Genomic DNA, 115,343 nt, shown 5'->3' with positions numbered 1-115,343 from the left:
CATTTTAGCTGGAGCTGGTGTCCTTTTTGCAGATGCCAAAGAAGAGTTAACAGCATTCGCTGAAAAATACCAAATTCCAGTTGCAAACACTTTACTAGGACTTGGTTCAATCCATGGAGAGCATGAATTATTCATCGGTATGGCAGGAATGCATGGAACTGTAACAGCGAATACAGCTATTACAAAATCAGACTTATTGTTGAATATCGGAGCTCGCTTCGATGACCGTTTAACTGGTAATTTGGCTACATTTGCTCCAAATGCAACAATCGTACACATCGATATTGATCCAGCGGAAATTGGAAAAAATGTTCCGACAGATATTCCGATCGTTGCAGATGCTAAAGAAGCATTAAAAGCATTATTGAAAAAAGACTTCGATGGTCCAGATACAACAGAATGGCTAACATACTTAAATAATCATGCAAAGGAATATCCATTATGGTACAGCAAGGAGCCGGGGGACAAAGAAGTTTTACCGCAGGAAGCATTAGAGCTTGTGCATAAAATTACAGAAGGTGATGCAATTGTCACGACAGATGTTGGACAGCATCAAATGTGGGCTGCGCAATATTATCGATTAAACAATGATCATGGATGGGTAACGTCTGGTGGACTTGGTACGATGGGCTTCGGCTTCCCGGCTGCAATTGGCGCCCAGTTTGCGAAGCCAGACAAAAAAGTTGTTGCTATTGTGGGTGATGCAGGATTCCAAATGACTGCGCAAGAGCTTTCTATACTGCAAGAATTCAACTTACCGGTAAAAGTGGTGATTTTAAATAACAGTTGTTTAGGAATGGTTCGCCAATGGCAAGAAACATTCTACGAGGAGCGTTATTCATCTTCACTTATGCCGATCCAACCAGACTTTGTTAAATTAGCTGATGCATATGATCTGAAGGGCTATCGAATTAACACAATTGATGAAGCGGAAAGTATTTTCCGCGAGGCACTACTTTCTGATGAGCCAGTGTTAATTGATTGTCGTGTTAAACAGCTTCAATGTGTTTACCCAATGGTAGCACCAGGCAAAGGCTTACATGAAATGATTGGGGTGAAAAAGAATTGAAACGAGTAATTACAGTAACAGTGATTAACCAAAGTGGTGTCTTAAACCGTGTAACAGGTTTACTTATGAAGCGTCAATTCAATATTGAATCAATCACAGTTGGTCATACTGAACAGCCAAACTTCTCGAAAATGACTTTTGTTGTAAACGTTGAGGATGAGCGTAAGATTGAACAGCTAGTGAAGCAATTATCTAAGCAAATTGATGTGTTAAAGGTCAATGACATTACAGACAAATCAATCGTGCTTCGCGAGTTAGCGCTTGTAAAGGTAATTTCACCACCAAATTTACGACTGGAAATGAATTCAATTGTTGAACCATTCCGTCCGCAAATTATTGATACAGCGAAAAACGTTGTCACCTATCAAGTAGTAGGAGATCCAGATAAGATTGATGCTTTTATTGAACTAATTCGACCTTATGGTATTAAAGAATTAACGCGTACAGGGGCTACTGCATCTGTTCGTGAAACACAAAAAATCTCAAATACGCAGCTCTCTATTTTAAAATAGTTTGCATATAAAATGGATAGCTTTGGATACATAGACCTTAGTGGTTTACTAGCATCCGAAGTTTTAAAAAACAAACCAAAAATTAGGAGGAAACAAACAATGGCTACTATGTATTATGATCAAAACATCAACGAGGAAGTATTAAAAGGGAAAAAAATCGCAATCATCGGTTATGGTTCACAAGGTCATGCACATGCACTAAACCTTAAAGAATCAGGATTCGATGTAGTAGTAGGAGTTCGTCCAGGCGGATCTTTCGATGCAGCAAAAGCGGATGGATTAGATGTAAAGACTGTTGCTGAAGCAGCGCAAGAAGCAGATGTTATCCAAATTTTACTTCCAGATGAGCGTCAAAAAGCTGTATATGAGGCTGAAATCGCTCCACATCTTGAAGCGGGTAAAGCACTTATGTTTGCACACGGCTTCAACATTCACTTCGGTCAAATTACACCACCAGCAGATGTGGACGTATTCTTAGTTGCACCAAAAGGTCCAGGACACTTAGTTCGTCGTCAATTCCAAGAAGGTGCTGGTGTACCAGGTTTATTCGCAATTCATCAAGATGCAACTGGTCAAGCAAAAGATTTAGCTCTAGCTTACGGTAAAGGAATCGGTGCAGCTCGTGGCGGTTTACTTGAAACATCATTCAAAGAAGAAACTGAAACTGATTTATTCGGTGAGCAAGCAGTACTTTGCGGTGGTGCTACACAATTAGTAAAAGCTGGTTTCGAAACATTAGTAGAAGCTGGCTACCAACCAGAATTAGCATACTTTGAAACGCTTCACGAACTAAAATTAATTGTTGACCTAATGTTTGAAGGTGGTATGGCAACAATGCGTTACTCAGTATCGGATACTGCAGAGTGGGGTGACTATGTGGCAGGACCACGTCTTATCGACGACTCTGTAAAAGCTCGTATGAAAGATGTATTAACGGATATTCAAGATGGTACATTCGCTCGTCGTTGGATTCAAGAAAACGAAAACGGTCGTCCAGACTATACAAAATTCAAAGAAGCTGGTGCAAATCACCAAATCGAAGAAGTTGGTGCTAAATTACGTGCAATGATGCCATTCATCAACGAAGGTAAAGAAAAAGTTGTGAGAGAAGTGGCTACAAGTGCGAAAAATTGATATTTTCGATACAACCCTTCGCGACGGCGAACAATCTGCTGGGATTAATCTAAACACCGCAGAGAAGATTGAAATCGCGAAGCAACTGGAGCGCCTAGGTGTGACAATTATTGAAGCAGGTTTTCCTGCTTCGTCACCCGGTGACTTTGAGGCGGTAAACCGTATTGCTGGAACAGTGAAAAACTCGATCGTAACAGGTTTAGCTCGCTGTGTACAAAAAGATATCGACACAACTTGGGAAGCCATTAAAGTGGCCGAACAACCACATATTCATATTTTCCTAGCAACTTCTCCAATTCATATGGAATACAAGCTAAAAAAATCACCCGATCAAGTGGTAGAACAAGCGGTTGAAGCCGTAAAATATGCGAAAAAATTCTTTCCGCTTGTGCAATGGTCTGCAGAAGATGCATTTCGCTCAGATCGTGAATTTTTAGTACGTATTATGAATGATGTTGTTGCCGCAGGTGCAACAACCATTAATGTACCTGACACAGTAGGATATGCATCACCACAAGAATATGGTGCATTATTTAAATTTCTACTTGAAAACGTAAAAGGTGCTGAACAGGTAAAATTCTCTGCACATTGCCATGATGATTTAGGGATGGCAACCGCTAACACGATTGCTGCCATTGAAAATGGTGCCTCACAAGTAGAAGGTACGATTAACGGTATCGGGGAGCGCGCTGGAAATGTTGCGCTTGAAGAAATCGCAGTTGCCCTTCATATCCGTAAAGATGTTTACCCTGTAGAAACAGGTATTCATTTACAAGAAATTAAGCGGACATCTCAATTAGTCAGTAAGCTCACGAATGTGGTTATTCAGCCGAATAAAGCGATTGTTGGTAAAAACGCATTTGCACACGAATCAGGTATTCACCAAGATGGTGTGTTAAAAAATCCTGAAACGTATGAAATTATTTCACCTGCTCTTATTGGTGAAGGGGAGGTACCGCTCGTTCTTGGTAAACACTCAGGTCGCGCAGCATTCCGTGACCGAGCAGAAACAATGGGCTTCCATCTTTCGGATGAAAAACTAAATAAAGCATTTACTGAATTTAAAAAATTGGCTGACCGTAAAAAAGAAATTACGGAAGAAGACTTACTAACGCTTCTTACTGAGCAACAAATTCAAATAGAAGATGTTCCACTTTACGAACTAAAGATGGTACAGGTGCAATATGGTACAGAAAATATACCAACAGCAACAGCGATTGTTTTAACACCAGAAGGTCTAGAGAAGACAGTTGTTGCAACTGGTTCAGGCTCGGTGGAAGCCATTTTCAATACGCTTGAGCAACTTGTACAAGGGGATATTCATGTGATTGATTACCGTGTTAAGTCTGTCGGTAAGGGACGAGATGCACTAGGAGAAGCCGTGATTAATATCCGATACGATGATGTATCGACTACTGGACGAAACTCATCACAGGATGTTTTAGAAGCATCGGCAAAAGCTTATTTAAATGCCATTAACCGTCATTTGATACAAGCAAGCCTTCGTGCACAGCCTGTAAGTTAATCGATCTTCAAGCTTCAGTAAATGTCGCAGATTTTGATGGTAGTGAATGGAATCAGCATAATGCATATTCCAAACGCAATTATGCCAATTACGTGTAGTCGTAATATTACTGACCTCACCTATTCATATAGGTGAGAGTCTAACTAAAATAGCGTAGTCAACGCTATACAAAGAAAGGTGTTTTGACGATGGAGAAAAAAATTACAGTACTTCCTGGTGACGGAATTGGGCCAGAGGTTGTTGCTTCTGCTGTACGTGTATTACAGGTGATTGGTAAGCGATTCAACCATACATTCCATTTAGGTTATGCAACAATCGGAGGCGCTGCCATCGACCAACACAATAATCCACTACCAGACGAAACAATTGAGATGTGCGAAAATAGTGACGCAGTTTTACTTGGAGCCGTTGGTGGTCCAAAATGGGATAATAACCCACCTGAATTACGTCCAGAAAAAGGATTATTACGTATTCGCAAACACTTTGACTTATTCGCAAATCTTCGTCCAGTAAAGGCGTTCCCGAGTTTACTAGATGCATCACCATTAAAGCGTGAAGTAGCCGAAAATGTCGATTTAATGATTGTACGTGAATTAACAGGCGGCGTATACTTCGGGGAACCACGTATGCGTACTGAGAATGGCGCGATTGATACAACGGTTTACTCAACTGCAGAAGTTGAGCGTATCGTTGAAAATGCCTTTGAATTAGCACGTTTACGTGGAGGCAAATTATGCTCTGTTGATAAAGCCAATGTACTTGAAACAAGCCGCTTATGGCGCGAAGTAGTAGAAGCAAAGAAAAGGGATTATCCAGATGTGTATGTAGAGCATAATTTAGTTGACTCAGTTGCTATGAAATTAATTACAAATCCTAGCCAATATGATGTGGTAGTTACTGAAAATATGTTTGGAGATATTTTAAGTGATGAAGCATCTGTTATTACAGGCTCTTTAGGCGTATTACCTTCTGCGTCCATTCGTGGAGATAATTTTGGTCTATATGAACCAGTGCATGGCTCAGCACCAGAAATCGCAGGCCAAGGTGTAGCTAATCCGGCAGCAACAATTCTATCAGTTGCCATGATGCTACAATATTCATTTGGCTTAAAAGAAGAAGCAGCAGAAATCGAACGTGCTGTAAGTGCAGTATTTGATGATGGTTACTTCACCGCAGATCTTGCACGTGGTGGCAGTCGTATACTATCGACGAATGAATGGACAGATAAAGTAATTAACGAAATAGATACAAGCTTTGTTTCAGAAAGCATTATGACAACATACATTTAAGAAATGAGTGAAGATAATGGGTAAAAATATAATTGAAAAGATTTGGGATAAACATTTAGTTTATCAGGAAGAGGGCAAACCGGACCTGTTATATATTGATCTCCATTTAATTCATGAAGTAACTTCTCCGCAAGCTTTTGAAGGTCTACGTTTGAACGGACGTCAAGTGCGTCGTCCAGATTTAAGTTTTGCGACAATGGATCATAACGTGCCTACAAAAAATCTACCGACGATTCATGATCCAATTGCACGTAACCAAATTGAGACGTTAGCTAAAAACGCTGAAGAATTTGGCGTTGAGCTTGCAGGAATGGGGCACCCTGACCAAGGAATTGTCCACGTAATTGGCCCTGAGCTAGGTTTAACTCAGCCTGGTAAAACGATTGTCTGTGGGGACTCTCATACGTCTACACATGGTGCGTTCGGAGCGATTGCCTTCGGTATTGGTACATCTGAGGTAGAACATGTATTGTCAACACAAACCCTATGGCAAAATAAGCCGAAAACAATGGAAATTCGTGTTGAAGGTGAGCTATCTGTAGGTGTAGCTGCAAAAGATATTATTCTAGCGATTATTTCTAAATTCGGTATCGGTGTCGGCACAGGATATATTGTGGAATTCACTGGAGAGGCTATCCACAAACTTTCTATGGAAGAACGGATGACAATTTGTAACATGTCGATTGAGGCGGGTGCAAAGGCTGGGCTAATTTCTCCTGACCAAACAACTGTTGATTATATCCGTGGACGCAAACATGCACCTCAAGAAGAAAAGTTTGAGGAAGCGGCAAAGTATTGGTTAAGCTTAGCATCCGATGAAGATGCAACTTACGATACAGTTCGAATTATTCAAGCTGAAGAAATCGAGCCATTCATCACTTGGGGAACGAATCCGTCAATGGGTTCAGGTGTTTCAAGTAATGTTCCAACACAGGCAGATTATGAGGATGAATCAGATAAAGCAGCTCTTCGTAAAGCACTTGCCTACATGGACTTAGAGGAAGGTCAACCATTAACTTCAATTGATATCCAACACGTATTTATCGGTTCTTGCACAAACTCACGCATTAGTGATTTACGTGCAGCTGCAAATGTCATCGAAGGGCGTAAGGTACATGAAAATGTATCAGCGATCGTTGTTCCAGGCTCCTATTCGACGAAACAACTAGCAGAAGCAGAAGGATTAGATAAAATCTTTACAGATGCTGGCTTTGAATGGCGTGAGACAGGTTGCTCGATGTGTCTGGCAATGAATGATGATGTAGTACCAGCTGGTGAACGCTGTGCATCAACATCAAACCGCAACTTTGAAGGACGCCAGGGAGCTGGTTCTCGTACACACTTAGTATCACCGCCAATGGCAGCAGCGGCAGCAATTGCTGGTCATTTTGTGGATGTTCGTGAATTCGTAAAGGAAACTGTGTAATTTCCATTTACACGGAAGGGATGATTGCAAATGGAACCAATTAATATCGTAAAAAGTGTGATAACACCACTTGATCGTAAAAATGTCGATACAGACCAAATTATTTCGAAAGAGTTTTTAAAGCGTATTGAGCGTACAGGGTTTGGGCAGTATTTATTTTACCATTGGCGCTTCGATGCAGAGGGCAATGCAATAAAGGACTTTGTGTTAAACAAACCTGAATTCAAAGACTCTAAGATTTTAGTAGCACAAGATAACTTCGGTTGTGGTTCTTCTCGTGAACATGCACCGTGGGCAATCTTAGATTACGGCTTCAATGTAGTGATTGCACCATCATTCGCAGATATTTTCCATAATAACTGCTTCAAAAATGGGATTCTACCAATCAAACTAACTGAAGCAGAGTGTGATGAAATTTTAGCAAAAGGCTTAGAAAAACCGTACACGATGGAAGTCAATCTTAAAGCACAAACAGTAACGGGTGAAGATGGTACAGTCTATAATTTTAGCATCGATCCTTACTATAAAGAAACACTGCTAAATGGTTGGGATGAAATTGCCCTAACCTTTAAATACGAAGAACAAATCGCTGCTTACGAAGCAAAACGTATTGCATATTAATAGAATAAGGAATTTCCTTTTGACTGAAGACACACTTGATGTTGTCTTCAGTTTTTTTATTGCATAAGGAAGGAGTTGCCGGGTTGAAGTGAACAATGCTCAGGTAGTGAAAAACTCATTGATTGGAAAATGATTAGTCCTTACCACTTTACATAATAAAAATACAGCATTAGTTATTGTGATTTGTTAATTATTTGTAAAAAAACATAACAAATTGAAGCAATATTTTGATAATATATAAATAGAGTTATGGTAAATAAATAGAATGTCTTTTAGTTCAGTTAATAAAATATTTACCGAAAAAACTTTTATGAAAAGTGGAAGTAAGCTCTTACTAAAAATAAGGGGCGGAACTATCATGACAATTCTGCGAAAATACAGCTTGTTAATTGGGGGCTTAGGTTTTTCTAAATTAGGGGACTGGATTTACCTTGTAGCGCTTAATTTATTTATATGGCATTTAACACAATCGCCGGCAGCGATGGCTGGAATTTTTATTGTCGGACCAATAGCAAGAGTTTTAACAAGTTTGGTAGCTGGCTCTTTTATTGATCGTATGAATAAACGCAAGTTGATGATTGCAACTGATATTATACGAGGTTTCATTGTTTTTTGTATGCCTTTTATGGAATCTATTTGGCTCATTTATACGCTGTTATTTTTAGCGAATATAGCGAGTAGTTTCTTTGGACCTAGTAGTACCTATTATATTACAAAGTTTGTTCCCTCAGAAGATAGACAACGTTTTAACGCAATACTTGGCACGTTCAATTCAGGCTCGTTTTTAGTAGGTCCAGCACTAGCAGGACTCCTCATCATGCTTTTTAATACGACAGTTACGATTTGGTTTAATAGCTTTACATTTTTTGTTTGTGCTTTGATCATTTACTTTTTACCAGATGTAGATGAGCTGAAGGAAACTTTACGGCAACGTATAACTTGGCACCTATTAAAAAGTGACTATCTAGCCGTCATAGCTTTCATTCGACAAAATTCATTATTTATAACGATTTATTTACTGTTTCAAAGTGTGTTTATGATTGCATTTGCGCTTGATTCTCAAGAAACAACATTTATAAAACAAGATTTAGCTTTATCCGATAGCTTATACGGAACCTTTATAAGTAGTGCAGGAGCCGGAGCAATTATAGGTGGAATGGTTGCCGCAAGCTTCGCTAAAAAATGGTCCACTCGATCATATATAGCTTTTGGTTTGTTCCTGACAATGTTGTTTTACACCGCCTTTTATGCTTCGACATCAAGTATTTTGGCATGTGTAAGTTTAGTTTTTCTAGGCTTTTTTATGGCATTTAGTAATACTGGTTATGAAACGTTTTATCAGCAAAATGTACCGCCTGAAATGATGGGGAGATTCGGTAGTATTTCTAGTATTTTTCAAAATATTTTACAAATTTCCTTAACCTTATTATTAGGTCTATTTGCAGAATTATTTACGCTTCAAATGACTGCAATTATTTTCGGTATTATTAGTATTTTATTGTCAATCTCATTATATTTTGTACTATATTCCCCAAAAAACTACATCGGGTTAAAGGAGGAAACATTATGATTAGCTATTTACTTCGTTGTATTTTTTGTAAGAAAACATTTGAAGTTGTAGAAGGGACAAAGAAATATAAATTATATAAACAAAATATGAATGGGAAATTTTCCTGTGAAGATTGTGATAGAAAAATTGAATTAGAGGCAAGGAAAGGTCTATTGGGAAAACTTTAAATAGGGTAACGATAAACGGCATAGTAGAACATCTAATAAGAAGATTAGTACTCCACAATTTTCTAATGTAAATGCCCTGTCTTTCTTCGGATTTCTCAGTTAAAATGAAAAAATAAGATGGAAGGCAGGGTATAAAGATGATTACAGTTATAGGCAGCATAAATATGGATTTAGTTGTACAAATGGGGGTTTTTCCAAAGCAGGGAGAAACGATCCTCGGTAAAGATTTTCAAACGATTCCAGGAGGAAAAGGGGCTAATCAGGCAGTAGCTGCGGCACGTCTTGGAAGTGAAGTCACAATGATCGGCTGTGTGGGCTCCGATAGTTTTGGTGAAACATTGTGCACTGTTTTACAGCAAGAGCATGTTCAAACTGATGCTATTACAAGTGTATCGGCACCTACTGGGATTGCTAATATTTTACTCTACAATAATGATAACCGAATCATTGTAGTGCCTGGGGCAAATTATGAATTAATGCCTGCGCATATAGAGGCAGCGAAAGAAATCATTCAAAAAAGTCAGATGGTCATTATGCAGCTAGAAATCCCGATGGAAACGACCGCTTATGCAATAAAACTTTGCAAAGAAGCGAATGTACCTGTTTTATTAAATCCAGCACCGGCCACAAATTTTGATGTGCAATGGATGGAGGATATTACTTATATCACACCAAATGAAACGGAGTGTGCCGAAATTTTTGGAGATGATATTGAGCAAGTGTTAGAAAAATATCCCAATAAAATGATAATGACGCTAGGTAGTGATGGCGCACGCTATTTTGATGGTGAATATCCTATTCATGTTCTGGGTTATTTGACGAGAGCGGTAGATACTACAGGTGCAGGTGATACATTTAACGGTGCACTCGCTTATGCTTTAGTTGAAGGGCAATCATTAGATCAGGCAGTGTATTTTGCAAATATTGCTGCTTCATTATCAGTGGAGAAATTCGGTGCACAAGGTGGTATGCCAACACTTGGAGCGATTTATGCACGTATGGCTGGAGTTGAAGAATAAAGAGGAGAAGACTAACTCATTTACAAATTTATAAAAAAATATTATTTCTTTTAGTCTGAGTGAGGAATAATATCTATGATAGAAGGTTTTGTAGAATAAGAGTTATTGCCTATTTGTGACAACTGAATTTAAGTATATTGTCCTTTTTTGTCGTTATTTCTTAGTACTATGTATTAATAAAGGAATATTTTCATTTATAATAACTTTAGATACATACGAAAAGAGGTTTTGAGTATGACAAATATTGATAATGTGCCGATCGAGTATACAGCCTCAGCGAATAATATTTTGCCACAGCTTGTTGATCATTTGCGACAATTACATGGCATTATTGTACAAAATACATATGTAAAAGATACAGCTAAACACTTAAATCGAATCATTCAAGATGCTAACAACGAAACGATGATTCTTATAGTTGGGAAAGAGCGTGTTGGAAAAACAACACTTGTGAATGGATTACTAGGACGTCAAGTTTTGCCTATTAGTGATCAGCATCCAACAGGGGTAAATACATTTTTGCGATACGGTGAACATGAAGAAATAAAGGCGTATTTTTTAGATGGTGTTGTAGCCATATTCGATATGAGCAAGCTAGAATTATTGACAACTGGTGATACTTTTGCATCTCAAATACTACGAGAACATTTAGATTACTTAGAAGTATATTTAAAAAATGATTTATTAAAATCAGTGACAATTATTGATTCTGTTTCATTGGAAGCTGGGGGAGGAGAAATGGCCTACTTCCCAGAAGCATTGATGAACCGTGTTGACGAAATCTTTTGGGTGCTACGCTCAGGTTCGATGGCTATTTATCCTGAAATATTATTGATGGAAACGTTAAAGGACAAAGGTGTTGAGCCTCTTTGTGTCATCAATGCCATAGATTCAAATGAAAATACAAAGACGTTTATCAATGCTGAGAGAGAACGATTGGGTCATTTAATAAGTGATTTTGTTGCTATCTCTGCAAGAGAAGCAATTGAAGCTACACAGACTAATAGTGATGAGCTGTGGCAAAAAAGTCAGTACGAGCAATTAATTTCAGAAATTCATCGAGTTGCAGAAAATAGTGATAAGAAAACGTATGGCATTTTAATTCGCTTCTTGCAATGGCTTGAACGATTCCGCTTCGAATTAACTGTTATTCCACAAAGAGATCCATTCCAATCTGCTGTTAAGAACATTGAAAAGTATACAGGCGATACCCAATACGAATTTTCACGCTATCAACGTGATTTAGCGATTGTGACTGAATATGAGCAAGAATACGAACAGGTTGCCGATGTATTTAAAAATGTTCAAACATTATACCAACTTTTACAAACCATTTCACAAAATGATTATTTACAGGATGAAATCGTGGAAAGCTTTACAGAAAAGGCTGTTGCTTATCAACAAATGTTACGAGAATATCGAAATATGCATAGCGAATATATACGTGAATATGATCGATTGGACGCACAGCATAAAAAAATTCACGGAAAAGGTCTTATGAAGGCTATCTTTGGTCAGCATACACAAAATGGATTTTTCAAGGAACGTGTTAACAAGTTAAATGAGCAGCAATTGGTTTGTATTGCGCAATATGAAAAAGTGCAAGAAGCGGAGGCATTAATGCTTCAGTCCATTCATTCAATACAAAGTTACCTTATGGAGTTAACGAAAAAACGTTTGGTACGTATTGAGCAAAAAGTTCAAGAGCTAAATCAACAACGTTCAAAAGAAAAGTGCCAATTACAATTATACGCAAATAAATTGAATGAATTTTCTTGTTTGATGGAGGCGCAGGGCTATATTAAAGATAATATTCAGCCATTTTTAATGGACGAACAAATGCCGCTCAAAGCAAAGGATATTGACATGCTAAAAGAAACGATTAACAGTATTATGAGCATTGACCTGTCCAATAATGGCCTACTTGCACGTAGTCAGATGAACAATAAAATGGAGAATGCTGAGATTCCTTTCGATGTTCAGAAGAAATATCCATTACATACGTTAGCTTTAGCAGAAGTAGATGTAAAATCAAACGATATACCAGAAATTCCGAAAAAACTAGATGTTCAATATGAAGAATAGACGTTAAAGAAAATGTTCTAAAAGTAATTTATACTTTTAGAACATTTTTTTAGTATCTCGTGATTTTTTGCTCATCACCACACGTTACGGTGATGCCCCTGATTTTTCGTGAATTGGGATTAAATTGAAACAAAATGAAATGTTTTTTCGTATAAATAGTAGGAGGGATTAAAATGATACGAATTAACGGACGTTTTACGGATGCAAAAATTTATTCAAATACAGCATTACAATCAGCTATCGATCAAATTAAAGAATTGGCAAATCAAGCCTTTATGGAAGGAACAAAAGTACGGATTATGCCAGATTATCATGCAGGGAAGGGCTGTGTTATTGGCACAACGATTCAGCTTCAAAATCGTGTAGTGCCTAACCTTGTGGGCATTGATGTTGGTTGCGGGGTATTTGTAGCTGAGTTAAATGAGGCGGATATAGATTTTTCTAAACTCGATGCTACAATTCGAGCACATATACCAAGCGGAAAGGATATCCATCAGGAAGTATCTCCTGCACGCTATTTTGTTGAATTCGAGGGGAGACAGTTTGTAGCGAGTGGCTTAAAGGATGACTATACGAATTTATCGCTGGGAACACTTGGGGGAGGCAACCATTTTATAGAGCTTGCAAAAGATGAAGCAGGTACACATTACTTACTTATCCATACTGGCTCGCGTTACGTCGGAGCTAAGGTAGCAAATTGGCATCAAAAAAGAGCCTTTGAAACATTGCAACGGGAAGATTTAAAAGTAAAAATAGCCGAATTGAAAGATCAGGGGCGCGAAAAAGAAATTCAAGCGATGATTAAAGCTTATAAAGAGCAAAATCCAATTGTACCAAAAGATTTAGCCTATTTAGAAGGTGAATATTTCCATGATTATATTCACGATATGAAAATCGCTCAGCAATATGCTCGGATGAACCGCTGGACAATTGCTGAAACAATCGCCAAGCATATGAACTGGCATTTTAATGAAACTTTTGATACGATCCATAACTATATTGATACGGAAACAATGACGTTAAGAAAAGGCGCCGTTCGAGCAAATCAAGGGGAGAAGCTCGTTATTCCTATGAATATGCGAGATGGTTCGCTCATTTGTTTGGGAAAAGGGAATGCAGATTGGAATTACTCTGCACCACATGGGGCAGGTCGTATGTATTCTCGACGTGCTGCAAAAGAAGCACTAAACATGGAAGATTTTAAAGAAACGATGCAAGGTATTTGGACAACATCCGTAAACGAAGAAACATTGGATGAAGCCCCAATGGCATATAAGCCGATGTCAGAAATTACATCTGTTCTCGAGGAAACTGCGGATATATTAAAAGTGATTACACCCGTTTATAATTTTAAAGCTAGTGAAGCAGCTAAGCCTTATGAGCGAAAAAATAATTCCTAATAATAGAAATTAGTGATACTTGTACTTACCCTTATCTATTAACATTATTTCTGGAATAGTATAGAATAGGCTTTACAAAGATGAAGTGGGTGGTTTTTTGGTATCTTCAAAAGATGTAGCAAAGTATGCGGGTGTTTCTCAAACAACGGTTTCAAGAGTGTTAAATACTCCTGAACTCGTAAAGCCGAAAACAATTGAAAAAGTGATGAAGGCGATTGAAGAATTAAACTATGTTCCAAATGATATTGCAAGATCGCTTGTTCAGAAAAAAACAGGCATTATTACATTGATTTCAGGTCCATTACATAATCCTTTTTTTGTTGATACAACAACTGCAATCGTTAATTATGTTAACGCTAGGGGCTATAAAGTAAATGTCTATTTTGGGACTGAAGATAATTTAGAGTCTATTTATAATTCTGTTTTGGAGACGAAGGCTGACGCGATTATTTTATCGTCTATGTTATATGAAGATAACTTATTTTTTAAGCTTGAAAAACTAGGCATCCCATTTATCATGTATAACCGTAAGCATCAGGAAAATAGGCATTTTGTAGAGATTGATAATGTGGAAGCTGGCTATCTAGCGACGAATCATATTTTATCTTTAGGTCATCAAGATATATGCTGGATTGGCGGTCCACATGAAATAAGTACTTTTTATGGAAGGTACAAAGGCTTTAAAAATGCATTAAAGGAAAGCGCTATAGATATAAATACAGTGCCATCATTATTTACAAATACTAACAAAGGTGATATTGAACGAGTATTTGAAGAAATACTTAAGCTTCCCACGAGGCCTACCGCTATTTGTGCAGCAACAGATGCAATTGCCATTGAAATATTAAATCTTTGTTTAGAACGAGGCTTTCAAGTTCCTAAAGATTTTAATGTTATTGGCATTGATAATGTGGAACTTAGTAAACACCATTCGATTGCCTTAACAACAGTGGGCTTAGAATCCGAAAAAAGCCTCGGATTTATTGCAATTGAAAAATTATTTGAGGTAATGGAGAAAAAAAGTGCTTGCATCCAACAAACAGAATCTGTTAGACTTTTTCCAAGAAATACAACGTGTGAAAAATGAACTGATGAACATCAGTTTGTTTTTTACACTGTAATGGTTACGTATTCATTATTTTATTTTTAGAAATGAATACGTAACCATTTAATGAGAGGAGTGAGTTAGGTCTTGAAAAGAGGCTTATTTATAAGTGGACAATGGCAAATGACTGATGAATATATGGAGGTTCATGCCCCCTACTCAAATGAGGTCGTAGCACAATTTGCTATGGCAACTGAAGAGGATGTACAGCATGCAATTGAAAGTGCTCATGCAGCAGAATCCGAAATGGCAGCCTTAACAGCATTTCAAAAAGCAGAGATTTTAGAACAATTATCTGATCTATTTACAGAAAATCGAGATGAGGCAGCTAGAATTATTTCACTAGAATCAGCTAAGCCGTTAAAATATGCCTATGCTGAAATTGATCGAACGATTGAAACTTACAAATTTGCAGCAGAAGAAGCGAATCGACTATCTGGTGAAATGATTCCGATGGATGCATCTAAAAGTGGAGAGGGTAGATTTGGTTATACAATTCGCGAACCTTTGGGCGTTATTGCGGCCATTACACCTTTTAATTTTCCGCAAAATTTAGTAGCCCATAAAGTTGGACCGGCATTAGCAGCTGGAAATACGATTGTTTTGAAACCCGCAACACAAACAGCTTTATCTGCTCATTTCTTAGCAAACCTATTGGCACAAACAAATTTACCAGCAGGTGCATTTAACTTAGTAACTGGGCAAGGAAAACTAGTAGGGGATGCATTTTTAGCAAATCCAAAAGTGAAAATGATTACATTTACTGGGAGCCCGGCTGTAGGTATTTCTCTTCGCAATCGCGCTAGCTTAAAGAAAGTCACATTAGAACTTGGTTCGAATGCTGGTGTTATTGTTGATGAAGGGGTTCAACTCGATAAAATCATGGACCGAATTGTTATGGGGGCTTTTTCAAATCAAGGTCAAGTTTGCATCTCCCTGCAGCGTATATATGTAAAAGAAAATATAATGGATGAATTTTTAGAGCAGCTAAAAGCAAAAGTAGAACGGTTAACAATAGGGGACCCACTTGATGCAACAACAGATTTAGCGATGATGATTTCAGAAACTGAGCAACAACGTGCTGTCACATGGATAAAAGAAGCGGTAGCAGAAGGTGCGAAGGTACTGACAGGTGGTCGTATTGAAAACAATATTTTACTTCCAACAGTGTTATTGAACGTATCCTCTAATAGTCGAGTATCTTGTGAGGAAATATTTGCACCTGTAGTTATTGTCAATACTGTTTCATCAGTAGAAGAAGCCATTGACGCTGTTAATGATTCAAATTATGGCTTACAGGCAGGGATATTTACACCCTCAATCGAGACGGCCTTTAAAGCTTCAAAGAAACTACAAGTCGGGGGTGTCATCATAAATGACGTTCCGACATACCGTGTAGATCAAATGCCATATGGTGGCGTTAAAGAAAGTGGTACTGGTCGTGAAGGAATCAAATATGCCGTTGAGGAAATGACAGAAATGAAGCTAGTGATTTGGAATAACAATTAATCATGAATCATTTAGAACATCGACAGAAGGCTATTATGAATAGATAGGAGTAGAACAATTATGCATAAATTAACCTTTACTCCTGCGAGTTATACAGGCTGGGGTTGTTTGAATCAGCTACTACCGGAAGTAGAAAAATTCAAAGCAAATAATATTTTAATCATCACGGATCCATTTTTAAAAGCGTTAGGTTTAACAGATCATCTTGAAAAACCTCTACTAGAAAATGGGTACTCTACAACTATTTACACCGATATTACCCCAGAGCCACCGCTCGCAATTGGTGAAAAACTAGTTGCATTTACAAGAAAACATCATTTTGATGTAGTGATTGGATTAGGGGGAGGAAGTGCATTAGACTTAGCGAAACTTGCCGCGGTTTTAGCAACACATGAAGGGAAAGTGGTAGATTACTTAAATTTAACGGGAACAAAAACTCTTGAAAATAAAGGATTGCCTAAGATTTTAATTCCAACTACATCTGGAACAGGCTCAGAAGTGACAAATATTTCAGTACTGTCACTTGAAACGACGAAGGATGTTGTGACACATGATTACTTATTAGCAGATGTCGCCATTGTAGATCCTGCGTTAACAATTTCCTTACCACCAAAAGTGACTGCTGCTACAGGTGTAGATGCATTAACACATGCAATTGAGGCTTATGTTTCCGTAAATGCAAACGAAGTAACTGATGCACTTGCGCTACAAGCTATAAAATTAATTAGTGGCTCTATCCGAACTGCTGTGTATGACGGTCAAAATAAGCAGGCACGTTCGGATATGAGTTATGGCAGTTATTTGGCAGGCTTAGCCTTTTTCAATGCTGGTGTTGCAGGAGTACATGCATTAGCATATCCTCTTGGTGGCCAATTCCATATTGCTCATGGGGATTCCAATGCAGTGTTATTACCTTATGTAATGGGCTATATTCGTCAAAGTTGCGAAAAACGAATGAAAGATATTTTAGATGTAATGGGTATATCATCAGTGTATTTATCGCAAGAAGAGGCTTCCTATAAATGTGTAGATGCATTAAAGCAACTTGTACAGGATGTTAATATTCCGTCAACATTAAAAGGATTTAATATACCAGAATTAGCACTGGAACAACTAACTGAAGATGCGGTAAAGCAAACAAGAATCTTAGCACGTAGTCCGATGCCGCTTAAGCGAGAAGACATCTATACTATTTATCGTGCTGCATTTGATGGAGAGGTTCGAGAACCTTAGTCATTATAAAAAGAAAAGAGAAAAGTTATTTATTTTTAAATAGTGATAAACGGATCGAAAAAGTACTCGAATTAAAATGTCTAGAGTATCATGCGGAATTAATATTTATGAATAAAAACCATCTGTAGATGATAAAGCACATCTCTTCTACTTAAAAGGCATTGAATGCTACTAAATCCGACCGAAGGATTTGGATTTCTTTTATATGCAGATGATAATTTTCATGAATTAGAAAAAGCTATTAAGTTTCCAGGAACGGAGACTTAGTAGCTTTTTGCATGATCCAAGCTAAATCTTCATTTATAAATTCTAAGCTTCAGCATCAGGTGTAAATGAACGTGTCGCTAATTCAGCGTCAAGCATAAAGATTGCGTTGGAGTCATTTTCTATGCGTTCAATTTTACGAATTAATGTGTCAAATGTTGATTCTTCTTCTACTTGCTCGTCAATGAACCATTTTAAGAAAGCCATTGTCGCGTGCTCGCGTTCATCTAATGCGATGTCTGATAAATGATAAATACGGCGCGTCACTTCTTTCTCGTGTGAAAGGGCAGTTTTGAAGGCGTGTAAAATAGACTCGAAATGATTATCTGGACTATCGAAGCCATGGATTGTTGCACGGTAGCCCATATCACTTAGGAAATTATAAAATTTCATTGCATGAAAGCGCTCTTCTTCAGCCTGTACTAAAAAGAAGTTGGCAAAGCCATCATAATCTTGATCTGTGCAATACGCCGCCATCGCCATATAAGCATGTGCAGAGTAAAATTCAAAATTCATTTGTTCGTTTAGTGCTGTGTGTAGTTTTTCAGATAACATAAAAGATTTCCTCCCTTTGCAGTAAATACCTTCTGCATCTCTTATAGTATACAGCGAAAAAGGGCAGTGTTGCAATTTAATTGATTTTTATTCTCAATTAGAAAATTTAATCAATTAATTTTTTTATACGCCAGATTACTTCTAAAAGATTGACAAATAAATTAATGAAATCTAAGTATAGATTTAACGCCATACCAACAACTTCAGCATCTGAAACGTGATTATGTCGGATTTTGTTAAAGTCATAGACCGTATAGAGACTAAAAAGTAGTACAGTAATTCCCGCAATGATCAATGCGAGCATATTGTTAACAGGGATAAACATAAAGACTAGTGAAAATACAATTACGACGATTAATACAGTGAATAAATAGCTTCCCCAATTAGAAATGTCTTTATTCATCATCATACCAATCAGTGCTAGCACAATGAAAATAGCTACGGTTGCTACGAAAACAAGTAAAACAAGCTGTTGCCCTAGTTCTGCAATGTAAAATTGTGTTGTCCAAAATAGTAAAATTCCCATTAAAAAGGGGATTGTATACATAATAGAATTAGCGAGCTTCAGACTTCGCACAAAGCAGGCAATGATAATAAGTACAAGAGTAATAATAGATAGCGGCATGACAACCGCTGGAGGTAATAATGTTGCTATGTACATTCCGACAACTGTCAATACCCACATAAAAGCAAAGTGTTTTAAAATTTTGTTTAAGTTTTGATTTTTAGCATACGCCATAAAGAAGATTCCTTTCTTTTGTAAAATAGCTTCTATATTAACATACGAACCAATTTCGAAAAAGATTCAACCATAAAAAAATTTGTATCACCATAACGAGGGATGGATTTCCGTTTGGGAATTACCTCGGTCTGGTGATACAAACACTAAACTGGTCTTCTTAAGGACCAAGTAATATTTTTACATATTATTTTGCATTCTTTCTTTGGTTTTTTACGCCAACTAAATAACCACCAAGGGCAATTCCAATTAAGACAATCCAGAAAATAGCCTTCCATATAGTTGAGTGTGGAAATTCATGTGGAATAATACCTAGTTTTTCGTGTGCTAATGTTAAAACAGCCAGCTTAACACCAACCCAACCAACGATTAAGAAGGCAGCTGTTTCAAGTGATGGGAATTTATCGAGAACTTTCACGAACCAACGAGCAGCAAAACGCATCATAATAACCCCGATAATACCACCTAGGAACATCACTGCGAATTGACCGGCATTAATGCCGCCAACATCAAAATTTCCGATATGAGGTAGTGTAACTGCAATGGCGACAGCCGCTAATATTGAATCTATGGCAAAGGCAATGTCAGCAAACTCAACCTTCAATACGGTCATCCAGAAACCAGATTGTTTTTTATTCTCCTGAATTTCCTCGGGATTTTGTGTGGCTTTTCGCGAATCATAAATATGCTTCGTTGACATAATTAATAAATAGGCAGCACCTAGAGCTTGAATTTGCCAGAAGTTAACGAGCGTTGTAATAAGAAATAGTGCCGCAAAGCGAAAAACAAATGCTCCCACTAAACCATATAGCAATGCTTTTTGCTGTTGATCTTTTGGTAAATGCTTAACCATAACGGCCATAACAACGGCGTTATCGGCAGCTAATAAACCTTCCAGTACAATTAATACGACGAGTACCCATGCGTATTCTAATAAAATTGCCTCCAAATTTACTTCCTCCTTTATACTTAGAACAGAAATGAACATACTGCTTTTAACGTATTCTTTGCTTTTTTAGGCAAAATAAAAAGACCCCTGCCTAAAAAATAGGCAAAGGTCTTGCTAAGCTAATTAATTGGTTGTTGCACAGAATATCTGTACGCCAAGATATGCCTTCACACCCGATGGTAAATAACCATGTAATGACGAATGTGAAATCAGATGCTCGTTCACATCTGCTAGCTACTCCCCTTTGACAAAATTGTCAAAAGCTATTCAATTCTTTATACATGGATTATAACATGCTGATAGTTAATTGCAAATAAAAAATGTAAAGCTAATTAACTTCTTTCAGCATATATTTTTAGATTATTCCTTAATGGTCCCAGTAAATATTTTACGACCAGAATTTACTTGGTTAACGGTTATTTTTAATTTACTAATAGAATTAGGTGTTAGTGGGATTTTCCCATCCTTCTCTAGTTTTTTCCACACTTTCACATTTTTTCGATATAGCTGTTCAGAAAGGCGATAAATATCAATATCTTGCGCTAATGCTTCTTCATACGTTGTTTTAATTTCTTTTTTCACTTCTTTGATAATCTTTTTCCTTATTTCTTCTTCTGAAACATCCGTTTTGAAACCATTTAAAGTTGCATTTAATTTTACATTTACCTCAAAGGTTACTTGACTATTTTTAACAAGTGGTTTGATATTTACCTTTATTTTTTCCAATGTTGCCGTTAAATAATCTGTTTCGTTACCTTTAACTTAAAAGTTATTTCACCTCTATGCGTGCTATTATGCATCCATTGTATGCCTCTTGCAGCATCATTTTTAATGAAGCCTTTAAACCCATCTTTAGAAAGCACACCGACCCCTATAAAGGCAGTATCCTGACCTTGTTGCGCTGCCGTTTCCCAGTTTTTATTGATGGTTACATAAGGGATGCCAATTTCGTGATTTGGTTCATTTAAACCAATAACTAAATTTTGAAAATTAACGGGCTCGATAAATGTTTCTTGATCTTCTGTGTTTAAAGGATTACTAAGCTTTGACGTTGTTATAGATTTATTCAAAATGGGCGTTAAGAGAAGGATGTCTTTTATAGGGTCTTTTGTACAATAGGTCCATATTTGATACTTTGTTTCCCTAGAGCGCAATACACTGTCTATAATGGAGAGGGCATTTTTAACTTGCATTGCTTCCTCGGAGAAAATAATGTAAGTCATATGCCCCCAAAACACTTTCTGGGCGATGGAACGAAATAATTTAAAAAGTGCTTCTTCCAACGTTTTTCCCTTAGCTTGTCCAACCTCTGCTGTTGCTGCTTGAGGATTAGAACTTTCGGATTTTGCTACATTGGTGAAGTTAATTAATTGCAGGTATATTTCATATTGACCCTCTTTATAATCAATACCAAGGCCATCAACGTAATACATTCTTTGAGGTTCGGTAACATCCCAACAACCTGAAAGAAGTAGTGAAGTAGCTAAGCTTGATAGTAAAATCATTTTTTTCTTCATTGCTTCTTCCCACTCGTTGGGGTACGAGTGTTATCTTGAGGTGCAAGTGCTTTATTTCGCTCCGTGTAACCTTTTGGCGATAAACGGAAGATCGATTTTTTAATAGTCATCCAGTTTAAATCTGTTGCAAGATTCATGTAAGAGTAACCATAGATCCGGATATTACATAAGTAAAGAAGTGTAAAGTAAAGTGAGATGAAAAATCCAAATAAACCAAAGAAAGCACTGGCAAGAATGAACGTAACACGCAATATACTAATGGTTGTGACAAGAGATTGGTTCACAAGAGTAAAGGATGCAATTGTAGAGATCGCAATAACCACAATCATTTCTGGACTTGTCACACCTGCACGAATGGCTGCATCACCAATAATTAAACCTCCAACAACACTTATCGTACCTCCAATAACAGAAGGCAGACGTAAGCCTGCTTCTCGAAACAATTCAAACATTAGTAGCATTATTAGCATTTCGAGAGAGGAGGGGAGAGGTAGACCTGTTTTTGCTTGGACAACTGTTGCTAAAAGTTGAAATGGTAGCTGATTTTGGTGATAAGTCGTCAGAGAGAGCCAAAATGCAGGCAACAGCAAACCAATTAAAATGCCCATAATCCTCAAAAGTCGTTCTATAGAACTGAAAACGATGGGATATTCATTATCTTCAGCAGATTTTAATAATAAAAATAAATTGACAGGTGTGATAACTGCATAAGCTACACCATCGACGAAAATGAGAAAACGTCCTCTAATTAGAGCCTGAATAGCATAATCAGGTCGTCCAGTATAATCGAATTTCGGGAAAAGCTTGGAGTTTTTATTAATTTTCTCCATTAAAATATCCCCACTAAAGACAATATCGGTATCTACTGTAGCAAGTTGTTTTTTAATTCCATGTAAAATATCCATATCGACAATATCGTCAAAATAAAGAATAGCCACAGTTGTTTTTGAACGTTTTCCTAATTCCACTTTTTCAACACAAAATGAATTTGTAGGTAAACGTTTTCGTAATAGTGCAATGTTGACGCGAATATCTTCAATAAAGTTATCCCTTGGACCCTTAACGAGTACTTCCATCCTCGTTTCTTCAGGATTTCGATTAGGCTTTTTAGCGATATTACTAGCATATAAAAGTTCTTCCTCTTCAAAATAAAGCAATAGGAAACCAGTATAGACAAAGGTAATGGCTTCTTCTTTATCTTTGACTTTTTGAAGAGTGGGGACATGAAGCTGCTGTGTAATATTTTCTTCAAAGGTTGTATTATCTAAATGATCATAAAGATATTGGATTCGCCGAACAATGACTTCATTGAGCATTTGCTGGTCGATCATCGCATCACAGGTAACGAAATGAACCTTTTTTTGATTAAATGTATATTCCTGAAATTGAATATCTGCGGATTTTTGAAATAGTTTTTTTAAAGTGTTTAGGTCTATAGCCTTTTCCTGCTGAGGCATTATGATTCACCACTTTCCATTTCTTGTTTTTCAGGTTTCCCTTTTTTAGAAGACTTCTTTGAAAAGAAAGCTACGAGTACGAAAAAAAATGACAAAAGTAAAAAGAAAATAAAAGTAATTGATAATATATAGTTCCCTTTCACCTTCAAAAATATGTTTTCATTTAAAATAATTAGCGGCAGACAAATTAGAAAGAAGGGAGGAGCTATCATTTTCCATATTTTCTTCGGATCCCCAGTCATTTTTAATAGATCCGCTATAACATATAAGAAGAAGCTAACTCTTATAAATGTTCCAGTAAGCCATTGATAAATAGAGAAAAAGTCAAGATGCTCAATATAGCGACCAATCGATACTAATCCCCATTCCTCGTAGGCAGGATATCTTTGCTTTGCAGCTTCGGTAGGACCAAATTCTGCAATTGCGCCCATGAGCGGCCCTAAAGTAAGCCCCAATAAAATGAAAAGCATAATGCCAAAATGATACCAACGAATGCGGTCTTTAAATTGGTGCTGTAAAAATAAAAGCGTTAATAATTCAATAAATCCTGATGCTGGGTAAATCATCCCTTTTAAAACGGGTTGGAACCCATGCTCAAAAAATGGACGTAATAACTCGTAATCTTTTACCTGTATATTTGTAAATGCTACAAAAAAACCAAAGACTACTACACCGAATAAGACAAAGACATTTAAAATAACAATGGTTTGTAAACTTGTTGTAACAAGTAAAATACAAAGAATTGTATAAATGAGTAATAAGATCATGGCCGGTGTTTGAGGTAAAAACGTTGAGTTTATCCATTGCAATGTTTCAACCATCGTAAAAGCAGCCAGAATGAGTAAATAAATTACTATAATATAAATGACAATTGTAGAGCCGATTTTCCCGATTTTCCCCTCTAACCAGTCTCGAATAGGTTCCTGATTTGTCTTTTTTTGAATATAAACTAAAAGAAATAGCCAGAAGAATATAATAACGGAGGCCAATAATACAGATGCCCAACCATCTCTCCCCGCGACGTCTAGTATAGGAGGAATAATGGTTACGTGATTTTTTAAGCCAATAACAGTCATAGATAAGAAGACAACATGTAAAATACTAATTGATCCTACGCCTTTCATATAAAAACCCTCTAACGTTAATTGATACACTTTAGCTTTGACAAAAAGTGAGAGGATTATAAGCGTGACAAACTACTCTGAAAAGAAGAATTTTAAAAAATAAACCTTTCATCAGCTTCGTAGTTTATTACAGAAAAAAGCGAGGTATTTGACGATTGAAATGCCAAATAACTCGTATTTTGGAATAATATTCTTTCTGTGTGCTGGAAGAAAAACTGCCCGTAAAAGTACGATGGGTGACGACTAATAATCCGTGGGGGAAAGAAACCTCCACGGATTAAAGAAGTTTCACTATATTAGCAAATGCTTAATGAATATAATTAGAGCTTACAAGATCATTTTTTAAGACATCAGTTGGGATTTCGAATTCTACTACACCCATAAAACCAGGCGCTACTTCATATTTATCGAATGAGATAACAAGTTTCCCTTTATTAGAAATATAAAATTGTTGGTCTGCTTTAATAGCTGTAAAATTGTCCATAAGATCTTCATCTGGAAGTCCTGCACCCTTTATCCAATAAACTTTATCTTGGTTCGATGCAGCGATTTGTTCACGCATTTGTTCCTTAATGTTTTCACTGATTGTTTTAATATAATCATTATCTTTAAATAACATTGGCAGTGTAAGTAAAATTTCATTTTGTTTATCAATTGTATCGTAGTGCATTACTGTAGAAGACGATGCAACTGTATTGACAGTATAACGTCCAATCGACAAGATTTGGTCATTATCTGTTTTCACTTCATAGCCACTATCTACGCCTAAATGACCGCCACCATTAGCCTTGATATCACCAACTTCGGCAATAAAGTCATTATAAAGAGCTTTCCCTTCTGAACGGTATTTTTCATTTAAAGTATTGGCAAGATCTTTATTTTCTAAGTTTTCAATAGAAGGTACTTTAATGTCAGCATCATAGGTTTCTTCTTTTACTTCATATTCAGTCCATGTTAAGACTTTTACGACACTACCAACAACTGGAATGTCTGAAAGTGTTCGTGCCATTGCAGGGCTGACATTTAAACCAGCTGTAAAAAGCATTGCAGCTGCCGCAGAGCCTAGTAACCATTGTGGTGCTCGTTTTTTTCTTTTCTTTTTACCTTGTTTTAGTGCGTTTTCAACCACAAAATCAAGCTCCTTTGGAATTGATACCTCATTATATTGTTTTTCTAATTCTTTTAATTTTTCATCCATGTGCTGTTTCTCCCTTCACATCTTGTAATTGAATTTTCAATAGTTTTAACGCTTTATAAAGACGGGATTTAGCGGTACTCAACTTAATGTTAAGGATATTTGCAACATCAGCGAGCTTTAAGTCTTCAAAATAGTGTAAAATGACAACTTCACGATACATAATTGGTAATTCATCTAACGCATGCTCTAAATCAACGTTTTCGTAAACATCCTCTTGCGCAGGAGTTAAATATTGCAATGTATCATCGTCTGTCACCTGTAAGCGTTTATGCTTACGTAAAAAATCTATGGATGTACGTACGACGATTTTATAAAACCAGCTTTTCATATACTCGACATTTTCTAGTCGATCGAGAGAAAGCATTGCTTTTTGAATACTGTCTTGTACAACATCAAGTGCGTCCTGTTCATTTTTCGTATAGCTATACGCGAGCAAATAAAAACGCTCTTTCTGTTCGCGAATTAACTGGACAAATACCTCTTCATGTTGAAATGCATTTCTTGTTTTCATGTCCAAAGAAGCTCCTTTTTAACATTTTTAAATTGTATACAAGTACTAGACGTATGAAAGGGGAAAAAAAGTTGAAAGCATAAAAAAACTTATCTTATTCTTGTTAACTTCAAAGATAAGTCATTGGTACTTGGTAATTTATCCCGCATAACTGTCAGTAAAAAATCGATTTGTAATAATCATCAGTGCGGATGAAGAAATCCTCCACTGGTAAAGTTGCACTATGCAGTACATTTTACTGTGGTGAAAAATCATAGCAAATTATAATCCTTTTACAATTGCTTAGAAAGGGGAAAGAGTAAATTGGTCACAATTACAAATAAAATTGGCTGGGGGAGGAAGAGCATCTAAGTAGCTGGAATTGCAATCGAAGAAAATATCCTAAAAATATGATCGAAATGAGAAAGTGTCTCTGGAATTTTTTCTACATGAACCATCTCGTACATATAGTAGAGTGAAAATACAAGCAATTACTCTTCAGCTGCTTTTTGGCAGGACATCTTTTATGTATGTTGATTGTATATCTTTCTTTAAGTTTTGCTCTTGGCCCTGGAATAGGTGAAATTTTTTCTCAGAAAGGAACATTAGGTATGAAAAAGTCAAAAGACGCTAAAGATTTAAAAGATAGTTTAATACCATTGGGAATCATTTTTGGTAGTGCTTTCGGTGAGATTTTTGGCATGTATTTCAAACCAAACTTTCTAGTATTTACAATTGGCTTAGGGGCTGGAATAGGTTATTTATTTGGAGTTATTGCTTATGGAATTTATAGTAAGAAAGAATAATTATAGACAGAGAAGTATGAATAACTGAACTTTAATAGAAGCATGCTGTATTTTTAGCATGCTTCTATTTGGTCGATAAATTGATAACTACTTCTACAATTTCTTTAATGAAAAATGCCATAGCTAGTTTGATCTTCATTATAACTGCATGGAAAAATTGATAGATATAAGGAATCAATCATGAAAAATAGTCATATGTATTTTTCAAAAGTAATAGAATTGTCACAACGATAAATAAATTACGTACATACCCGCTGCCACGTTTAATGGCAAATTTAGAACCAACAATTGCACCAGCAATTTGTGCAAGTCCCATAGGTAAACCATAGGCATAATTTATTTGCCCTAAGTATATAAACATAAGAAGGGCTGCGATATTACTTCCAAAATTCAGAAATTTGGCATTGCCCGCTGATTTTAAAAAGTCGAAGCCAACTATTAAAAAGGCAAACAGTAGAAATGAGCCTGTCCCTGGCCCTAAAAAGCCGTCATAGAAGCCGATTAAGGTAATAATCACGACAAAAAATGCGTAACGCTTAGGTGTTAATATTTTATAGGTAGAAATGCTACCCCAGTCTTTCTTGAAAATAGTATAAATAGCTACAGCTGCTAGCATGACAAGCATAAGTGGTTTTAGAACACTAGGATCCATAAGATGGACAATCCATGCACCGATCATTGAGCCTATAAAAACAAAAGGGAACAGTTTATAAACGGCTTTAATATCCAATTTACCAGAGCGATAAAATGTTATAGTGCTCGTTAATGACCCCATAGTACCTGCTAACTTATTGGTAGCCACAGCTGCAGATGGTGGAAGGCCAACAAACATAAGAGCGGGTAATGAAATAAGTCCGCCGCCTCCTACAACAGAATCGATAAATGCGGCTAGAAAGCCAAAAAAAATAAGAATGAGTAAAATGTTTACATCTAAATCAAAAGGCACGTAGGTCATCTCTTTTCTATAATAATAATCTGATAGTAGCGAAATGAAAAGTAACTGTAAATAGCTTTAATTATATTTTTCTATTAATTTCGAGAATTTGATCTCTTTTGATATTTTTAAATTCTTTAAAAATCAAAAATATTCTACTTTATGTGTATATTTTAATGTATTATGTAGGTGATGATGTTTTTTGCGTAAAGGGGACGTGATGACATTTGAGTTTAGGAAATCATGTAAGAGTATTTGTTTGTGTTGTATGTATGGGGCTACTTGTCGGATGTGTGTATAATGCCAAAAAAGATATAACTGATAATGAATATATCGATACTGTAAAAGAAGGGTATTTGGGAGATTTTTCAGAAGTATCTGTTCGTAATGCATTTAATTATGCATTTTTTGAACCATATTGGCGATATTATCAGGCAAAAACAGGCGAGCATGTTGTCGAATTATCAGGTGATATTACATTTGAAGATGAAAAAGGACATGCCATTTTACAGTTCGTAGTGGATGAACAAACAAAGCAATTTTCTATTTATGCAATGAAATTTAATGATGTCGTATTGAATCCCAAACAAAACCGGTTGCTTATTGGCATGGTTTATGACACATGGCATGCAAAGCGGCTTGCCTATGAGTAAGGTCTTTTGCTTTGTAAAAAGAACTTCCTATATTACAGTAAGGAGGATGCTTAGACAGAGAGGGTGTTTTCAATGAGATTAAGTATTTTAGATCAAATGCCTATACCAAAAGATCATACTGCTGAGGAGGCTTTTCGGCGTACAGAACAAATAGCGCTTTTAGGTGAAGAGCTTGGCTATCATCGTATGTGGTTAGCGGAGCACCATAATAGCCATTCACTGGCAAGTTCAGCTCCCGAGGTTACAGCTGCTTTCCTAGCAGCGAAAACAAAACGTCTTCGTATCGGTACTGGAGGTGTGATGATGATGCACTATTCTCCATATAAGCTGGCAGAGGTTTTTAAAACATTAAGTGGCTTGGCACCAAATCGTATTGATTTTGGCGTCGGTAGAGCCCCTGGTGGTGACCATGCCTCTATTTATGCGCTAGCAGAGGGAAGAAGACAACGTTTTACAGAGCAATACGATAAGCTCGAAATCATTTTAAAACTGATGAATAATCAAAAAACAGGCGAAGATGTCTATGATCAAGTGATAGCGGCACCGGTGAATATCCAATTACCTGAGGCTTGGTTACTTGGGTCTAGTGGGCAAAGTGCTATGCAGGCAGGACGATTAGGTGTGGGTTACTCATATGCACAGTTTTTCACTGGCAATATGTCAAAGGATATATTTGATACGTATAGAGATTACTTTATACCTTCCTATTATATGGAGAAGCCACAAATTATCGTTACTTATGCGGCGACAGTTGCAGATACGTTAGAGGAAGCGGAATATTTGGCAAAGCCGATCGATATTACACGTCTTCATCTCATGAAGGGACAAATCATTCAAGCGATGTCACCTGAGGAAGCAAAGGATTATCCACTTACGGAGTTGGATAAAATGACAATCGCCAATAATCGAAAAGCCAATCTTGTCGGAACACCGAAGGAAATCGCTGAATTTTTAGTAGCAGAGCAAGAGCAATATGGATTTGACGAAGTGATGCTAAACTGCAACCAATACGCACTAGAAAGTCGCTTGAATACTTTTACGCTAGTTGCAAAGGAATTAATAGGAACGCCACAGCTTTAGCGGCGAGAGTACTTGCACAAAGAAGAATTGCTTTAAGTATTTTATTGAACTTACTAATCAACCAGAGTAGCTTCGAATTTGCTAGTGAAAACTATGAATCATGAAATAGGATGGACAGCAAATAATCAAGACAACACGAATTTAAGGATCGATACTAATGAACTTGCTTGCGTGGCAAATAGGGATTTCCTGTACAAAAATAATTAGGGGAAAACTGAAATGTGTACAGGTGATAGTGGTGAAAATATAAGGAACTTTGTGGAAAATAACAAAAGAGAAGCTATGTTCATCAGTATATGTGAACATAGCTTTTTTGATTTAAACTTATAAAATTAAGAGTTTAGGTCTTTAAAGAAATTAAGATTTTATTAATAATACGTTTTTGATGTTTTAAAGAGGTTTAGTAGTTCGCCCATGCTATAATGATAGTAATAAAAAAGAGGTGATACCTGATGAATCGAAAAGCAATACGAAGAATTCCGTTAGATAAGTTTTTTGATTTGAAGGTTGATTTTGCCTTCAAGCAATTGTTTGGTAGTGAAAAAATAAAAATCAATTTCGCCTTGGCGTAATTGCGTCCGGATTTTGAATTGTGCTCGCACAATTCATTCCTTTCAAAATCCGTGACATCCGCCGGAGGCATTATCTTCATTCAGTAGGGGGGTGGATACACACTGCAAAGGAATCACATTTGTATTCATCTCACCACCTTTCAGAGGTGGGAGCTTCTACTGAATGAAGATAATTACTATTGTCTTTTTGAATGCGGTGTTAAAGCTTACTGGACGAGATACTATTAAAGAAGTAACATTTATTCAGCATGAATTGGGCGGTGAATATCAGGACGATAAACAATCTCGGCTCGATATTCTTGTGAAAACACAAAAGGGCGATTTTATCAATGTAGAAATTCAACTATCCAATCAGCATGATATGACAAAGAGAACGCTATATTATTGGGCAAAAATGTATGAGTCACAACTAGTAAGAGGTATGGGGTATAGTGAATTGCGCCCAACTATTACGATCAATATTTGTAATTTTACAATGTTTAAAAATAACAAAAATTATCATAGTACTTATCATCTGTACGAAGACAGAACGTTATCAAGGCTAATGCCAGAAGAAGATGTTTTGGAAATTCACTTTATAGAGATGAACAAGTTTATTACTCTCTGGCATGAAGAAAAGTTGGATGCCCTTGAAAATATATTAATTCGATGGTTGTTATTACTTGGTATGGTTGATGGTCGTAAAAAGAAAGTATATGCGGATATATATCGTGAATTGGAGGAGTTAGCGATGAAGGATGAAAACTTACGTGCAGCATTTGATACATGGGAAGAAATCAGTCAATCCCCTGAAACTATTCTTGCTTATCAGTCTCGTTTAAAGTATATCCTAGATGAAGAAGCTCGCTACATTGATGGGATCAATAAGGGAAGAGAACAAGGGAAAACAGAGGGAATAAAAGAAGGGCTAGAACAAGGGCGTAAACAAGAGCAAATAGAGTTAGTGAAAAAATTACTACAACGTCATGAACCGATTGAAGAAATAATGGGTTTATTAGGCTTATCGAGAGAAAAAATTGAAAGAATAAAAAGTCTAAATTTACATGAGGAATAAGAAGAAGTAACAGATAATAACTTAACAGAACATTTATTGTAAGGCGAAAATTTCATAAATCCTATAAAAAATGTCCAATGCAAATGTATGCATTGGACATTTTCACTTTACACTCTAGCTGAGTCACTAATAAACTGTGTATCTTTATAGTACATATTTTTAACAAGAACGTTAGGACCTAAGCATTTTACAGCCGGACAGTGGCAGTTTAGTGATTTCGCTAAATCTGTTGCCATCCATTTATCAAAAATTGCTGGTAATTCGTCGTTTGCAATATTGCCGAGCGCTGGTGTATCGCCAAAGTCTGTCACAATGACATCACCTGTAAAGATATTGACATTTAAGCGAGAACGACCATCTGGATCATTGCGCATCGTAACGTTCTTTTCTTCTCGTAGTCGTTTTAGGAGTTTTTGATCTTCCTCATTCATGCTACATGGATAGAAAGATAGCGTACCAAAAAGCATCCAAGTATTTTCATCTCGAACATCAAGTAGATGATGAATCGCATCACGAGTTTCCTCAAGTGATAGAGATGTAAGGGAACTTGCGAAATCTGAAGGGTACATCGGATGCACCTCATGGCGTGCACATTTCATTTCATTGATGATTTGGTTATGAATATGTTCTAAGTACGGTAAAGTTTTTTTGTTTAACATTGTTTCCGCCGATACCATTACACCGTGTTCTGCAAGCATTTTTGAGTTATCAATCATGCGTTGGAATAAAGCTGCACGCTGTTCATAAGTCGGTTTTCGCTCCATCATGGCAAAACCTGTTTCGACGAATTCATCGATCGTACCCCAGTTATGTGAGATATGTAGTACATCTAAATACGGTGCAATCAGTAAATAACGTTCAGGCTCCAATGTTAGGTTGGAATTGATTTGTGTTCGCACGCCACGTTCATGCGCATATTTCAATAAAGGCAATACATAGTTTTGAACGGATTTCTTAGACATCATCGGTTCACCACCAGTAATCGAGATAGTTTTAAGGTGTGGAATATCATCAAGACGCTTTATAATTAGCTCAATAGGCAGTGCATCTGGATCTTTAGTTTGTAATGTATAACCAACCGCGCAGTGTGCACAGCGCATATTACAAAGTGTTGTTGTTGTAAATTCAATATTAGATAGGGTCATATGCCCATGTTGTTCAACATCTAAATACGCTTCCCATGGATCAAAGGCAGGCGTAATTTTTTGTAGAGTCGTCATAATTCGTACATCTTCCTTTCTAGCATTCTATTGTCTCATATTCGCTGTTATTTTCAAATATGAAATTATCGAAAGGGCTATTTTTAGGCAAGATGATCATTTTTATTACGCAATGAAGGAAATATTTTTCAAAGTTTCCCTTGTGTGATTATTCCTAAAATTCCGTAAAGTTGACAGGTGGGTGAATTTACTGTTATTTTTCTAAAAAAACGTTATGATAGAAGGAATGATATGGTAATATAGCACCAAAGAAAGTAGGGAATGACATGACTAACTATGAAACATTATTGTTTGACGTGGATGACACATTATTAGACTTTGACTTAGCTGAAAATGCAGCACTTGACCGTTTATTTAAACAGGAAAATATTGCAGCAACTCCGACGATGATAGCGCGTTATAAAGAGATTAATGAATCTATGTGGCGTGCTTTTGAACGCGATGAGGTGTCTAAAAATACATTACATAACACTCGATTTTCGATTGCGTTAAAGGAATTCGGCTTAGATGTAGATGGGGAATACTTTGAAGCGGTCTTTCAAAAATATTTGAAGGAGGCACATCATTTTGTAGATGGTGCCTACGAAGTAATCGAACAGCTTGCCGATAATTATGATTTATATGTCGTTTCAAATGGTAAAACAATGACTCAAAATAAACGACTAGAGGATGCAAATTTAGCACAATTTTTTAAAGACATTTTTATCTCGGAGCAAACAGGCTATCAAAAACCGATGCCAGCTTTTTTCGATTATGTTTTTGATCGTATCGATCATATAAATAAGGATAAAACCTTGATTATTGGTGATTCTTTAACATCGGATGTTAAAGGCGGACTACAAGCCGGAATTGATACATGCTGGTTTAATATACGTGATATTGAAAATACAAGCGATATTCAACCACATTTTGAAATTAAAAAGCTTCATGATTTACACATATTGTTAGATATTAAAGTAACAATTTGATAAGTACATGTCTAAACTACGCTTCAACTGTTCGTAAGCCCGAACAGTTGAGGTGTAGTTTTTTTGATAGAACCAAGCTCTAAAAGTACCATACTTATAGAGCCAAAATGTTAGCGGTGATTTTGAGCGTAGCTGGAAGAGTATAATAAATCAATTTAGCCGAGCATAATAACGTCACGGCTTTTTTGTTGGGGTAAATGAGTGAGGGTAGTGCACTAAAATGTATAAAAATCTATAGAACGGGCAAAACCTTTTATGAGACTAGTTTCCATGAAAGGGGAAAATACAATGAATACTGTTTTAACTGTAAAAAAACGCGATAAAGGGCGTCAATCATCATTAACTCAACTTAGACAGAACGGTGCTATTCCGGGCGTTGTATATGGCTATCAAATGGAATCGACAGCAGTATCACTGGATGCCAGACAATTTGCAAAAATGTTAGCTCAATTCGGCAATAAAAATGTCTTTCAATTAGATGTAGACGGTCAACGGGTCAACGCGGTATTAACAGAAGTACAACGCTGTGCGTTAAAGGGCAATGTTAAGCATGTAGATTTTAAGTCCATCGATATGTCCGAGGAACTAGAGGTTGATATTCCAGTAACGGTTACCGGTCATGCTATTGGAGTTGCAGATGGTGGATTCCTATTACAGCCTAATCGTGAAGTTCGCATAAAAGTAAATCCAACAGAAATCCCTGAAACAATAGAGGTTGATGTGACTGATGTAGCCATCGGGACATCACTTTATGTAGGAGATATTCGCGAAAAGTTTACCTTTGAAATTTTACAAGAAGATGATTATACATTAGTGACGATTACGCCGCCTGCTGCTGAAAATGTGCAGGAGGACACAGTAGATGGAACCCCTGAAGTAATCGAGGCTACTGGGAAAAATCCAGAGGAATCGTAAAAAGAAAAAAGCTACATCATTCCATCAGATCCGCCTAATGGATGATGTAGTTTTTATTATGTGTTTTAACAGATTTTTTAGATTTTATTTATATAAATAGGTTTACTGCATTCAATACTCTAGTTTTGTATAATGGAGTGAGAAAGGGTGTGATAGTATGATAGAACAATTTTTGACTTCGTATTTTGTCAAAAATGGGGAGCACCTTGAAGTACCTCCAAAATATATTTCAGATACAATTAAGCAGTATACGGTAGCAAAACAAACTGCACGAACGTATCGCAATGTATCGTTTTTAAAGGTAGGGCAACTAACAACAACAAAGCCATCACAAGAGCTTATAAATTATAAATTTACAAAAAATGCAAAGCGAAAGCTAACAGAAGATTTTTCTACAATCCAAAGCTGGATTAAGGAAGGGTGGATTATAGAAGAAATTGTTTTCGCACAAGATGGACGTACCGCAAAAGCAATCCATTACCGAATTGGTCAAAGTTTAAAGTACTATTTTGATGCTCAGAACGAGCTGCAGACGCAAAGGTTAGAAAATTATGCATTGCAGCTGCAAAAAAGTGCTGACATACAACCAATAAAAGAACTCCAACAAGCTGTGCATCAATTAAATGAATTTGTAGCAATGCCAATCGAAAAATTGGCACATACGACAAAATTATTATCCCATTGGTCGATTGAAAAACGATTACGTTTTTTACACTTTTCAATCGGCTTTTTCCAATTGGCAAATGAAGGATTACTGTTTGATTTTAAAGAAATAGGTGCAACGCTTTTTGATAAAATTGGTGGCTCTAAAGTTTTCGACCGTGAGCAAAAAGAATTTATCGAAGAGCTAGAGCGTGTTTTCTCTATACAAACAGGCGATTGCGGATTAATTAGTTTAGGGAAAATTACTCCAGTCTTTTTTGCGGGTGAGTTAACGGGGACATTTAGCCATTATCAACAAGGTGTTATTCATGCATTAACCGATGATGCCATTCTAAAGGATACTTATAAAACTGATGCGAGTTTTATTTGGCTTGTTGAAAATAGAGCAATTCTTACACGAATGGCAAAGGAAACGAGTTTTTTACAGCGTACTAATTCCTTTATTTTATGTTTAGATGGTCAAATAAGATCTGCGCATAAAATGTTGATTCGTCAGCTAGTCGCCACACAAACTGTGATTGTTTGGACAGATTTTGATGTTGCAGGCTTAACTATAGCTATGCATGCAGTACAAATGATGAATACACCGTATAAAATCATTGCTAGGGATAATCGGACTTTTTCTGATATCGAAGTCTATAAAAAGTGGCTACTGGGTGAACTTGAAGTAGCTGAACACGAACAAGAGCAGCAATTAGGAGATGTAGAACAATGGATGAAATGGATACAGTAAAGCGTGCACCAATCTCTATTTTTAATGTTGAATCGAACACAGCTGAGCTTAAAACATCAATGCGTGATATTGCCTCATTGGCTGGAGTATTAAATGAGCTTGGGAGCCAGCAAATTTATGAGTCACCGCTTGAAATTTTGCGCTTTCTGAATACGATTCAGCTTTTATATGAAGAATCTTTAGGCCTAGCAGACGTGATTGAGGATACAGAAATGCTGTATTATCGCTATCGCAATACATATATCGACGATGCACCACCAACCATTAAGCAACTTGATCACTTAATTTACATTTTGGCACGTAATAGCTGGCTCACGAAGCAAACGCGTCAAATAAAATTATTAGACCGTGGTAAACGGATGATGGATGCACTTATTCGACTTGCTAATGATTCATTAGCCTATTATTTACAGGATGATATTGGACGTTCGCTCTTCCAAGCACGACGAGATGCGGAGCTTAGTGCAGCCTATGATGATAATGGAATCTCAGGAGGCAATAAAATTGCTTCTATGATTCACAATGTTGAAGATGCAATTCAAAAACTGGAACTTCGTCAATTAGAATTTTTTGCTGATCGAAATGCCTTACCACAGCTTGAAATTATCCATCAGCTAATGCAGGAACTTGAACTAAAAATGCAAGAGCGACTTAGTCAGTTCCAAACAGTAGAAGAGAGCTTAGTGATGAGTGAATTAGTACAACGTGGAACAGCCATTTTATCAAAGGGAACAGCTCTTAGTCTAGGGATGCTTACGAAATATATTCGCTTTGTAACGATGCAGGATACGCCTCTCTCAGATTCGATTTCTCCAGAAAAGATACGTACATTTATAGTAAATATGTACAACCCACCAATCGATTCGAATATCCCAAACGCGTTCGATTTATTTAGTTTTATGGAGCAGGCACAGTATGAGGATGAGGAACTTGACGGTATTTGGATGCCAATTAAATTTGCAGCTCCAATAGGTGGACATGATATTGATGAAGCTATTCACTATTTAGAAACCTATGAGCCAAAAGTAAATGATCCAATTGAGACTAAGGAGGAAATCGACTTTGAAGAAACAGTTGTTGAAGGTGAATCCGTTCAACAATTGTTTGATGATGCAGCTTGGAAAATGACGAAGGCGATTATTAATACGGATGTCATCGAACACTACTTAGATGTACATGGTGAAAGTGAACTTGAGGAAGTGATGATAGAATCAAGCTCTGCTGAATGGGGAGATGCCATTCGTTCCCTTTTAGCTGTATCTGCTTTAACGAGTAAGCAAAAGATGAATATGAAGGAAGTATTGGACACAAAACAATTCGATAAACGATGGGAGTGGGTAGAAGATGACGACAGACGATTTACATTACAACGACATAAACGCACAACTCGCGACAATGAGTAACTTACGTGCCTACTTATCGGCGGAGGAAGAGCTAGCATTCATGCAGCTATTATTTTCATCCTCTGCAAGTGTACTAGGCAGTAATTACGGTTTAAGACGCAAGGATTTAGAAAAGCTATTAAACATAAAAAATGATGACAAGGCTTTTTATTCTTTTATTGAACGTGTAAATGCAGCAGTGCATCGCTACTTTCGTGTAATATATGATGAAAAAAGAACGCGTGTAATCGTTATGATGCGAGTTTCTGCAAAGGATGCAAAGTCGACATTAAGCAAAGAGGCACTTGCCATTTTACTGTATATGTTCTATCAGCAGGAAGTGCTAAATCATGAATATACATTAGTACAGCAAATATTAACAGATTTTGGACATGAGCTGTTAAATGCGAGTGCTAAATTACTGAAAAATATCGACCAACTGAAAAAAATCGGTGCAGTTGAAGAAAATGATATTTCAAAAAATGAAAAAGCTTACTCGTTAACAGCGATTGGTGTTCATATGTTTTCCGATTCGTTTTTACGAAGAACAGCCGAATTTGCTCAATCCACTCAGTTGAATAAAGAAGAAGTATTGAAATTTTTCAAACGCTATAATCTGTATATTCGGGAGGATGCACTATGATTCCCTATCGTCTGAGTTTAGTGGAATACGTGACTATAAACCAACGCGCATCTTGTTTGGTGAAGCTAATGATCATATTCTAATCACCGGTCCAAATGGAACAGGAAAATCAACTATTTCATTTTGTATGGGAGCGGTGCTATATTCTTCAAAAATTGATTTAGAGGGCTTGCGTTCAAATAATTTACCAAGCCATCAAAAATGGAGAGCGATTGTAGAACTAACCTTTAAAAATGAAGGACCTTCTAGAATTGACGCAGCACCTGTCGTTTCATTTCGATTGGTGATTGAGCAGGATGCAAATAGGGGCGCATTGCAGCGTGAATATCATGTCCTAACAGGAGAAACAGAGGACGCATTGACTGTCAGTGATATTTATCGTTCAGGTGATACAAACCAACGTAATTTTACAACATATAAAGAAGATTTACAGTTTAAATATAAAATTGATTCAGATTTATTTTATTTAATATGGTATCAGCAAGAAGTGAATCAGTTTGCTGTAATGGCGCCAGAAGAGCGTTTTCGTCGATTTAGCGAAATGCATAATATTACTGAAATCCAGCAGTCATGGGAAACGGCAATTGAAGGTGTTAAAGAGCTGGAACAAGAACTGATAGCTGCAAAGACAGTTGTTAAGCAGGCTGAATTTAATTTGAAAATAGCAAAAGAAGAATTTGATCGTTTGAAAAATAACAAGGCCCGTCTATATGAAGCAGGAAAAGCACATATCCTTTATACCATGTCACTTGTGCAATTATACAACAATCAAAAGCTAGAACTTGAAGAAAAACAAATAAAGCAAACGGACATTCGTCAAGATACAGAGGAAAAAATTGTACAAATAAAGAAACAAATCGAAAAAGCAAAACTCTTATTACAAGAGCTGCAAAAAAAACAACTGCAAATGGATGAGGAAAAGCGATCAAAATCAACATTACTTGAACAGTTATCCAAGAAACGAGAGACCTTGATTGTGACAGAGCAGGAATTAAAGGATCAACTTGTTCATACAGAGGAACAGCGTAAACAGCTTCGATTTACAGAGGATGTTACAAAAGCAAAATTCAATGATGCACAGCAAGAACTAGTTATAATTGAACAGCAGTATATACAATTACAGCAGCAATTAACAAATTTGACTATGCATAAGGATGAGCTTAATGGAAATAGATTTACCCTTAAATGGGAGCTAGAGCAAATTGAAAAAGAGGAACAGGAAGCAATCGCACTTCTAGCAGAGCATACGAGTTCCCATCAAGTACAACAAAAAATTACACATCTTGAAGAGCAAATTCAAGATTATTATAAGAAAAAAGTTTCCTTAGAACAGGCACTTGAAGATACAATAATTGAAATTACACAACGTGAAAACAATCAAATATATTCAGCTCGTCAAATAGCGGGCTTACAACAATTCAAGCATCGAGATATCTCGGCTTATACATTCCGAGATTTAGTTACGTTAGCTGAAGGTGCCACAATAGAGCATGAAAATCGTTTGAATTCAATTAAATACACCATTTTTTATGATGCAAAAGAGAAAGTAGCGTTTAATGATTTGTATCATGTGTCGTTACGTTCAATTGTACCAGAGCGTTTAACAACTAGTTTACCAGCGCAAAAATTAGTTATTCGACAAGGATTATCGGAAAAAGAACAAAATTTTGCCGTAAAAGCATTGTGGTGGGCACAGCAATTTTTCGAGATTCAAGCGCCAAAAATCCAAGGTGAATTATTAGTGGACGAGCACGGCTATCGAGGTGCGCAAGAAAAAAATACAGTTATTTTAAATGATAAAATGCTGAAAGAGCAGTTACTCACAATGCGCCAATTAAGAGTTCAGCTTGAAACACAGTTATCAACAGCGACAACACAATTTAAAGAAAACCAAATTAATTTGCAAAAACTAAATAGTATTATAAAGGATGTACAGAAGGCAGAAGCAAGTGTTGTAGATGCTGAATTTAAGCATCATAAGCTACAGTACAAAACAAAACTAGACGAGCAGTTTACAGCGCTTCAGAAACAAGAAATCCAGACGACAACAGCAATACAAAACGAGCAAGGGAAAAAAATAGCCATCCAATTTGAATTAGAAAAGCTAAAAACCGAGCTAGATATTTATGAGCAGCTTGGAGCTTTAAAGAAAGTTCAAGAACAGCTTGCAGAAACGAAATCAAAGTTAAAAGACATGAATGATACTATTGATGAGTCGAATAGCAAACTGAATCAATTAAAGGATGAGAGCTATAAACTTCATGATGTTTGTAGACAGAAGGAAAGTGATATTCGATCGCTTGAGCGTGATTTAACGGATGCGGAAAATGACGTGCAAGGTACGAAGAAGATGCTTGTCAAATACCAGGAAGAATTCGAAGTGGCAGAGGCTTCCATTTTGCAAGAACAGCTTTGTTTGGAAGAGCTAGCAACAATTATTCCAGATATTTTTGCTGCAGTGCAAGAAGTACCTCTATCATTAAATTGCACTATTCCAAAGTTAAAGAGTGATAATACCACAGCCCGTATCAACTTTGAGAATGCACGAGCAGAAAAGGTGAATCCGGAGGCAGAGCGTAATTATGTTGCAGTAAAAGATGACTTTGACATAAAAAAAGAGACAGTAGATCAGACACAGGAATACTTAGAAATTCACAGAAATCGAGCATTAGAAAATGAGAATCGTCTTGAAACAACCATCAATATGAATGTTCTTAAAATTAACAATTTATTTGCGAAATATATGGATGAATTCCAATTTGAAGGAAAAATCGAATATGAACGTTTTGAAGATAAAAAAGGTCGTACGATTTTTAAATTATATATTAAGGCACGGAAAATAGGTCATAGTGGTCGTTTAGAAGATGTTGGCACAAAGGCCAGACATGGTAAGCTAGGAAAAGGTGTGTCAGGCGGTGAAGAATCATTAAGCTCACTATTATTTGCACTTGCCCTGCTACAAAATTTAAATACTTCACCAAGCTTCATCGTCCTAGATGAATTTGATAGTGCATTAGATGAAGAACGGAAAGAAAAAGTGTTTGATTTATATGTAAACGAATTACAACGAAAGCTTATTATTTTATCTCCGAAGGCTCACGATGACCATTATTATAATAAATTTTCAACAGTTGTCGTCGTCGAGCACGATTCAGCAGTGCCGATTAGTCGTACAAAAACGATTCGATTGCTCCCGCATGAGATAAGAACCTGAGAATATAGATATAATAGGAGCTGTTTTGATAGTATCCCCTTTAAGTAGAAAATGTTAAAAGAGCTACAGTAATCTATAGTTAACATCTACTTAAAAGGGATTTTTCGATGACTAGAAAAAATAATTCGTATACAAATGTTTAAAATTAGATGTTGTTCAGTCATATTTAACAGGTATCGAAAGCTATCTTTCTATTGCCAAACGATTTGGCGTTCAAATGAAGGGGCTAACTCCATAAGTGGTTCCTTGCTGTTTATTGTATAAACTGCTGTATAAATTTGCGATAACGGAAATACATCACTACGTACATACTGCAAGTTGCTAAAAATAACCATGGTGGGATAAAACGCATAATGGCAAAGGGGGTTTCAAATAAAAAAGAAAAAAGGAAAGAAAAACCTTCTGCATCCCATAAACCAGGAGTAAAATAAGCATCTTTTATATTGAAAAAGTAAAAGTTATCATTGGAATAAAAAAACATTAACCATATAAAAGAGAATATAGCCAAATTGCTAGCGTGTTTCATTAATCGTTTATATTTAGCAATTTGCGAATCATGATCAGAAAATAATTCATCGTCGCCATCTTTTCTTTTTAACCAATAATAGGTACCGTCATACGATTTTTCTTTTAATGCTTGCCATCCAAAATCCTCATATAACTGTTTATAGTTAGATCGCTCTTCTCTCCGAAAATCCTGCTGAAAATCAATACGGATAACTTGTTCAAGATCAACCGTATTTTTAAATGTATAAAAACCGGCAGAATTTATGTTTGTACAAACCCATCCTTTGGACAACATATGATTCAACCATTGCTCTTCCTTTTCGATATCAAAAAAGATTTTAAATTTTATCATGCCCATCTGCTCCCTCATATAAAGATAAAATTCGCTGCAATCTTTCTTGCTCGGCCGCTAATATGGCTAGTCCCTCAGCTGTTGTTTGATAAATCTTGCGCCTCGTATCTTGGGTCTCTATAGGCGAAATCCAATGATATTTCAACAAATTTTCAATTGCTCCATACATAGTCCCAGCCGCAATCCTTACACTACCAGCGCTCATTTCCTCGATTTTTTGCATCATTGCATAGCCATGTAACGGTTCACGTAAGGCGAGTAGAATATAATGCATGGTTTCGGATAAAGGTAGTAATTTATGTTTTTTCACAAGTTCACCTCATATACAGTTCAACTATATAGTTTGATTATATATAGTTGAACTGTATATTGCAACCGAATAAAAAAAAGACAATGCACTTTTGCATTGTCTTGTAAGCCTATACCACAGCGCTTTTCACGCCAGTCCATCTCAGAAATAATTTTTCATTAAACGTTAAAGCGAATTGTACAATCGGTCCAAGTCCGAAAGCCATTAGAACAGTACCAACGCCGATAGGACCACCTAGTAAAAAGCCAATTAAAGCGACAGTTACTTCCATAGTTGTTCGAGAGCGTGTGACACTCCAGCCAAGCTTATGGACCATTAGAAGCATTAATGAGTCACGAGGGCCAATCCCTAAATTGGCCACCATATACATACCGCAACCCCAGCCAAGTAATAGTAAGCCGCATACATATGAAAGTAGCTGCATCCAAAAACCATCTATATCAGGAAGCAAATAGTTAAAAATATCAATGAAAATTCCTGCTAAAAACATATCTATAAACGTACCAGGTAGTGGAAACTTCTTTGTTATTACTATATCAAATGCTATTATGGCTAGTCCGATGAGAATGGACCAAGTACCAATAGTTAATCCCAATGTTTTAACTAGTCCAATATGTAACACATCCCACGAACCAACACCAAAAATCTGACCTTTAATTGTCAATGTTATACCTAAGGATAAAAGCAAAATACCCGTTAAGAAAAACAGACACCGTGTGAAAAATGCTTGCTTCATCATTATAACCCTCATTCTAAAAATTCATGTTGTTCAACAAGTTATTATAGCAATAGATTTTAAAATGAACAGAAGATAGTCAATTCGCATTTTTCGAAAAAATGATTAGGTAAGCTAAATAAGGACAAAATAGTAGGGATAAGAAAGGATGAGATGATATGACCTCTGTGCGAGATGAAATACTAGAAGTTTTAAATCGTGAAAAAATAGGAACGATGGCAACTGTCGAGAATGGCAAACCGTACTCACGCTATATGACATTCCAACATGAAGATTTTGTATTATACACAGTAACAAATCAACATTCTGAAAAGATGGAGGAGCTTCGCAAAAACCCATATACACATATATTATATGGATACGAAAATGGAGGCTTTGGTGACACGTACGTTGAAATAGAAGGAAAGCTAACAGAAATTCTAGAGGAAGGAATAAAAAATAAGTTAGCCGAATTTTTTACAAGCATTTTCGTTGGTAACCATGATGAAATGATTACACTAAAAATCGAGCCAATCCGTATGCGCTTGATGAATAAAAAAGGGGAGCCACCTAAAGAGCTTGAATTTACAAACGACCATTAAGAAGTGGTCGTTTTTTGATTGTCGCATGATTATGTACACATGAAACGACCTAAAAGCATAGCTGCTTTCAGGTCGTTTATTATATGGGATAAATACGTGCTTTTAATTTCTTATTTAATATGGATACCTGTGAAAACGAAGAATTTCTCTTTGACAGAAGGAGATAATTACGACTTCGTTGACGTGCAAGATTTATTAAATAAATACGCTTCAGATAAAAAAGAATTAGCTACATACCTCCTTCCTATGGAGAAACAGCTGCACAGAACGATTAACGACTTAAATAATGCAAATGCCAAGATCAATGAAATGCAAGATGAAAATAGACGTTTACAAGAAAAGTTGGGGCAAGAACGAGAACGTTCAACTAAAATGCAACACCTTATTTATCAAATGTACAGCTCTTCTGGTGCCACTTTGGACAACATAATGAATACTGGAAACTCTAGGACTGAAAGAGTTTCAAATGCTTTGCAAAACGTATTTAACGATCCCAAAGAATTCCTTAATGGAATGAAGACCTTTATTCAAGAAGACGCCAAGGCTGTTGACAACGTTATTCAAGCTCAGTTCGGTAACAACAATGACTTAAATAATGAATGGGATCTATAAAAAACTAGTTTTTATTTGAATTTCAAAGATTAATATATAACAACAGTGCCTGTAATGGGTGCCATTCACGAAAACAACTTGTGTCTGGCGTCTATTGTTGATTGTTGTTCCCCTTGTGATGGCAACACTAGACCTTTTTCTTTGTTAAAGGCTGTTTTCGAAAAGATTGTTGCTATTCAACTCCCATGAAAGAACTTAATCATCTTTCATCTTCTGTGGTGTAGCGCTGGTTTTTGCGCTACCTGGATGGCTAACGGGGCAGAATAGTTTAACAAGAGTTTGGATTATTTTGGTATAATCTAATTAAATAAGACTGAGGAGATTGAACAAGTAATAAAACTAAGATAATCAGTTATGAAAGATACAGAGAGGTGATTTTGATGGAAAGTGATCTTCAAGTTATTCGCAAAGAATCGAGGCCAATAATCTTTACACTTATATTAGTCACAGCTACTTTTGCAGTTTTCTTTATTAGTCGTTTCGTGAATGAACCATACCTAACTATTTGTTTAGGGCTATTCGCATTAATAGATATTGGATTTATTGTTTCAATGGTGATGGGGATTAGAACTAAAAAAACAAATATTATAATTTTAAGTGTCATTGTCAATAGTCTATGTTTTGTACTTTTGACTATATTTTTATTATTAGTTAGCTTTGGGATAGGATTTTCTGAAGCATAATAAAAAAGCCGAATATCTCGGCTTTTTAGATATAAACCTTTTCGAATCTTTTCTCACTGAAACCAATGACTTCTTCATTTTCTAAACTAGTCTTCACAATTAGTTGGAATGATAATGAAAAAGAGATTATCTTAGAAAGTAAATAAGGGGGAAACTAAATTGGTACAGATTATTTTATCTATTATTCTAATAATTACACTTATTTTTTCTATATCAGTTGTAATTCAAAAAAGAAAAAAAGCTGGTATCATAGGGATTAAGAGTATTTTAACTTCAATTTGTTTATATTTAATTGCCGTAACAAATCTTCTTGCTTATTGGTTTGACTTTATGGGGCTATTGAATTGGTCTATTACTGTTATATTGTTGATTTTAGGTGCTTATTTCACAAAATATATGCCAGTGCCCGTTAGATGATTATTGAACTAACGAGGGCTTTACTTGAAGACAATTGAGCTGCTTGGACAGCTCTTTTTTCTTATTGTACTCCCATGAAAAAACGAAATAATCTTTCATTCTCTGTGGTGTAGCGCTGGTTTTTGCGCTACATGGATGGCTAACGGAGTAGGTTAGTAGAAGTAGGAATTAACTTATTATCAATATCACAGAAGGTCGATAATGCAAAAAAATGATTGATCAAGAATAGGATATTATTTACCGTAAATGTATTTTTTAAGTAACAGTGAAAATACGTTACTATTATTTAAATTATAACTTTTAATGGGAAAGGAGTTTTAAAGGTGAAAAAAGAGAGTGATCATTTATATTTCATCGATAATATAAAAATAGCATTAATTATGCTTGTAGTAGCTCACCATGCTGGACAAGCCTATGGGCCAGGTGGTTGGTGGTATTTTTTAGATGATGAATCTATCAACTGGTTAGGCCGGTTTTTCTCTGTAAATGCAGCATTTTTTATGAGTATGTTTTTCTTTTTATCAGCCTATTTTCTCCCTCAATCAATCGCGAGAAAAGGGCCGAAACGGTTTTTAAAAGATCGGCTTATTAGAATTGGTATTCCATTACTACTGGGATTTCTCGTGATAATTCCTATTCTGATGTATTTATATTACATTAATTTCAGATATTATGAACCCATCTCATTTTTTTCTTACTATGTTAATATATTTTTTGGACTTGGTAGTGAACCCACGAATTGGTCTGGACCATCATGGCCTGATATGCAATTTGGCCATTTATGGTTTTTAGAGCATTTACTTGTGTATGCGGTTCTGTTTTCAATCTGGACCTTCTTTACATCCAAGAAATCCACAAAAAAATTAGATGGAAACATTAAGGTTTATCAGATTCTCTCCCTGTGGTTGATCGTTAGCTTAGTGACTTTCATTACAAGGATATGGTTTCCTATTGATCATTGGACAGCTTTCGTAGGATTTATTCAAACAGAATTTGCACATGTACCACAGTATGTGAGTTTCTTTTGTTTAGGCATTATGGCTTATCATCGGAAATGGTTTTTAACTTTGAGTGCGAGAGTAGGATACATCTGGCTTATTATTGGAGTATTAATAGTAACTATTTTGTATTTTGGAGGGAATACGGTAGATCCTTTTCTTTTAAAGGGTGGACAAAACTTTGGTTCGTTGACTCGATCATTAATTGAGACGTTACTGTGTATTTCGCTTGTAATCGGTCTTCTAATATTATTTAGAGAAAAATTTAACGCCACTAATCGTTGGTCTAAAATGTTATCGAACAATGTATTTGTTGTTTATTTCATCCATGTCCCAGTAGTTGTCTTCCTTCAATATACATTAAATGACCTACCAATATCAGTCTGGATTAAATTCCTTATGACGGCATTTTTAGGAATCATTCTAAGCTTTTTGCTAAGTCATTTTGTATGGCGAAAGATTCCATACCTCAAAAAAATGATGTAAAAGGAAATAATATTTAAATAAATGAAATGTGAAAAATGAAAATGCCAGCATTATTGCTGCCTTTTGTCTTAGTAGGATAATGATGTGTCATAAAAATTATGATACTTGTTCAACTAACGGAGTGCTTTAGTTCAATAAGAATTAAACAACTTTATTATCGCTATACATCAGAAAAATGCGGATTTACAACGTTATGCACTTTATGTTACCAAACGACGCTTTGGGTACTTTTCTTATTCAACTAAAGGGGCAGATTAATGAAGTGAGAATAAGGTAAAATAGTATTTACGGAGATAGATATGACTTCATATGAAAAACACAAGGTATTACCTATAGTAATACACTAAAAAGGATGGCATAGCAGAATGGAATTCAAATTTGGGGATGTTGCTATTGTTCTCCCCCCTTTACACATTACGATTATCGCAATAACTATTATTTTCTTTTTAGTAAGGTGGAGCAAGCAATTAGAAACAAGACGTTTTACGGTTTTCTTTTACTTTCTGATTAGTGCTTATATTATTACTCCGATTTTTACTTTCAATACAAAAGATGGTGTCTTTCAGTTATGGATCCCCTTGGGATTTATAATAGTCTTCTTTTACTTGTTTCGTAGCAAAAGAAATCATCCATCTAAAATGAAAGCGAGTATTTTAGGATTTTCCATAGCATTATATCAGTTAATTCTTCAATATTTCGGGTAGACTTTGGTATTTAACTAAAGAGTGCTTTAGTGCAACAAGGATTTATAACGTATACATAAATAAACCTAATAACGTTCCCAAATGCAAGTTTTGGGACGGAATAAAACACTTAAAACGTTGTCATACCAATGTATTAAGTGTTTTTCTGTATTTCATTCATATACACCTTTTTATGCACTATCGTTTGAACTTAGATACAACAAAGCTTTCAATGCTGTTCAAAAGAAATTGCACTGAATCATATTTTGAATAAAAACTTGCATATACAGCGGATTCCTTAACGTTATAAATCAACCTTTTCTTTTAAGATAGCCTTTTTCTTTTTTCAACTAACTGGGTGCTTTACTTTTAAAGAGTTGCAAATGTAGCTCTTTTTTCTTTATTGAACTAACGGAGCAGGTGAGTTGAATAAGATAAGGTATAAGGTTTGAATATAATAGTGTAAAGAGGGTGGAAAAATGAAAAGACCTTTAGGAGTATCTTTAATTAGTTGTTTTTACATTTTCGGTGCAGTTGTATTGATTATCACAGCCATATTTTTTAATCAAGATGCAAATGAATTTGGCATAGCAGATAGGTTTGGTTTACCAAAATTTCCAGAACAGCTATTTAGGATTATATTGGCAGTTGTTTCCCTTATCATCATATATGGTTATTTACGTTTAAAAAGATGGGGATTTTGGTTGATGATTTTATATTCATTAGGATTTGGGCTAATAAGCTATATTCTATTATTCTCATATAATCAACAGCCGTTTATTGGGAATTTTATTTGGTCAGTAATCGTTTTAATTTATACATTTTATGTTAGAAAATCCTTTTTCCATGTAGAAAAAAGTGTATAACTCACTGATATGCTAAACTGGTGAAAATTCAAACCAATAATTAAGGACTTTGTGAAGTATTATACTTAAAATAACGGGTGCTTTACTTGAAGATCATTGAGCTGTTTTAGACAGCTCTTTTTTCTTATTGTGCTAACGGACAGTTTAGTTCAATAAGTAATTTGGTCAATCATGGTAAAGTAATATTAGGTATGGGAGAGATGATAATGGACCAATTAAAAGGGAAAGTTGCGATTGTTACGGGTGTAAGCCGTCTGAAAGGGATAGGAGCTGCTATTTGTAAGGAGTTAGCTGATTCGGGTTATCATATATTTTTTACTTATTGGACGGAATATGATAAAAAAATGCCTTGGGGCATTGAATTAGATGAACCCGTTAAATTAAAAGAAGAATTAATAAAAAAAGGTATTAAGGTATCATTTATGGAGTTGGATTTAACTCAACATGATGCACCTGAACAACTTATAAATAAAGTTTCTGAACAACTTGGTAGTCCTGATATCTTGATTAATAACGCAGCATACTCAACCAACAACGATTTTTCTAATTTAACTGCCGAAGAATTAGATAAACATTACATGGTAAATGTGCGTGCAACGACACTATTAAGTAGTAGATTTGCTCAAAGGTTTGATAAGAAATCAGGTGGAAGAATAGTCAATATTACTTCAGGTCAGTTTCAAGGACCAATGCCTGGCGAATTAGCATATGCAACAACAAAAGGAGCAGTTGATGCTTTAACTATTACGTTGTCGGCTGAACTAGCCCCTTTAGGAATAACGGTTAATGCATTAAATCCAGGTCCAACTGATACAGGTTGGATGACAGAAGAAATAAAAAATGAATTAAAACCGATGTTTCCTTTCGGTAGAATAGGAAAACCGAGAGATGTTGCAAAAACTATTAAATTTCTAGTGAGCGATGAAGCAGATTGGATTACAGGTCAGATTATTCATTCAGAAGGTGGATTTAAAAGGTAAATTTAACTAAAAAGGCTTTGGTTTTAGAACCTTTTTGTTGTATTAAATTCCAAGGAAGTTATCAATTTGTGAAACATTGTACTTAAACTCCCATGAAAGAACTTAATCATCTTTCATTCTCTGTGGTGTATCACTGGTTTTAGCGCTACATGGATGGCTAACGGGTGCTTTCGTATTATAAGGTCAACCAGTTACCCGTCACTCCTTTCTTTTTTTGATTATTTACAATATACAATATAAACATATGTTCTATAAAGAAAAAAGCACTTCATTCCTCCCACCTCTGAAGAAGTGGGTTTCCTGAAGCTCAATTCTGTGATTTATAATGGTCCTTACAATTGGACCTATGGGAAATTTATTGTCTCTTTAAAGTCCCGGAAAAATTCGTCCCTTCATCATGCTCCTTACGACAATCTACCTCGGTAATTTTAAGCGCATTATTAAGACGTTCAAATTCTAATACACAACGATTGCCGTTTGAGGATTTATTCATTACAGCCTTTGTGTTAGAGGTAATCGTCGCTGTCCCATCGACACTGCCTGCTGATGTCCCATCATTGGCAGTAATGAAAATAGTAAAGCTTTTGCTTGTTGCGTTTGAAATATAGGCATCACGGCGATTAAAATCAGTAGAGCCTTTACCCCATTTATAGTAATACGAATAGGTGCCATTCCAAGCACTATTAGAAGGTGTTGTCAGCTGCATTGTTTTATCTAGCTGATTTTGGCCATTTTTTGCTCGTGTATTTAATGAAGCATTGCTCGTATTTTCGTGGATTTTTTGTGCGTCCTCTGAAATCTCATAAAAATTTCTTTCATCCATACGGTAAAGCATTGTAACGACTTGAGCTCGCGTCATATTGTTTGTCACGCCAAAAAACTTCTGTAAGTTACGGTTTTCATACTGTAAGTTTTGACCAGTGGAAATGTAATAATCGAGTAAAAACTGTATGGATTGATCTAATCCACTTTTACCATTAGCTAAATGTGTAATAGCCTGTGCCACAACCCCGCGCTTTACATTAGCTGCTCGAATAGTGTTATCGAAATATCCGTTTAATGGAACACCATAGCTAGCAAGACGATTGTAAAATTCATCAGACCAGTTTGCTGGAGGGGTTTGTTTTTTTAGCTCATCATAAGGTGATTCGAGCTCATAAAAATTAGCAAGTAGTTTTGCGAATTGTTGCTCCGTAATTGTTGCATTGGGCTTAAATGTACCATCTGCATAGCCATTAACGATATCATATTCCTCTGCCCACAAGATGGCTTCATACGCATAGTGATCTTCTGGTACATCTTTAAAACCAGCAGCTTGCGCAGTGTATCCACTTGCCATAACAAGAATGGGAAGCAATAAAGCGTACACTAATTTTTTCATTTGTCTCTGTCATCCTTTCTTTCTAGTACTATTAATAGTTTGAAGGATATGGATAAAAACTGCAAATATTTCTAGTTTAACTTCTTTCAGCAAATGTCTTTTGTAGCTGCCGCTACGCTTTCGCTACAGAAAATAATTGCTGAAAGGAGTTAAAGTCTCCGGCGGATGTCACGGAATCGGTAAGGAGTTAATAAAGGATGTTAGCCTAATATCATCGCATCCATGCGATAACGGCTAACTGATCTGCATCATGTTGTAGCTGCCGCTACGCTTTCGCACAGACAAAACACGTTGTAGCTGCCGCTACGCTTTCGCACAGACAAAACACGTTGTAGCTGCCGCTACGCTTTCGCACAGACAAAACACGTTGTAGCTGCCGCTACGTTAGCACTGCGCTTTCGCACAAAAAACTCTGCTGTTGCCGCTACAAAAAACATCTGCAGGCCTAAACACAAAGCCGATTCCGGACGCAATTATGCCGAGGCATAATTGATTTTACTATAAAGAGGCTGGAGAAAATTGTTCTTTTAAGAAAGAAGGAAAAAAGAGATGTTGAATAGTTTAAATAAATACCTCCAAAAATGGATGCCTATTTTAACGCCGCTTAGCTTAGTTGTTGGTGTATTGTTTGAGAACGTAGGGCATCAGCTATTATTTTTAGTGCCGTGGCTGTTTGCTTTTATGACATTTGCAGGTAGTTTAAGCATGAATTTTGAAGGAATAAAAAGTCTTAAAAAATACCCAACAGTTATATTAGTTGTTATCGCATTTTTACACCTACTCATGCCAATTTGGGCTTATTTTGTATCAAACTTCATCTTTAACGATCATCTACTAACAATTGGATTTGTTTTAGCAGTCGCTGTGCCAACAGGAGTAACGAGCTTTATTTGGGTCAGTATTTGTAGGGGGCATCTCGCATTATGTCTTGCAATTATTTTAATCGATACACTAATTTCACCCATTGTTATTCCTGCATTACTTCATATTGTTGTAGGGCAAACGATCGAAATTGATACTGTTGGTCTCATTCTAGATTTACTTTGGATGATTGTTGTGCCTTCTCTTATAGGTGTAGCATTAAATGAGTTTACTAAAGGTAAAATTGAGCTGACACTAGGAAAGAAATTAGCCCCTTTTTCAAAACTTAGCTTATTTAGTATTGTAATGATAAATAGTAGTGCAATTGCCTCGTATATTAAAAATATTAACTTGGAGCTTGTTAGTGTTATTTTGGTCGTATTTATACTAGCTGTATCAGGGTATGCTTTTTGTTTAGTATTAGGGCATATACTTTGGAAGGATATAAGTATTATTACAATGTTCGTTTTTACAGGAGGGATGCGCAATATTGCTGTAGGGGTTGTTATAGCGACTACATACTTTCCTGCAAAAACAGTTATGCCTGTAGTGTTTGGCATGCTATTTCAGCAAGTTCTAGCGTCGTTCTTTAACCGAGTAATGGAAAAGTATCAGCTGAAATATGCGGAAGGTTAAATATGTTCGCGATTTTTTGATGGAAGTGAATTTTTTTAAAAAGACTTATTGTGCTGCTGCTATCGATTGTTATTAAAACGCTACATCAATTGTGGTGGTGAAGCTGTTACTAAAAGAAGGAGAGGCACTAAAAATTTTGATGCAATATCATCAAGTGAAAACAGCACAATATGAGGTTTCCATTAGACTACCTTCAGAATATGATGAAGATAAGCAATATACAAGTTATTTATATGTAGGAAGGGAGGAGATTTTGCATATTAAAAATTATACAAAAATATAAATTTGAGAGTAAACACCAGCATTTTTCATACTAGAAATGCTGGTGTTTTGTGCTATAGGAAGTATTTTGAATGCTGATTTTCCTCATAAAATAGATATTTTTCTAAGAGAGATATGCAAAAGAGTTGAAATTTTTTAAGTTTAAGCTTATATTTTCCTTAAGGAAAGAAAATGTCATTTAGGAAAGAAGAGTGTGTGAATGAAAAAGTTAGATGATTTGAAGTTGACAATTCTTCCGTTAATTATTTTGCTGATCCTTATACTTTTGTGGAAACTGACTGAGTCAGTTGGGGCAGGGATGATGGTAATTATTTTCTGGATAGGCTGGCGCCGCCTTGTAAGAAAATTAATATAAATTAAGGCTGTGTTGTTATTAAATAAATTTTGACAAGAGCCATTTGAGCGGGCATAACAAACAGAAGATTCCTAATAAGAGGTTACGAGGAACCGGTCGTTATGGCCCGCGCAAAAAATGCCCTTTTTGTCGAGTACTGATATTAAAATCAACAAAAAACCATGCCTTAAATATAAAGAAAGAAGAGGTATTTAAACATGAAACATTTTATTGGTGTACTTGTTTTATCATTATCACTCTTGTTAATCGGTTGTTCTGCCGAAACAGGGGGAGAAAAGGAAGGAGTAGTTGTCGCAACAACTGGGCAAATTGCGGATGCCATTAAAGAAATTAGTGGCGATCATTTAAAGGTAACAGCCTTAATGGGGCCGGGAGTAGACCCCCATTTATACAAAGCTACACAAAGTGATCTAACGAAATTGGATAAAGCAGAGGTTATTTTTTATAACGGTTTACATTTAGAGGGACAAATGCTTGATATTTTTGAGCAGATGTCCAAAAACAAAGCAGTGCTCGCCGTTGGAGAAAAGTTAGATAAAAAAGATCTACTTGCTAGTGATGATGAAGCTATGCTACATGATCCGCATATTTGGTTTGATATTGAGCTTTGGAAAGGGGTTGTTCAAGCAATCGGAGACAAGCTTCAGGAAGAATACCCGCAATTTAAAGAGGATTTTGCAGCAAACGAAGAAGCTTACTTGAAAAAGCTAGATGAGTTACAAACATATGCGAAGGCCAGAGTAAATGAAATCCCAGAAAAACAGCGTATTTTAGTAACTGCTCATGATGCATTCAATTATTTTGGTAGAAGCCAAGGTTTTGAAGTGCGTGGCTTACAGGGGCTAAGTACAGATTCCGAATATGGTGTGAAAGATGTACAGGAAATGGTGAATTTTTTAGCGGCAAATAATATTAAAGCTATTTTTATAGAATCGAGCGTCTCTGATAAAGCAATGAAAGCTGTGATTGAAGGAGCGAAAGAAAAAGGTCATGACATAGTGATTGGCGGGGAGCTATTCTCAGATGCTATGGGTGCAGAGGGTACAAAAGAAGGTACATATATCGGTATGTATCAACATAACATCGACACAATCGTCGATGCATGGAAGTAGGTGAGAATTATGAATGCATTAACAGTTGAAAATTTATCTGTTGCATATGATAAGAAAATAGTATTAGAAAACGCATGTGTAACGGTTCCTACGGGCCATCTCTCAGCAATTATAGGTCCAAATGGCGCTGGAAAATCTACTTTTTTAAAGGCCATTTTAAATCAATTACCGAATAAAATAGGGGAAGTTGAAATTCTTGGAAAAGCCTTTGAACCAAAAAGCTTAGTAGTTGGGTATGTTCCTCAGCGCAATGCTGTTGATTGGGATTTTCCTACAAATGCCTTTGACATTGTTTTGATGGGGCGCTACGGACATACTGGATTATTTAAAAGACCGTCTAAAAAGGATAAAGTTATAGCACAAAAAGCTCTTGCAAGTGTAGGCATGCAAGACTTTGCAGAACGTTCTATTGGTCAATTATCAGGAGGGCAGCAGCAACGGGTATTCTTAGCAAGAGCCCTAGCCCAAAATGCGGATATTTATTTCTTAGATGAACCTTTTGCAGGGGTGGATGCTGCTACAGAAAAAACAATAATCAATATTTTAAAAGACTTGAAAGCGAAAGGAAAAAGTATTTTTGTCGTCCATCATGACTTACAAACAGTAAAAGAATATTTTGATTATACAATTCTTTTAAATAAAACAATTTTAGCATCAGGCCCAACAGAAGATGTTTTTACACCAGAGCAATTACAAAAAACATACGGTGGTAAACTATTCATGATGCAAAACGCCTAAGGAGGGTGAATATGTTAAGTGGTAACTTACTGTGGGTATTAGTCGGTACGATGTTACTCGGGATCGCGGCTGGCATAACTGGCACCTTCTCCTTCTTACAAAAGCAAAGTTTAGTAGGCGACGCAGCGGCACATGCTGCATTACCAGGGATCGCTCTTGCCTTTCTATTAACGGGACAAAAGGAATTACCTATATTAATGCTTGGGGCAGGTATCACATCGGCTTTGTCCGTTTATTGCATACAATGGATTGTCTCTTTTTCGAAATTGAAAGCAGATGCAGCAATTGGATTGGTCTTGACTGTGTTTTTCGGGATAGGTGTTGTATTTTTAACAGTTGTCAACCGTAGCCCATTCGGCAATCAAAGCGGTCTTAACCATTTTATTTTTGGGAAAGCAGCGACGATGACGAAAGCTGATTTAATGTGGTTGTTTATAAGTGCGACGATTATTATTTTAGTAAGTCTGCTTCTTTATAAAGAATGGAAGCTCCTAATCTTTGACCCTGTTTATGCTAAAGGAATTGGCATACCAATTGAAGCTTTAAAAGCTACACTAACGGTTTTAATTGTTATGACTATTGTAACAGGCATTCAGGCAGTGGGTGTTATTTTAATGTCTGCATTACTAATCATCCCAGCTGCAAGTGCTAAATTATGGACAAGTAAATTGAGCTCAATGCTCGTGCTTAGTGCAGCAATCGGTGGTATTTCTGGTCTTATTGGAACCTTTATTAGTTCAATTCGAACTGGATTATCGACAGGTCCAATTATTGTCTTAGTAGCAGCTGCAATATTCTTTATTTCCTATTTTATTAGTCCGGATGGACAAATTAATAAATATCGTAGGAAAATGCAGTTTCGAAAGCAAGGTGAGCTAGGATGATTGAGTTTTGGGTTGTTTTTACAGGCATTTTAGTAGGGGTTACATGCGGAATTGCTGGGGTTTTTCTAATTTTACGTAGAATGTCGATGATTGCAGATGCGATTAGTCATACAGTATTATTTGGTATCGTCATGGCTTATATTATTACTCAAACATTAAATGGCTTTTGGATGTTAATTGGGGCAGCATGCGCAGGAATTCTAACGGCCTACCTTGTGCAATTACTACATTCCTCTGGCATTCAGGAGGACGCTGCCATTGGTGTTGTCTTCACGTCCTTGTTTGCTGCAGGTGTTCTACTCATCACATTATTTGCTGGTAATGTACATTTAGATGTTGAGCATGTATTGATGGGTGAAATTGCATTTGTACCTTGGGATAGATGGACATTACTGTCAATCACAATGCCAAAGGCCGTATGGATGCTATTATTTGTACTGATAGTTAACATTGGGTTCCTTCTATTATTCTTTAAGGAAATGAAGTTAACAACCTTTGACCCAGTTTATGCTGCTTCCATCGGTTTACCAGTAATTTTTCTACATTATGGCTTTATGACAACGATTTCCTTTACTACCGTTGCTTCATTTGATAGTGTCGGCGCGATTTTAGTTGTCGCTATGTTAATAGGACCAGCTGCCACCTCCTATTTAATAAGCAAAACGATTAAACAAATGTTTATGTATAGTATGCTATTTGGGGCTGCAGCATCGGTAATAGGCTATTATTTAGCGAAGCTTTGGGATACGTCCATTGCAGGGATGATGGCCACAACAGTAGGTTTAATATTTATTATTGTATTAGTAGGTCAAAAAGTCGTAGAGCGCCGAAGAAAATCGCTCGTTAGTCAATTAGAAGTTATGTAAGGATGCAACATCGTTTGATCATGTATCAAATGATGTCAGCTTGTCGACAAAAGAATAAATATAAATTAGTGTGTATCAATAAATAGTTGATTTTCACTCCGAGTGACGCTTTCCATGGGCTTGGCTTCAATCTCCACATCAACAGTAAGAGTCGACAAGCTGAAACCAAAATAATATGATGGCTATGCTTTACACTATATAAAACTAGTCTTACCACATAAACTTCTGGAGGAAAATGTGACAGTATCGACGCTCCTCAGAAAATGCTAAATGGTAGGTTTGCTGATTAAAATTATCATAAAGTTTTATACAAAAAAAGTAACGTTTATCTACAGTCTGACATCGTTTGATAATAGAATCAAACGATGTTTTTTGTCATTTGCCTGTTGATTATTTCAAACTTTTGCCTGATTTTTACTTTCTACAAAAATAGTATACTGTTTAAAGCAATTCGAAAAGGCAAGAAAACATAATGAAAGGTCTAAACGGAATACATATTTATAGAGTAGAAAATATTTTTTAACATTCATAAAGATACAATTATTGTAAAACGTCTCTGTGCGAATATTTGTAATTTTGTGACTATGTAATGATTACTAAATGAAACAACAAGGAGATACGGCATGTGGCATAATCGGAATGTATGGATTATTTTATTGGGGGAATTTGTCGTAGGACTTGGCTTATGGGCTGGGATTATAGGCAATCTAGCTTTTATGCAAGAGGTCGTTCCTTCTGACTTTCACAAATCATTAATTATTTCTTGCGGTATATTGGCGGGTTTAATAGTTGGTCCGTTAGCAGGACGTATTATTGACAACTCGCAGAAAAAAACAGTTATACAGTGGGCTAGTGTAGGGCGAATTATAAGTGTTTTATTTATGTTTATGGCACTTTATACAAATTCGGTTATTTGGATGATTCTTTTTTTAATTACGTTGCAAATAGCAGCCGCTTTTTATATGCCTGCTCTACAATCTATTATTCCAATGATTGTTAAGGATAAGGATTTAATTACATTAAATGCTTGGCAAATGAATGCTCGAACGATTTCTAGGATTATTGGTACTGCTGCAGCGGGATTTATGCTAAGTTTCTTTGAGATAAAATGGTTGTACATCATTTCATTTATTGTCTATATGATGATGTTTGTTATTACGAACTTCCTACAATTAAATGAAATGGCAAATCAATCGTCAGCAACTAATGAAAAGGGCGACTTTAAAGACGTGTTACCGATGGTGAAGGAACATCCTGTTGTTTTAATGACACTTGTCTTAATGCTAATTCCAACATTATTTTTAGGTTCCTTTAATTTAGTTATTATGAAAATTTCTGAGATTCATCATTCAACGACAATATCAGGATTATTGTATACAGTTGAGGGCATTGGTTTCATGCTTGGTGCAGCTGGTTTGAAATTGATTACGGAACGGGTGAAAATTGGGACACTCCTCTTTACTTTAGCGTTTATTATCGGTTCGATGGAGCTCATGCTACTCTTATCGGATATTAAATTTTTTGCATTAGTAGCTTTTGGCGTTTTTGGTTTTTCAGTAGGCTGTTTTTTCCCAACGACAATGGTGATTTTTCAAAAGCAAGTGCCAAAAGATTTTCACGGCCGATTTTTCTCATTCCGTAATATGATTGATTCTGTCATCTTTCAGGTCGTCTTATTGTCAACGGGCATGATGCTAGATTTAGTTGGTTTAAGTGGATTGGGACTTGTTTTTGGTATAATCAGCTTAAGTTTAACCATCACTTTTTTACTATATTCAAAGAAAAAGAATGTTGTAATGCATGCGCATTAAATAAAAAGGAACTGTCAAATCTGTATTCTATTAGCAAAGGATAATTTTGCTGGAACTACTGTTTATTTATACTCAATAAAATGGGCTATTGGGTCCGGGTATCCAAGTATGAATTGGATAACTACTATCCTTATTCCAATTATCAAGAGTATAGTAAATGGAAAAATGAACCATGTCATGGTATAATAAGTACTTAAATAAAGAGAGATTTAGGTTATACGTCAATTTATAAATAGAAGAGGTGTATAGTGCATACTAAATTTAAATTAATTCTATCATCTTTATTAGCATTAATTTTGTTAATAGTCGCTCCACTAGGTTTTAAGGCTGATGCTTCATCTTTGCCAGCTAAAGAAACCCCGATTTATTTAAAAATGGATAAATATTTTGTTCTCTATACACGACCAAGTGCACCGTTTCTTGATCAGCAAGGACGCCTGTTAGTACCTCTGCGTTCTATACAGGATTTAATGGGTGGTGAGGTTTCTTATAGCCATCAAACAAAAACGGCTACTGTTAAACTTTTAAAACAGACCTTTGAGTTAACCATTAACGCCAAAACAGCCTATGTTAATCAAAAGGAATTAACGATGGATACGGTTCCTGTGTTAAAAGATGGAGCATTGTTTTTACCACTTCGTTTATTTTTAGATTATACAGATATTGAGTACAAATGGAGAAATGATGTGAATTTGCTCCATATAACAGATAAGCGCGTTGTAGTAGGAGAACCATTCGAAAATTTTGCTGGTAATGACTTTACGGCTGGTTATCTTGATGATGCTTTCCACCTAAGTGCGTTTAAAATCCAGAATTCTAGTATTAGCATCAAGGCACAAAATATGACAGGCAAAACTGTGCCATACGGTAAAACCGATATTCAGCCATTAGTTCAATTTAATACAGGCGGTTTTTCAGTAGACTCATATACACGACCTGGAAATAAAAAGATACCTGAAATTAAAATAGGACAATCCTTTTGGGTTACTAAAAACATAGGTATTCGTGATCCCGCCTATATTATAGCTGTAGGAAGAAAAGCGAATTAAGCTATAAATCCATCTCACTTTAGTATGTGGGCATGAAAGAGTAGATTTACGCCATAAATATTGGTGTGAATCTACTTTTTATATGATAAATAAAAAGAGATTGTCTAAAGTATAGGCAATCTCTTAAAATGAATTTTAAACTCGAGTTTTAACTTCTTTCAGCAGAAGCAATGAAAATCCTAAAATCAAAAGAAATTAACGCATTTCGGATGGAACAGTGCATTAAAGATTGGCTACAATTTGCGAAATAATAAAACTAGAGTTGGAGTTGTCAAATGGGCGGATAACATGGTTAGAATCATTGAGATAAGTAGAAAGAAGCTGTTGAAAGATGGTTGGAAATGCACATGAATCTATAGTGACTTATATAGATTCTCCTGAAAAGCTAAAGAGTTTATATAAGCGAGTGCTAATCGTTGTTAGTCTTTCTCAAGTTTTTGGTGGGGCAGGACTTGCAGCTGGTATTACGGTAGGGGCTCTTTTGGCTCAACAAATGCTAGGGACGGATGCTTATGCAGGGGTACCTTCCGCTTTATTAACTTTAGGGTCGGCGGGTGCAGCTTTAATTGTAGGGAAACTATCACAACGTTATGGGCGTCGTACAGGTTTATCGACAGGTTTTATTGTTGGAGGACTTGGTGCAATTGGTGTAGTAATTGCTGCTATGATGAATAGTGTCATTTTATTATTCGCCTCACTACTAATCTATGGCGCAGGAACTGCAACAAATTTACAGGCTCGTTATGCAGGGACAGATTTAGCCAATAATAAACAACGAGCAACTGCTATCAGTGACTTGTGAATATCTTCTGCAAGTTTTATTAGCTGCTAGAGTTAAAATTGAAGGCAATAATGTTGAACGGTTAAATAATGCTTTTAATATGCAAGTGGAAAATGCAACTCCTACTGACCAGATTGGAAAGGGGGAGTTGAAAAATACTCTGATGTTTTTCAGGGAGTAATTCAAAAAAAGAATTACAAAACCAAAATAACATAACATAACATTGACATTCACATTGACATTCACATTCACATTCACATTCACATTCACTTGACTGTATAGTATCGTTTTTATTCTTACTTGTTGCGAGAAGGGGGAATTGACTTTGTTAATTGAAAGTGTAATAGACCACATATCTAGCCTTAAAGGTTATTCATCTATAAAAAAAGTCGAAAAAGGATACTCACCAGATGAAAAATACATAGTTACCGTTGACCAAAATCAATACTTTATACGATTATCTGACATACAATATCACGAAAAACGAACCATCGAATTTTCATTGCTTCAAGCATTAGAAAAACAAGGTGTACAAACGCATAAAGCCATAGAATGTACCTTATTGATTGAGGCTAATCTTTCTGTCATGGTATTAAGCTATATTGAAGGATACCCTGCTGATGAATTCATGATGAATCTTTCTGAGGTGGCGCAATTTAATATAGGTCTTGCTGCTGGAAAAGAATTAAGAAAAATTCATCAACTACATGACCATGCCCCGCAAACGATACACTGGGAAGAAGCTCAAAGAAAGAAATTCAACTTTTACTTAAATGAATATAAAAAAGGTAGCTATCAACTGCCAAAAGAGCATAAAATATTAAACTTTATTGAAAACAATTTCCACCTTCTTAAAGATCGACCTATAACCTTACTCCATGATGATTTTCATCTGGGCCATATCATCGTTCTAAACAACACGTACAATGGCGTAATTGATTTTAATGGCTATGATTTTGGTGACCCCTATCATGATTTTTATAATCTTTCTTTATTTAGCAGAAGACATAGTATCCCATTTTGTATTGGACAAATAAATGGTTATTTTACAGAATCTCCAGACAATACATTTTGGCGAATATATGCCCTTTATGCAGCGATGAATATCGTCTCTACGATTGTGTGGACGAAAAAATATGATGAACAATCTTTCGATGATGCATTGGAAAGAATCCATCTCATTTTAGCAGATCATGACTATTTTAATTTGGATCAACCATTATGGTATAAGTCCATACCTATTGATAATGTTACAGGTTTATAAACGGGGATATGTCTACTATTGGATATTTTCAACTGAACTAATACTTATAAAATTTAGTTCAGTTTTTATTTATGAGCAAAATTTACTCTTAAATTATTCAACTAACGACGTAGGATTGTTAAAAATGGAATTGAATCTAAAATAGTGATTTATTAAAGGGAAGTGAAAGTAACAATGAACTACATAATAAGATTAGCGAATGAAAATGACTTATCGGGTTTATGTGATATTAGAAATAATAAAGATTTATTCACAAATTATTTAAAGCAATTTGCAAAAAGGGAGGTATATTTGGCAATCGCTGAACAAGACTCACTTATATTGGGTTTTGGAGTTCTTAAATTAAAAGGCACTTTGCTTCCTAAATTAAGTGACCTATATGTAAAAGAGAATTATCGGGGTAATGGTATAGGTTCAGATTTAATTAGATATAGAGAAAATATTGCAAAGAGTTTAGGTCATTCTGAGATATTTGTGAGTGTTGACCCAATAGAAAATCCCAAAATGATAAAGTTAATTAGCAAACACGGTTACCAACCTGTCTCCGACCCATATTTTAAAAAAGCCATATTTTATAATGATAATGGTACGACCTATAATAAAACTTACACAAGAATTGATTTAAAGAAGTTGTTGAACTAACAGGTGTGATTGTTCAATAGAGCAGTCGTGGAATTGATTCTTCTTCAACTAACTTTGCAGTTTAATGCAAGAAGGGACATGTTTTATGAAAGAAATTAAATCGACATCTATTCAACCTAATGTAAGAGAACTTTTATCCTTCGCGACCTCTGAAAAGAATGTCGAGAAAGAATATGAATTATATATGCAATCTCCAGTAAGAGAGTTATATGGATATGACCTTGAATCTGAGGTTGCTGGTTGTATTGGAATAGAATTTTTAAGTCCGAAGCATTGTGAAATAAAACATATCGCAGTATCTCCAAATCATAGAGGAAAAGGTATTGGGAGTAAAATGATTAGCTTTATCTTGGAAAAATATTCTTTATCTTTTATGTTTGCTGAAACCGATAAAGATGCTGTGAATTTTTATAAAAATTATGGATTTAAGATAACGAGTTTAGGTGAAAAATATCCAGGTGTGGAACGATTTCAATGTATTTTAAAAAGTAAATAGGACTAAGTATTCTTCAACTATGGGGTGCTTTACTTGAAGATCATTGAGTTGTATAGGAGCTTTTGAATTAAAGGTGCAGGGTGGTTGAAGAAAGGTCAAATTTATTTTAAGGTTATTTTTGGGAGGAGATAAGCAATGAGGGCACCTTATCAAGTTTTGGTATTTCCTTATGTAATCACTGACAATTCTATTGGATATGCAATTTTTAAGAGAAGTGATTATGGATATTGGCAGGGATTAGCTGGTGGTGGAGAAGAGGGTGAGACTCCTATTGAATCAGCTAAACGAGAAGCATTTGAAGAGGCTGGTATTACAAGAGATTATCCATATATTGAATTAGATTCTATGTCGTCACTACCAGTAGAAGATGTAGTTGGGAATTTCCTTTGGGGAGAAGACGTTTATGTATTAAAAGAATTTTCTTTTGGTGTTAAAGTTCCTACAAAAGATATATCTTTATCAAAAGAGCACCTCAACTACAAATGGTTATGTTTTGAAGAGGCAGTAACGCTTTTGAAATGGGATAGCAATAAAACGGCGTTATGGGAATTGAACAAAAGGTTATTAAATCGGACTAGACCAAGCAAAAGTTTGTGAAAGAAAATACTTAAGCTAACGGGTGCGTTTCTACAAAAAGTGGAGGCGCTTTTTTCTAACGAAGCAGGTTAGTTTACGAGAAAAACTAAGATAAAGGTATTTGTATGCTGTTTATTGAAGCAATATTAAGCTTATCAAAGGAGGCTTCCTTATGACTTATCTGAAAAATAGTGGATTTAAATTTCTTGATTTCATTAATATACCAGAAATAGATATAAAAAAATACCAGCCCCTATTGGGTTCTTTTGCCGTAGTAAAGTGCGAAGGAAAGTATCTCCTTTGCTATAACACTTGGCGTAAACAATGGGAACTACCTTCTGGGGGTAGAGAAAATAATGAAACGTCAAAGGAATGTGCCATTAGAGAACTTTATGAGGAAACTGGACAATTAGTTACAAACTTAGATTTTAAAGGATTAATCAAAACAGAAAATTCATTAGATGGCAACATAAAATATAATCCTGTGTACTTTACTACAATGGAAAAACTACAACCATTTATAGAGAATGAGGAAACATCAGAAATAAAGCTTTGGGATTTAAATGAGGAAATAGGTTATATTGATTCAATTGATATAAATATATTTGATTATCTTTAAACAAAGATAGTAAGCAATGGCTTCTTGAACTCCCATGAAAGAACTTAATCATCTTTCATTTTCTGTGGTGAAGAGCTGATTTTTGCGCTTCATGGATGGCTAACGGGGTGTTAAACGTGGTGGGTGAATTATAAAAAGGCTAGCTAAGTGGCTAGCCTTTTTTTTCATATTTTGCTACTAAACTTTTCGCCAATTCTTTGGTCATGTAGACAGCAATTTGAGAGAACTGCTCTGGTGTTTCTTCAAAATCGCTTCTAATCCATTCATCAATTATGCTCGTTAATATCCCCGCCAAAACGGCAAATGCATATTTTTTTGGTATGTTTGGAATAATTACTACTTTCCCATCTATCCAAACTGATTCAAACATTCCTCCGATTTTACTTTTACAAACAAATGCACTTAATGCATTAAAACCAGAAGAAGTATCTCATGGTACAGCGATGAACAGTACGTTAGGACAAACGATTGGAGCACTTACATCGAGTCTAATTGTCACATTGATTTCGAATCGTACAGAATTTCATGGTAAGGAAATGCTAGAAGAGCATAAAACTGAGATGATAGGTATGACTGCTGATGCGATTCAAAAGCTGAAAAGGTCAATTTCAATTGATGCCTTTATTGCTGGAAACAATGATGTATTTTTATTTTCAATTGTGATTGCTGTGATTGGATTAGGGCTAGGTTTATGTTTAAAAAGTAAAAAAAGATCGAAGCTTCTAAATAAGCCGCCTTTTAGTAATTTTTAGCGTAGTCAACAATTAATTTTACAAAAGAGTGATCCTTGCAATATTATTATTAAAGATAAGCCGTTTCGCTATATTAGAGAAACGGCTTTTACTGTATCTATCCTAGTGGAATGGTTCACTCATTGGTGACATAATTGGGTGTGAATTGAGTTAGTGAACAAATATTAACTATGAAAAGGCCTTATTTTATTGAACAGCAAAAACATGAAATTGATTATATTCTTAAGGAAGAAAAGATATGTTGAATAACCGGACATTTACTTTGTTAAAACGTCGTTTACGTTATTTTTTACATGAACGGAAGATGAGCAAACTACCAGCCAATGTTGTAAAACAAATTAATCATGTAAAAAAAGATTTAAAAGATTATGTAACAGCATCAATTATCAAGCATGTGCAAGAAACGAATGAATTTTCTTTAGATATTGCGCAAAAAGTGGAAATTTATTATCGTCACATACAATATTCATCTTATAAAATGGATTCTTCAGAACAGGAAGAACAAAAAGAAGACTTAGCTTTTATAGCCATTGAAGCACAAAGAAATCTTATTAATGAATGGTATCAAGCTGGTGATATAAATAATGAATTAGCAAAAGAATTAAGAAGATTTATAAATATTTGGAAAGTGTTATTTTGCTTGAAGAGGAAGAATAATGGAGGTAGCCTAGCATAGTTTGCTGGGCTTTTTATTTGCTTTCTGGCAGTCCTGTTCGTAACTAAACAGGCAGCAGAGCGCCCTAAAAGTACCATAGTAGATTTTTGTCTATTTGTAATATGATAACTAAACAACAACACTTGGAATAGTTTCAAAGTAACCAATGGATTTAAGTGCTTACTTTGTGAATGTAGTCAAAGCAGGAGCAATTAAAATATTCACTAAGCCTAGTTTACTTGTGGTGATAATCTTTTCAATACAATGTTGTTTTAGTACTTTATATTTAAAAAGATTTCGATATGGACCGTTGGAAGGCATACACAGAAAATGGACTAACTTGTCAGCCAAAGACGGTAACAACACAAATGACCCGGTGTTTCTATTCAACAATTGGGCCATATTGTATTGTTGAACAACACCAGATATCTAGGTTAAAGTTTAGAAAAGATAATGAAATTTTGTACTTAAAGTAACAAGTAGGTTAGATCATAACCTGGTTTATTTTCACTTTTTTGTGGAAGCCCAATGGTATTATTTAAAATTTTAAAAAATTATGATTGACATATTTTACGTCAACGTTATAATTGACATATATTATGTCAGGAAGGCGATTGAGATGAAAATGAATTCACAAGAATCAATAACTGTCTTACAATACTTGGCTCTTATCAATCAAGTCTCGTATGTTAATGTATGTAGGGCTGCAGGGATTACTCCACAACAATTTTCCGATTGGGTCAAAAAGCGTCGTCCTGTTCCCAAGGAGAGGCTACAATTTTTAGCTGAGTATTTTAAGATTGAGGCAAATTTATTAATCGATGAGAAAAATTATTTACAAGAACTAACACAAGAAAAAAAGATTGATATTCAAATTCTTTTCCTTAATCAAAAGTTAGATAAAGGCGAGCACGAAGTTGAAGAGTATCGTGAGAAATTAGTTCTTCTTGAAACCGAAAAAGAGAAGTATATCCTAATTAGTAGGTTTGATACCATAGTTAGTCAAAACAATGAACAAACCCGTAGAATTTGCGAAACTTTTTTAGAACTAATGGAAAACGGTAATTATGTTTTACTTGAAAAATTGTTAAATCCAAAGGAGTAAAATACATGAGTACAGCTTTTCAAATCAATCAAAATGGTGAATTTCTTGTTTGTAAGAATCAAGATGTGATCTACGATGGGGTTTATTTATTTACAAACCAAAGAGGTGTTCGAAAGACGGCTTTAATGATGCCACCTACTCAACCAGCTTCTTGGGTCTCTGCTTATGGAAGTTTGACCGTTTCACAGATTGGAAAGGAAAATCCGAATGGCGGTATTAATGAAAAAGGTCTTGTTGTGGAGCAGACCACTCTTTGGCAAACTGAATATCCTGCTTCTGACGTACGTCCTGCGGTAAACGAGTTACAATGGATTCAATATTTGTTAGACACATGTAGTACGGTTCAAGAAGTCCTGGAAGTAGCCCCGTCCATTCGAATTGACCAGAGTACATCTAAATTACACTATCTGATTGCAGACAGAAGTGGAGAACATACAATAATAGAATTTTTTAATGGAGAAATGACCTTCTACAGGGAAAAATCGATATTTCCAATAATAGTAAATTCTCCTTATGAAGAAGCGTTGAAAGAAATCGAGAGTGGAAAAACAAATTGGTCTGATTGTGATGAATATCACGAGAACTCAATGCAACGGCTATTAACAGTTTCAAAAAGATTGCAAGAAAATCTAAATCTTGTCGATGTAATTGATTTTACTTTCGAAGTATTAACCTCTGCAAAGCGTGAGGATACAGTCTATAGTCTTGTGTATGATATTAACCGAATGGAAGTTCATGCTTATACCAACCAAAATCCCGAGAGAAAAACTATAAAAATGGTTGATTTTGATTTTGCCAATGGATCACTTTCTCGATCTGTCGATCTTCAGCGTCTTAGAGCAAAAAATGTTACTGAACAATTTGAAACTTACAATACAGAATTTAATTATAATGCTGTGAATTCATTTTTTAGAAACCCAACATTGACTGCAATATTTAAATGGAAAATTTCAGATGAGATGGTTCAATTTTTAGCTCGCTACCCTGATTCATTTTCTTAGTTAGCTAACGAATACCCCTGTAAAATTATTTCGAGGTCTTCTGGAACTATAGAGGTACTTTAACAATCAGAAATAGAGGTACAAAAAGTAGCATCGGGTCAAGTTGGTTTGATGTACAGTTAGACTCTAAAAGAAGATTAAAAGGCTTAGGAGTTATTCCTAAGCCTTTTTGGAGGTTTTCAATGAAAGAAAAGTTATAAATATAGCGTCAAATGGCTTTACATGTATGGTAATAAGTGAAATATGAAACCATTCCTAAAATCCATTAGATTCTTAGGGGTAGATGATTTCTTATTGGATATTTATATTATTATCACTATGAGGATTGTGAAGAAATGCACTTAAACTCCCATGAAAGAACTTAATCATCTTTCATTTTCTGTGGTGAAGAGCTGATTTTTGCGCTTCATTGATGGCTAACGGGGCAGGTTAGTTGAAGAAGGACTTGAATACTTTTTACCGAAATTAATAGGTAAAAAAGATGGAGAGGGCGGAAATTATGAGTAAGATAATTAACTATTACAATCAATTTGATGAGTGGGGAAGACTTGAACGTGAACCTATTGAATTCCAAGTAAATTGGCATTATATAAAGAAATATATGCCCAAAAAGGGATACATCCTTGATAATGGGGCTGGACCAGGAAAATATTCAATGGAACTTGCCAAAGATGGATATAAGGTAACATTGGCCGATTTAACACCAAGGTTAGTTGAAGTTGCTAAAAATAAAGCAAAAGAACTTGATTTAGAAGGACGGTTTGAAGGGTTTTATACAGCTGATGCTAAAGAACTTAATATGTTTAAAGAAGAACAATTCGACTCTTCATTAATGCTTGGCCCTATGTACCATTTACAGAAGGAAAATGACCGTATTAAGGCAGTAAAAGAATTAAAAAGAGTGACAAAAAAGGGTGGGCTGGTTTTTGTTGCTTTTATGCCAAGAATTAGACACATACTTACATCCCTATTATTTCCAGAGAATTGGAGACCAAACGATAACTTGGATAACATAATTCAGTTTTCTCAAACAGGTTGCTTTAATCATGCAGATAAGGGACGTTTTACAGGTGCGTATTATTTTAATATTGAGGACATAAAACCTTTTATGGAATCGCAAGGATTTGAAACATTATTAGATTTAATTGGTTCAAATCCAGGAGTTATTTTAAACAACGATAGTTGGAATTACTGGAAAGGAAAGGGTGAAGAGGAAGTAAATAAAATCATTAATTTAATAAAAGAAAAAGCGACAGACCCATATATTCTAGGGATTTCATCTCACCTACTATACATCGGTATGAAAAAGTAACCTTAGTATTTTCCTTATTCAACGAACGGGGTGCTTTACTTGAAGATCATTGAGTTGCGTAGGCAGCTCTTTTTTTCTTATTGAACTAACGGCGCAGATTAGTTCAATAAAGACTGATACAATAAATAGATTGCCATGTATAAAAATCTAAGGGAGAGATGCATATGGAAAACTTTGAATATCTTTTGCCAAGACATAAGCATGATAATGATAGAGTAGAAATGATTGAAAAAATGGATAGAGATAAAATATTGCCTTTACTGCCTAACCTCCTTGAATGGATTCAAGATATGAATTGGCCAGTAGCACCAAGCGTATTAGAATTACTATTAACTTTTCCAGAAGAAATTGTCCCACATGTGCAAGATGTTTTATCTTCAGATGACGAAAACTGGAAGTGGTTTATTTTACACTTTTTGGTTATTGAATTGCCAGTAGAGTCAAGAGTTCAGTTTAGAGAGTATTTAACAAGAGTTGCTGAAACACCTACACATAATGAACTCGCAGAAGAACTTGATGAAATCGCAAAAGAGATTTTGGAAACAATCTAAAAAAATATCCCTTTTCAAGAGGCTCCTGTGTAGGAGATATGCTACTGCCCAAAAATGTCGAAAGACGCCAATGGGTCAACAGAAACCATCGACATAAGGTGGTTTTTAATGTAGCTGGCTCTGTCCTATGCCACACAGTGCTAAAGCTCTATGAATGGAGGAGTAGATTAGCTACAATTAATTTGTTGTGCAATCAATGTACGTATATAGTACCGTGTAAACACCTTCATTCGTTATGAAGGTGTTTTATTTTTTTGTGAGGTGAGGAAAATGGATAACTATTCAGAACCAGACTCGAAGTATTATAAAAATGAACTAAATACACAGAATATCCATGAGGAATTTTAAATTATCTTTCTTAACGAATGTCTTATCGTTGGGGGAATATTCTTTTATTCCTCAATGAAGGAGTAGTGGTTGTTAAAATGATTAAAAACATGCCAGAAGATCAAATAACGCTTCAAATTATTAAGGCATTAAAAGAAGGAAAACAGAAAGAGTTCCAAGCAATATTAAAGGAACTCCAACCTTATGATATTGCACGGATTTTTGAGGGGTTACCAGAAAAACATCATACACGTTTCTTATTGTTTCTTACTCCTGAACAAATCGCTGAACTCATTCAAGAGCTTGAAAAAGTACATCAATTAAAAGTTCTTAATAAATTAGGGATCGAAAAATCAGGACAGGTAATGGATTTAATGGATAATGATGATTTAGCTTCATTGTTAGAAAACCTATCTCCTGATAAAATTGAAGAACTTCTTTCAGGTATGAAGCAAGAAGAATCAAAAATTGTTCAAAATATAATGAATTATTCTCCTGAAACGGCAGGACGAATAATGACAAACCGTTTTGTGTGGATTCCTCAACACTATACTATTCGAGAATCAGTTGATAAACTTAAAACATTTGCAGAATTCTCGGAAACGATTAACTATTTATATGTAATTGATAATGATAAAAAATTAGTAGGTGTTGTATCCTATCGAGATTTAATAATAAGTGATGAATTTGAAAAGATTCAGGATATTATGTATAGCAGAGTGATCTCCGTTTCTGTTGAAACGGATCAAGAAGAAGTAGCTCGTGTAATAGAGCGTTATGATTTTTTATCAATTCCTGTTGTTGAAAAAAATAATGAATTAGTAGGAATAGTAACAGTTGACGATATTATTGACGTTGTTATCAAGGAAGCAAACGAAGATATTGAAAAACTTTCGGCATCTGGTAAAGCCATTGATTTTGACACGAAGGCACACGTGGCTGCGTATCGCCGACTTCCCTGGCTTATTTTACTTTTATTTATCGGATTAGTTTCAGGGACCATTATTAGTGGTTTTGAGGAAACATTATCCAAAGTTGTCGCACTTGCGTTCTTTATGCCTATGATTGCTGGTATGACTGGAAATACGGATACTCAATCATTAGCTGTTGTAGTAAGAGGTCTAATTACTACCGATACTAATAAAGGAGTAGTTTTTAAACTTATTATTAGAGAACTTAAAGTTGGATTGATTATTGGCATTACCTGTGGAATATTAATCTCGATTATAGCCTATATTTGGCAAGGAAATCCGGTTTTAGGTTTAGTTGTTGGAAGTTCATTAGTTGTGACTCTAATTATTGGGACTTTAGCTGGGACCATTATTCCTTTAATCTTATATAAATTTAAAATCGATCCAGCAGTGGCGTCTGGTCCATTAATTACAACACTAAATGATATACTATCCTTAATTATTTACTTTGGCATTGCAACAATGTTTATTTCAAAATTGATGTAGAAAAACCACGATTAACTGCTGCTCCCCGTGGTATTCTTTAAGAAATAAATCTTAACTAAGCTCATTTATCAAGATTTGTTAAGTTAACGGTGGCTATAACTCAATAAGCATGTGCCTGGCTTCAAGAATTTTTTTATTGATCTTCAACAATCGGGCGCCATTGTTGAATAAACCTTAGATTTTTAAATGACTTTATTGTTATATTTTTATGTATTGTAAAGTATATTATATCGAAAATTAAACAACTATATTTTAACCCCGTCCTAATTAGGTTTTAAATTAAAAATTTTATTGTCTTTTTACCATCAAGGACATTAAAATAGTAACTCGCAAATAAAATTTTATGTGAATTTTGAACAAAAAAAAGAGTGAAAAAGAAAGCGTCAACTGAAAAAAATAAATGTAATTTGTACTTCAAGTGACAATGGAAACAGCTTTCAGTGTAAAGATGTAAAACGTGAATAGAGGAATTTTTCATCAAAATAACCAAGTGCTCATAATTTTTATATGAGTACCTGGTTATTATTTTTATAACCTTTTATGCCCTTAAAATGGGTTCTCTCCACAGACTATCTCAATAGTCTTGACAATTACAGACTATCGCAGTAGTATTAGTGTGTGGCAAACTATTGCAATAGTCCACTTAAGAAAAGGAGCATGCGCGTATGCAAGTTAAATTGTTTGATTCGGAATTACAAGTCATGAATATTTTATGGGAAGAAGGCGATTTGACAGCTAAACAGCTCTCACAAATGTTAAACGAACGAATAGGTTGGAATAAAAATACCACCTATACCGTCATAAAAAAATGTATAAAAAAAGAGGCCATTGAAAGAATTGAACCTAACTTTATCTGTCATCCAATCATCAGAAAAGAACAGATACAAGAACAAGAAACGACGGAATTGATTGATAAAATATTTAATGGTTCTAAATCTTTACTATTCGCATCCTTACTAGACAAGAAAAACATGTCCGCGAGTGAGATCGAAAAATTAAAGCAAATTGTTAAAGATCTTGAGTGAGGAATTATGATATGAGTATTCTCAACATGAGTGTAGACGCATCTCTCCTCCTCATCATTGTGTTATTGATGAGGATGTTAGTAAGAAATAAAGTGCCAAAGCAAACATTTTTAATTCTTTGGGGATTCGTTGCATTTAAACTACTCATCCCCTACTCTTTTTATTCAAAGTTGAGCATACAGCCTATACTGAAAAACTTATTTGTTACGCTCACTCACTCAAATGATTCGGAAAGTATGCACCATACAATCGAAATCGCACAAACATCAAACGCATTTTCTCATCAGCTTTTGCTTGTGATGACAAGCGATTCCGTCCAGTACCTTTGGGCATGTGGGGGTATCGGAGTTTTGCTATTCTTTATAGTGGCCTATGTTAGATTTTATAAAGAATTTAAAACTGCCATCCCAGTGAAGAATAATGAGTATCTCGATCGATGGCTAAACGATCATAAATTAAAAAGAACGATTCAAATTGCAGTATCAGATAGAATTAAAACCCCGTTAACATATGGAATCTTTAAACCAGTCATCTTATTGCCGAAATCAACAAATTGGGAAGATGCTGCAAGTATTCAGTTTATTCTCACGCATGAATTAATTCATATTAAACGCTTTGACGTTTTGTGGAAAGTAATTTTAACGATTATGGTAGCTTTGCATTGGTTTAATCCCTTAGTTTGGCTTATGTATTTTTTAGTAAACAGAGACATTGAATTGTCTTGCGACGAAAGGGTTATTAGACAGTTTGGAGATAAGGCAAAGTCAGCATATGCATTATCTCTCATCAATATGGCAGATGAAACCAATAAGGTTACGCCGCTTTGTAATCATTTTAGTAAAAATGGGATTGAAGAAAGGATTGTGTCCATTATGACCTTAAAGAAAAAGTCGGTTTTAGGAACAGCATTAGCGTGTACATTAGTCATTGGAGGGATGACCGTCTTTGCGGCAACTGGCCAAGAGCCACCAACGCTGAAAGAAGGCAAAGAACAAAATACAGTTATTGTTACTGATGCATCAAATAGTACGACGGAACCTCATGTAATCGCAACAAATAAAGGCAAAGAACGAAATGCAGTTATTGTTACTGATGCATCAAATAGTACGACGGAACCACAGGTAATCGCAACAAATAAAGGCAAAGAACAAAATACAGTTATTGTTACTGATGCATCAAATAGTACGACGGAACCACAGGTAATCGCAACAAATAAAGGCAAAGAACAAAATGCAGTTATTGTTACTGATGCATCAAATAGTACGACGGAACCACGTGTAATCGCAACAAATAAAGAATAAATAAGTAATTCCAAAGACTAGTCCTGAAATCCGGGACTGGTTTTTCATTTACTCCATCATTTTTTCATAATAAAACTAAATGCCTTCCACTTTGTTGGTGTGGTTTTAAAATAAAGTTTGATAAGAAATCCTATTAGCTTTAAAGTTAATAAGATTTCTTATTTCACTAACGTGCTGGTTAGTTGAACAAGCCAAAGTAATAATTATAAGTTATAAAACAGTAGCGATAGAATTAGAACTTGATCATTCAATGGTAAGACATTGGGTTTCAGACAAGAGACTACTAAAGTGCCACAACAAAAGAATTTTATTACTTTTTGTAATATGGTTACTAAACAACACTTGGGGCTGTGGCAGGGCCAAATTTAGTAGATTTTATGGGTAAATTTGCTGTTTCTATTGGTGTGCCGGCGCTTACGGGTCCATTTATCTTATCAGCAGCAGCATATATCTTAGCAGGTCTTGTTCTTTTTGTTATGTTACGTCCTGATCCATTAGAAATTGCAACAATGATAGAAGCGCACAAACAAAAAAATGAGCATGAAAATAAGGCAGAATCCTTAAATAAAAAAGCTCTAAATAAAAGGGGTCTTACAGTAGGTGCAACGGTGATGGTACTTACTCAAATTGTAATGGTTGCTATCATGACTATGACACCAGTACATATGAAACATCATGGTCATGGTTTATCGGAAGTAGGAATTGTTATAGGATTCCATGTAGGCTCAATGTATCTTCCATCGCTCGTAACAGTAATTCTTGTTGATAAAATCGGACGAACAGCTATGAGTATTGCTTCAGGAGTGACTTTGTTATTTGCTGGTTTATTAGCGGCATTTGCACCGAGCGATTCTATGGTTCTTTTAATCATTGCTCTTTCTTTACTTGGATTAGGGTGGAACTTTGGCTTAATTAGTGGTACTGCACAAATAGTTGATTCAACTGAACCTTCCACTAGAGCAAAAACACAAGGAAAAATAGACGTTTTAGTTGCACTAGCAGGAGCTTCTGGTGGTGCTCTCTCAAGTAGGATAGTAGCTAATGCAAGCTATGCAACATTATCTTTAGCTGGAGGTCTATTATCTTTAATCCTTATTCCAGTTGTCATTTTGTCAAGAAAAGCTTGAGATAAGTTATATGATACTAAAAATGGTTACTAAAATAGCTTCAAAGTAACCAATGCAATCTTTTTTAAAACATGCAGTGAAATCAAGAATTTAGAGTGAATTTAAATAAAACTATATAAAAAACAACTTAATTTAAGGTTCTTTTGTTGGCATTCGGTACTCCGAAATGTAAATCAAAAGAACCTTTTCTTCTTGATAAAAACAAATAACTATGTAATTAGTTATTTGTTTTATCATCTGCTTCTGTTTGATGACATGCCTTAACTACCTCATTAAAGGCTTCTAAAATTTCCTCGATCGTATCTCGCTTCGAGTCATTCAAAACAATAGGAATAAATTTATTATTACCATCTATGATTCTATTACTAGTTATAAAAGCTTGTGTGGGAATTTACTTTGTAATCTTGATTACCATGAAAATATGTCTATAGCATTACCTCGTTATACATTTTATTAATAAAAAACCCCCAGTATAAAACGGGGGAGACAGATTGTCAGGTTAAATAAATATTATCTTTCCGGATAATCTACATGTAATGGCGGTGGAACTAACCAACCTTTACTTTTATTAAGACGTAACAATTTTGCGCCAAGTTGTGCTTTACTAACGTGGAATTGAGCGTACGTTAGACAATATCATTTCTACAATTATAGGATGTGGTCAAAAATCCCCATCAACCATTTCTATTAACATAATTCCGTGAATTTACACTCCAACCAAGTATTATTGCTAATAGGGATTATTTTTTTATGACATAGCCAATTCAATAACACTAAATTCTCTTAGCCAACGGTTGGAATACAAAAAGTGTTTACGTATGCTGAACGAATTTTTGTGTATCAATGGATTTGTTGCCTAACAGTTGATTTTATCTATTAAAATAAAATAGAACTCCATTGGAATCGACGGTAAAATACATTTTAATAACAGTATAGGGAGTGAAAATGATGAGAGAAATAAGTATTGCAAAAGTTATTACAGCAAAAAGAAAAGAAAAAGGTATCACACAGGATAAACTTGCTGAGTATATCGGTATATCGAAGGCTTCCGTATCCAAATGGGAGACGGCTCAAAGCTATCCGGATATCACCCTGCTGCCGAATTGGCAACCTATTTTAATATAAGCATTGATGAACTCATTGGCTATCTCCCGCAAATGACAAAAGAGGATATAAAGAAAACGTACTCCCGACTGGCTGAGGATTTTAGCAGCAAGCCTTTTGATGAAGTACTTGACCAATGTCGTGCAATTATAAAGAAATATTACTCTTGTTTTCCCCTGCTACTGCAAATGGCCAAATTATTTATCAATCATTTTGTCCTTGCTACAGAAAGAGAAAGGCAGGAAGCACTGTTACAGGAGGCCATTGATTTATGTATCCGGATTAAGAAGGAAAGTGATGATATTTGGATCGGGAAGCAAGCAAATTCATTGGAAGTGCTATGTTATATCATCTTAAATCAACCGGTGGAAGCTTTGGAATTGCTTGACGAAACGATGAAGCCGCCGATTAGTGATAACTTTTTACTCTCCAAAGTCTATCAAATGACCGGAGATATGGAGAAGGCAAAGGAAGCTTTACAGGTCAGTCTGTATCAACATCTCCACGGCCTTCTTGCGCCGGCACATTCATACTTGCTGTTGGTTGCCAATCGACCTGAAAAATTTGAACTGGCACTTGAACGTTTTATCGAAATTTCAAAAGTCTTTGAAGTTGAAAAACTGGACCCTAATTTGGTGTCGTTGCTATATTTGGCCGCAGCACAAGGTTATATGATGCAAAATAAACCGGAAAAAGCATTGGAAATGCTCGAAAAATACACTTACATTTGTACGAACCTCCTTTTACCGTACGAATTGAAAGGAGATTCCTTTTTTGACAGTATTGAGAACTGGCTGAAGGATTATGATATTGAAGCTCCTAGAGACGAAAAGATAATAAAAGAAAGTATCGTGCAAAGTGTTGTGGAAACTCCTGCATTTTTTCCTTTGCACAATGAACCGAAATACAAAAGTATTGTTGAAAAACTAAAAGCTCAAATTTGAAATTGAACTGATAGGGTCAACTTGATGCATTCACTTATCTATTGGTTGTCAATTTAAGGAGGTAACATAATGACTGATGAAAAACTTGTTTTAGGTGCTGAAACAATGTACCCACTGAATGGAATATTGACCATTCCTGATGAAACAAAAGGATTAGTTCCTGCAGTTGTATTGGTTCAAGGCTCTGGTCCAAGCAACATGGATGAAAAAATCGGAAACATTCATCCTTTTAAGGATATTGCTGATGGTTTGTCTGGAAAAGGAATTGCAGTACTGCGATATGATAAAAGAACATTCGTGTATGGCAAAGAAATGAGAAATGATACGGCATTAACAGTAAAAGAAGAAACCATTGAAGATGCGATCCTTGCTGCAGAGTTTTTGCGAAGAGATGCACGTATAGATTCAAATAAAATATTTATTATCGGTCATAGTTTAGGTGGGATGTTAGCTCCGCGAATTGATGCAGAAGGCGGTAATTTTGCTGGAATCATTATTATGGGTGGGTCTCCACGCAAATTTGAAGAAATTCTAATGGATCAAAATAACGAAGTTTTGCATTCATTGAATAAGCTTTTGAAAGGGATTGCTAGAAAACAAATAGCAGCTTTATCATCAAAGTTTGACAACATCTATAACCTAAGTGATGAAGAAGCAAAATCCACGAAAGTTTTAGGAAGACATGTTAGAGCCTACTACCTAAAAGAAATGGGCGAACATCCATCTGCCAATTATCTCAATGTATTAAATAAGCCCCTTTTCATTCTGCAAGGAGAAAAAGATTTCCATGTATCAGTGGAAAAGGATTTTAATGGTTATAAAAGAATATTGGGAGATAGATCCAATGTTACGTATAAACTTTATCCAAACCTGAATCATGCTTTCATGCCTTTTGTTTATGGAGAGATACGAAAAGCCAAAAAAGAGTATAAGGTTGCACAACATGTCGATCAACAAGTGATCAATGATATTTCCGATTGGATTCATTCGGTATTGTAATAGTCATCAGGAGGTAAATAACAATAGCTAGTTTTATTTATTAACAATAGGCATGTAATAATTTCTTAGGAGGAAACTGGCTCATGAAAAAGATAATCAACTGGAAGCTATTCTTCCTACTTACTGCCGTAAGCGTCGTGACGGGCGTAATGGTTATGCCGTTTACGTACGCGCTTGTGCAACTGCCAGATAACGCGCCTATGCAGATCATCATACCTGCGCAGATAGCACAAACACTGGTGTTGGGTGCGCTGGTAAGCTTTTTCGGATTGCTTTTGGCGCGACATATTGGATTTGGCGCACCGATTTTGGAGGGAATTACAGGCGGTGAAAAGCGAAAGGGCTATTTGAAATCTATACTCGGTTCATCTGTCCTTTGGGGCATTTTGGGCGGTGTGCTTGTCGTTTTACTGTGCATCCCGTTCTGGAATATGTCTGTTGAACTGATGAAGGCAGAAATGGCGGTGCCGGTTTGGAAATCCGCGCTTGCGATTTTCTATGGCGGTACGGCAGAAGAAATATTATTCCGGCTTTTTTTGATGACGCTTTTGGTTTGGATTGCTTCCAAAATCAAAAAGGCGAAAGATGGAGGCCCAACTAAAATCGGCGTGTGGTTGGCAATAATTATAACAGGGGTGATTTTTGGCCTCGGTCATCTCGGAATCACGGGCGCGATGACCGCGATCACCAGTGACGTAATCTTCCGGGCGGTATTGCTTAACGGCTCTCTCAGCGTTATTTATGGTTGGCTCTACTGGAAAAAGGGGCTGGAGTCGGCTATGATTGCTCACTTTTCTACCGACTTTGTGTTGCATATACTAATTCCGCATGTAATAGCGCCATTATTTATCTAATCGGAAATTATGGACATAAACGAAAAAAATAATCATTGGTAGTGGATCAAAAAATGCTTTGAATGGAATTTTGTAAATAGGGGGGGTTCTATTAAAATAACCTTGTGATTTTAGAATTTTTGATAAATGAGTTATAAAAAGATTCTTTTGTTGGCGTTCGGTACTCCGAAAGTGTGCATCAAAAGAATCTTTTTATTTCACTTTTTCATAATAAATCTCATCCCGTTAGATTTAAGAAACAAGAAGATTTAAAAAAACTACAAGATTTAAGTATCGAAACATTCCATGCTACATTTAAAGATCCGAATTCATCTGAAAATATGAAAGTTTATATAGAAAAGGCATTCAATGATAAACAACTGAAAAAGGAATTATCTAACATTTTTTAGGAATCCTATGTCATCTATGACGGCGAAGAAATTGCTGGCTATTTAAAGGTAAATATAAATGGGGCTCAAACTGAACAAATGGGGGATGAGTCACTCGAAATTGAGAGAATTTACATTAGGGTGGGTTATTTTAATACGTCTCATCTTTATATTCTCAAAAGCATGACTGGCGCCGCATGTAAAGGAGTCGAATTTTAAAGTTTACGACTGTCACTAACGAAGCAATTAGTTGAAATATTATTTACAGAATCGTATCTTATTATTTAGGTTGTTTATTTAGTCTGATCGGAGAGATAATAATGGGTAATACTGATAAGTTTGAAATGATAGCTAATATATATGACACTCCTGAAAGAATACAAATTGCAAAGGTATCATCAGATGCCATCAGTAATTATTTAGTTGACGCTAAAAGTAAGAATGCTATTGATTTTGGGTGTGGAACTGGTCTTGTCGGGATGAACTTGTTAAACGAGTTTAATTCTATGCTTTTTCTGGATACATCACAAAACATGGTTAATCAAATAAAGCAAAAAGTAACTAATTTTAATATTCAGAATGTAGATACATTATGCTTTGATATTGAAAAGGAAAGTATAACGGATTTACGTGCCGACTATATTTTTATGGCTCAGGTTCTACTCCATATTCATGATGTTGAATTAGTTTTATCAAGATTATTTGATGTTCTTAATGAAGGAGGACATCTACTGATCGTAGATTTTAATAAAAATGAAAATGTAGTTTCAGATATTGTTCATAACGGATTTAATCCCGAAGAGCTAACCGACATTATGACTAAAATAGGGTATAGGAATATTCAATTCAAAACTTTTTACACAGGAAATAAAATATTCATGGGACAAGATGCGTCGATGTTTATTCTTGATTCAAAAAAGTGACCCTTGTTACTATTTTTATTATAGAAAAGCCGTTTCGCTATAAAGAAACGGCTTTAACATTACCTCTCGTAGCGTATAGAATACCTGATGATGGAAAAATGTAAATACAGTCTGTGAACAAATACTAACTGTTGAAAAAGCTGAATTTTACTGCAAATATGTGTAAAAGGGGGATTAGTCGGCTAAAATTTGGTTGACTTTGAAAAATTGAAGGCAATTCTTTATAAAAAGGAGACCGTGCATGGAGATCTTAATATCGATATTAATGCTACTTGTATTATTATTAGTGACAAATGTTCTGGCACATTATATTTCCTTCATTCCGATTGCTCTCATTCAAATTGCAGTTGGAATTATAGTTGCTTTAGTAGCAAAGAATTTCACCATTGAGATTGAATCAGAATGGTTTTTGCTATTGTTTATTGCACCGTTACTTTATTATGATGGGGCACATTTTCCTCGTGAACAATTATGGAAAATGCGATTACCGATTTTAGGCAACGCTATTATCTTAGTATTATTAACGACTATTGTGGGTGGCCTTTTTGTGCACTGGATGATTCCATCGATTCCTTTAGCGGCTGCCTTTGCTTTAATGGCTATTTTATCGCCTACTGATCCAGTGGCCGTAAATGGTATCGCCAAACGAGTTCGTATTCCAGATCGTATTATGAATTTAGTTCGCGGGGAATCTTTAATCAATGATGCATCCGGGTTAATCGCGTTTAAATATGCAGTAGCGGCGATTGTAACAGGTTATTTTTCGTTGAATTCAGCAACAAATGACTTTATTTATATGTTTTTTATAGGTGCATTTATTGGGGTATTTGGTGCATTAGTATTATTTTGGATACGTCTTCGTATCCGGCGTATAGGAATTGTGGATATAACATTTTACGTCTTGCTACAAGTTCTAACACCCTTTCTTTTATTTTTCATATCAGAAGAATTATTTCATGCATCAGGTGTCATTGCAGTCGTAGCAGGAGGAATTGTTGCAACAATTATTAAAGAAAAGACAGAAAGTATCATTGCACAGGAACAAGTGGTAACGCAAAATGTTTGGTCTATCGTTATTTTTACATTAAATGGGATTATCTTTATTTTACTTGGATTGATGCTACCTTCTGCCACAAATTCTATACTCGCAAGTGAGGAAATGCACAATAGCGTACTTATTTTATATGTACTAGCTATTGGATTGATGGTATTATTGATCCGTTTTATTTGGACGATGTTCTTTAATATACTGGATAAAAAAATATTTAAAAGCGAAGAAATAACAACAATCAAGGATCATATTGTTACAACACTTGTTGGAGTACGTGGAACTATCACAATGGTAGGGATATTATCATTACCGATATTAACAAATAGCGGGGAATTATTTCCTGAACGATCATTGCTCATCTTTTTAGCTGCAGGTGTTATTTTATTCACCTTAGTAATGGCTACTATATTTTTACCTTTATTAAACACTCAAGAAATAGCCCAACAGTCCAATTTAATTGATGAAAAACGAAAAATGATCAGACATGCCATTCATAGTATTCAACTTGAAACGGTTGAAGAGAATGCTCCTGTAGCGCTAAGGTTAATGAATCAATATAACGCGATGTTATTGAATATTGAGCGAGAACAGTCTGAAGAAGCACTTCAAGCATACAAGCAAAAAATACTGGAAGCTCGAAAAATTGGGTTGGAATTAGAAATAATTTATACGAATCAATATATGGCTGATCATGGATTAAATGGATCAATTCAACATGAAATCGAGTATAGATTTAAAGAAAGAAAAGATTCGTTAAATAACCGAACATTTACTTTGCTAAAACGTCGTTTACGTTATTTTATACGTGAACGGAAGATGAGCAAATTACCTGCCAATGTTGTAGAACAAATTGATACTGTAAAAAAAGATTTAACAAATTATGTGTCATCATCAATTATAAAGCATGTTCAAGAAACGGAAGAATTTTCTTTAGATATTGCGCAAAAAGTGGAGATGTATTATCGTCACTTACAATATTCATCTTATAAAATGGATACTTCAATACAGGAAGAACAAAAAGAATACTTAGCCTTAATAGCAATTGAAGCACAAAGAAATCTTATAAATGAATGGTATCAAGCTGGTGAAATAAATAATGAATTAGCAAAAGAATTAAGAAGGTTTGTAAATAATTTAGAAAGTGTTATTTTACTTGAAGAGGAAGAATAAATGGTGACGGCCTAGCATAATTTGCTGGGCTTTTTATTTGCTTCGGTGGACTGGCTATTTACAACGATAGGTGATTGTGATGAATCAACTAATTTTACTTAGATGTAGCGCTAATAATGATATTGCCTTCTCCAAGGCAAATGCGAATAAATTTACGTTCGTTTGGAAGAAATCCATCGAAAAAATTTCATGGTATCTTGATAGAGAAATCGAACCAACTATACAACGAGCTGTTTGAAAAAGAGATACTACCTGAAATTGAACGAGAAAGCGAAGAAGAATTAACTCTAGAAGAGCTAGCTCAAATAGTAGAAAAAGTAGATGAAACGATTCACAAATTATATTGTTCGAAAACAGAAATACTCCTACGCTTCGCTTTCGCGCAAAAAACATCCGCTGGCCTAAGCACAAAACCGATTCCGGACACAATTATGCCGAGGCATAAAAACTTACAAAATTATAAGGTACATGTCATCAAAATTAATTGTTAAAACTAAGATTATGTTTTAGAATTACTATTGTTGAAAAACTCAATTAGAGGTCACTCGGCCTAAAGTGCAACACAGGTAATAGTAAACTAAAACAATTATATTTTGCATCTGAAGATTGCCATCCATAAACGAAAACTGAAAAATACTGCTATCGCAACGTCTCTTTTATTTCCGAATTATATGAAAGTAGGAAATATGAATAAACAATTCAATGAGTAATGAGGTATTACAATGGTTTAAATACTCCGTAAATGTAATACGAACATAAGCGGGGGATTTTTATGGAACGTGTTTGCAATAATGGATAGAAATGTACGTATTATTTTATAGCTTGACAGAAGTCTAAATGGGGAGTAAGCTACACTAGCTGTGAAAAAAACTATTGTGAAGTAACAATTTTTAAAATGAAATACTTATAAACTAAGTTAATATATATCTAGATTTAAATTTAACTTCTTTCAGCGGGTGTCCAAACGCCCGCTGAAAGAAGTTAAAGCCTCCGGCGGATGTCACGGAATCGGAAAGGAGTGCTTTGTGCAAGCACTCCTTTCCGATTCCGGACGCAATTATGCCGAGGCATAATTGATTAAGTTAAAGAGGTGCAAAATGAAAAATTTAATAAGTAAAAAAGATAACCTATTAAACAACTTTTTAGGGATATATGCATTAGCTGTTTTAATGTTATGGATTAAAACATACATCGCTCAAACAGCACAATTTAAACTAGGAGTAGAAGGATTCCTTCAACATTTCCTTTTACTAATAAATCCACTAGGTTCAGCAATGCTATTTCTAGGAATTGCCTTTTTATTTAGAGGAAAGAGAAAATATACATCACTAGTTGTAGTTTATACTCTGATGTCTATTGTTTTATATGCCAATATTGTTTATTACCGATTTTTTAGTGATTTCATTACATTACCTACAGTTACACAAACGCAGAACTTCGGAGATTTAGGTGGTAGTGTTCTTTCTTTACTAAAGCCTTATGATTTCTTGTTCTTTGTGGATGTATTTGTAATGTTTTACCTACGATTCTCAAGAAAAATACAAAAAGATAGCAATCGTTTTGGATATAAAAAAGCAACGGCAATCATTACTTTTGCATTAGCAATATCAATCCTAAATTTAGGACTAGCTGAATCTGACCGTCCGCAACTATTAAGTCGAGGTTTTGATAGAAACTATATTGTGAAATATTTAGGAATGTATAACTATACAATTTATGATTCAGTAGAAACGATGAAAGCATCTTCACAGAGAGCTTTGGCGGATAGTAGTGATATTACAGAAGTGATGAACTATACAAAATCCAACTACGCCAAACCTAATGCAGAATATTTTGGTAAAGCAAAAGGAATGAACGTTATCTATTTACATTTAGAATCATTCCAAAACTTCCTGATCAACTATAAATTAAACGGTGAAGAAGTTACACCATTTTTAAATTCATTAACAAAAGATAAGAATACAATGTATTTTGATAATTTCTTCCATCAAACAGGTCAAGGTAAAACTTCCGATGCAGAATTTATGCTGGAAAATTCTTTATTTGGGTTACCACAAGGGTCTGCTTATATTACAAAAGCACAAAATACGTATCAAGCAGCTCCTAGTATTTTAAAAGATTATGGTTATACATCTGCTGTATTCCATGGTAATAACGGAAGCTTCTGGAATCGAAATGAGATTTATAAATCATTTGGATTTGATCACTTCTTTGATGCTAGTTATTATGACACGAACTCTTCAGAAAACATGGCTGAATATGGTTTGTTAGATAAACCATTCTTTAACCAATCTGAAAGTATGTTAAGTTCGTTACCACAACCTTTTTATACGAAATTAATTACGGTAGGGAACCACTTTCCATATAAAATGGATCAAAACTTAGTAACAATTAATAAAGCTGATACTGGAGATGCAAGTGTAGATAATTATTTCCAAACAGCACGTTATGCAGATGAAGCAATCGAACAAGCCTTCAATCAATTAAAAGAATTAGGCTTATATGATAATTCGATGATTGTTCTTTATGGTGACCATTACGGTATTTCAGATAATCATAATAATGCGATGGAACAAGTCATAGGAAAAGAAATTACACCATACGAAAGTGCTAATTTACAACGCGTACCATTATTTATACATGTTCCAGGAATGCAAGGTGGAACGGACCATACTTATGGTGGCCAAACAGACCTTCTCCCAACGTTATTACATTTACTAGGAATTGATACGCAAAAATTTGTTCAATTTGGTTCAGACTTACTATCAAAAGAGCATGATGAAGTTGTACCATTTAGAAATGGCGGTTTTGTCAGTCCAACGATTAATTCAATTAATGGGAAATTTTATGACAATAAAACAGGTTTACTACTAGATGATAGTCAATTAGAGTTTGCGAAAACTATCAAAAATGAAGTAGATCGTAAATTGGAATTATCTGATAAAGTCGTGAATGGTGACTTATTGAGATTCTATACGCCAACAGATTATACGCCAGTTGATCGTTCTAAGTATAATTACTCCAAAGATGCGAATGAAGAAACTAATTAATTGCTGCAATTTGCTAGGCAGTTCAAGAATATGTATTTGATATTTGAGTATATTTTCAAAGAAAAATCGGAAAATTTCACATCAGAAAAGCGCGGGAAATCAATGTTTCTAAAATTGATTTCTCGCGCTTTTTAAGGATTTTCCTACTCATCATCTAAAAGATAGAAAAATGTAATTAGTTGTTTTTTTTCAATTATATTAGAGTAGTCCAACAACAGGTATCAATTCATTTTAGAACGCATCAAATTAAATTATGATTTTAATATGCATCAATGCAATGTAGGATTTACAAAATCGATTTCAAAATTAATTTTACCGTTAGATAGCCTTGCTTGAACTGAATATCCTAATTGTTCAGTAAGGCTTTTAACTGTGGCAAGTCCAAGCCCAGTACCTGAAAAGTTCTTGTCACGAGAACTTTCGCCAACATAAAAAGGCTTCCATATTCTAGAAATATCTGTAAGCGTGGTATCATTACTAATTTTAAATACACTGTCTTGACCAAAGCAAATCTGAATTTCATTTCCAGAAGCATATTTGATTGCATTACTAATCATATTTTCAAATATGAAATGTACTTTATCTTGTTCAGCCGTCAGTATAAATTCAGTAACTTCAGTTTTAAAATAAATTTGTTTTTCTCCTTGTATATGTCGATAGTTATTCAGTATGTCATTAATCAACATAATTAAATCAAAGTTTGTTTTATTAGAATCATTTTCTTCTGTTTTGGCGAAATAAAGCATATCTGTAATTATTTTTTCCATTCTATCAACTTGCTTGTTAATGGTTGCAAGATAAGTTCCATCATCCATACCATCTTCAATTCCACTGGAATATACTCTAACTAATGCTAAAGGAGTTTTAAGCTCATGGGTTAAACCTATCATAAATTGCTTTAAGTCAATGTTCCGTTTAGATAAATCTTGTTGCGCCTTTTCAAGTGCCTTACTCATTTTATTTATACTTTTTGCAAGGTCCTCGATTTCATCTCCGGTCCGAATTTCAGCCTGTTTAAATTCCAACTCGCCAATTTCTTTTGCAACTTTTTTGAGTTCATTTAACGGTCTTGTTAGATTTCGAGATAGAAAGGCAGTAATAACAATAATCACTAAGATGCTGGCAATCAAAAAGAATATGTTAAAACGATTAATAAAATAAGCTATATCAATAAAATTAGCCATAGAGGCTCCAATCATAATTAGCTGATTATCATCTTTTGAATAATGTGCGATAAAACTGGACTTTTGTTTTCCTTGATTATAAACTTTGCCTACAATTTTATCCTCATTAACTTTTTGTAATACTTCTTCGGAAACCCAAAATTTATTAAGTGCAATATGTTCTCTTGCAAGTTGCTGTTTTAAATTTTCATTCAGGACATTAATATTATCTTTTAGCGATACTGAAAGAATAGTTACATCAAATTGATGCTCCACCAAACTCTTATCTTCAAATTCCTGATATACTGAAAAAGCATTAGTTACTTTTTGGTTCAATTGATAAAGATAATATTTTGGTAGAAAAAACTGACTTACCGCAAGTGAGATGCTAAATGTGATGATAACAACAAGAGTTATATAAATAGTTAATTTTGTTCCAATTTTTCGTTTCATTCCCTTGTGCTATATCCAACACCACGATGCGTTTGGATAATATCCTCTCCAATTTTTTCACGTAGACGCCGAATATGTGTATCTACCGTCCTTGGATCACCCTCGTAGTCCATTCCCCATATTAAATCAAGTAGTTGATCTCTCGTTAATATTTGTCTTCTATTTTGGCTAAATATACGTAAAAGCTCGAATTCAGTCTTTGTTAAAATCAATTCTTTTCCAGATCTCCATACACGTTTGCTTGAAATATCAAATGAAACATCGTTTATTCGTTGAATGGATTCCATTTGTAACAATTTTTTCGCCCTCATTAATAAAACTTTTGGATAAAATGGTTTATTTACATAATCATCAGCGCCATCAGATAAGGCAATAAATTCATCTTCTCCAGTATCTCTAGCCGTTAGTATTAATACTTTAATTTTTTGAGTCTTCTTCATTTCGCGGCAAACTGTAATCCCATCTTTTTCTGGCATCATCCAATCCAAAATGGCCAAATCAATTTTTTGATTATAGAAAATATCAAGTGCCTCTGAACCATTTGTAGCCGTAAATACCGTAAATCCTTCCTTTTTGAAATAACTTTGTAAAATCTTTAACATATCTAGTTCATCATCAGCGATAAGAACATTCATTATATTTATCTCCTAATTGTCATATTTCCCTAAATTATACTGTTCTATAATAGCAATTATTTTTTCAGGATACATAGGATCTGTGGAATAGTGATTTTTTTTCAAAGCATGGGCTGCTTCCTGATAATTCGCTGCAGCAAGAACATCATAGTATTGATGCTCATTCCAACTCGTTCCTTCTAAAATTAATTTAGTATGGTCAATAAACGCACTTTTCAAATCTGGATAAGCTCTAAATTCAGTTTCAATTGTATAACTTTTATTATTTTTATATTCCATAGTTGGCATTGTTACTGAATTGCCTTTATAGCTACCTTTTATCCCAAATAAATTATTTGCTTTTATAGCCAATTCACTTTTGCCATAATTCGATTCTAATATAGCCTGTGCAATTGTTATACTCGGAAATACTCCTCCTGTTTGTTGCTTTAATTCTACAGCTATAGGAGCAATTTCATCTATAAAATGATTTTCTCTATTTTCTTTTTGAAATAGTCTTATAAAAAAAACAGAAAGTAAAGCTAAACAAACTACTAGTATAATTATTGACACTTTGCATTTTCTATATTTGCAGATTCTTTTCATAATATAACCTCTTTTTAAATGAATTTATTACTTGTATTTTAAAAGAGGAATGTTACAGTCATTTGACAAAAGAATAATATTAGATGAAAAACCTTTAACTTATTTCAGCGGGTGTCCAAACATCTGCAGGCCTAAGCAAAAAGCCGATTCCCGACGCAATTATGCCAATGCATAATTGATTTCGATTAATGAATACTTTGTTCACTTATTTCTATAAAAAAGTAGTACAAACTTTGGTTTGTACTACTGATAAAATAATATTTTCTATATCTATGCGTAAAAGGACAAGGTTATTTGTTCAGTCCTTTTTTCAAGGCAGCCCAAATCGAATTTTCAACTTCTATATCTTTTCTATCCGGTAGTTCGCCATTTTCATTAGCTTCCCAATATGCCCACTTGACTGGCTGATTTCCTAATTCAAAATCCATACCTTCCCACGTATCTTCACGAAATGCATAAAATGCCCAGTGCCAACCGTAATCATCGAAAATATCGATTAAATCCTGTATATATTGATCGGCTCCACCAACCATTCGGTTAATTCCAAACTCTTCAGCAATAATCCGGTTGTTTGATATATTGTGTTGCTCTGTCCATTGTGCAACTGGTTCTAAAAACTCTTTCAATGCAGCTTTATCGAACATTTTTTCTTCTTGATCTTCACCAACCTTCACCTTGCCAGGATAAGTGAATGTGAATCCTTTTTTCCGATTTTGGCTTGTCATTTCATAAGGTTCATACATATGGAATGCATATAACACATTATCGTCATCTATTGGTTTTAAATAGTTAATTGCCCATGGAGTGGCAAATAAACCTGAATCTAATATAATCGGTGTGTCAGAATCTACTGTTCGTATAGAATCTACAATTGTTCCATAAAGCAGGTTTAAATCTGCAGGAGTATTTTCCAATTTGTTGTACCATTTGTCATAATCCTCTGTCCAAAAATCATTATATCCCGTAGCTGTTTCAGGATGTGGCTCATTAATTACGTTATATCCAACCACTGCAGGATGATCTTTCAAACGGAAGGCAAGATCTTTCCAAAAAAGCGCTGCTTGCTCATGATATTTAAAGTCTTTCCAAATACGGTCGTCATTTTCATAGTTATTAAACTGCCTCCAACGATTTCCTGGAAGACTTAGAACAGTTAGTACAACTTTTGACCCTCTTGTATATGCTGCATTCAAATCCTCTTTTAACTTTATAAAATCTTCTTCAACAATTCCCTCATATTGATCTGCATTACCGAGTAAGAAATCCTTATTAGGATTAGGGTCAGGTTCGTCATTAAATAAGAAATCTTTATCTTTTGCCCATTTATCAGGTGCTAAACGGATAAATTCAATATTGAATTTATTCGCCTCTTCATAATTTTCCGGTAAAGAAGTAGAATTCATAAAATTTGTTCCTTTTCTTTGACCATCCCAAAAATCTTTTTTTATTTCCTTTACTTCTTTTATTTCCTGTGTCTTTCCTTGCTCTAAAGAACTACAACCAGCAGCAAGTGCTACTGTCAAAGCACACCCAAGGGAGGCTATCATTTTGAATTTATTTTTCAGCCATTTCCTTTGATTTATTCCTCTCATATTATCCACCTCGTGATATATACTACTGAACCTATGTTACGTGAATGTGACAAATTAAGCGGATGTGTGTATGTTATCTGAAATCAATTTAAGGAACTTTTAAAAGTAGCTAATGAGGAATATTCGGTAGGGGAGAGAAAGCAAATTTAGTTTAATTAAATTTCTAGTCGAGAAATGACAGAAGTTCTTGTTGATAAAATCGGACGAACAGCAACGAGTATTGCTTCTGGAGTGACTTTGTTATGTGCAAGTTTATTAGCAGCATTCGCACCAAGCGATTTTTATGATTCTAGGGGGACTATTTATCCAGTCGTTTGGTCTAGAAAAGCTTGAGTATTATGATAAGTTTCACTACAAGACACTAATTCGAGTAGTTTGATAGAGGAAGCCCATTAGACCTTGTTCTAGAGTTAATGGGCTTCCTCGATTAAAATTTATACAATATCTAAATAACGACGACAAGAAACTTTGTGTTCAATATGTCTCTTCGGGAGTGAAATGGCCGATTCCCTTTAATTCAAAGTCAAAAAATTTAAGAATTAGTTCATTTTCAGTTTCAATACAGTAAGATTGATCAATATCGGCTTTTCCTCCTTGTAGAATATTTGCCAGTATCGGAGAGAAAAGCGGTAAATCGGTCAAGCTTAAATGTTTTGCCCCTTTAAAATGAGTAGTATATGCATCTTTGAAGTGTTCATTATTAGGTTTGTTCGCTATATAAATGGAGTTGTTTTCAAGCTGTCCCCAAACATCGTCAGAATAAATGTTAAGAAGCGGGGTCGTAAAGTCTTTGCTGCTAGCTACAAAATCATCCATTTCTTTCTTATAAACAAGCTCACTAAAGAATGGCGCATCAATATTTACAACTGCACTTATATCATTACGCTCTCTATCTAGCCAAACACTCGCTGCACCGCCCATAGAATGCCCGAACACACCAATTTTCTCTGTATTGATATGTTGATAAAGGGGGTTTTTATCATTTTTCGACTTTTTAAGGATCGTATCAATGACAAAATTCATATCGTCTGTTCGCAGTTTCATCCATTTTTGAATGATATTGTACCGTTCTTCATTTGAGTAAACGCCTTTATTCATATTTTTTTCGAATTCATCGCGAAAATCTGGACTGATCATAGCTACTGTTCCATCCTCTGTACGAGTATAGAAGGAGTGATAGGGATGGTCGATTGAAACGACTACATAACCGTGACTTGCCAGCTCTGTATAGGTAGATCTGTTGCTTGTCTTGATACCATATGCGCCATGGGAGAACACCAATAGAGGGTATGTTCCATCTGCGTTTTTTGGATACCAAAATTCTACATTAACAAATCTGTTGTCCCCCTTGTTGGTGAATTCTTCAATACGATTCTTGTCAACATATGTGTCAGTAGTAGTTGCGACTTCATATTCTCCTGTCACTTTTGGTGATGGGTGCTGTGGGAAAATAATGATAGGTGAAAATACAAATACAAATATCAATATCATCATAATGGACTTCCACACAATGTTAGAAGTTTTGTATGGTTTAATATTCGTTTTCTTAAGGATAAGAGATACTGTCCCATTTACGGCTAATAAGAAAAGTAGTATAGCAAGCATTACCCAGCGAAAACTCCAGACAATCACCGATGAAGCAGTAAGTATTACAAATACAATAAATACAGCAATCCTAATCCAATTCTTTATTTTTTTATGTTTTTGCTTATTTGTCATGCAGTAGATTGCAAAAACAATCTCGAAAATCAAAGCCATTAATAATAGTAAAATTCCCATAGTCGTTCCTCCACCTCATTGGAAAAATTTTTATGAAATTATCATAATAAACGGATGGAAGGATGTATATGGAAAAACGGTAAGTTGTATTCACAAGCAAATAAGATGCAAAAAAACGGTAAGCTTTAATGCTCACCGTAAAATAATTTGTTGCTGATAACTACTGCTTCTTGATTTTCTTGACTACTCACCAAAGTCTTTCTTAATTAATTTTAGTTTTTCATTGATTTTTTTTGCATCTTTTTTATCATTTTGCCATGACAGTAGACGAACAATGATATAAATTACCGCAATTTGCAGTGCAAGAAAAATTACACCTAATGGATCAGTTACAAGATTAATAGCGCTACCAAGGACAATCAATAAAATCTCCAAAGTGAAGAAATGAATAATAATCCTTATACGCATTTTCTTCTCACTTAGATCATTAGGAGAATATAAAATAAATCCCGTTAATGCACTTAAAAATGAAAATGCTATAATGATATAAATCGACTTCAAATCAAATGCCATGTCAGGATAAAACATTTGTCGCAACAAAGTAATCATCATGATTATGGATGCGAAGATGATAAAGAAATTTCTAATTATCTTTTGCACAAATTCAAAAAAATTCATTGGTATCCCTCTTTACAAACCAAGCATATTTTTAAGGACAGGCACATACCGCCTCGATATAAAAGTACGTTCTCCGTTATCCAGCACCGCTTCGAATCGACCACTTATAGTCGGATAAACAGATGAAATTTTGGTGGTGTTCAAAATTGTTGATTTCGATGCGCGAAAACAGTTTTTTCCTTTGCATAATTCCTCTAACTCGTATAGTTTTTGTTTTACCTCAAAAACGTTGTCCCTGCAGTACATAAACACTTTTCCCTCGACTGCCTCGAAATAATAAATATCACTAAGCTTAATACGGTGAATACTATCATTTTGATGTCCTAGTAAAATAAGGTTTTCAGTTTTCAGCTTGTTAATGATTTCATATATTTCGTCATCAACCTCATGACACCTAATAATAATCTCTTCTTCTAATTCTTGGCTTATTTCTTCTAGTGAAATTTTCAAATTATCACCCACGAAAATTCAAATTATTTCAGTTTCACTTGAATTCTGTATAAACCTGCAAATGAAACATGGCTAAAAAGGTTTGTTTATCCAAATGATAACATCTCCATGTACCGATACTTTTTTTACATTTTATACCGTTTGGATTTTATTTTATAATAGTATCCAGAATCTTCTAAGTCAAGTGTAGGGGAAAGGGCGGGTTACAGGTAAAGTAGAAGGGAAATCACGATTCAGCGTAATGATTAATATCATAAGAGAATGTATTAAAAGAGGTGGCAAAAAGTTTTACAGATTTATATAAAGTGAGTGTACCCATTATTTTGCTCTGTAGTTTAGTCGCTTTTCTGTTTCGTAATAGAAAATTTGAAATTGATGAGGGGGAAAGATAAAATTTATACAAGTATTTGACAGAGTATTTCCGCCGTTACAACGAAAACAAAATGCAAGTTACGACAGAAACTTTGTGCAATATGTCTCTTCGGGAGTGAAATGGCCGACTCCCTTACAAGATACTTTTTATAATATAGCAAAAGGCTGAAAATGAGACTCAGCCTCTTGCTAGAAAATTAATAAGTAATAGCTCATAAAACAAAAAGGATTAACGGCCTTTATCCCTATAAAGGGGAATATCCGATTCTACTAAGAGCTAATGCCATTTGATAGTATCCCCTACTATTAGGATGAACTCCTCCTGACGATAATAAACATTTTTCATTCCCCTTAAATACACTATAAATATCAGCTACTTTAACATTCAATTCCCGACCAAAACCGTTAATCAATGAATTAAACGCTCTAATCGCTTCATCTGCTATAGGAATATCTGTAAAGGGATTGTATAAATTCTGTAGCCGTAAAATATAGTTATCTTGTTTGTCGAGATGGTGAATTTTTTCTACTATTTTTGAGATGTTTTTCCCTGATAGTTTAATAGCTTGAGCTATACTTTCTTCGTTTTTATTTATGATAAATTCTTTCGCAGCGTTAATTAAATCATCCCCTCCAGCTGTTATCGTGATGATATTTGCACAATTTACAGCTTCCGTAACAACCGGGGCATTGAGCATAGTTAAAACATTCTCTGTCGTTGCTCCAGACCTTGCATGTTTTTGATAAGAAATACGCTTTTTTAAAATTTGCTGGCTTAGACATCTGTAATACTCAACAAATCCAGGATCCAAAAACGGAGTACCGATACCAACAGTAAGGGAATCGCCTATTGCAAGATAACGTAAATGATTGAAATCCATATTTCACCTCAACTAATTAATGTATTCCTATAATATTCAGTAAAAGATGAATGGAGAAGCATAACAAAGAATTGGGAAACGATACCTAGACAAAGATAGCAATTGTCGTTACAAAGAATCAATAAAATTATAATTACCTCTTAACTAATTTAAGCGGAAATCCACCTTATATTTCTGTTTTTTTAAACATCATAAAAAACCTCACTTATGATAAGGTTCTCCGCATTGTTAAATATTGTCAGGAACCGTTCTTTTTGTGGGATAGCCCATAAAATCATAAGTATTAAACAAATGGCCGATACGAGCCAGAACAGATTGGAAAGTCCAATTTGTTGTTCCAGACTATAGAAGAATAAATAGTTAGATAATAGTCATTAACCTGTAAAGGATAACTCGTCTATAATTCAGACATTAAGGTATAAAAGGGGCAACCAAATAAAAAAGTTATAGGTTTAGTTTCAACTTCTTTCAGCAACTAAAAAGCTCTATAACTTTATGGTAGCATCCAACACCCTTAAATTGGATTTTTTTGAAAAACGATGAAACTGTGCTGATGAATTCACGTCTAATAACCAAATCATAATTTTAGGAGGTGGATATGTGGATTGTAATGAATTCAAATAACTTTGGTATTTTACGGATTAATCAATGACAAAGCTGCTCCTCGTGGTTTGAAAATGAAAGATAATGGGTTTTCTTACCGCAAAGGATAAGGATTACGATATGCCTGAATTAATGGGCTTAAATAACAAAAAGTTACAGTTGATTAAGGATAGGAAAAGAAAATAAAGGGAGCCAATGCCATGAAAAAAATACTTTTCACCTGCATGCTTTTAAGTTTCAGTATAATAAGTGCATGCTCTGATAAAGAAGAACCTGTGACGAACAAGTCACAAGAAGAACAACAATCTAACATGCCGAATAAGTCACAAGAAGAACAACAATCTAACGTGCCAAACAAGTCAAAAGAAGAAGAGCGCCAATCACATGAAGAACGACAGGAACCGCCCAAAACAAATAAGGGAAACACAGTAGCATCTAATACACAGGCTGGGGCACTAAAAAATATTAAGGACCAGCTTAAAACTAATTTACCTATAATTTTACCAAAAGAGCTTCCGGTAACAAAAGGTACATTTTTAACTGCAACAACAAAGGCAGAAGCTAACCAAGTTGAAGTACTATTTTTTGAAAGTAAAGAGTATTTGCCAATCAATGATAGGAAGCTTAAAAATTCACAGACAGCTACTGTTATTGCCAGACTAGTAGTAAAGCAATATCAGAATCCTAAAGAAGCAAATGAGCAAATTTCATATCAGAACTTTAGTCAAAATGGTGGTCAAAAGGTTGATCTTGGCTATAACATTAAAGGTTATCAGGATGCTGGAGCTGGTTCGTTATGGACTGGTTGGAATGAGGGAAGATGGGCATTAGCGACACATACACGAACAGAAAATCCAGAAGCAGGTTTGAAGCTTGCTAAACAGGCAGTCCAATTTTTAGAAACACATATGCTTCCTATTCCAAAACAAAATGGTTTTGCGCGCTTAGATGTTTATAAATCAGGAAATATAATTGTTTGGCAGGACGAAAAACTTGTCTATACACTTGATTCAATCAAAGAGCCGCTAAAAGCACTTGAAATTGTCGCAGGTTTTTATCATTAATAGAATCCTAAATTTGGTTCTAGATAAATTCGCAAAGACGGATGCTATGTATTAAAACTCTTTTATTTATGTTAAGTGCCTGAGGTTGAATCGACTCAGGCTCTTTTGTTGAGTATTGCCTATAGCAACTTGCAAAAAGTACATTACACCGTTATTTCTAATGAGTTAAGTTGTATGGAAAATCATATTAGCTCCTAGCGTCATTGCAGTAGTGGGTATTGCATGATCAAGTTTAGATTTCGCCACATCAGAACGTATGCTACAACACATGCTAATCCAATATATATAAAACATGAAGTGGTTTATTAACGAATGTGTATGTAAGGAATAAAGCCCCCATTAGCCATCCATGAAGCGCAAAAATAAGCACTTCACCACAGAAAAAGTTCTTTCATTGGAGTTTAAGTGTAATAATTCACAATCTTAATATTTATTTCTTCTATATGCATATCTTCTTTAGTTTTATTTATTACAGGAATGCTGCCCCTTCGTTCTGGAAGAATTTTCAACTATAATCGAAATCGCATACATTTTTAGTTCACATAACAACAGACATGGTAATGAATACTTGGTTCTAGATGCCAATTGGAGAGTAGTTATATAGGTAGCGATTTGCGGAACACTCCAAAATCATTACATGCAAACCATGCAAAGATCTCAAATATGGGTCTTAGTCTAAGCCTCTTCATTAATTAAACATATCCTTTACTAAATCCTCAGAATGGAGGTGAAAAGTGTTAAATCCAATGCATTTTAGTATAGGACATCAAATGTTTCCCGGTTTTCATAGATACAAAGGAATAGGAGGATCCCGTGACGGTTAAACAATTCTGATAGATGCTATGTAATACACAACGATAACAATTCATCCCGAAGAATATACATAAAAGAAAAGATCAGACGGAACCCACCCCAGCTGTCCTTTTCACTTTTCTTTCAACCTTGGACTTCGATAGGAATAACATATAAAAAGTTAACTAGTAAAAACTAGTTAACTTTTTATACAGACGCACTCAATAGTCCATTGAATAACATTAAGTGTCATACTCTTCAGATAGCGGAAAATCACCTGAAGTTTTTAAAAAAATAAGTCATTCCAAAAGGAGTTTCTGCTCGTGCGTCGTTGGTTTCGCGAAGTACGACGTAATCTGCTCGTGCGTCGTAGGTTTCGCGAAGTACGACGTAATCTGCTCGTGCGTCGTTGGTTTCGTGAAGTACGACGTAATCTGCTCGTGCGTCGTTGGTTTCGCGAAGTACGACGTAATCTGCTCGTGTGTCGTTGGTTTCGCGAAGTACGACGTAATCTGCTCGTGCGTCGTTGGTTTCGTGAAGTACGACGTAATCTGCTCGTGCGCCGTAGGTTTCGCGAAGTACGACGTAATCTGCTCGTGCGTCGTAGGTTTCGCGAAGTACGACGTAATCTGCTTGTGCGTCGTTGGTTTCGCGAAGTACGACGTACCCTGCTCGTGCGTCGTTGGATTCGCGAAGTACGACGTAATCTGCTTGTGCGCCGTTGTTTTCGTGAAGTACGACGTCTCCTGCTCGTGCATCGTTCGTTACTAATTGGATCCTGGTGCATGAAGTGACCTAACCCTGAGTTGTTAGCCAATGCTACTGCATTCTGTATAAGAAGTGACATATTCCAAACCTCCTTTCATCTTTATTAGAGAAAGAAGGTAGATTCCTTTTTCAAAAAGAATCAAACCCATGCCTCTGCACATTTCTTTCCCTAATCGTAATATATGAGGTTGCACTAAAGATGTTAGAGTCAATCACATAGTTTTCGAAAGGAGAAAATAAACTCTATATATTTTTGTGGAATCTTACATTTTGTTTTAATACGAATAATTTAAAAATGAAAGGAAAGAATTCGCGTGGATAACGGCATAATAATACCTGAATATCATCTTTTTATTCATTCTTTAGATTTAATTGAACTTCGGAAAGATATATGGTGTGACGATCCTATCACTGCCAAGCTAACGATTAACAAAAGAAAGTATGATATTGATATCGCCTATCGTGGCTCCCATATCCGGGATTTTCGAAAAAAGTCGTATCATATTTCGTTTAATAAGCCAAGTACGTATAGAAATACCAAAGAAATTCATATCAACGCAGAATATAAAGATCCTTCTCTATTAAGAAATAAACTATCGCTCGATTTTTTCAATGAAATAGGGTGCTTATCGCCAAAGTCCCAATTTGTAAATATGAAATTGAATGGGAAAAATGAGGGGCTTTATTTGGAATTAGAATCAGTGGATGAGTATTTCCTTAAGAATCGACAACTACCGCAAGGACCAATATTCTATGCGGTTGATGGCGATGCTAACTTTTCGTTGATGAGTGATCTTGATAAAGGAATAAAGAAATCACTTAAAGCTGGCTATGAACTAAAATATGGGACAGAACAAGATGAATTGCATTTACAAAAAATGATTATTGAAATTAATACCATTTCAAAGGCAGAATTTGAAAATAAAATTGTGAAATACCTCAATGTAAATCAGTATCTTAGCTGGTTGGCTGGCGCTGTTTTCACCCAAAATTTTGATGGTTTTGTTCATAATTACGCATTATACCAAAATAGCGAAACTAGGCAATTCGAAGTCATCCCGTGGGATTACGATGCAACATGGGGAAGGGATGTAAACGGGAAAGTGATGGAGGAAGACTATTTACGAATCGAAGGATTTAATACGCTTACCGCAAGAATTCTCGATGTAAAAACATTTCGAAGTCAATACAAAAACTTGCTAAAAGTTATTTTAAACAACCAATTTAATGTAAACTATTTGAAACCAAAAATACAAGATATGCATAATTTAATAAGACCTTATATTCAAAAAGATCCTTATAAAAAAGACGATATCCATTTATTTGATAAGGAACCAGAGTATATATTGGATTATATTGAAGCACGGGCGAAATATATAAGAGGGAAATTAGATTCATTAGATTAAGTTGTTACATCATCTTACAAAACCCACTTTCCTTGTGATAAGGGGGGGCCTTATTAGCACGCAATTATCTGTACTGTAAATATAAAGCACTGAATCCGCTTAAAAAGCATCTAATAAATGGTGCTCTTTATCTTTTCTTAATGCTTCAACAGTGAAATAGTTAGATTTTTGACAAGCTGAAATAAACATTTGCTCTACCCGATTTTCAAATGCCAAGTTTTATGTAACTCAAGTTAACGATACCAGTAGAGGTAATTATCCAAATAATACGTACCAAGGCTTTGAAATCGTTCCATCCATCCGTTCAAAAGGCGATGGAAGTTATTAACGTGTTGTATGTGGAATATCTCTTTTTTTACTCGTTGATTTTGATTAAGATTAACTGTTTAGAGTTTGAGGTTTTTTACTGCTGCAAATTTTTTTATATTTGGTAGCTGTATCCGTACATAACAAAGAAGAATGGGCTATATAATCCCCGATAACCACATCATCAATTTCTTCTGCTTTTACACGACCTCTACCCGCCAACTTGAATTGAAAATAAAGTCGTACCGTTTATAAAAATTTAATAAAACTCCATTTTGACTCAATTTTTTTCAAAATGGAGTTTTTTGCATTTGCCTTAAATAAAGGATGAAGGAAACTCTTTATCGAATAAAACGATACGAACTATGCCTTTTATGTTTGGATATTATTATACTTTTTAGTGGCTTAAGGATGTTAGTATCTACAAAAGCTCTTTCAATCTTAATTCCTCCTGCAAAATGTTTATTCTTACTAAAGAGTAAGAAAAGAGAATAAATAGTTAGACAACAGTTATTCAAATATAAAGAATATCTAGTCTATAATTTAGACATCAAGTAAATACGAGGAGAAATAAAATGAAAAAAATTATAGGCTTAGTTTTAGTTATCGCCATTTTTATCGGTATAGGATTTGGAGTAAAACGTTTTATTGAAGGTCCACCACAATCAGTTAATGGAATTTTAGTGATCGGCACAGAAAAGGATGTCAATAAAGTAAAGCAGTTGTATAAAAATAAAACTAAACAAACAGTTGACTACAAAATGAAGCTCCTAGTAACAAAAAAAGGTGAATTAAATTTAAAGTATGCAGTTATTAACAAAACGACTGCTGAACAATTTGTTAAGAAAGGAATTTTTAGAGCAAGAAAAGATCCAGACAGTTTGTCTATCATTTCAGAACCAGTTCATGAAATTAAAGAATTATCCGGGTCACTGGATTTGCTCTATTCTTTAGACGATAAAAATATGGTGGATAACGAAATCGAATTGAATGGACAAATGATACCTGTACATTATGTTAAACATCAAGCATGGATCGGATATATTCCTATGGACCTTGTTATTCTAAATGACCAAACTTATGATGAATTAGCTGATTCAGAGTCTATCATCACATTGTTTCAGTTAAATAGTGGTAGTAAATTTGATTATAAAAATAAAGAAAAAACTAACCAAGTATTCAAAGAAATAGAGAGCGTTTATCCAGATAGCGAAGACAAAGTAAATTTTGTAGACATAGAAGATTAAGTTTTAATTTCTTTCAGCACATGTTTTTTGTACCGAAAGCAAAGCGACGGCATCAATTATGCCAAGGCATAATTGATGGAGGAGAGGATGGGTTATATGGAAGTTGTACGTATGGAAAATGTAGTGAAAAGTTATGGTGAAGGTAATAACAGGGTAGATGCATTAAAAGGGATTGATCTTTCAATTCAGCAAGGTGAGTTTGTCTCAATCGTTGGTGCTTCTGGTTCTGGGAAAAGTACACTGCTGCATATTTTAGGTGGATTGGATCACCCTAGTTCAGGAAAGGTATTCATTGGGGACAGTGATATTTATAAATATACAGATAATGAGCTTTCCATATTTAGAAGAAGAAAAGTCGGGTTTATTTTTCAATTCTTTAATTTGATACCAGTATTAAATGTCCAAGAAAATATTGCTTTACCTACATTGTTGGATAGTGAATCTATAGATATGGAATATCTAAATGAAATTATTAATATCTTAGGGCTTCAAGAACGTATGAATCACTTGCCTTCCGAACTATCTGGTGGGCAACAGCAACGGGTTTCTATTGGCAGGGCGCTTATTAATCGTCCGCATTTGATTCTTGCTGATGAGCCCACTGGTAATTTGGATACTCGAAATACGAAAGAAGTGATGGATTTATTAAGATTAACCGCAAAAAAATACAATCAAACTATTGTAATGATTACTCACGATCTCACGATAGCATCTGCTACGGATCGGATCATCACAATACAAGACGGTAAAATCATTTCTGATCAGCGGCTGACTGAGAAAAAGTCACAGACTGGAGGACAATGATTTTGATTAATAGTTATCAGCAATTAGGTACTAGGTATTTAAAGAAGAATATGAAACGAACCATTTTGACCTTGGTTGGCATCATACTCTCTGTAGCGTTAATTTCAACGATTGGCCTCTTTATGAAAGGATCACAACTTACCCAAATTGAGAATGCCAAGAAGTTAAGCGGAGTTTCTTTTCATGTTGGTATTTCAGATTACGATGAAGAGCTATTAAATAAAATCAAATATAATCCCCAAATTGAATCGTTTGGTTTAATGTCTCAGGGAGACATAGTTCCAGTTGGAGATGTTTCTGTGAAAATGAATTTCGCGGATCATCACGCCATGAAATTTTTAACCTATAGCCTACTTGATGGCAAATTACCAGCCAATGACCATGAGGCAGCTGTAGATTCCTGGGTACTTCCTTATATAAAAAAAGATCTTCAAATCGGTGATTCATTTGAACTGGATGGAAAAACATATCAATTGGTTGGTTTACTGAATAATAGTGAGTTTTCACAGAAAAATAAAGAGGGCCGATTATTAACATATAAAAGTGAGTTTGCTATTGGAGAAGGAAGGATATTAATTGAAATTAACGAGAAAGCAGACTTTAACGAGGTTATAGACGAACTCAAATTAATGACTGAAGACAATAACATTGATATTAATACTCAATTGATTAAAGCTTTGAAACCGGAATCGGATCAATCACTGCTAGCCATTCTTGTAATTGTTGTCAGTATAGTTGTCATTTCTACAATTGTTGTCATTTATAACGCTTTTCAAATCAGTGTCGTAGAGCGGATGAAGCAGTTTGGCTTGTTGAGAAGCATCGGCGCTACGCGAAAGCAAATTAGACAAATTGTTATGAAAGAAGCTGTTGTGCTGGCTATTATCGCTATACCGATTGGGATTGTATGCAGTTTATTGGCGCTTGCTATTCTCCAAACCACTTTCTTGATTGTATTAGAAGATGGTCAGGATATTTCGATATTCAATGTCGATTGGAAGATCATTTTAATCAGTTCTCTTCTTACCCTGATAGCTGTTTTAGCGTCTAGTTATTACCCTGCTTTTTTTGCAGGCAAAATATCTCCATTGCTGGCAATCAGCAGCAGACTGTCAATAAAAAAAGAGGTAATCAAAAATCAAAAGAATACCGTTCTGAAAAAGCCTTTATCTTTCCCCTTAAGCATGGCCTTGAAAAATGTAAAAAGAAATAAAAATCGTTATATGGTTACCATTTTATCAATTATTATAAGCAGTGTCTTGTTTATTTCTTTTTCATCGTTGATGGATATCGCATTTTCATCCAAATTTATGAACGATCCTTCCACTAAATCGGATCTTACAATCTATCTGCCAAATGACAATCAAGCATCTTCTGAGAACCTGCAAATTATGGATCAGTTAAAGTTAATTAAAAATGTATCCGAAGTTTACGATCAGGACTTAAGTTTTAAAATTGTATTGAAAGATACAGCTCAATCTCTCGCGACTGTTGAGGACATCCAGAAGACTATTGGAAATAAACACTCCATTACAGTGGTTAATCACTTTAAAGAGAATAAAGACAAGAAGGAAACCGTTCTCGTGACCAAAATTCTTGTTTATGCTTTTATTGTGGTCATTGCTTTAATTGGCAGTTTAAATATCCTCAATACGATTACTATAAGTATCATGATTAGACGAAAAGAACTGGCTGCATTAAAATCCATAGGCATGTCTCAAAGGGATTTGAAAAAAATGATTATCTTTGAAGCACTGATTTACGGTTTTTCTGGAAGCTTGCAAGGCATTTTCTTCGGATGCATACTTTCATATATTATTTATTTGGCTGCCTCCGGTGTCTTGAAGGTTGCATGGACGATTCCCTATGAGGCTTGTTTCATTACGTTTGCTGCCGCTTTGTTCATTAGTTATTTATCTGTTTTGCTACCGCTCCGAAGAATCCAGCAGGATAATATTATAGATACGATAAGGGAAGAATAATATGAAAGGCCTGGCTATTTATAGTCAGGCTATTCTGATTTGGCGGTAACTGCTAATATGGAGTTAGAGGAAGGAGATGGTATATTTGAATAAAATATTACTGGTTGAAGATGATGAGGCTCTTGGTTTAGCCATCGAGTTTTCATTAAGAAACGAAGGGTATGAGGTGATTAGAGCCTCTAGTGTAAAAGAAGCGAGAAACCAGTTTGATCATACTATTTTTAAGTTGGCTATATTAGATATCAACCTTCCAGATGGAAATGGCTATGATCTATGCATGCACTTTAAAAAACAAAACGATGCCATCTCTATTATTTTTTTAACCGCCCTTGACGAAGAAGCGAATGTAGTAATGGGACTAGATATTGGTGGGGACGATTATATAACAAAACCTTTTCGAGTTAGAGAACTTATGTCGAGAGTAAGAGTGCAATTACGTAAACAAACTAAGTTAGAAGAAGCTTCATTGATTTTAACATCTGAGAATATAAAAATTGATATGAACCAAGTCAAGGTTTATAAAAATCAAGAAATTGTCCCAGTAACGAATTTAGAATATAAGCTCCTGTTAACTTTTATGCAGAATGCTTACAAAGTATTAAAAAGAGATGAAATTCTTCTGAAAATTACGGAAGGTGATGAAGTTTTTTTTGATGAAAATACGTTATCTGTATATATAATGCGTTTAAGAGAAAAAATTGAAGATAACTCAAAAAATCCACAGTTTATCATCACCCAAAGAGGATTAGGATATCGTTGGGATAAGGATGTGTGCAGACAGTAACATGATAAAAAATACTGAGATAAAAGGCTATATGATCGTAATGTTCGCTTTATTTTTTCTATTTATAATCTATCAGTATATGACACATCAACTATTTTATGATCATTTAAAAAGTGATTCGATTACAACCTGGGGGGAAATTACCGCCAGATTGGTTGAACAAAATCCTGAGAATGAAGCAGAAATTATGAAAGTCTTAACAAGCAATTCTTCTGATTCCAATGAGTATCAGGAAAAAGGAAGAGAAATCTTTAAACAATATGGATTATATGAAGATTTGGAGACAGAGCTTTTTCCACTTTTAAATAACAATATTTTTAGCCATAATCAATCAATTTTTTTGGGGTTGATTATTTTCGGATGTCTATTGTTTTTGGCAAATTACATACAATACACTATGTTCTTCAATAAAATCAAACAACTTACTTCGACTGCCAAAAAAATAATCGAAGGGGATTACTCGGTTACAATAAATGAAAATAAAGAAGGCGATATTGCCAAACTAGTAATTTCTTTGCGTTCCATGAAAGATATTATTAGAAAAAGCATGAGTGATTTGCTTGAAGAAAAGAAGTTTTTAGGTCAAGTATTACAAGACATATCCCATCAATTAAAAACACCACTTTCGACGATATCCATCTACAATGAATTGTTATTGAATGAAGACTTGCCCCGTCAGCAGCAAGTTCAATTATTGCAAAATAATGAAGTTCAAATCAGCAGAATGAATGTCTTGATTCAAAACTTGTTAAAAGTAGCGAAAATTGATGCCAGAGCTATTTCATTTGATAAAGAACCGTTAAACTTGGTGGAAACGATTCATGAAGTTTTGAATCGTTTGGAAAATATGATCAATGAAAGAGATTTGTTAATTGACTGGGATGAGCCGGAAGAAATAGTAGTTTTCCACGATAAATTATGGATGCAAGAAGCTTTGGTGAACTTGTTAAAGAATGCGATTGAGCATTCCAAACATGGTGATAAAATCACACTTCAACTCAAAGATACACCCATTTATACGGAACTTGTGATTCAAGACTTTGGAGAGGGGATTGCAGTTGAGGAATTACCGCATATCTTTAATCGATTCTACAAAGCAAGTAGTTCCAAAAAACATGATTCGACGGGGATTGGCTTGGCGTTAACAAAAGCAATTATTGAAGCGCATCAAGCCTTGATAAAAGTTGAAAGTGAGAAAAATGTATATACAAAATTTACAATTACCTTCATCAAATTTTAGAATGAATGAGTATACTTACAATAATCTCATGGGTTGTTTTCGTTTTTAGTGCTATAGCTGGTATCTATGCTATTTATGATATAATCAAAAACAATCATACTAAGAAATATTTCTTATGGATTGCTATATTGTAGGCAGTCATAATTTACTTATACTTTTTCTAGAAAGTGCGAAAATTAAAAAAGAATTAAGGGGAGTATGACGATGCTTGAAAATAAATTAGGTATCATAAACCAGCTTGAATTGAATCGAACAGAAGAACGGCTTTCAAAGAAGAAAGCTAAAGAGTTATACGATTCAGGGAAAATAAATAGCTTAGAAGTAGGCACTTTCAAGGGTCTTTCTGAAATTCATCGCTATCTATTTGAGGATATTTATTTCTTTGCTGGAAAGGTTCGAGAGGTCAATATAGCAAAAGGGAATTTCCGATTTGCCCCAATCATGTATCTTAGAGCATCTTTAGAGCATATCGATACGATGCCACAAACAACTTTTGATGAAATCGTTGAAAAGTATGTTGAAATAAATATCGCTCACCCTTTCAGAGAGGGGAACGGTAGAGCTACTAGAATTTGGCTAGATTTAATCTTTAAAAAAGAACTTCACAGGGTTGTTGAATGGAATAAGATTGATAAGGAAGATTACTTGTTGGCGATGGAACGTAGTCCGATTAGAGACGTTGAAATTAAGCAATTGCTCCAACAAGCATTATTAGATGAAATTAATAGCCGTGAAGTTTTCATGAAGGGTATTGATATTAGCTACTATTATGAGGGATATACTGAATATGATATAGAAGATTTATAATAGAAAGGGCTGTTGGTCCTTTTTTTACTTTTTAATAGGGGCAAAAAAGGAGCTAACTAAATAGCTCCTTTTATTTATGATTAAAACTAAGATATTAGGTATCTTTGATTGAAATGTGCGCGAAATCAAAAGAATAGTTTTGGTTATTCCGAAAAGACACTGGCTTCTTTAACACAGGAACAACCTTGTATTTATTTTTCTTCACTTTCTTAAACACACTTTTAATGTCTTTAATCGCTTGTTACCCCACCTGAAGGAGTGGGCAATCTGTAATTTTACAATTTAGTAAGATTAAATGTCATATTGTAAGGGAACAGTCATTCATTTATCAAAAGATAACGTTTATGTTTAAAGTATTAAAAATAAGGAGCTGGCAAAATGAAAAAAACAGTAGCTTTTTTATGTATTAATACTAAAAAATATAGTTTTCTATTAGGAGATTCTGAATGAATAAATTAAATACGTATGAAAGAATAGACACTATGGATTACTTACGAGGGTTTGCCTTGCTGGGGGTACTTCTTGTGAATAGTTTTCAGGTTATGGATTCGTCCAACTATAATGAATTACACGGAGTATTATATTCTATATTCAACAGGAAATTTTACCCTATTTTATTCTTCTTATTTGGATTTGGGTGTTATCTTTTTATGAATCGATCCAAACAAAAAATAAACAATAGATACCTTTTGTATTTCCGCAGAATCGGTTTTTTATTTGTACTAGGACTGATTCATACATTATATGCACCGCCAGGGATTACCGATGTATTAATGGTGTATGCAGTACTTGGCCTGTTTATGGCAATATTTTTTAAAAGAAGTAAATGGAACAACTTAATAATAACGATTTCACTAATAGCCTTATCTATTGTTACAGCTTTTTATCAACCGTATTATGGTGAGAGAATAGTATGGCTAGATTTACTATCCAACATAAGTAAATGGTTTGCACCGATGATGCTAGGTTTTACGATGGGGCAATTTAATTTTTTTGAAAATATGCATGGGAAATTAAAGTATATTTCGGTTTTTTTAATAGTTAATATTTGTACTTATGTATCTTTATTTTATATAAAGCTGTCAATTGACATTACTCCTGCAGGAACTGAAATGCTAGAAGATTATATAGTTCCTTTTATGATGATTAGCAGTCTTCTTATTGTTTTACAATGGGATAGAGCCAAAATGCTATTATCTCCTTTAAAATTTTATGGCCAAATGTCTTTAACAAATTATCTTGCACAAAGTGCCTTACTAATTGTATTTAGTTTCATCATGGGTGTTACACCTATTCATTCATTAATAGTGTGCTTCATAATCCACGCTATTTTAATTACTTTTAGTATAGTATGGTTAAAGTATTTTAATATGGGACCCGTTGAATTGTTATTACGATGCTTCACTTATTGGGTGAAAGTTCCGAATAAGAAAAAAATCATTAAAGAGAGTTTTAATGAAGTTTGATTTACCCGATAAATGGAAAATTCAATTTTACTTGGCTACCAACGAAATATATTCAATAGATTTACTGACACACTTATTGAACGCACTATCTACTTATTTCAGTTCGATTACGAGATTCTTTAAGATGATAGTATTAAAGGGTCACTAGATAAATGTGACCCTAAAGATTTAGTCTTTTGTTCTATTTGTATGAACCAATGCATCCTTTTTAAAAATTTCTTATCTGTTTTAGTAAGGCATTAAGTTCATTCGCCTCTTTTTTAGTCTTAATAAGTGTTATGATCCAAGCAAACAAATAGAGTAATAAAAAACCATCAAGAAAATCTGCACTTAGAAAATAATCTGACCACTTGTTATATAAAGATATAGAAAAGACTACTAGAAACATCATGATACAAGGTATCCTTGTAACCTATCATAATATTAGTCAGCATTCGAAACAGTTTGACACTCAAGGGAAAGGGATTCATTCCAATACAATAAAGCGTAATGATGAATTGTATACCTATTACAAAAAGCATAGCAAAACATATAAAGTAAATAGGGTTCGTAAAAAGCTCGCAGCTCCACCTAAATTAGATGAATCAAGTTTAAGAAAGATTTCGCCTAACGTAATATAGATGTTGTTAAAAAGAAGTATATGAAGCTATCAAAGGAAGAATTAGTGAACAAGCTAATTGCTGCGGAGCAATATATAGCAGAGAATCAAAAGCGTTGGGTTGCTAATCATTTTGAGCAGTTTAAATGATAATTAAAAATAGCCTTGTTAAAAATGCTTACAAGGCTATTTTGACTATATTAGTTGAACTAAAGCTCCCCGATAGTTTAAGTGTATCATTTCACAAACTAGTTGGTTTTTCATAATTAATCAGTTCATCAGTGCTATAAATCAAGGAAGCAACCAGAAGCAGCTCAATGATTGTTCTGTTATGTCAGGAAAGTTGGCCTCCCTATATTGATGTTGACGCTCAATCTCCTCATGTACATGAAGTATTAAAAGGACTAGAAGGATTACTGTCAACACCCGGTGTAAAAATATCCAGCGCTTCTTTAACTTTTTACGAAGCATATAGGTAAGCGCCAGAAGCAAGGAGGCAAAGAGGCAGAAAGTACCCAAATTAAGAGTAAATAGTTTAGGCATTAATTGCATATCAAAAAGGTTAGTAGTTTTCTCGTTTCCAGCCAAAACACCATGCAGAAGGCCAGTGGTAATCATCAATATTCCAAAGTGCTTATGAGATTTCCTAAAAAGGCGGTTTAACTGACGATTTTTGCTAATGCGTGCAATGTATTTCAGTGCTAACAGTACGGTAAATATCACTGCAAACCAAGCGATAATTTCACTAATAATCATGTTCTACTTTAAACCTCCTGTAAATCTTTTTTCTTCATATTTATCCATATCAAAAAAGAATTCTAAATAATGATTATCTGGGTCTAAACAATAAACTGCGATATTACCACCAATCTCACCATCACCATCACGGCTATGTTTTACTGGACCGTAGCTAATAAATACATTTTTCTCTCTTAAACGTTGAGCAAATTCAAAGGATGTACGATGCTCCTCTATTTCAAAAGCTATATGAAAATATCCATTAGTAGACGGACGGATTTTTTTACCATTAGCATCTCTTCTCTCTACTAAAACAAGAGCATTCCTTTGATTCTTCGTATTTAAAAGAGCACAACGGATTGTTTGATTCGGTAATGCTTCAACCTTTATTGGATCTGTAATACTTTCTAAAGTGAAGCCTAACTTTTCTATATACCAATTTATGGAATGCTCTAAATCAGACACGTATATAGCAACTCGTTCGATATGCGAAATTAGTGACGGTTTAGTTACAGGGTATTCTTCCGTTTTATTTAATTGTTTCCTACCAGAAAGCGTTGAAGGTAACAATATTAACTCACGTACAAATTTACTCTTTAACAAAGGGCTTATATATGTTTGTAATTTACTCATTTGTTTTGCCATAAATCTCTCGTCCTTTCTATTTAACTACTTCAATTACATGCCCGTTTGGATCCTTAAAATGAATTATATTTTCTTTCTCATTCGATAATATTGGTAACACCCTGCCTTCGAAATAAGGCACTTGAGAGGATTCTAATCGCCTCTTTATTTCATCCAAGCTAACTCCGTTTGCTAATTTAAGCGTATAATGATTCCATTGTTCATGATCTACAGTCACTTTTTGGTTTTGTACAAAACAAATATCATGATGATAATATCCAAAGCTATAAAATTTCATTGTATTTCCTACAATTCGCATTGCTGCGCTACTATCTGGATGAGCCGAGGCTGAACATTGTACATCAAAAATCATTTCATAAAAACGTTGTGATGCCTGCAAATCATTCACATAAAAAACTACATGTTGCAGCTTGTCTAATTCAGGATATTTTTCATGTTTCGATTTATTTTTCATTGTATTCACCTCTCGATTTAGAATAATTATTTATTTTTAAAAAATCTTTTTAACGCGAATATAATGAAGCCTATTTTGGAAGTTGAAATTTGATTGATTGGATCAAGGCTCTTTTCAGACCAAGTAGTTACTCTTTTATTATCTGTCCTTGATGCATAATAATTTTTCATGGTCTCATCGTACTGAATAAGCATATTTTTTTGTACTTCCTCATCTTGAATGTATTCATTTTGAAAATACACCGCATGTAATGGTAAACGAGGTTTTTGTATTGGTGTACTATCTGGTACACCAATACAAAGACCAAATAAAGGTACAACATTTTTCGGTAGTTTTAAGATCTTTTTGACAGCTTTCTTATGTTCAGCTATTGCGCCACTATATACAACACCAAACCCCATAGATTCGGCAGTAAGAGTAGCATTTTGAGCTGCTATAGATGTATTAATAGTGGAAAATTTTTTGAAAGGACCAAATTTATGAGCTAATTTTAGTTTCTTTTTTTGTTCATCACTGGCTAAAATGGTTATTCGATGTAAATCTGAACAAAAGATAAGAAGTAACCCATTCTCTTTCACCCAATGACCTTTTGTTAATTGATAAAATTGTTCTTTTATTTTTTGATCCGAAACACCTATAATGGCATAATCTTGCATAAAAAGGGATGATGGTGCCATTTGTGCAGCTTTTATAATTGTAGTGATTTGTTCATTAGTTAATTTAATATCTTTAAACTTTCTTATCGATTTATGATTCATGATTGTTTCTAATACTTTATTCATAATGAGTCTCCTCTTTATTGCTTTTTGTTTCCTGGAAACAATCATAAATTAACATAGTTAAAATGTCAAATTTGTTTACTGGAAACATTATAGGTTATAATAATCAATATTCGGTTATGAAGGGATATGAAAAATTGGATAAAATTAAAAAAAATATATTAGATGGATATATAAAATTAATCGAGAAAAACAATGAAGAGGATAAAGAAAAAACTTGGTTAATTCAAAATTGTAAAAACGAAGAGTTATTAATTATTTTACAGGATATTACTATATTAATGTTACACGTATTAGATTGCATTCAGAAACATCAACCAGTAAAAGGGATTACTATTGCTACAGAATTAAACATGCAAAGAGGCACTATAACTAAAATATCTAGAAAATTAGTGGAAAAGAAATTAATCACGAAAGAATATCTCCCAAATAATAACAAAGAAATCTATTTTAAAACTACTGATTTGGGGAATGAACTATGTAATGTACATCGAATGCTCCACGAAGAAATAAACAAAAATTATGTAAAGTTTATAAATAAATACAGTAATCAAGAGTTGATTTTCTTAAATAAAATATTGAATGATTTGTCGAATACTTCCTTTGTTAACATTGATAAAATTTAAATTGAATTAATTAAAATTAGAGGACAGTGGGGAGATGGGTGAAACCATTGTTACAAATTTAAAAGAAAATGCACCCGATGCGGTGAAGTTTATTGAGTATGATTCGGCTTCAGCAATGAAGGATGGCATGAAAGAGCGTGAAACATATGGTGGGATTGTCATTTCAAAGGATTTTTCTAATCAAATTGCTTCCTTACAATCAGAAGCTGCGAGTCCTGCCGATCTTGAGTTATATGTCAATGAAGGTGTGAATACAAATGTTGCCACTTCAATGGAAAATGTTTTAAAGCAAATCACTAGGCAAATTAGTAGTAATGTAAGTGCGCAAATGCTAGCGAGCAAGTAGATGCGCAAATGCGTGATTTGTCATCGTTGATTTCTCCAGTTCAACCTGATAAAGTACCACTTCTTGCTAATCCGATAGAAGCGAGCGTGAAAAAGTTGAATCCAGTAGGGGATTTAGCAACTGTTCCAACTGCACTATTTGTACCATTATGGATTGCAAGTTTAATGGGAGCTGTGATGTTCTATCTTTCAGGTACAAAACGCCCATTCTCGAGTCGTACAGCGATGACAAAATTTCAGCTTTTTCAAGCATTGATGCCGATAGTCTATGGACTGTTTACAGGCTATTTAGTTGCATGGTATTCAACGTGGGTATTAGGCTATGTGTTTGAATCATTTAATACAGTAGCGATCTTTATTTCTATTGCTGTGACAGCCTTTGTATATATGATTCTTTCTGTTGTATCGTGGTTGAGATTGCCCGTATTAGCATTTTTCGCATTGTTTATTTTCTTTGGTTTACCGTTAATTCAGCTTGTACCAGAAATGATTTCAAGTTTCTACGGAGATTATATCCTACCTTGGCTGCCGATTCGTTTCTTAATTGATGGTATCAAAGAAGTTTTATTCTTTGGTGAAGGTGCTATGAACCATTATACAAATATTTTACTAGGCATTGCGATTGGTGGTTTTGTTTTACTATGGCTGAAAAACCTAATGATGAAACCTGTTGTAAATGAAGAAGTAGAATAGGTGATATAGAAAAGAAGTCAGATGAAAATGATGTCTATTTCATCTGACTTTCTTTTTACTTCTGTAATAAGAAGTTAATAATGATTATTAATCCTCAAGTTTTTCATACATCTATATTTTTTTATTTAGTAAATTTTTACCCCAAACTTGCATTGCTTCTAATACAGGTATAAACTTTTGCCCCTGCTCTGTTAATGAATATTCTACTTTTGGTGGAACAACTTTATAAACTTCTCTGTGTACTAGCCTGTCCTCTTCAAGCTCTCTTAATTGTCTAGTTAAAATTCCTTTCGAGATACCAGATAGCAGCCTTAATAATTCATTAAACCTAATAATTTCATTTTGGCTTAAATGCCACAAAATTACGATTTTCCATCTGCCTGCAATTGCATTTTGAGCAACTGTTAATGGACAAATTTCTTGCAGCGTTTCTTCAGAGACCGTTTCATCTTGATAACTAAAACGTGCCAAAATAAAACCTCCTTTTCTTTAGGTACTATTTTTATGACTATGTTATTAAATTGTGCCTACTTACATAAATCTTTCTTTGGTAATAGTATATGCATTAGGAACAAAAATCAAAAATAACATTGTAGTGGAGGAGATTCTATGAAAGTTTTAATAACCGGTGCAACGGGAAATTTAGGTTTAAAAATTGTTGAGTATTTACTTACCAAATTATCAGTTGAAGAAATAATTGTTGGTGTACGTGACGACAAGTCTGAAAAAGCGCTTAGCTATAAGGAGCATGGCCTAGAAGTTCGTGTAACAGATTTTGAAAATCCAGAAGCATTACTTACAGCATTCAAAGGTTATTAACACACTAATAATAGTGGACAAGCAATTATCAATTACGCCAATGCGAAATGGAAAAACTTAAATCATCTTTTTCAGAACTGAATATAAAAACTCAGCATCTTTTCCTACTCCACAAATAAGTGCCGATCCTCTTTGATGTTGCCACGGTAATCCAATATAATATAACCCTTGTGTTGGACTCACACCTCTTTTATGAAGAGGAAAACCTTTTGCATCTAAAATTCCCTCTATGTCTATCCATTTGTAGTCAGGAACAAATCCTGTTGACCAAATGATATTTTGCACGTTTCTTTTACTATGATCGCTAAAAGTTATTTCTCTTCCTTGTGTTTGAATGACTCTTGGTTTTATATTAATTTTCTCTTTACGAATCAGATGCTTTAATTCAAGGCCGAAAATAGGATCACTTTGTTTTCGAAACCAAGATCCTCGCCTTGTATCAGTGCCTGCATATAAGAGACCAATCTTTTCTAACCAGTAAAAAATGCTTTTGCCTATAATACTAAGTGGTAAAAATTTAAATGAATGGCTAATAGCAATGGTTACTTCACGATTTTCTGCAAGTTCAGTCGCAATTTGCGTACCAGAATTTCCACCTCCAATCACTAGAACAGGACCATCTGGAATCATCTCAGGTGATTGATACTGGGAAGAATGAATTTGAAACACCTCTTGTGAAAGACTTTGGGAAATTGAAGGAATGATCGGTTTCTGAAAAGCACCAGATGCGATAATAACATGCTTGGAAAGAAATACACCTTTATCGGTAGATACTTCAAATGTACTTTTTATTTTTTGTATTTTATGTACAGTTGTCTCCATTTTCACCGGTAATAAAAAACGGTTAGCATATGCTTCAAGATAATCCGCGATTTCATCCTTTGTAGGCAATGCGTTTTCTTCTCCTTCTAATTTCATCCCTGGCAGGGAACTATATGACTTAGGTGTAAATAGAACCAAAGAATCATACCTATTTCTCCATGTGTCTCCAAGTCTTTTTTCTCCATCAAGTATTACAAAATTATATCCTCCTTGTTGCAAGTAATACCCCATACTTAATCCAGCTTGCCCAGCACCAATCACAATAACATCTAACATTTCTTCATCTCCATTTCTTATTTTAAAGATAATATATGAATAGTTGTTCATGTATTCATATATTATCGTTCATTATAACAATTCCTTCTTCCACGTCAAGTAGTTTGCATCAATTATTATTAGATTTTTCAACTTCTGTACCTGTCGTTTCACTTACGTTACATAAAACATTTGTAACTGCCGTTTCACTTTCGCTACATAAGACATTTGCTGAAAGAAGTTAAAAAAATTACATCAGAAAAGCGCGAGAATTCAACGTTTCTAAAATTGATTTCTCGCGCTTTTTAAGGCTTTGACCAGTGTTGTCCCAGCCTAAAATCCGGCATGGTTTGATGACTGTGTAGATTTATTCTTTGACACTTTCTTCAAAGAATTTTGGAATGATGTTTATTGGTCAAAAAACAAGTTGTAGATTTTTTAAAGAATTACATGAAAAACAATTACTTTATTGGTTCATTCTAAAAATAGGCGATAACTTGGTTTATAGCAATTGATGATAAAATCGACTTGTTGGTCAAGTGGGGGGGTGGAAACGGTTATCGATCACTTCAAGATCTTGCTGCATTTACCCCGGAAAAGTTTAGTAAATTAAATAAATCAAAAACTGGTTAGGTTTTCTAACCAGTTTTTGAAATTAAGTCTCAAAATCTAACTTTTAATTGGCACCCACAATTCAACTTCGGCATTCATTGGATTTCCATTCAAGAGTATTTCAAGAATTTCTTTTCCGTTATATTTTGAAGCATTGTCTTCATTTGTAAAAAACTCATTTTCAAGCTTATCAAATAAGAGCCTTGAAACTCCATCATTTGTAGTAAGTACAACATAAGATTGTGAAGGTATTTCTAAATTCTCATATCCATCTTTATGATCATCTGATACGACACCTGCAAAGTATTTTATTCCGTTTTCTATTGGAATAATAACTGCATATCCTTTTTTATCTGTTGAGATAGGCATAAGTTCTTTCATCATGCCTTGATTAAACAATTCCTTATAGAACTCAGTTTTTTCTTTTGAGTAATTTTCATCATTTACCCCTTGCCCTTGTATCTCAATACTCCTACCAATTAATTTAAATGTTTCTCTGCTTTTGACTTTCATGGTCATTAACCTCCTTTGTTTTATGCTATAATCTTATCAATATTAATATGGCAACTGTATGTCATATTAAAGAAGGGAATATATGAGGGAGACTTTATGAAAATTGATAGGCATATGGGAATAATTTCTTACCTAATAGACCATAAAAAAACAACAGCTAAAGAATTAGCTGAAAATTTCAATGTAAACATAAGAACAATTATGAGAGATATAGATGATCTTACGTTGTCTGGAATACCACTATATTGTGTAAAGGGTAAAAATGGTGGTATATATTTGATGGATTCAGTTGAATTAAATAAGCCTCCGCTGTCGAAAACGGAGTTGATGTCCATTGAAACGAGTTTAAAAAGCAGGCTACAAGTACTAGATGATAACTCAACGTTTAATGCAATTTTAAAGTTAAATAAAATTGGAGAAACTCCAGATTTTGAAATAGATCTGTCCCTTTCGAAAGGTAATACAGAGTTAAGAAAACTTGTTTTGGATTTGCTTTCGGCTATACGAAATAATGAATTAATTAGTTTTAACTATATAAATTCACAAGGTGAAGAATCAAAAAAGACTACTGAACCATATAGAGTTGTATATAAAGACAGAAGCTGGTATATGGACGCTTATTGTTATTCCTCAGAGCAATTCAAAATCTATAAGCTTGCAAGAATATCAAACCTTAGTATCATAGGTACTTTCTCAAAAAGAGAATATCGACCACTCTCCTATAATGGTGGTGAATGGATGGAGAAAGATAAAATTCCAGTTTCTCTTTTAGTAAATAAATTAGTTATTGATAAATTCTTAGAATTATTAGGGAGAGAAAACATTAAGACTATAGATAGTACATGGTACTCTGTAATTTATCCTCTAAATGACAATGTATTCGGATATAATACTCTTCTTAGTTATGGTAAATTCGTCAAAGTGGTTTCGCCCGATTCGTTTGTAAACAATTTTACAAAATATATGGATGAGATAAGAAATCTATATAGTGAATAGTTTATTAGGAATTGATCAAAAAGAGGGATATCTAATTAAAGGAAATAAAAACGTGCAATTTGTTGATAACTGATAATATTAAGTTAAGGCACGCGTGTTGATTATCTAGTTTCTTCCAATGAAAATTAAATAAAAAGAGAGATTCTCATGTAAAATTGTTAGTTACCACACAAACAATTACGAAATGAGGAATCTCTCTTGAACCAGAATAACACGA

The 115,343-nt window shown here is 34.8% G+C and carries 107 protein-coding genes, 9 pseudogenes and 1 riboswitch (1 of these 117 running past the window's edge); of the genes and pseudogenes, 80 read left to right on the top strand and 36 right to left on the bottom strand.

Going from position 1 to position 115,343, the window contains the following annotated elements; all coding sequences use genetic code 11:
• The 15 genes from ilvB to ACFXN8_RS01790 form a co-directional block, all read left to right on the top strand.
• Window positions 1-1,069, top strand: the 3' portion of a protein-coding gene (gene ilvB, locus ACFXN8_RS01860) for a biosynthetic-type acetolactate synthase large subunit (RefSeq protein ID WP_376070899.1). The gene continues 698 nt to the left of window position 1, outside the view; only the last 1,069 of its 1,767 coding nucleotides appear in the window; the start codon falls outside the window, past its left edge; it ends in the stop codon at window positions 1,067-1,069.
• A complete protein-coding gene (gene ilvN / locus ACFXN8_RS01855) occupies window positions 1,066-1,581 on the top strand; it encodes an acetolactate synthase small subunit (protein ID WP_049664470.1) in 516 nt (171 codons plus the stop codon). Before ilvB ends, ilvN begins: the two co-directional genes overlap by 4 nt.
• A 12-nt stretch (window positions 1,582-1,593) precedes the next feature.
• On the top strand, window positions 1,594-2,715 hold the full coding sequence (gene ilvC, locus ACFXN8_RS01850) for a ketol-acid reductoisomerase (RefSeq protein ID WP_386842344.1): 1,122 nt from the start codon (window positions 1,594-1,596) through the stop codon (window positions 2,713-2,715).
• Window positions 2,702-4,240 carry a 2-isopropylmalate synthase gene (locus tag ACFXN8_RS01845; RefSeq protein WP_386842342.1) on the top strand — a complete coding sequence of 513 codons (1,539 nt, stop codon included), beginning with the start codon at window positions 2,702-2,704 and terminating at the stop codon, window positions 4,238-4,240. The genes ilvC and ACFXN8_RS01845 overlap by 14 nt, the downstream gene beginning before the upstream one ends.
• A 188-nt stretch (window positions 4,241-4,428) precedes the next feature.
• Entirely contained in the window at window positions 4,429-5,529 is a 1,101-nt protein-coding gene (gene leuB / locus ACFXN8_RS01840) for a 3-isopropylmalate dehydrogenase (protein WP_386842340.1), read from the top strand.
• A 16-nt stretch (window positions 5,530-5,545) separates the two neighbouring features.
• Window positions 5,546-6,955, top strand: coding sequence for a 3-isopropylmalate dehydratase large subunit (gene leuC, locus ACFXN8_RS01835; RefSeq protein ID WP_386842338.1), 1,410 nt, complete (start codon window positions 5,546-5,548; stop codon window positions 6,953-6,955).
• A gap of 30 nt (window positions 6,956-6,985) precedes the next feature.
• Window positions 6,986-7,576: a 3-isopropylmalate dehydratase small subunit gene (gene leuD / locus ACFXN8_RS01830; protein ID WP_386842336.1), complete on the top strand. Its 591-nt coding sequence runs from the start codon at window positions 6,986-6,988 to the stop codon at window positions 7,574-7,576.
• 358 nt (window positions 7,577-7,934) lie between these two features.
• The gene (locus tag ACFXN8_RS01825) at window positions 7,935-9,146 is read left to right on the top strand and encodes an MFS transporter (protein WP_386842334.1); all 1,212 of its coding nucleotides are present in this window, start codon (window positions 7,935-7,937) and stop codon (window positions 9,144-9,146) included.
• Window positions 9,143-9,313, top strand: a complete 171-nt coding sequence (locus ACFXN8_RS01820; RefSeq protein WP_376070920.1) for a hypothetical protein — start codon at window positions 9,143-9,145, stop codon at window positions 9,311-9,313. Before ACFXN8_RS01825 ends, ACFXN8_RS01820 begins: the two co-directional genes overlap by 4 nt.
• A gap of 137 nt (window positions 9,314-9,450) precedes the next feature.
• Window positions 9,451-10,332 (top strand): ribokinase, encoded by an 882-nt coding sequence (gene rbsK, locus ACFXN8_RS01815; protein ID WP_386842331.1) that lies wholly within the window; start codon window positions 9,451-9,453, stop codon window positions 10,330-10,332.
• A 234-nt stretch (window positions 10,333-10,566) separates the two neighbouring features.
• A complete protein-coding gene (locus tag ACFXN8_RS01810; protein WP_386842329.1) occupies window positions 10,567-12,417 on the top strand; it encodes a dynamin family protein in 1,851 nt (616 codons plus the stop codon).
• A gap of 173 nt (window positions 12,418-12,590) precedes the next feature.
• Window positions 12,591-13,817 carry an RtcB family protein gene (locus ACFXN8_RS01805; protein ID WP_386842327.1) on the top strand — a complete coding sequence of 409 codons (1,227 nt, stop codon included), beginning with the start codon at window positions 12,591-12,593 and terminating at the stop codon, window positions 13,815-13,817.
• Between the two features lie 97 nt (window positions 13,818-13,914).
• Entirely contained in the window at window positions 13,915-14,904 is a 990-nt protein-coding gene (locus ACFXN8_RS01800; protein ID WP_386842325.1) for a LacI family DNA-binding transcriptional regulator, read from the top strand.
• A gap of 105 nt (window positions 14,905-15,009) precedes the next feature.
• Window positions 15,010-16,431: an aldehyde dehydrogenase family protein gene (locus ACFXN8_RS01795; RefSeq protein ID WP_386842323.1), complete on the top strand. Its 1,422-nt coding sequence runs from the start codon at window positions 15,010-15,012 to the stop codon at window positions 16,429-16,431.
• Between the two features lie 60 nt (window positions 16,432-16,491).
• Window positions 16,492-17,664, top strand: a complete 1,173-nt coding sequence (locus tag ACFXN8_RS01790) for an iron-containing alcohol dehydrogenase (RefSeq protein ID WP_386842321.1) — start codon at window positions 16,492-16,494, stop codon at window positions 17,662-17,664.
• Window positions 17,665-17,973: 309 nt separating this feature from the next.
• Here ACFXN8_RS01790 and ACFXN8_RS01785 read toward each other — a convergent pair whose 3' ends face one another.
• The 9 genes from ACFXN8_RS01785 to ACFXN8_RS01745 all read right to left on the bottom strand — a co-directional run bounded on the left by ACFXN8_RS01785 (window position 17,974) and on the right by ACFXN8_RS01745 (window position 25,978).
• Window positions 17,974-18,483, bottom strand: a complete 510-nt coding sequence (locus tag ACFXN8_RS01785) for a ferritin (protein ID WP_376070937.1) — start codon at window positions 18,481-18,483, stop codon at window positions 17,974-17,976.
• 106 nt (window positions 18,484-18,589) lie between these two features.
• Window positions 18,590-19,222 (bottom strand): Bax inhibitor-1/YccA family protein, encoded by a 633-nt coding sequence (locus ACFXN8_RS01780; RefSeq protein ID WP_386842319.1) that lies wholly within the window; start codon window positions 19,220-19,222, stop codon window positions 18,590-18,592.
• Window positions 19,223-19,409: 187 nt separating this feature from the next.
• The gene (locus ACFXN8_RS01775) at window positions 19,410-20,171 is read right to left on the bottom strand and encodes a TerC family protein (protein ID WP_376070942.1); all 762 of its coding nucleotides are present in this window, start codon (window positions 20,169-20,171) and stop codon (window positions 19,410-19,412) included.
• Between the two features lie 360 nt (window positions 20,172-20,531).
• Window positions 20,532-20,897: a Ger(x)C family spore germination C-terminal domain-containing protein gene (locus tag ACFXN8_RS01770; RefSeq protein ID WP_386842316.1), complete on the bottom strand. Its 366-nt coding sequence runs from the start codon at window positions 20,895-20,897 to the stop codon at window positions 20,532-20,534.
• Between the two features lie 8 nt (window positions 20,898-20,905).
• On the bottom strand, window positions 20,906-21,688 hold the full coding sequence (locus ACFXN8_RS01765) for a Ger(x)C family spore germination protein (protein ID WP_386842314.1): 783 nt from the start codon (window positions 21,686-21,688) through the stop codon (window positions 20,906-20,908).
• On the bottom strand, window positions 21,685-23,145 hold the full coding sequence (locus ACFXN8_RS01760; protein WP_376070947.1) for a spore germination protein: 1,461 nt from the start codon (window positions 23,143-23,145) through the stop codon (window positions 21,685-21,687). The genes ACFXN8_RS01765 and ACFXN8_RS01760 overlap by 4 nt, the downstream gene beginning before the upstream one ends.
• Window positions 23,145-24,269 (bottom strand): endospore germination permease, encoded by a 1,125-nt coding sequence (locus tag ACFXN8_RS01755; RefSeq protein WP_376070950.1) that lies wholly within the window; start codon window positions 24,267-24,269, stop codon window positions 23,145-23,147. Before ACFXN8_RS01755 ends, ACFXN8_RS01760 begins: the two co-directional genes overlap by 1 nt.
• 307 nt (window positions 24,270-24,576) lie before the next feature.
• A complete protein-coding gene (rsiV, locus tag ACFXN8_RS01750) occupies window positions 24,577-25,467 on the bottom strand; it encodes an anti-sigma-V factor RsiV (protein ID WP_376070952.1) in 891 nt (296 codons plus the stop codon).
• Window positions 25,460-25,978, bottom strand: coding sequence for an RNA polymerase sigma factor SigV (locus ACFXN8_RS01745; protein WP_376070955.1), 519 nt, complete (start codon window positions 25,976-25,978; stop codon window positions 25,460-25,462). Before ACFXN8_RS01745 ends, rsiV begins: the two co-directional genes overlap by 8 nt.
• A gap of 509 nt (window positions 25,979-26,487) precedes the next feature.
• Between ACFXN8_RS01745 and ACFXN8_RS01740 the strand changes: the two genes are divergently transcribed.
• Complete coding sequence (locus tag ACFXN8_RS01740; protein WP_386842311.1) at window positions 26,488-26,763, top strand: hypothetical protein; 276 nt, start codon at window positions 26,488-26,490, stop codon at window positions 26,761-26,763.
• A 178-nt stretch (window positions 26,764-26,941) separates the two neighbouring features.
• Here ACFXN8_RS01740 and ACFXN8_RS01735 read toward each other — a convergent pair whose 3' ends face one another.
• On the bottom strand, window positions 26,942-27,709 hold the full coding sequence (locus tag ACFXN8_RS01735) for a TSUP family transporter (protein WP_386842309.1): 768 nt from the start codon (window positions 27,707-27,709) through the stop codon (window positions 26,942-26,944).
• A gap of 215 nt (window positions 27,710-27,924) precedes the next feature.
• On the opposite strand from ACFXN8_RS01735, the gene ACFXN8_RS01730 reads away from it, so the two are divergent.
• The 3 genes from ACFXN8_RS01730 to ACFXN8_RS01720 all read left to right on the top strand — a co-directional run bounded on the left by ACFXN8_RS01730 (window position 27,925) and on the right by ACFXN8_RS01720 (window position 31,056).
• Window positions 27,925-28,350, top strand: a complete 426-nt coding sequence (locus ACFXN8_RS01730; protein WP_376070960.1) for a hypothetical protein — start codon at window positions 27,925-27,927, stop codon at window positions 28,348-28,350.
• 72 nt (window positions 28,351-28,422) lie between these two features.
• Entirely contained in the window at window positions 28,423-29,430 is a 1,008-nt protein-coding gene (locus ACFXN8_RS01725) for an LLM class flavin-dependent oxidoreductase (protein ID WP_376070962.1), read from the top strand.
• Window positions 29,431-30,165: 735 nt separating this feature from the next.
• Window positions 30,166-31,056 carry an Rpn family recombination-promoting nuclease/putative transposase gene (locus tag ACFXN8_RS01720; protein WP_386842306.1) on the top strand — a complete coding sequence of 297 codons (891 nt, stop codon included), beginning with the start codon at window positions 30,166-30,168 and terminating at the stop codon, window positions 31,054-31,056.
• Between the two features lie 107 nt (window positions 31,057-31,163).
• Here the strand turns inward: ACFXN8_RS01720 and yfkAB are convergent, their stop codons facing one another.
• Complete coding sequence (yfkAB, locus tag ACFXN8_RS01715) at window positions 31,164-32,276, bottom strand: radical SAM/CxCxxxxC motif protein YfkAB (RefSeq protein ID WP_386842304.1); 1,113 nt, start codon at window positions 32,274-32,276, stop codon at window positions 31,164-31,166.
• 266 nt (window positions 32,277-32,542) lie between these two features.
• Here yfkAB and ACFXN8_RS01710 point away from each other — a divergent pair, with 266 nt between their 5' ends.
• The 6 genes from ACFXN8_RS01710 (at window position 32,543) to ACFXN8_RS01685 (ending at window position 40,794) form a co-directional block, all read left to right on the top strand.
• On the top strand, window positions 32,543-33,244 hold the full coding sequence (locus ACFXN8_RS01710) for a YjjG family noncanonical pyrimidine nucleotidase (RefSeq protein WP_376070969.1): 702 nt from the start codon (window positions 32,543-32,545) through the stop codon (window positions 33,242-33,244).
• 288 nt (window positions 33,245-33,532) lie between these two features.
• Complete coding sequence (locus ACFXN8_RS01705; RefSeq protein WP_386842301.1) at window positions 33,533-34,159, top strand: 50S ribosomal protein L25/general stress protein Ctc; 627 nt, start codon at window positions 33,533-33,535, stop codon at window positions 34,157-34,159.
• A 157-nt stretch (window positions 34,160-34,316) separates the two neighbouring features.
• A complete protein-coding gene (locus ACFXN8_RS01700; RefSeq protein WP_386842299.1) occupies window positions 34,317-35,555 on the top strand; it encodes a DUF2399 domain-containing protein in 1,239 nt (412 codons plus the stop codon).
• Window positions 35,534-36,958, top strand: a complete 1,425-nt coding sequence (locus ACFXN8_RS01695; RefSeq protein WP_386842297.1) for a hypothetical protein — start codon at window positions 35,534-35,536, stop codon at window positions 36,956-36,958. The genes ACFXN8_RS01700 and ACFXN8_RS01695 overlap by 22 nt, the downstream gene beginning before the upstream one ends.
• Window positions 36,900-37,580 (top strand): hypothetical protein, encoded by a 681-nt coding sequence (locus ACFXN8_RS01690; RefSeq protein WP_376070979.1) that lies wholly within the window; start codon window positions 36,900-36,902, stop codon window positions 37,578-37,580. The genes ACFXN8_RS01695 and ACFXN8_RS01690 overlap by 59 nt, the downstream gene beginning before the upstream one ends.
• A complete protein-coding gene (locus ACFXN8_RS01685) occupies window positions 37,570-40,794 on the top strand; it encodes an AAA family ATPase (protein ID WP_386842295.1) in 3,225 nt (1,074 codons plus the stop codon). Before ACFXN8_RS01690 ends, ACFXN8_RS01685 begins: the two co-directional genes overlap by 11 nt.
• Window positions 40,795-41,047: 253 nt before the next feature.
• Here the strand turns inward: ACFXN8_RS01685 and ACFXN8_RS01680 are convergent, their stop codons facing one another.
• The 3 genes from ACFXN8_RS01680 to ACFXN8_RS01670 all read right to left on the bottom strand — a co-directional run bounded on the left by ACFXN8_RS01680 (window position 41,048) and on the right by ACFXN8_RS01670 (window position 42,699).
• Window positions 41,048-41,653 (bottom strand): DUF2812 domain-containing protein, encoded by a 606-nt coding sequence (locus ACFXN8_RS01680; RefSeq protein WP_386842293.1) that lies wholly within the window; start codon window positions 41,651-41,653, stop codon window positions 41,048-41,050.
• A complete protein-coding gene (locus ACFXN8_RS01675; RefSeq protein WP_386842531.1) occupies window positions 41,640-41,927 on the bottom strand; it encodes a PadR family transcriptional regulator in 288 nt (95 codons plus the stop codon). The genes ACFXN8_RS01680 and ACFXN8_RS01675 overlap by 14 nt, the downstream gene beginning before the upstream one ends.
• A 145-nt stretch (window positions 41,928-42,072) precedes the next feature.
• Window positions 42,073-42,699, bottom strand: coding sequence for a YczE/YyaS/YitT family protein (locus ACFXN8_RS01670; protein WP_386842529.1), 627 nt, complete (start codon window positions 42,697-42,699; stop codon window positions 42,073-42,075).
• A 158-nt stretch (window positions 42,700-42,857) separates the two neighbouring features.
• On the opposite strand from ACFXN8_RS01670, the gene ACFXN8_RS01665 reads away from it, so the two are divergent.
• The 7 genes from ACFXN8_RS01665 (at window position 42,858) to ACFXN8_RS01635 (ending at window position 49,005) form a co-directional block, all read left to right on the top strand.
• Window positions 42,858-43,280: a pyridoxamine 5'-phosphate oxidase family protein gene (locus tag ACFXN8_RS01665; RefSeq protein WP_376070986.1), complete on the top strand. Its 423-nt coding sequence runs from the start codon at window positions 42,858-42,860 to the stop codon at window positions 43,278-43,280.
• A gap of 150 nt (window positions 43,281-43,430) precedes the next feature.
• The gene (locus tag ACFXN8_RS01660; protein WP_386842291.1) at window positions 43,431-43,892 is read left to right on the top strand and encodes a hypothetical protein; all 462 of its coding nucleotides are present in this window, start codon (window positions 43,431-43,433) and stop codon (window positions 43,890-43,892) included.
• A 380-nt stretch (window positions 43,893-44,272) separates the two neighbouring features.
• Complete coding sequence (locus ACFXN8_RS01655) at window positions 44,273-44,575, top strand: hypothetical protein (protein WP_386842289.1); 303 nt, start codon at window positions 44,273-44,275, stop codon at window positions 44,573-44,575.
• 159 nt (window positions 44,576-44,734) lie between these two features.
• On the top strand, window positions 44,735-44,992 hold the full coding sequence (locus ACFXN8_RS01650) for a hypothetical protein (RefSeq protein WP_386842287.1): 258 nt from the start codon (window positions 44,735-44,737) through the stop codon (window positions 44,990-44,992).
• Between the two features lie 323 nt (window positions 44,993-45,315).
• Window positions 45,316-46,476, top strand: coding sequence for an acyltransferase family protein (locus ACFXN8_RS01645; RefSeq protein ID WP_386842285.1), 1,161 nt, complete (start codon window positions 45,316-45,318; stop codon window positions 46,474-46,476).
• Window positions 46,477-47,638: 1,162 nt separating this feature from the next.
• Window positions 47,639-48,025: a hypothetical protein gene (locus ACFXN8_RS01640; RefSeq protein ID WP_386842283.1), complete on the top strand. Its 387-nt coding sequence runs from the start codon at window positions 47,639-47,641 to the stop codon at window positions 48,023-48,025.
• Window positions 48,026-48,231: 206 nt separating this feature from the next.
• The gene (locus ACFXN8_RS01635) at window positions 48,232-49,005 is read left to right on the top strand and encodes an SDR family oxidoreductase (protein WP_386842281.1); all 774 of its coding nucleotides are present in this window, start codon (window positions 48,232-48,234) and stop codon (window positions 49,003-49,005) included.
• Window positions 49,006-49,360: 355 nt separating this feature from the next.
• Here ACFXN8_RS01635 and ACFXN8_RS01630 read toward each other — a convergent pair whose 3' ends face one another.
• Window positions 49,361-50,386, bottom strand: a complete 1,026-nt coding sequence (locus tag ACFXN8_RS01630; protein WP_376071026.1) for an S-layer homology domain-containing protein — start codon at window positions 50,384-50,386, stop codon at window positions 49,361-49,363.
• Window positions 50,387-50,935: 549 nt separating this feature from the next.
• Between ACFXN8_RS01630 and ACFXN8_RS01625 the strand changes: the two genes are divergently transcribed.
• The 15 genes and pseudogenes from ACFXN8_RS01625 (at window position 50,936) to ACFXN8_RS01555 (ending at window position 63,358) form a co-directional block, all read left to right on the top strand.
• Window positions 50,936-51,883 carry a bile acid:sodium symporter family protein gene (locus tag ACFXN8_RS01625; protein WP_386842279.1) on the top strand — a complete coding sequence of 316 codons (948 nt, stop codon included), beginning with the start codon at window positions 50,936-50,938 and terminating at the stop codon, window positions 51,881-51,883.
• 136 nt (window positions 51,884-52,019) lie between these two features.
• Complete coding sequence (locus ACFXN8_RS01620) at window positions 52,020-52,166, top strand: hypothetical protein (RefSeq protein ID WP_386842277.1); 147 nt, start codon at window positions 52,020-52,022, stop codon at window positions 52,164-52,166.
• 198 nt (window positions 52,167-52,364) lie between these two features.
• Window positions 52,365-52,520, top strand: a complete 156-nt coding sequence (locus tag ACFXN8_RS01615; protein WP_386842275.1) for a hypothetical protein — start codon at window positions 52,365-52,367, stop codon at window positions 52,518-52,520.
• A 197-nt stretch (window positions 52,521-52,717) separates the two neighbouring features.
• Window positions 52,718-53,632 (top strand): metal ABC transporter solute-binding protein, Zn/Mn family, encoded by a 915-nt coding sequence (locus tag ACFXN8_RS01610; RefSeq protein ID WP_386842273.1) that lies wholly within the window; start codon window positions 52,718-52,720, stop codon window positions 53,630-53,632.
• Window positions 53,633-53,641: 9 nt separating this feature from the next.
• Entirely contained in the window at window positions 53,642-54,370 is a 729-nt protein-coding gene (locus ACFXN8_RS01605) for a metal ABC transporter ATP-binding protein (RefSeq protein WP_386842271.1), read from the top strand.
• A gap of 11 nt (window positions 54,371-54,381) precedes the next feature.
• Window positions 54,382-55,254, top strand: a complete 873-nt coding sequence (locus ACFXN8_RS01600; RefSeq protein WP_376071043.1) for a metal ABC transporter permease — start codon at window positions 54,382-54,384, stop codon at window positions 55,252-55,254.
• A complete protein-coding gene (locus ACFXN8_RS01595; protein WP_386842268.1) occupies window positions 55,251-56,120 on the top strand; it encodes a metal ABC transporter permease in 870 nt (289 codons plus the stop codon). Before ACFXN8_RS01600 ends, ACFXN8_RS01595 begins: the two co-directional genes overlap by 4 nt.
• Window positions 56,121-56,743: 623 nt before the next feature.
• Window positions 56,744-57,931 carry an MFS transporter gene (locus ACFXN8_RS01590; RefSeq protein WP_376071048.1) on the top strand — a complete coding sequence of 396 codons (1,188 nt, stop codon included), beginning with the start codon at window positions 56,744-56,746 and terminating at the stop codon, window positions 57,929-57,931.
• A 248-nt stretch (window positions 57,932-58,179) separates the two neighbouring features.
• Window positions 58,180-58,980 carry a copper amine oxidase N-terminal domain-containing protein gene (locus tag ACFXN8_RS01585; RefSeq protein WP_386842266.1) on the top strand — a complete coding sequence of 267 codons (801 nt, stop codon included), beginning with the start codon at window positions 58,180-58,182 and terminating at the stop codon, window positions 58,978-58,980.
• A gap of 331 nt (window positions 58,981-59,311) precedes the next feature.
• A pseudogene (locus ACFXN8_RS01580) lies at window positions 59,312-59,773 on the top strand (MFS transporter); the annotation flags it as partial.
• A 313-nt stretch (window positions 59,774-60,086) separates the two neighbouring features.
• Window positions 60,087-61,025, top strand: a complete 939-nt coding sequence (locus ACFXN8_RS01575; protein WP_386842264.1) for an aminoglycoside phosphotransferase family protein — start codon at window positions 60,087-60,089, stop codon at window positions 61,023-61,025.
• Window positions 61,026-61,199: 174 nt separating this feature from the next.
• Window positions 61,200-61,667: a GNAT family N-acetyltransferase gene (locus tag ACFXN8_RS01570; RefSeq protein WP_386842262.1), complete on the top strand. Its 468-nt coding sequence runs from the start codon at window positions 61,200-61,202 to the stop codon at window positions 61,665-61,667.
• Window positions 61,668-61,752: 85 nt separating this feature from the next.
• Window positions 61,753-62,163 carry a GNAT family N-acetyltransferase gene (locus ACFXN8_RS01565; protein ID WP_386842260.1) on the top strand — a complete coding sequence of 137 codons (411 nt, stop codon included), beginning with the start codon at window positions 61,753-61,755 and terminating at the stop codon, window positions 62,161-62,163.
• Between the two features lie 135 nt (window positions 62,164-62,298).
• Entirely contained in the window at window positions 62,299-62,760 is a 462-nt protein-coding gene (locus tag ACFXN8_RS01560; protein ID WP_386842258.1) for an NUDIX hydrolase, read from the top strand.
• A gap of 151 nt (window positions 62,761-62,911) precedes the next feature.
• The gene (locus ACFXN8_RS01555) at window positions 62,912-63,358 is read left to right on the top strand and encodes an NUDIX hydrolase (RefSeq protein WP_386842256.1); all 447 of its coding nucleotides are present in this window, start codon (window positions 62,912-62,914) and stop codon (window positions 63,356-63,358) included.
• A gap of 151 nt (window positions 63,359-63,509) precedes the next feature.
• On the opposite strand, the gene ACFXN8_RS01550 is transcribed toward ACFXN8_RS01555, so the two are convergent.
• The gene (locus tag ACFXN8_RS01550; RefSeq protein WP_386842254.1) at window positions 63,510-63,728 is read right to left on the bottom strand and encodes a TetR-like C-terminal domain-containing protein; all 219 of its coding nucleotides are present in this window, start codon (window positions 63,726-63,728) and stop codon (window positions 63,510-63,512) included.
• A 73-nt stretch (window positions 63,729-63,801) separates the two neighbouring features.
• On the opposite strand from ACFXN8_RS01550, the gene ACFXN8_RS01545 reads away from it, so the two are divergent.
• The 11 genes and pseudogenes from ACFXN8_RS01545 to ACFXN8_RS01495 form a co-directional block, all read left to right on the top strand.
• Window positions 63,802-64,110 (top strand): hypothetical protein, encoded by a 309-nt coding sequence (locus tag ACFXN8_RS01545; RefSeq protein WP_386842252.1) that lies wholly within the window; start codon window positions 63,802-63,804, stop codon window positions 64,108-64,110.
• A 238-nt stretch (window positions 64,111-64,348) separates the two neighbouring features.
• Window positions 64,349-64,786, top strand: a complete 438-nt coding sequence (locus tag ACFXN8_RS01540; RefSeq protein WP_386842250.1) for a hypothetical protein — start codon at window positions 64,349-64,351, stop codon at window positions 64,784-64,786.
• 145 nt (window positions 64,787-64,931) lie between these two features.
• Complete coding sequence (locus ACFXN8_RS01535; RefSeq protein WP_386842248.1) at window positions 64,932-65,180, top strand: DUF418 domain-containing protein; 249 nt, start codon at window positions 64,932-64,934, stop codon at window positions 65,178-65,180.
• A gap of 204 nt (window positions 65,181-65,384) precedes the next feature.
• A complete protein-coding gene (locus tag ACFXN8_RS01530) occupies window positions 65,385-65,870 on the top strand; it encodes an XRE family transcriptional regulator (protein ID WP_386842246.1) in 486 nt (161 codons plus the stop codon).
• A 5-nt stretch (window positions 65,871-65,875) separates the two neighbouring features.
• Window positions 65,876-66,871, top strand: coding sequence for a carcinine hydrolase/isopenicillin-N N-acyltransferase family protein (locus tag ACFXN8_RS01525; protein WP_386842244.1), 996 nt, complete (start codon window positions 65,876-65,878; stop codon window positions 66,869-66,871).
• Window positions 66,872-67,370: 499 nt separating this feature from the next.
• A complete protein-coding gene (locus tag ACFXN8_RS01520; protein WP_386842242.1) occupies window positions 67,371-68,183 on the top strand; it encodes a class I SAM-dependent methyltransferase in 813 nt (270 codons plus the stop codon).
• A gap of 164 nt (window positions 68,184-68,347) precedes the next feature.
• Window positions 68,348-68,734 (top strand): DUF5071 domain-containing protein, encoded by a 387-nt coding sequence (locus ACFXN8_RS01515; RefSeq protein ID WP_386842240.1) that lies wholly within the window; start codon window positions 68,348-68,350, stop codon window positions 68,732-68,734.
• A gap of 3 nt (window positions 68,735-68,737) precedes the next feature.
• A riboswitch (M-box (ykoK) riboswitch) is annotated at window positions 68,738-68,900 on the top strand.
• A gap of 259 nt (window positions 68,901-69,159) precedes the next feature.
• The gene (gene mgtE, locus ACFXN8_RS01510; protein ID WP_386842238.1) at window positions 69,160-70,518 is read left to right on the top strand and encodes a magnesium transporter; all 1,359 of its coding nucleotides are present in this window, start codon (window positions 69,160-69,162) and stop codon (window positions 70,516-70,518) included.
• A gap of 665 nt (window positions 70,519-71,183) precedes the next feature.
• Window positions 71,184-71,543 (top strand): BlaI/MecI/CopY family transcriptional regulator, encoded by a 360-nt coding sequence (locus tag ACFXN8_RS01505; protein WP_386842236.1) that lies wholly within the window; start codon window positions 71,184-71,186, stop codon window positions 71,541-71,543.
• Between the two features lie 11 nt (window positions 71,544-71,554).
• Window positions 71,555-72,844, top strand: a complete 1,290-nt coding sequence (locus tag ACFXN8_RS01500) for a M56 family metallopeptidase (protein WP_386842234.1) — start codon at window positions 71,555-71,557, stop codon at window positions 72,842-72,844.
• A 335-nt stretch (window positions 72,845-73,179) separates the two neighbouring features.
• Window positions 73,180-73,971 (top strand): annotated as a pseudogene (locus ACFXN8_RS01495) (MFS transporter); the annotation flags it as partial.
• Window positions 73,972-74,481: 510 nt separating this feature from the next.
• Here ACFXN8_RS01495 and ACFXN8_RS26505 read toward each other — a convergent pair.
• A pseudogene (locus tag ACFXN8_RS26505) lies at window positions 74,482-74,601 on the bottom strand (DUF3231 family protein); the annotation flags it as partial.
• A gap of 318 nt (window positions 74,602-74,919) precedes the next feature.
• Here ACFXN8_RS26505 and ACFXN8_RS01490 point away from each other — a divergent pair.
• The 8 genes and pseudogenes from ACFXN8_RS01490 (at window position 74,920) to ltaS (ending at window position 84,434) form a co-directional block, all read left to right on the top strand.
• Window positions 74,920-76,019, top strand: a pseudogene (locus ACFXN8_RS01490) (helix-turn-helix domain-containing protein).
• 69 nt (window positions 76,020-76,088) lie between these two features.
• Window positions 76,089-77,018: an alpha/beta hydrolase family protein gene (locus tag ACFXN8_RS01485; protein ID WP_386842232.1), complete on the top strand. Its 930-nt coding sequence runs from the start codon at window positions 76,089-76,091 to the stop codon at window positions 77,016-77,018.
• 83 nt (window positions 77,019-77,101) lie between these two features.
• A complete protein-coding gene (locus ACFXN8_RS01480; protein WP_386842230.1) occupies window positions 77,102-77,872 on the top strand; it encodes a CPBP family intramembrane glutamic endopeptidase in 771 nt (256 codons plus the stop codon).
• Window positions 77,873-78,066: 194 nt separating this feature from the next.
• Window positions 78,067-78,381: pseudogene (locus ACFXN8_RS01475) on the top strand (GNAT family N-acetyltransferase); the annotation flags it as partial.
• Between the two features lie 179 nt (window positions 78,382-78,560).
• Entirely contained in the window at window positions 78,561-79,163 is a 603-nt protein-coding gene (locus tag ACFXN8_RS01470; RefSeq protein WP_386842228.1) for a class I SAM-dependent methyltransferase, read from the top strand.
• Between the two features lie 241 nt (window positions 79,164-79,404).
• The gene (locus tag ACFXN8_RS01465) at window positions 79,405-81,384 is read left to right on the top strand and encodes a Na+/H+ antiporter (protein ID WP_386842226.1); all 1,980 of its coding nucleotides are present in this window, start codon (window positions 79,405-79,407) and stop codon (window positions 81,382-81,384) included.
• A 133-nt stretch (window positions 81,385-81,517) separates the two neighbouring features.
• Window positions 81,518-81,716: pseudogene (locus tag ACFXN8_RS26500) on the top strand (IS5/IS1182 family transposase); the annotation flags it as partial.
• A 765-nt stretch (window positions 81,717-82,481) separates the two neighbouring features.
• Window positions 82,482-84,434 (top strand): lipoteichoic acid synthase, encoded by a 1,953-nt coding sequence (gene ltaS / locus ACFXN8_RS01455; protein WP_386842222.1) that lies wholly within the window; start codon window positions 82,482-82,484, stop codon window positions 84,432-84,434.
• A gap of 269 nt (window positions 84,435-84,703) precedes the next feature.
• Here the strand turns inward: ltaS and ACFXN8_RS01450 are convergent, their stop codons facing one another.
• The 8 genes from ACFXN8_RS01450 to ACFXN8_RS01415 form a co-directional block, all read right to left on the bottom strand.
• On the bottom strand, window positions 84,704-86,050 hold the full coding sequence (locus ACFXN8_RS01450; protein WP_386842220.1) for a histidine kinase dimerization/phospho-acceptor domain-containing protein: 1,347 nt from the start codon (window positions 86,048-86,050) through the stop codon (window positions 84,704-84,706).
• Entirely contained in the window at window positions 86,047-86,685 is a 639-nt protein-coding gene (locus ACFXN8_RS01445; RefSeq protein ID WP_386842218.1) for a response regulator transcription factor, read from the bottom strand. Before ACFXN8_RS01445 ends, ACFXN8_RS01450 begins: the two co-directional genes overlap by 4 nt.
• Window positions 86,686-86,697: 12 nt before the next feature.
• Window positions 86,698-87,270, bottom strand: coding sequence for a glycoside hydrolase family 73 protein (locus ACFXN8_RS01440; RefSeq protein WP_376071091.1), 573 nt, complete (start codon window positions 87,268-87,270; stop codon window positions 86,698-86,700).
• Between the two features lie 290 nt (window positions 87,271-87,560).
• On the bottom strand, window positions 87,561-88,862 hold the full coding sequence (locus tag ACFXN8_RS01435) for a glycoside hydrolase family 5 protein (RefSeq protein ID WP_386842216.1): 1,302 nt from the start codon (window positions 88,860-88,862) through the stop codon (window positions 87,561-87,563).
• 474 nt (window positions 88,863-89,336) lie between these two features.
• Window positions 89,337-90,641, bottom strand: coding sequence for an alpha/beta hydrolase family protein (locus ACFXN8_RS01430; protein ID WP_386842214.1), 1,305 nt, complete (start codon window positions 90,639-90,641; stop codon window positions 89,337-89,339).
• 183 nt (window positions 90,642-90,824) lie between these two features.
• Window positions 90,825-91,259 carry a DUF3021 family protein gene (locus tag ACFXN8_RS01425; protein ID WP_386842212.1) on the bottom strand — a complete coding sequence of 145 codons (435 nt, stop codon included), beginning with the start codon at window positions 91,257-91,259 and terminating at the stop codon, window positions 90,825-90,827.
• Window positions 91,260-91,271: 12 nt separating this feature from the next.
• The gene (locus tag ACFXN8_RS01420) at window positions 91,272-91,709 is read right to left on the bottom strand and encodes a LytTR family DNA-binding domain-containing protein (protein WP_386842210.1); all 438 of its coding nucleotides are present in this window, start codon (window positions 91,707-91,709) and stop codon (window positions 91,272-91,274) included.
• Window positions 91,710-92,326: 617 nt separating this feature from the next.
• Entirely contained in the window at window positions 92,327-92,962 is a 636-nt protein-coding gene (locus tag ACFXN8_RS01415) for a GDSL-type esterase/lipase family protein (RefSeq protein WP_386842208.1), read from the bottom strand.
• A gap of 803 nt (window positions 92,963-93,765) precedes the next feature.
• Here ACFXN8_RS01415 and ACFXN8_RS01410 point away from each other — a divergent pair.
• On the top strand, window positions 93,766-94,629 hold the full coding sequence (locus ACFXN8_RS01410; RefSeq protein ID WP_386842206.1) for a hypothetical protein: 864 nt from the start codon (window positions 93,766-93,768) through the stop codon (window positions 94,627-94,629).
• 1,078 nt (window positions 94,630-95,707) lie between these two features.
• On the opposite strand, the gene ACFXN8_RS01405 is transcribed toward ACFXN8_RS01410, so the two are convergent.
• Window positions 95,708-96,268, bottom strand: a complete 561-nt coding sequence (locus ACFXN8_RS01405; protein ID WP_386842204.1) for a CotG/ExsB N-terminal domain-containing protein — start codon at window positions 96,266-96,268, stop codon at window positions 95,708-95,710.
• A 235-nt stretch (window positions 96,269-96,503) separates the two neighbouring features.
• On the opposite strand from ACFXN8_RS01405, the gene ACFXN8_RS01400 reads away from it, so the two are divergent.
• On the top strand, window positions 96,504-97,595 hold the full coding sequence (locus ACFXN8_RS01400; RefSeq protein WP_386842202.1) for a CotH kinase family protein: 1,092 nt from the start codon (window positions 96,504-96,506) through the stop codon (window positions 97,593-97,595).
• Window positions 97,596-97,694: 99 nt separating this feature from the next.
• On the opposite strand, the pseudogene ACFXN8_RS01395 reads toward ACFXN8_RS01400, so the two are convergent.
• A pseudogene (locus ACFXN8_RS01395) lies at window positions 97,695-98,120 on the bottom strand (IS1595 family transposase); the annotation flags it as partial.
• Window positions 98,121-98,476: 356 nt separating this feature from the next.
• Here ACFXN8_RS01395 and ACFXN8_RS01390 point away from each other — a divergent pair.
• From ACFXN8_RS01390 to fic, 6 genes are all read left to right on the top strand, one after another.
• Complete coding sequence (locus tag ACFXN8_RS01390) at window positions 98,477-99,148, top strand: lipoprotein BA_5634 family protein (RefSeq protein WP_386842200.1); 672 nt, start codon at window positions 98,477-98,479, stop codon at window positions 99,146-99,148.
• Between the two features lie 96 nt (window positions 99,149-99,244).
• Window positions 99,245-99,952: an ABC transporter ATP-binding protein gene (locus ACFXN8_RS01385; protein ID WP_386842198.1), complete on the top strand. Its 708-nt coding sequence runs from the start codon at window positions 99,245-99,247 to the stop codon at window positions 99,950-99,952.
• Window positions 99,953-99,954: 2 nt separating this feature from the next.
• On the top strand, window positions 99,955-101,934 hold the full coding sequence (locus ACFXN8_RS01380) for an ABC transporter permease (RefSeq protein WP_386842196.1): 1,980 nt from the start codon (window positions 99,955-99,957) through the stop codon (window positions 101,932-101,934).
• A gap of 76 nt (window positions 101,935-102,010) precedes the next feature.
• A complete protein-coding gene (locus ACFXN8_RS01375; RefSeq protein ID WP_386842194.1) occupies window positions 102,011-102,718 on the top strand; it encodes a response regulator transcription factor in 708 nt (235 codons plus the stop codon).
• A 1-nt stretch (window position 102,719) separates the two neighbouring features.
• Window positions 102,720-103,958: a sensor histidine kinase gene (locus ACFXN8_RS01370; RefSeq protein WP_386842192.1), complete on the top strand. Its 1,239-nt coding sequence runs from the start codon at window positions 102,720-102,722 to the stop codon at window positions 103,956-103,958.
• A 204-nt stretch (window positions 103,959-104,162) separates the two neighbouring features.
• Entirely contained in the window at window positions 104,163-104,765 is a 603-nt protein-coding gene (gene fic / locus ACFXN8_RS01365; RefSeq protein ID WP_386842190.1) for a protein adenylyltransferase Fic, read from the top strand.
• A gap of 106 nt (window positions 104,766-104,871) precedes the next feature.
• On the opposite strand, the pseudogene ACFXN8_RS01360 reads toward fic, so the two are convergent.
• Window positions 104,872-105,006: pseudogene (locus ACFXN8_RS01360) on the bottom strand (RNA-guided endonuclease TnpB family protein); the annotation flags it as partial.
• Between the two features lie 205 nt (window positions 105,007-105,211).
• Here ACFXN8_RS01360 and ACFXN8_RS01355 point away from each other — a divergent pair.
• Window positions 105,212-106,231: a DUF418 domain-containing protein gene (locus ACFXN8_RS01355; RefSeq protein ID WP_386842188.1), complete on the top strand. Its 1,020-nt coding sequence runs from the start codon at window positions 105,212-105,214 to the stop codon at window positions 106,229-106,231.
• A 208-nt stretch (window positions 106,232-106,439) separates the two neighbouring features.
• Here ACFXN8_RS01355 and ACFXN8_RS01350 read toward each other — a convergent pair whose 3' ends face one another.
• The 5 genes from ACFXN8_RS01350 to ACFXN8_RS01330 all read right to left on the bottom strand — a co-directional run bounded on the left by ACFXN8_RS01350 (window position 106,440) and on the right by ACFXN8_RS01330 (window position 109,448).
• A complete protein-coding gene (locus ACFXN8_RS01350) occupies window positions 106,440-106,622 on the bottom strand; it encodes a DUF3021 family protein (protein WP_376071134.1) in 183 nt (60 codons plus the stop codon).
• A gap of 498 nt (window positions 106,623-107,120) precedes the next feature.
• Window positions 107,121-107,585, bottom strand: coding sequence for a ferric reductase-like transmembrane domain-containing protein (locus ACFXN8_RS01345; protein WP_386842186.1), 465 nt, complete (start codon window positions 107,583-107,585; stop codon window positions 107,121-107,123).
• 3 nt (window positions 107,586-107,588) lie between these two features.
• A complete protein-coding gene (locus ACFXN8_RS01340) occupies window positions 107,589-108,212 on the bottom strand; it encodes a VOC family protein (protein ID WP_386842184.1) in 624 nt (207 codons plus the stop codon).
• Between the two features lie 16 nt (window positions 108,213-108,228).
• Window positions 108,229-108,666, bottom strand: coding sequence for a VOC family protein (locus ACFXN8_RS01335; protein ID WP_386842182.1), 438 nt, complete (start codon window positions 108,664-108,666; stop codon window positions 108,229-108,231).
• A 26-nt stretch (window positions 108,667-108,692) separates the two neighbouring features.
• Window positions 108,693-109,448, bottom strand: coding sequence for an NADPH-dependent oxidoreductase (locus ACFXN8_RS01330; protein WP_386842180.1), 756 nt, complete (start codon window positions 109,446-109,448; stop codon window positions 108,693-108,695).
• Between the two features lie 134 nt (window positions 109,449-109,582).
• Between ACFXN8_RS01330 and ACFXN8_RS01325 the strand changes: the two genes are divergently transcribed.
• Genes ACFXN8_RS01325 through ACFXN8_RS01315 form a run of 3 tightly spaced genes read left to right on the top strand, consistent with a single transcriptional unit; the run spans window position 109,583 to window position 111,109 of the window.
• Window positions 109,583-110,071, top strand: a complete 489-nt coding sequence (locus ACFXN8_RS01325) for a MarR family transcriptional regulator (RefSeq protein WP_386842178.1) — start codon at window positions 109,583-109,585, stop codon at window positions 110,069-110,071.
• 34 nt (window positions 110,072-110,105) lie between these two features.
• On the top strand, window positions 110,106-110,417 hold the full coding sequence (locus tag ACFXN8_RS01320) for a YhgE/Pip domain-containing protein (protein WP_386842176.1): 312 nt from the start codon (window positions 110,106-110,108) through the stop codon (window positions 110,415-110,417).
• An 8-nt stretch (window positions 110,418-110,425) separates the two neighbouring features.
• Complete coding sequence (locus ACFXN8_RS01315; protein WP_386842174.1) at window positions 110,426-111,109, top strand: hypothetical protein; 684 nt, start codon at window positions 110,426-110,428, stop codon at window positions 111,107-111,109.
• 111 nt (window positions 111,110-111,220) lie between these two features.
• On the opposite strand, the gene ACFXN8_RS01310 is transcribed toward ACFXN8_RS01315, so the two are convergent.
• Window positions 111,221-111,580 carry a winged helix-turn-helix transcriptional regulator gene (locus ACFXN8_RS01310; RefSeq protein ID WP_386842172.1) on the bottom strand — a complete coding sequence of 120 codons (360 nt, stop codon included), beginning with the start codon at window positions 111,578-111,580 and terminating at the stop codon, window positions 111,221-111,223.
• A gap of 138 nt (window positions 111,581-111,718) precedes the next feature.
• On the opposite strand from ACFXN8_RS01310, the pseudogene ACFXN8_RS01305 reads away from it, so the two are divergent.
• A pseudogene (locus ACFXN8_RS01305) lies at window positions 111,719-111,919 on the top strand (NmrA family NAD(P)-binding protein); the annotation flags it as partial.
• 66 nt (window positions 111,920-111,985) lie between these two features.
• On the opposite strand, the gene ACFXN8_RS01300 reads toward ACFXN8_RS01305, so the two are convergent.
• Both ACFXN8_RS01300 and ACFXN8_RS01295 read right to left on the bottom strand, forming a co-directional pair.
• A complete protein-coding gene (locus ACFXN8_RS01300; protein ID WP_386842170.1) occupies window positions 111,986-113,026 on the bottom strand; it encodes a flavin-containing monooxygenase in 1,041 nt (346 codons plus the stop codon).
• 648 nt (window positions 113,027-113,674) lie between these two features.
• Entirely contained in the window at window positions 113,675-114,130 is a 456-nt protein-coding gene (locus ACFXN8_RS01295; protein WP_386842168.1) for a GyrI-like domain-containing protein, read from the bottom strand.
• Between the two features lie 96 nt (window positions 114,131-114,226).
• Here ACFXN8_RS01295 and ACFXN8_RS01290 point away from each other — a divergent pair, with 96 nt between their 5' ends.
• On the top strand, window positions 114,227-115,126 hold the full coding sequence (locus ACFXN8_RS01290) for a helix-turn-helix transcriptional regulator (protein WP_386842166.1): 900 nt from the start codon (window positions 114,227-114,229) through the stop codon (window positions 115,124-115,126).
• Window positions 115,127-115,343: the final 217 nt, after the last annotated feature.

This window comes from Lysinibacillus sp. NPDC059133 (genome assembly GCF_042755925.1).
In the GTDB taxonomy this organism is placed as follows: domain Bacteria; phylum Bacillota; class Bacilli; order Bacillales_A; family Planococcaceae; genus Lysinibacillus.
Note: the sequence above shows the minus strand (reverse complement) of the source record. Positions and strands in the feature narration are given on the sequence as shown.

Excerpts from the sequence above, each read along its gene's own strand:
- ACFXN8_RS01695 (WP_386842297.1), top strand. The coding sequence starts at position 35,534 with ATGGATGAAATGGATACAGTAAAGCGTGCACCAATCTCTATTTTTAAT.
- ACFXN8_RS01745 (WP_376070955.1), bottom strand. The coding sequence starts at position 25,978 with ATGAAAACAAGAAATGCATTTCAACATGAAGAGGTATTTGTCCAGTTA.
- ACFXN8_RS01450 (WP_386842220.1), bottom strand. The coding sequence starts at position 86,050 with ATGAAACGAAAAATTGGAACAAAATTAACTATTTATATAACTCTTGTT.
- ACFXN8_RS01320 (WP_386842176.1), top strand. The coding sequence starts at position 110,106 with ATGGGTGAAACCATTGTTACAAATTTAAAAGAAAATGCACCCGATGCG.
- ACFXN8_RS01700 (WP_386842299.1), top strand. The coding sequence starts at position 34,317 with ATGATAGAACAATTTTTGACTTCGTATTTTGTCAAAAATGGGGAGCAC.
- rsiV (WP_376070952.1), bottom strand. The coding sequence starts at position 25,467 with ATGGATGAAAAATTAAAAGAATTAGAAAAACAATATAATGAGGTATCA.
- ACFXN8_RS01720 (WP_386842306.1), top strand. The coding sequence starts at position 30,166 with ATGAAGATAATTACTATTGTCTTTTTGAATGCGGTGTTAAAGCTTACT.
- ACFXN8_RS01405 (WP_386842204.1), bottom strand. The coding sequence starts at position 96,268 with ATGTCACTTCTTATACAGAATGCAGTAGCATTGGCTAACAACTCAGGG.
- ACFXN8_RS01570 (WP_386842262.1), top strand. The coding sequence starts at position 61,200 with ATGAACTACATAATAAGATTAGCGAATGAAAATGACTTATCGGGTTTA.
- ACFXN8_RS01635 (WP_386842281.1), top strand. The coding sequence starts at position 48,232 with ATGGACCAATTAAAAGGGAAAGTTGCGATTGTTACGGGTGTAAGCCGT.
- fic (WP_386842190.1), top strand. The coding sequence starts at position 104,163 with ATGCTTGAAAATAAATTAGGTATCATAAACCAGCTTGAATTGAATCGA.
- ACFXN8_RS01385 (WP_386842198.1), top strand. The coding sequence starts at position 99,245 with ATGGAAGTTGTACGTATGGAAAATGTAGTGAAAAGTTATGGTGAAGGT.
- ACFXN8_RS01500 (WP_386842234.1), top strand. The coding sequence starts at position 71,555 with ATGAGTATTCTCAACATGAGTGTAGACGCATCTCTCCTCCTCATCATT.
- ACFXN8_RS01690 (WP_376070979.1), top strand. The coding sequence starts at position 36,900 with ATGACGACAGACGATTTACATTACAACGACATAAACGCACAACTCGCG.
- ACFXN8_RS01565 (WP_386842260.1), top strand. The coding sequence starts at position 61,753 with ATGAAAGAAATTAAATCGACATCTATTCAACCTAATGTAAGAGAACTT.
- ACFXN8_RS01480 (WP_386842230.1), top strand. The coding sequence starts at position 77,102 with ATGAAAAAGATAATCAACTGGAAGCTATTCTTCCTACTTACTGCCGTA.
- ACFXN8_RS01370 (WP_386842192.1), top strand. The coding sequence starts at position 102,720 with ATGATAAAAAATACTGAGATAAAAGGCTATATGATCGTAATGTTCGCT.
- ACFXN8_RS01610 (WP_386842273.1), top strand. The coding sequence starts at position 52,718 with ATGAAACATTTTATTGGTGTACTTGTTTTATCATTATCACTCTTGTTA.
- ACFXN8_RS01560 (WP_386842258.1), top strand. The coding sequence starts at position 62,299 with ATGAGGGCACCTTATCAAGTTTTGGTATTTCCTTATGTAATCACTGAC.
- ACFXN8_RS01330 (WP_386842180.1), bottom strand. The coding sequence starts at position 109,448 with ATGAATAAAGTATTAGAAACAATCATGAATCATAAATCGATAAGAAAG.
- ACFXN8_RS01430 (WP_386842214.1), bottom strand. The coding sequence starts at position 90,641 with ATGGGAATTTTACTATTATTAATGGCTTTGATTTTCGAGATTGTTTTT.
- ACFXN8_RS01465 (WP_386842226.1), top strand. The coding sequence starts at position 79,405 with ATGGAGATCTTAATATCGATATTAATGCTACTTGTATTATTATTAGTG.
- ACFXN8_RS01595 (WP_386842268.1), top strand. The coding sequence starts at position 55,251 with ATGATTGAGTTTTGGGTTGTTTTTACAGGCATTTTAGTAGGGGTTACA.
- ACFXN8_RS01555 (WP_386842256.1), top strand. The coding sequence starts at position 62,912 with ATGACTTATCTGAAAAATAGTGGATTTAAATTTCTTGATTTCATTAAT.
- ACFXN8_RS01790 (WP_386842321.1), top strand. The coding sequence starts at position 16,492 with ATGCATAAATTAACCTTTACTCCTGCGAGTTATACAGGCTGGGGTTGT.
- ACFXN8_RS01590 (WP_376071048.1), top strand. The coding sequence starts at position 56,744 with ATGTGGCATAATCGGAATGTATGGATTATTTTATTGGGGGAATTTGTC.
- ACFXN8_RS01340 (WP_386842184.1), bottom strand. The coding sequence starts at position 108,212 with ATGGCAAAACAAATGAGTAAATTACAAACATATATAAGCCCTTTGTTA.
- ACFXN8_RS01525 (WP_386842244.1), top strand. The coding sequence starts at position 65,876 with ATGAGTACAGCTTTTCAAATCAATCAAAATGGTGAATTTCTTGTTTGT.
- leuB (WP_386842340.1), top strand. The coding sequence starts at position 4,429 with ATGGAGAAAAAAATTACAGTACTTCCTGGTGACGGAATTGGGCCAGAG.
- leuD (WP_386842336.1), top strand. The coding sequence starts at position 6,986 with ATGGAACCAATTAATATCGTAAAAAGTGTGATAACACCACTTGATCGT.
- rbsK (WP_386842331.1), top strand. The coding sequence starts at position 9,451 with ATGATTACAGTTATAGGCAGCATAAATATGGATTTAGTTGTACAAATG.
- ACFXN8_RS01440 (WP_376071091.1), bottom strand. The coding sequence starts at position 87,270 with ATGAAAAGAATCTGCAAATATAGAAAATGCAAAGTGTCAATAATTATA.
- ACFXN8_RS01805 (WP_386842327.1), top strand. The coding sequence starts at position 12,591 with ATGATACGAATTAACGGACGTTTTACGGATGCAAAAATTTATTCAAAT.
- leuC (WP_386842338.1), top strand. The coding sequence starts at position 5,546 with ATGGGTAAAAATATAATTGAAAAGATTTGGGATAAACATTTAGTTTAT.
- ACFXN8_RS01415 (WP_386842208.1), bottom strand. The coding sequence starts at position 92,962 with ATGGATTTCAATCATTTACGTTATCTTGCAATAGGCGATTCCCTTACT.
- ACFXN8_RS01670 (WP_386842529.1), bottom strand. The coding sequence starts at position 42,699 with ATGAAGCAAGCATTTTTCACACGGTGTCTGTTTTTCTTAACGGGTATT.
- ACFXN8_RS01290 (WP_386842166.1), top strand. The coding sequence starts at position 114,227 with ATGAAAATTGATAGGCATATGGGAATAATTTCTTACCTAATAGACCAT.
- ACFXN8_RS01665 (WP_376070986.1), top strand. The coding sequence starts at position 42,858 with ATGACCTCTGTGCGAGATGAAATACTAGAAGTTTTAAATCGTGAAAAA.
- ACFXN8_RS01625 (WP_386842279.1), top strand. The coding sequence starts at position 50,936 with ATGTTGAATAGTTTAAATAAATACCTCCAAAAATGGATGCCTATTTTA.
- ACFXN8_RS01820 (WP_376070920.1), top strand. The coding sequence starts at position 9,143 with ATGATTAGCTATTTACTTCGTTGTATTTTTTGTAAGAAAACATTTGAA.
- ACFXN8_RS01520 (WP_386842242.1), top strand. The coding sequence starts at position 67,371 with ATGAGTAAGATAATTAACTATTACAATCAATTTGATGAGTGGGGAAGA.
- ACFXN8_RS01540 (WP_386842250.1), top strand. The coding sequence starts at position 64,349 with ATGTTGAATAACCGGACATTTACTTTGTTAAAACGTCGTTTACGTTAT.
- ACFXN8_RS01600 (WP_376071043.1), top strand. The coding sequence starts at position 54,382 with ATGTTAAGTGGTAACTTACTGTGGGTATTAGTCGGTACGATGTTACTC.
- ACFXN8_RS01810 (WP_386842329.1), top strand. The coding sequence starts at position 10,567 with ATGACAAATATTGATAATGTGCCGATCGAGTATACAGCCTCAGCGAAT.
- ACFXN8_RS01760 (WP_376070947.1), bottom strand. The coding sequence starts at position 23,145 with ATGCCTCAGCAGGAAAAGGCTATAGACCTAAACACTTTAAAAAAACTA.
- ACFXN8_RS01550 (WP_386842254.1), bottom strand. The coding sequence starts at position 63,728 with ATGTTTGAATCAGTTTGGATAGATGGGAAAGTAGTAATTATTCCAAAC.
- ACFXN8_RS01350 (WP_376071134.1), bottom strand. The coding sequence starts at position 106,622 with ATGATGTTTCTAGTAGTCTTTTCTATATCTTTATATAACAAGTGGTCA.
- ACFXN8_RS01785 (WP_376070937.1), bottom strand. The coding sequence starts at position 18,483 with ATGTTATCTGAAAAACTACACACAGCACTAAACGAACAAATGAATTTT.
- ACFXN8_RS01740 (WP_386842311.1), top strand. The coding sequence starts at position 26,488 with ATGTTGATTGTATATCTTTCTTTAAGTTTTGCTCTTGGCCCTGGAATA.
- ACFXN8_RS01605 (WP_386842271.1), top strand. The coding sequence starts at position 53,642 with ATGAATGCATTAACAGTTGAAAATTTATCTGTTGCATATGATAAGAAA.
- ilvC (WP_386842344.1), top strand. The coding sequence starts at position 1,594 with ATGGATAGCTTTGGATACATAGACCTTAGTGGTTTACTAGCATCCGAA.
- ACFXN8_RS01765 (WP_386842314.1), bottom strand. The coding sequence starts at position 21,688 with ATGAAGAAAAAAATGATTTTACTATCAAGCTTAGCTACTTCACTACTT.
- ACFXN8_RS01710 (WP_376070969.1), top strand. The coding sequence starts at position 32,543 with ATGACTAACTATGAAACATTATTGTTTGACGTGGATGACACATTATTA.
- ACFXN8_RS01685 (WP_386842295.1), top strand. The coding sequence starts at position 37,570 with ATGCACTATGATTCCCTATCGTCTGAGTTTAGTGGAATACGTGACTAT.
- ACFXN8_RS01755 (WP_376070950.1), bottom strand. The coding sequence starts at position 24,269 with ATGAAAGGCGTAGGATCAATTAGTATTTTACATGTTGTCTTCTTATCT.
- ACFXN8_RS01470 (WP_386842228.1), top strand. The coding sequence starts at position 78,561 with ATGGGTAATACTGATAAGTTTGAAATGATAGCTAATATATATGACACT.
- ACFXN8_RS01410 (WP_386842206.1), top strand. The coding sequence starts at position 93,766 with ATGAAAAAAATACTTTTCACCTGCATGCTTTTAAGTTTCAGTATAATA.
- ACFXN8_RS01535 (WP_386842248.1), top strand. The coding sequence starts at position 64,932 with ATGGATTTAAGTGCTTACTTTGTGAATGTAGTCAAAGCAGGAGCAATT.
- ltaS (WP_386842222.1), top strand. The coding sequence starts at position 82,482 with ATGAAAAATTTAATAAGTAAAAAAGATAACCTATTAAACAACTTTTTA.
- ACFXN8_RS01355 (WP_386842188.1), top strand. The coding sequence starts at position 105,212 with ATGAATAAATTAAATACGTATGAAAGAATAGACACTATGGATTACTTA.
- ACFXN8_RS01655 (WP_386842289.1), top strand. The coding sequence starts at position 44,273 with ATGGAAAGTGATCTTCAAGTTATTCGCAAAGAATCGAGGCCAATAATC.
- ACFXN8_RS01705 (WP_386842301.1), top strand. The coding sequence starts at position 33,533 with ATGAATACTGTTTTAACTGTAAAAAAACGCGATAAAGGGCGTCAATCA.
- ACFXN8_RS01425 (WP_386842212.1), bottom strand. The coding sequence starts at position 91,259 with ATGAATTTTTTTGAATTTGTGCAAAAGATAATTAGAAATTTCTTTATC.
- ACFXN8_RS01390 (WP_386842200.1), top strand. The coding sequence starts at position 98,477 with ATGAAAAAAATTATAGGCTTAGTTTTAGTTATCGCCATTTTTATCGGT.
- ACFXN8_RS01545 (WP_386842252.1), top strand. The coding sequence starts at position 63,802 with ATGAACAGTACGTTAGGACAAACGATTGGAGCACTTACATCGAGTCTA.
- ACFXN8_RS01615 (WP_386842275.1), top strand. The coding sequence starts at position 52,365 with ATGAAAAAGTTAGATGATTTGAAGTTGACAATTCTTCCGTTAATTATT.
- ACFXN8_RS01300 (WP_386842170.1), bottom strand. The coding sequence starts at position 113,026 with ATGTTAGATGTTATTGTGATTGGTGCTGGGCAAGCTGGATTAAGTATG.
- ACFXN8_RS01530 (WP_386842246.1), top strand. The coding sequence starts at position 65,385 with ATGAAAATGAATTCACAAGAATCAATAACTGTCTTACAATACTTGGCT.
- ACFXN8_RS01725 (WP_376070962.1), top strand. The coding sequence starts at position 28,423 with ATGAGATTAAGTATTTTAGATCAAATGCCTATACCAAAAGATCATACT.
- ACFXN8_RS01630 (WP_376071026.1), bottom strand. The coding sequence starts at position 50,386 with ATGAAAAAATTAGTGTACGCTTTATTGCTTCCCATTCTTGTTATGGCA.
- ACFXN8_RS01825 (WP_386842334.1), top strand. The coding sequence starts at position 7,935 with ATGACAATTCTGCGAAAATACAGCTTGTTAATTGGGGGCTTAGGTTTT.
- ACFXN8_RS01640 (WP_386842283.1), top strand. The coding sequence starts at position 47,639 with ATGAAAAGACCTTTAGGAGTATCTTTAATTAGTTGTTTTTACATTTTC.
- ACFXN8_RS01295 (WP_386842168.1), bottom strand. The coding sequence starts at position 114,130 with ATGAAAGTCAAAAGCAGAGAAACATTTAAATTAATTGGTAGGAGTATT.
- ACFXN8_RS01445 (WP_386842218.1), bottom strand. The coding sequence starts at position 86,685 with ATGAATGTTCTTATCGCTGATGATGAACTAGATATGTTAAAGATTTTA.
- yfkAB (WP_386842304.1), bottom strand. The coding sequence starts at position 32,276 with ATGACGACTCTACAAAAAATTACGCCTGCCTTTGATCCATGGGAAGCG.
- ACFXN8_RS01375 (WP_386842194.1), top strand. The coding sequence starts at position 102,011 with ATGGTATATTTGAATAAAATATTACTGGTTGAAGATGATGAGGCTCTT.
- ACFXN8_RS01780 (WP_386842319.1), bottom strand. The coding sequence starts at position 19,222 with ATGGCGTATGCTAAAAATCAAAACTTAAACAAAATTTTAAAACACTTT.
- ACFXN8_RS01345 (WP_386842186.1), bottom strand. The coding sequence starts at position 107,585 with ATGATTATTAGTGAAATTATCGCTTGGTTTGCAGTGATATTTACCGTA.
- ACFXN8_RS01505 (WP_386842236.1), top strand. The coding sequence starts at position 71,184 with ATGCAAGTTAAATTGTTTGATTCGGAATTACAAGTCATGAATATTTTA.
- ACFXN8_RS01315 (WP_386842174.1), top strand. The coding sequence starts at position 110,426 with ATGCGTGATTTGTCATCGTTGATTTCTCCAGTTCAACCTGATAAAGTA.
- mgtE (WP_386842238.1), top strand. The coding sequence starts at position 69,160 with ATGATTAAAAACATGCCAGAAGATCAAATAACGCTTCAAATTATTAAG.
- ACFXN8_RS01515 (WP_386842240.1), top strand. The coding sequence starts at position 68,348 with ATGGAAAACTTTGAATATCTTTTGCCAAGACATAAGCATGATAATGAT.
- ACFXN8_RS01485 (WP_386842232.1), top strand. The coding sequence starts at position 76,089 with ATGACTGATGAAAAACTTGTTTTAGGTGCTGAAACAATGTACCCACTG.
- ACFXN8_RS01680 (WP_386842293.1), bottom strand. The coding sequence starts at position 41,653 with ATGATAAAATTTAAAATCTTTTTTGATATCGAAAAGGAAGAGCAATGG.
- ACFXN8_RS01335 (WP_386842182.1), bottom strand. The coding sequence starts at position 108,666 with ATGAAAAATAAATCGAAACATGAAAAATATCCTGAATTAGACAAGCTG.
- ACFXN8_RS01435 (WP_386842216.1), bottom strand. The coding sequence starts at position 88,862 with ATGAGAGGAATAAATCAAAGGAAATGGCTGAAAAATAAATTCAAAATG.
- ACFXN8_RS01675 (WP_386842531.1), bottom strand. The coding sequence starts at position 41,927 with ATGCATTATATTCTACTCGCCTTACGTGAACCGTTACATGGCTATGCA.